We start from the raw sequence: 115,343 nt of genomic DNA, 5'->3' as shown, positions 1-115,343 counted from the left end.
CCTTGACGTATCGTTCGGCGATCTGGTGCTCCTCCCGAAAACGCAGGAAGCCCGTGCGCGATGCAATGGCACGCACATTCGCCAGCGTGATGTTCGCGGCAACCGGCATCATCAGGGCGAGGCCCTCCTTTTTCCGGTCTTCGGACAGATAGGCGAGCCCGTGCCGGATGGCCTCCCGCGGCGACCGGATGGTCACCGGCTGGCCATGAAGCGTGATCGTTCCGCCATCGAGCCTGTCGGCGCCGAAGATGGCGCGCGCAACCTCGGTGCGGCCCGCGCCGATCAGGCCGGCAAATCCGAGAATCTCGCCCCTGCGAAGCTCGAAGGAGACCGGGCCGAACACGCCGTTGCGGCGCAGATCCTGCACGCTGAGCAGGACCTCGTCCGTGGGAGACGATTGCCTCGCCGGATAGGCGTCGTCGAGCGAGCGGCCGACCATGCGCGCAACGATGTCGTTCACGCTCAGCGCGGCGAAGTCGTCGGTCGAGATGTGGCGGCCATCGCGCAGAACCGTTACGCGATCGACGATGTGCGCCATTTCGTCGAGCCGGTGCGAGATGTAGAGAATCGCGACGCCCTCTTCGCGCAGTTCCCTGATGATCCGGAAAAGCTGGACCGTTTCCGATTCCGTCAGGGACGACGTCGGCTCGTCCATGATCAGGACCCGGGCGTCGAGCGAAAGCGCCTTGGCGATTTCGACCATCTGCTGCTGCGCGATCGATAGCGTACCGACCAGCGTGGTGGGCGCCACGTTCAGCCCGATGCGTGCCAGACAACGCGTTGCATCTGCGTTGAGCCTGCGCGTGTCGACGAACGGTCCGCGTTTGGGCTCCCGCGCCAGATAGAGGTTTTCCGCCACGCTCAGATGCGGCACCAGGTTCAGTTCCTGATGGATGATCGCGATGCCCGCGGCCTGCGCTTCGGAAGTCGAGAGGAACTGCACGGGCGCCCCCCGATAGAGGATCGCTCCTGCGTCGGGACGGTACTGACCGCTGATGATCTTCATCAGCGTGGACTTGCCCGCCCCGTTCTCGCCGCAAATGGCATGGACCTCGCCGCAGCGCAGATCGAGGTTGATGCCCTCGAGCGCGATCACGCCCGGAAAGCGCTTGCCGATCCCTTCCAGGCGAAGGATCTCCTCGTTCGGTGGCTTGTGGACGTCTGCATCCAGGGCGGACAGGCCGCGGGGCACGCTCATCTCGTCTCCTTTGAAGTGGCCAACCTCGCTTTGCGCTGGTCAGTCCAATTGAGACGAATTAGACGGTAAACCTCCCATCTGGTCAAGCCAATATGATTTTTATTTACTGGCCTTACCTATAGGAAAAACCCTGAAGTGGGCGCAACCGGCGGTTCCACGGTACTTCAGCCGAAATGCTAGACTTCGTGAGCCGTTCAACTTGTCGGCAGCTGGCAGGCACCCCATATCATCGTGAAATCAACAGAACCCAAGCGGCTTTACCAATCCATCGCCACCCAGATCCTCACATTGATTCGTCAGGGCGAATTCCCGGCGGGCGAGCGTCTGCCGCCGGAGCGGGAACTCTCCATCCAGCTCGGCGTCTCGCGGCCCTCCTTGCGCGAAGCGCTTATTGCGCTGGAGATCGGCGGCAAGGTGGAGATCCGTGTCGGGTCAGGCGTCTATGTGCGCGAGGCAGGTAGCGACGATGAGAGCGCGGTGGGATCGCTCGGCGATAGCCCGTCCGAGTTGATGCAGGCGCGCGCCGCGATCGAAGGCAGCGTAACGGTGCTCGCCGCGGCACGCATGACCGCGGCCACGCTCGACCGCCTGCGCCGCTCGATTGAGCGGATGCGCAAGCTCTCGGCTGCGGGCAAATCGCCCGTCGAAGCGGACCGGCAATTCCACATGCTGATTGCGGAGGCGGCGGGCAACTCCGTGCTCAGTCGCTTTGTGGGCGAGCTGTTCGACAGCCGCCACGACCCGATCGCGGCAGCGATGCGCGGACACACGGAAAGCCCCCAAACCTGGACCGAGGCGGTTAATGAACATGAGGAGATACTGAGGGCTTTGCAGGCGGACGATCCCATCGCGGCGCAAACAGCGATGCGCGCTCATCTCAAGGCTTCGGGGGAGCGATGGATAAGCGGCGTCCTGAAGCAAGATTCAGATTACAGGTCGCGCAAGTGAAAAGGCGTCACTGCCGATTGAGTCCGCTTCAATGCACGGTTACCCCTTCCGGCGAAGCGCGACCGGAAAGCGGATTTCAAACCGTGTACCGCGGCCTTCACGAGATTCGAAATGGATCTCGCCGCCCAGCACCCGGCAGAGCTCCTTCACGATCGCCAGTCCGAGCCCCATGCCGGGAATATCGTCGCCCGCGGCTCGCTCGAACTCCTCGAACACGCGCTCCCGGTCAGCCGCGGCAATGCCCGCTCCCGTATCGGTGACCCGCATGTACCAGCGATGCTCGCCATCGCGGCCCATCGCCAGCTCGACGTCCCCGGCGTCCGTGTATTTGGTTGCGTTCGTCAACAGGTTCAGTGCAACCTGCTTGAGTTTCAGTCGATTCGAGAAAACCGGCTCGTCGCCCGCATCGAACCGCGCCCGCAGGCGCAACCCCTTGGCCTCGATCGCGGGCCGGCAGGCCGTAGCCAGTTCGTCGAACAGCTCGCGTAGCTGAACCCGTTCAACCTCGAGCGGCGCGCTGTCGCCCAGGACGACGGAATATTGGACCATGTCGTCCACCAGTTGCTTCATGTCGGCCGCCTGCCGCGTCGCCAGCGCCAGTCCGGCCTCCGCCTTCGCCGGCGCGCGGGAGATGAGCTGCAGCGCCACTGAAAACGCGTTCAAGAAATTGCGCAGATCGTGGACCACGCTGCGCGTGATCTGCATGCGCGATTCGTGCAGGTCGCTGACCAGTTGCTGCCTGAGCGTCAGTTCGTGATTGGCCCGCTCCAGCACGCCCGTGTACTCCTCGATCCGGCGATCACGCTCGCCAACGGCCTCCTGGATCGAGTTCGCCGTCACGAAGCTGATGGCTTCGTCCACCATCCGGCGCGCCTGCCGCTCATTGAGCCGCGTAAATGCGCCGTTCACTCCGGCAAACTCCTCGCCGGCGTCGATCAGCACCTGGCGAAACAGGTCCAGCTCCCGGACCAGCTCCTCGATGCGATAGCCCTGCCGCCAGCGCACCTTGCCATGCAGGCGGGCATCCTGTTCGATCGACGCTTCAATTCGCTCCAGATCGCGGGCCTCCAGCGCCACGCAAATGCCCTCGAAGATTTCGGGCAGATGGTCGGCAAGCTGCTCGTACGTCAGCCGGTCCGCATCGACGAGCGCATCGTCGGCGGAAACAGCGGCCATCCAGACTCCGGTCAGGCGCTCGCGCTCCTGCCGCAGGTAATGGGCGAACTCCCGATGCAGCCCGCCCCCCCGTTCATTCATCATCCCCATTCCCCTGACAATTTGAAATGCCGCACCGCAGCATCGCCCCCGCATGCCATCCAGCCGGTCGTGCAGAGGCAGCAAAGGTTACGCAAGCGGCGCACGACGGAGCTATCTTATTACCGGGGCGGCCGGCGTGGAACGGGGATTGCTCGACCTTGAGCAACGCAAGGTTGCGGGCCGTCTCTCATGTATTCCATCCTGCTGGTGGACGATGAACCCGAGATTTTGACAGCATGCCATCTCATCCTGAGCCAGGCCGGGTACGAGGTCAGGTGCGCTCGCCATGGCCTTGAGGCGCTCGAATGCATCGAGCAGCACGTGCCGGATCTGGTCGTCACGGACTGGGCGATGCCGGTCATGGACGGTGCGGAACTGTGCCGGCAGATCCGGGCGCGACCCGAACTGGCCCATGTGCCACTGCTGATCCACACGGCGACAACATTTTCGGTGCAGCCCGAACAGGGGTACTGCGCCTGCCTGCGCAAGCCCGCGCCGGTCGATCTCTTTCTGACAACGGTCGGACAGCTCTGTGAGGAGGGGCGCGTGAGGTAGGGTGTGATGCGGGTCAGCGGAGGTCGGCGCAGCTCGACCTCCACGCGCTCAGGCTCAGCGATATCACCGCGCCATCGGTTTTGAACGCAGTCCTGTTCAATCGATAAGGTATCACGCGATGTTCGATGGCGACGATCATGCGGTCGTGGGCCGTGTTGGCCTCAAGGTGCGCGTCTAAACATCAATCGATTGCAAGATTCTCGAAGGAAGACGGCGCTGGGCGTCGGGATCGGCGCGGTAGGCGGGCAGTTCGCGATGCCGGTGCGCCGATGCCCGCGATCAAATCGGCAGCATGATTGCCTCGGACATCCCGCTTAAAAATATAGAAACCCTGTCCGAACGAGCGAGGCCGCCTCTCCCCCTGGCTGGGCGAATATCCTGCTGCGCCCGTCTATGCCGATCTCGTCGCGAGCGGCGATTCACGCAACAGGATCGTCCTATCCGCGCCGCACCTCATCTGTCAAAGTGTCTTCGAACTTCGACTTGGGAGTCCTCCGTGTCCACTCTGCCCGCGTCCTCAAGCCTTGTTTGCATGCCCTTTTCGGAGGCCGATATAGAAGCGGCTCACGCGCTTTCCCAGGAAATCCGCTGGCCGCATCGTGCCGACGACTGGCTTCTCGCCGCCAGCACCGGCCGCGGCTTCGTGGTCAAAGAGGGTGCGCGTCTGGTCGGTACGGCGCTGTGCTGGCCCTGGAGCGAGCGCGGCGCCACGCTCGGCCTGGTGATCGTTGCACCCGACCAGCAAGGCCGCGGCATCGGCCGCATGCTGATGGAGCGGCTGCTCGACACACTTGGCCCGCGCACGACGATGTTGCACGCAACGCCTGCCGGCCAGCCGCTTTACGAAAAACTCGGCTTCAGGAAGACCGGCCTGCTGCACCAGCATCAGGGCAGCGACTTTCGCGTCCCACCAGTCGAGCCGCCGCCGGGCGAGCGCCTGCGCCCACTCGAACCGGGAGATACGGCGCGCGTGATCGAACTCGCATCGCGCGCGAGCGGACTGGATCGCAGCGCACTGCTGCCGGCGCTGCTCGATGTCTCACGAGGCGTCGCAGTGATCGGTAGCGAGCGCGATCAGCGCGGCGAAACGGTGCTCGGTTTCGCGCTGCTGCGCCCGTTCGGGCGCGGCCACGCGATCGGTCCCGTCGCCGTCGCCAGTGACGACGGTCGGCAGATGCAGCGGGCCCAGGCGCTGATCGCGAACCGGCTCGCGGCCAACTCGGGCAAGTTCACGCGCATCGATACGCCCGACGAGCAGGGCCTCGGCCCATGGCTCGAATCGATCGGCCTGCCGCGCGTCGACACGGTCGTGAAGATGGCGCGCAACGGCGAACTCCCGCGCGATGCGAACGTGCTCCAGTTCGCCATCGTCAATCAGGCACTCGGCTGATGACTCGATTCCCTGTGCGAGCCCTATCATGACGCTCCTCTACAAGGCCGATCCCGAGCGCGGCAAGCAATGGACGCGGCTATTCGCCGACAAGGCCCCTGCGCTATCGTTCCGGGTATGGCCCGATATCGGCGACCCCGCAGCCGTGCGCTATCTTGCGGCGTGGCAGCCGCCCGAAGACCCCGCGCGCACGCTGCCCAATCTGGAAGTGATCTTCTCCGTGGGCGCCGGCATCGACCAGTTCGATCTTTCCGGTGTGCCCGACCACATCGCGGTCGTGCGCATGGTCGAGCCCGGCATCGTCGAAGGCATGGTCGAGTATGTTACCCAGGCAGTCCTCACCATCCATCGCGATCTGTTCGACTACGCCGCGCAACAGCAGCAGCGCGTCTGGCGAGAGTTGCCGGTGCGCGCCGCCGCGTCGCGCCGCGTGGGTGTGCTGGGGCTCGGCATGCTGGGCAGCGCCGTGCTCGAACGGCTGCGCCTGTTTGGCTTTGCGTGCGCCGGATGGAGCCGTTCGGCGCATAGCCTGGCGGGCATCGACTGCTACGCGGGCGCCGAATCGCTCGACGCGTTCCTCGCCCGCACCGATATCCTCGTGTGCCTGTTGCCGCTCACCGCCGCCACGCACGGCCTCATCGACGCCGCTTTCCTCGCGAAGCTGCCAGGGGGCGCGTCGCTCATCAACGTCGGGCGCGGCCCGCAACTCGACCAGCAGGCGCTGCTCGACGCGCTCGAACGCGGCCACCTCGCAAACGCGATCCTCGACGTGACCGACCCCGAGCCGCTGCCGCCTGCCCATCCGTTCTGGACACACCCGCGCGTGCGTCTCACGCCGCACATCGCCAGCGCGACGCGGCCCGAGACGGCCGTGGACGTCGTGCTCGAAAACATCCGGCGCCATCGCAGCGGGCTGCCTATGCTGGGCCAGATCGACCGCGCCCGCGGCTACTGAGCGGGCAACCCCGCCGGGGGACGCGCGGCCCGGCACAGTCCCTTCCCGACGATGAAGCCTGCACAGGCCGCAGCAGAATATGCTGCAAGGGCCGCTCAAAACGCCACATTCGCGCTATTTCGCGATTTATTTGGCGAAGCGTACAGGGGGCCCTGCCCGGTAGCATGAAACGGTCAACAGCTCACCCCGCCACCGGAAGCCGAACCATGAAGAACGCCTCGCTCGTCGAAGCCGACCGCCAGCATCTGATCCATCCCGTCGTCAACTATCGCGCGCACGAGGCGCGCGGCGTGACCGTGCTCGAATCCGCAGAGGGCGTCTTCCTGCGCGACGCGAACGGCCATCAACTGCTCGACGCGTTCTCTGGCCTCTGGTGCGTGAACACCGGCTATGGCCACGCGAGCATCGTCGAAGCGGCCACGCGCCAGATGGCCCGGCTACCCTATGCCACCGGCTACTTCCACTTCGGCTCGGAGCCCGCCATCGAACTGGCCGCGCAACTCGTCGAACGCGCGCCCGCCTCGCTGCAGCATGTGTATTTCACGCTCGGCGGCTCGGACGCCGTCGATTCCGCGCTGCGCTTCATCACGCATTACTACAACGCAACGGGGCGCCCCGACAAGAAGCACTTCATTGCGCTGGAACGCGGCTATCACGGCTCGTCCTCGATCGGCGCGGGGCTCACGGCGCTACCTGCGTTCCACCGCAATTTCGACCTGCCGCTCGCCACGCAGCATCACATTCCCTCGCCCTACGCGTATCGCAGCGAACATGCCGACGACGCCGCGCTCATCGCCGCCTCGGTGGCGGCGCTCGAAGCGAAGGTGGCGGCGCTCGGCGCCGAGCGCGTGGCGGCGTTTTTCTGCGAGCCGGTCCAGGGTTCCGGCGGTGTCATCGTGCCGCCCGTCGGCTGGCTGAAAGCGATGCGCGAAACTTGCCGCAAGCTCGACATCCTGTTCGTCGCCGACGAGGTGATCACGGGCTTTGGCCGCACGGGGCCGCTGTTCGCATGCGCAGCGGAGCAAGTCGAGCCGGATCTGATGACCGTCGCCAAGGGCCTAACGGCGGGCTATGCGCCCATGGGCGCCGTGCTGATGTCGCACGCCGTCTACGAGGGCATCGCCGATGGCGACGCCACCGCCGTGATCGGTCATGGCCATACGTATTCGGCGCACCCGGTGAGCGCCGCCATCGGGCTCGAAGTGATGCGCCTCTATCACGAGGGCGGCCTGCTCGCGAATGGCGTGGCGCGCGCGCCGCGTTTTGCACTTGGGCTCGACGCATTGCGCGAGCACCCGCTGGTGGGCGATGCGCGTCACCGCGGCCTGCTCGGCGCGCTCGAACTCGTGGCCGACAAGGCGAGCAAGCAGCGTTTCGACGCAGCGCTCGGCCTGCCCGAGCGCATTGCGGCCGCCGCGTACGGCAACGGCCTCGTCTTTCGCGCGTTCGGTGACGGCGTCCTCGGCTTCGCGCCCGCGCTGTCCTTCACGGAAAGCGAATTCGACCTGCTGTTCGAGCGCCTCGAAAAGACGCTCGACGACGTGCTCGCGCAACCCGAGGTGCATGCGGCATTGAAGGCAAAGAATGGGGTCAGCGCTCGTGTCGCCGCGTGATAACATCGTTCGATCCTTCGACATGCAGGGCCGCCCCCGTCACGATGAGCAACGACTGCAAGCTGGACCGAATCGATCTGCGCATCCTCTCGCAGTTGCAGAAGCGGGGGCGCATCACGAATGTCGAACTGGCCGACGCAGTCGGGCTGTCGCCGAGCCCTTGCCTGATCCGCGTGAAACGGCTGGAGAAGGCGGGCTTCATCGTCGGCTACGGCGCGCAGATCCAGCTGGAAAAACTGGGCGATGTGCAGGTGGTGTACACCGAGGTCACGCTGGCCGACCATCGCCGCGAGGACTTCATCAAGTTCGAGAAGGCGATCCGCGAGGTGGACGAGGTGGTCGAGTGCCACCTCGCAAGCGGCGGTTACGACTATCTGCTGAAGTTTGTCGCGCGCAGCGTGAGTCACTATCAGAGCATCGTCGAAGGGCTGCTGGAGCGCGACATCGGCATCGAAAAGTACTTCAGCTACGTCATCATCAAGACGGCGTTCGTCAAGACGCACTACCCGCTCGAGACACTGTTCTCGCACAACCTTCATTCCTGAGCGCGGCACACGCAGGAGGAGCACGCGAGGCACGCGCCTCGCGCGCCTCGCGCGCCTCGCGCGCCTCGCGCGCCTCGCGTACTCGCCAGTCTTCTCGCGCACGTTTTGCGCTGAAGCCTCGCGGCTTTGGCGCGCCCGTCGTGCGCAGCCTGTTCCCCGCATCGCTCCACTCTCTTCCGCATGGCCGGAAAGGAATCGCCCCATGAGCACGCACTACCCCTTGAGCGCGCTGATTCGTAGCGACAACTTCATCGACGGGCAATGGAGGGCGGCAGCGTCCGGCAGGCGCTTTGCCGTCACCGATCCCGCCACCGGCAATACCGTCGCCGAAGTGGCCGACAGCGACGCGACCGACGCGCGCGCCGCCACCGATGCCGCCGCCCGCGCGTTTCCTGCCTGGCGCGACACGCTTCCCGCCGAACGCGCCGCGGTGCTGCGCCGCTGGCACGCGCTGATCGTCGACAACGCGGACACGCTTGGCGAACTGATCTCGCGCGAACAGGGCAAGCCGCTGCACGAAGGGCGCGGCGAGGTCATGTATGGCGCGTCCTACGTGGCATGGTTCGCCGACGAGGCCACGCGCATCTACGGCGACCTCATCCCGCAGCAGCAGCGCGGCAAGCGCATGAGCGCGGTGAAGGAGCCCGTTGGCATCGTCGCGGCGATCACGCCGTGGAACTTCCCGCTCGCCATGATTGCGCGCAAAATCGCGCCTGCCCTCGCGGCGGGCTGCACCGTGGTCGGCAAGCCCGCCGAGGACACGCCCCTCACCGCGCTCGCGCTCGCGATGCTCGCGCACGAGGCGGGTGTGCCGCCCGGCGTGCTGAATCTGATCTGCGCGTCGCGCGAGCGTGCGGTGCCCGCCGTCGCCGACTGGCTCGCAGACAGCCGCGTGCGCAAGATCACCTTCACGGGATCGACGCCCGTGGGCAAGCATCTCGCGCAGGCATCGGCGGCCACGCTGAAAAAGCTCTCGCTCGAACTGGGCGGCAACGCGCCGTTCATCGTGTTCGACGACGCCGATCTCGACGCGGCCGTCGCCGGGCTCATGGCCGCGAAGTTCCGCAACGGCGGCCAGACCTGCGTGTGCCCCAATCGCGTGTACGTGCAGTCGGGTGTCTACGAGCGGTTTGCGGACAGGCTCGCCACGCGCGTGGCCGCGCTGAAGGTCGCGCCTGCCACCGACCCGGCTGCGCAGATCGGCCCGATGATCAACGCGCGCGCGCTCGACAAGATCGCCCGTCACGTGGACGACGCCGTGCGCCGCGGCGCACGCGTGCTCACGGGGGGCCGGCGCCTCGCCGAACTGGGCCCGAACTGGTACGCCCCCACCGTGCTCGCGGGCGCGACGCCCGAGATGCAGCTAAGCTGCGAGGAAACCTTCGGGCCCGTGGTGCCGCTGTTCCGCTTCGACGACGAAGCCGAGGCGATCCACGCGGCCAACGACACCCCGTACGGTCTTGCCGCGTACTTCTATAGCCAGGACCTGCGCCGCATCGAGCGTGTCGCGCGCCAGCTCGAAGCCGGCATCGTCGGCATCAACGAAGGCGCGCTCGCGAGCGAAGCGGCGCCCTTCGGCGGCGTGAAAGAATCGGGCTACGGCCGCGAGGGCTCGAAGTACGGGCTCGACGACTACCTCTCCATCAAATACCTCTGCCAGGGAGGGCTTGCATGAGCGCCTATCCGATCGAAGTCGCGTTTCCCGACATCGCCGCACACGAGCACGGCAACACGGGCATTGCTTATGTGCACACGTTCGACTCGGGCGTAGCCGGGCCGCACGTGATGATCAACGCGCTCACGCATGGCAACGAGGTGTGCGGCGCAATCGTCGTCGATGCCTTGCTGCGCGAGCGCTTGAGGCCGCGGCGCGGCAAGCTCACGCTCGCGTTCGCGAACGTCGAGGCTTACGCCCGTTTCGACCCGGCGCAACCCGACGCCGCGCGCTTCGTCGATCAGGACTTCAACCGCGTGTGGACCGCACAGGCGATGGATGACCGCTCGCGCGACTCCAGCGAATTGCGCCGCGCCCGCGCCATGCGGCCCGTGATCGACCAGGTCGATCTGTTGCTCGATCTTCATTCGATGCACGAGAAAAGCGCGCCGCTCATCGTGGCGGGGCCGCTCGCCAAAGGCGTCGCGCTTTCCGCGCGGCTCGGCGCGCCGGCCACCGTCATCTGCGACGCAGGTCACCCCGAAGGCCGCCGGATGCGCGACTACGAAGGTTTCGGCGACCCGTCGAGCACAAAGAACGCACTCCTGATCGAATGCGGCCAGCATTGGGAAGCGAGCGCCGTGACCGTGGCGCGCGATGTGACCGCGCGTTTTCTGCTGCTGGCGGGCGTGGTGGACGAAAGCGACCTGCCTGCAGGCTGGCTCCAGCCGCTGCCGCCGGAAATGCGCGTGGTGCGAGTGACGGAACCCGTCGTCGCGAAGAGCATGGACTTCCGTTTCGCGGGCGAGTACACGGGCCTCGAAACGTTTCCCAAGGCGGGCGCCGTGATCGGATGGTCGGAAGGCGAGCCGGTACGCACGCCATACGACGACTGCGTTCTCGTGATGCCGTCGCTGCGCCAGCTGCGCCCGGGCGTGACGGTGGTGCGCCTCGGCAAGATCGAACAGCGCATTGCCCGCACGCACTGAGACGCCATGAATATTTAATCAGGAAAACGAATGATGAATGTTCAGAAAATCCAGCAAAGCATCGCTGTTCAAGACCTCGAAGACTGGGGCACGGCCGGCACGCCCGATGCCCGGTCCATCCGCGTTTCCGGCCTGCAGAAGGTCATTCCGGGCACGGAGTCCATCGATACGGGCCTCTTCGAATGCACAAGCGGAACCTACCGCCGCTCGGTGAAAGAGGCCGAGGTCATGCACATCTTGAGCGGCAGCGGGCGCTTCACACCGGATGGCGAGGCGGCCGTGCATTTCCGGGGCGGCGATACGCTCTTCTTCGCGGCGAACACCGAAGGTACATGGGAAGTCGACGAGACGATGCGCAAGGTCTACGTCATCCTCTGACGCGGAATCTGGCGCCAGGCGCGCGGCGCTCGCTCAAGCGGCTTCGAGCGCCCTCGCCTGCTGCAGAAAGGCGCTGGGCGTGACGCCGCAAAAACGCTTGAAATGGCGCGCCAGATGGCTCTGGTCGAAGAAGCCGACTTCGGTTGCGACCACTGAGCCCGGCACGCCGGCCAGCAGCAGCGTCTGCGCGCGGCGCACGCGCACTTCGCACAGGTACTTGTATGGCGAGAGGCCGACCTGCTCGCGAAAGACAGTAGCGAAGCGCGAGACGCTGAGCGCCGACACTTCGGCCAGCTCGGCGAGGCTCACCGACCGGTCGAAATTCGCTTCGATATAGGCCAATGCGTTGCGAAGCACGGTAACGGGCGCGGCAACTGATGCCTTCGCGGTATGCATGAGATCAAGCCTCGCTGGCGGTCTGTACGTGCACGCTCGCCGCCGATGCCGTGCGCCCGAAGCGTGCGATCGAAAACGGTTCGAGGGGAATGTCGGTCGAGCCGGCGTCGAGCAGTTCAGCCAGCGTTTCGCCCACCCCCGGTCCGATCTGGAAACCCGAGCCGCTGAAGCCGAAGGCATAGAAGAGACCATCGGTCGTCGAACTCGGGCCGATGACCGGCTCCGAGTCCGGCAGGTAGCTTTCCACGCCGCTCCATACGCGAATCACATGCAGCGGCGCGAGCGCGGGAACGAGGCGCCGGAACTGCGCGATCTGCTGCACGGTGTTGCCCGGCAGCACACTGGCGCGGCGCGTGAGCGCATCGGCGGGTCCCGGCGCGCCGCCGCCCAGCACGAGGTTGCCGCGCGGGATCTGCCGGAAGTACACGCTCTCTTCCTTGATCGACGTATAGACGCCCATCGAATGCATGAAGCGGTACGGCACGGGCTCGGTCACGGCCATCTGCGGGCCGCGAGTCACGAGTGGCACCGGCTCGCCGAATTGCGCCGACAAGGCGCCCGCCCACGCACCCGCGCAGATGAGCACCTGCTCTGCGCGCCATACCGCGCCCGTCGCGCTCTGCACGCGAAAACCGCCGGCTTCCTTCTCCACACGCACGATATCGGCGTTCTCGACCAGATTCGCGCCCAGCCGCGCGGCCGCCCGGCCGAAGGCCGGCGCGGCCAGACGCGGGTTCGCATGGCCGTCGCGCGGCGAGATGGAAGCCGCCAGCACTTCGCGGCCGAGAAATGGAAAGCGCCGGAACAGCGCCGCGCCGTCGAGCACTTCGAGATCGAGCCCATAGGCGCGCGCCTCGGCGGCATAGCGATGGAAGTACTCGGCATCGTGCGCGTGATAGCACACGCGCGTATGGCCAGAGGGCAAGAACTCCACGTCCTCGCCGAGCAGCGACTGCGCGCGGTACCAGATGTCGAGCGCGCGATTGGACATCGCGAGCTGCGAGAGCGCACGGCCCTGGCGGCGCACGCCGCCGAAATTCACCCCGCTCGCCTGCTGCCCCGTCAGTCCGCGTTCGATCAGGATAACCGAGCGTTTCCTGCGCCGCAGGAAGAACGCCGTCGATGTCCCGACGATGCCGCCGCCGATCACGATCACGTCGGCCCGATCCGTCATTCGCTGAACTCCTTTACGTCCTTGATGCGGCACACGCCCTGCTGCGCGTCGTGCTGCGATTCTTCGGCACTGTCCGCAGCGGCGCTCAGCGTCATCGTGAGCGGCTTCACCGGCGCCTGGCCGCGCAGCCGGCCCACCGCTTCGAGCGGCACGCGCGCTTCGGCGGCAATGACTTCGGCACCCGCGTGCGCGCAGAAGCGGCCCTGGCAGCGGCCCATCCCCACGCGCGAAAATGCCTTGGCGCGATTCGCTTCCGTCGCGCCCGTCTCTCGCACCACGCGGCGCAGTTCGCCCGCCGTGATTGCCTCGCAGCGGCACACCACCGTGTGGTCCGGCAACGCCGCCGCAAACTGCGCGGGCCAGGGAAACGCCGTGCGCAAGCCCTGCGCGAAACGCGTGTAACGCGCGAGCTCGCCGCGCAGTCGAGCGGCCTCGGCGAGCGTGCCGGACGGGCCCGCTCCCATATCCTGCAATGCCGCGAGCGCGGCGAGACGCCCGGCACGTTCGGCCGCGTCGGCGCCGCGCACGCGCGCGCCGTCACCGGCCAGATAAATGCCGGGCACGCTGCTGCGGCCGTCCTCGTCGATCTCGGGCAGCCATTGGCGCGCGCGCCGATCGAACGCGAACGCGCAGCCGGCGAGATCGGCAATCTGGGTTTCGGAGCGCAGGTGATAGCCCAGCGCCACCGCATCGCATGGCACGCGATGCTCGCTGCCGTCGGCGAGTTTCACGCGCACGCCGGCTACGCCATGCTCGGGCGTGCCGTCGATGGCGAGCGGCGTGATGCCGCGATGCACGCGCACGCCGGCGCGGCGCAGCACGCGAAGGAGCGCCATGCCCTTGCGCAACGCGGCGGGCAGCTGCAACAGGTCGGGCAGCGCGCGCACGCGCTGGCCGAACGTGGACGTATCGAGCACCGCGCTGACCGTCGCGCCCGCTTTCACGTACTGCGCGGCGACCAGATAGAGCAGCGGGCCCGAGCCCATCATGACGGTGCGCGCGCCAATGGCGCAGCCCTGCGACTTCAGCGCGACCTGCGCGCCGCCGAGGCTATAGGCGCCCGCGAGGTGCCAGCCCGGCACCGGCATGAGCCGGTCGGTCGCGCCGCTGCAGACGATCAGCGTATCGAAGGCAAGTTCCTGGTAGTGCGAACCGCTCACGAGATGCACGGACTTAGGCGTGACGTTCCAGACCAGCGTGTCCGGCACGTAATCGATATGGGTTCGTAGCGCGTCGAAATCGTGGTGCAGCGTCGCCGCGCGGGCGGCCTCGGTGCCGTACAGCGTCTCGTAACTGCGCTTGAAGCCTTCGGGCTGACGCCGATAAATCTGGCCGCCGTCGCGCCGCCCTTCGTCCACGACAACGGGGCGCAGGCCCGCCGCAACCAGCGTCTGCGCCGCACGCACCCCCGCGGGCCCGGCGCCGATCACCACCACCTTCAGTCCTGCGTGTGTGGCCATACGCCCTCCCCGGCAAGCGCATTGCGCGTGACGATCGACATGCCACGCGCCGCCGGCGTCGTGCAGGCGCGCAGGCGTTCGCCCTGCGCGGTCCACACCCAGCAGTCCTGGCAGGCGCCCATCAGGCAAAAACCGGCGCGCCGCCCCTCGTCGAATTCCGAATCGCGCAGCGCGTCCTGCGCGGCGAGCAGCGCGACCATCAGCGTGTCGCCCTCGGCAGCCCGCGCCACCCGGCCGTCGATCACGATGTCGAAGGTCGGCCGCCCCGCTTCGGCCACTCTCACGAAGCGCGCACTCATGCGGCGGCCCTCCTGGCGGCTTCGGCAACTTGCGACGCCTGGAGCGCCTGCAAGCGCTCCAGTTCTGCCGTCGTGTGGTGGCACAGAATCTGCGCCCCGCCGGGCAGGCGCTTCATGCCGGGCGGCGTGACGTTGCACGCGCCATCGATGCGCACCGGGCAACGCGCGCGGAACGCGCACAGTTCACGCACCTCGGCAGAGGGTCCGAGCGGCGGCAGCGGCGTGCCGGTCACGGCGCGGCGCGCATCGAGCCAGCCCGGCTGCAAGGCAGGCACCGAATCGACCAGCAGCCCCGTATAGGGGTGATAAGGCGGCGCCTGCAGCACGTCGCGCTGGCCCGCCTCGACGCATTGGCCGCCGTACAGCACCACGACATCGTCGCAGATCGCGCGCACCGTCGAAATGTCGTGGCTGATGAACATGTACGAAACGCCCAGCTCGCGCCGCAGTTCGCCAAGCAGATCGAGAATCGCGGCGCCGACCACGGTGTCGAGCGCGGACGTCACCTCGTCGCAGAGAATGAGCTCGGGCTCGGCCGCGAGCGCCCGGGCCAGGTTCACGCGCTGCTTCTGGCCGCCCGACAGGCCGCCCGGCTGACGCTTCGCAAGCGACGCCGGCAGCTTCACGAGATCGAGCAGCTCCAGCATGCGCTTTTGTGCGGCGGCCCCGCGCAGGCCGTGATAGAAGCACATGGGCCGCGCGAGAATGTCGGCGATCGTGTGGCTCGGGTTGAGCGCCGTATCGGCGTTCTGGAACACGATCTGGATGCGGCGGTACTGGTCGGGCGTGCGCGCCGAAAGCGCAGCGGACAGCGGCACGCCGTCCAGCAGCACCTCGCCGCGCGCGCGCTCGACCAGCCCGGCCACGACGCGTGCGAGCGTCGTCTTGCCCGAGCCCGATTCGCCGATCACGCCCAGCGCGCCGCCGCGCGGGATGCGCAGGCTCACGTCCTCCAGCACGCGCGCGGCGGGCACGCCGTGCGCATCCACGCGGCCATAGCCCGCGATCAGGTTGCGCACTTCGAGCAACGGCACCTCGGCCGCAGGGCTCGCCGCGGGTGGGCCCGGGTCGGGGTGCCGGCGCGCGGCCAGCAGCGCGCGCGTGTAGTCGTCCACGGGCGCATCGAGCACCTGGAGCGTCGTGCCGTTCTCGCGCACCGTGCCATTGTTCAGGACAACGATGCGATCGGCCATCTGCGCGACCACCGCGAGATCGTGAGACACATAGACGGCGGTCGTGCCCAGCTCGCGCACGACCTTGCGAAAGGCCGCGAGCACCTCGATCTGCGTGGTCACGTCGAGCGCCGTGGTGGGTTCGTCGAACACGACCACGGCAGGATCGGTGATCAGCGCCATCGCCGCCATAAGCCGTTGCAACTGGCCGCCGGACACCTGGTGCGGATAGCGCGCGCCAATGGTTTCGGGCGACGGCAGCGCGAGCGCGCGGAACAGGCTCACCGCCTTCTCGCGCGCCGCCGCGGGCGACATCAGCTTGTGCAGCAGCGCGGGCTCGGTCACCTGGTCCATGATCGTGCGCGCCGGGTTGAAGCCGGCCGAGGCGCTCTGCGCGACATAGGCTACGGTACGCGCGCGCAACGCACGGCGGCCGCGTTCGTCGAGCGCGAGCACGTCGGCGCCGCCGATCCTCACGGAACCGCCCGCAATCGTGCAGCCGTCACGCGCATGGCCGAGCAGCGAGAGCGCGATGGTGGTCTTGCCCGAGCCCGACTCGCCGATCAGCGCAAGCACTTCGCCCTTCTTCACCGTGAAGTCGACGCCCTTGACGATCTCGACGACCGGACCGGGCGCCGCGCCCGCCACCGCGTCTACCACTACCCGCAGGCCCGCCACTTCGATCATGTTCATTTTCTACCTCCGTGCGCGCGGCCGCCGTGACGGCGCAAGCTGTCGATGAGCAGGTTCACGCCGACGGTGAGCGTCGCAATCGCCACGGCCGGCATCAGCACGGCGGGCGCGCCTTCCGGGAGGCCGCCAATGTTCTCGCGCACGAGCGAGCCCCAGTCCGCGTCCGGCGGCTGGACACCGAGGCCGAGGAACGACAGGCCGGAGAGCAGCAGCACGATGAACACGAAGCGCAGGCCGAAGTCGGCGAGCATCGGGTGAATCATGTTCGGCAGCACTTCCACGCGGGCGATGTAGAACAGCCGTTCGCCGCGCGCTCTCGCGACCTGCACGTATTCGAGCGTCATCAGGTTCACCGCCAGCGAGCGCGAGATGCGGAACGCCCCCGGAATATAGGCAAGCGCCGCGACCGCGATGAGTATGGGCACCGAGGAGCCGAATGCGGCGATCACGACGAGCGCGAGCACTTTGCTGGGAATGGAGATCAGCGCATCGAACAGGCGGCTCAGCACCTCGTCGACCCAGCGCGGCGCCACGGCCGCAAGCAGTCCGAAGAATGTGCCGACGCCGCTCGCGAGCAGCGTGGCGGCGAGCGCGAGACCCACGGTGTACTGCGTGCCGTACAGCACGCGGCTCAGCATGTCGCGGCCCAGGAAGTCGGTGCCGAGCAGATGCGCCGCGCTATACGAACCGAAGATCTCCGTGGAAGTGATGGCGCCGCCCTTGTACGGCGCGACGAGCGGCCCGATGAAGGCGACGCCGAGCCAGAACACGACGATCGAAAGCCCGATCAGGCCGAGCACCGGGAGACGCCCGAGGATGCGGCGCAACGGCGAGCGCGGCGGCGCGGGAACCTCGTTCGGCGTGTCCTTGTCGGCGTCGGCCGCGGGCCGGTCGTCGCTCTCGCCCGCGGCGTAGAGCACGGTCGTGGCATGAGATGTGGCGGGTCGGATCATCGTTGACGCAGCCTCGGGTTGGAAACGATTTGACACAGGTCCGCGATCAGCACGAGCACCAGATACGCGGCGCAGAACACCATCACGCAGCCCTGCACGAGCGGCAAGTCACGGTTCGTCACGGCGTCGACCATGAGGCTCGCGAGCCCCGGATAGTTGAAGATCGACTCCACGATCACCACGCCGCCGAAGAGATACGAAAGGCTCAACGCGACGGCATTGGCGATCGGGCCAATCGTGTTCGGCAGCACGTGGCGCAGCACGATGCGCGCGGGCGAGGCGCCCTTCAGGCGCGCCATCTCCACGTAAGGCGCGCCTAGCTGGTCGAGCACCGCCGCGCGCGTCATGCGCGCCATCTGCGCGACGATCACGCAGCACAACGTCATGACCGGCATCGCGTAGATGCGCAGCAGCGTGCCGAACGAATCCACCTCCGAGAGGTAGGAGAGCGCGGGTAGCCAGCGCAGCTTCACGGCGAAGACGAGCACGGCGATGGTGGCGACCAGGAACTCGGGCACGGCCACGGCGGAAAGCGTGAGCACGTTGAGCGCGCGATCGAGCAGCGAGCCGCGGAACACGGCGGAAAAGATCCCGATAGCCAGCGCGAGCGGCACCGAAACGAGCGTGGTGAGCCCCGCCAGCACGAGCGAATTTGGCAGGCGCGTGGCGATCAGCTCGCTCACCGGCAGGTTGTTCGAAACGGAAGTGCCGAAGTTGCCGGTGGCGGCCTGGACAAGCCAGTGCAGGTAACGCGTGAGCGCGGGCTGGTCGAGCCCGAACTGGTGGCGCAGCGCGGCCACCTGCTCGGGCGTGGCGGCCTGGCCGAGCGCCTGCTGCGCGGCGTCGCCGGGCAACAGGCCGGTCAGGCCGAACACGATTGCCGAGACGATCAGCAAGGTGAGCAGCGCGAGGCCGAGACGCGCGGCAATGAGTCGTTGCGCGTGAGCTTTCATCGGATGTCGCCTCAGGGTTGATGTGACTGTCCCGGCCGGACGTACGCCCGGCCGCACGCATCAGGCTTCGAGCCAGACGTTCTCGGCGAATTTGAAGCCCATGAGCCCCGCAATCGGAATCGAGCCGAGCCCCTTGAGTTTCGTCGTGTGCGCGTCGAGCGAGCTCAGGAACAGCGGAATGCCAATGCCGCCGTCACTGTGCACGAGCACCTGCATGTCGCCGTAGATCTTCTTGCGCTTCGCCTCGTCGGGCTCGGCGCGCGCGGCAAGCAGCATCTGGTCGAACTTCGGATCCTTCCAGTTCGCCTCGTTCCACGGCGCATCCGACTTGAAGAACTGCGTGAAGATCACGTCGGCGCTCGGGCGCGCGTTGATGTTGCCGAAGGTCAGCGGATGCTTCATCCAGTGGTTCGACCAGTAGCCGTCGGCCGGCGTGCGCACCACCTGGAGGTTCAGGCCCGCTTGCGGCGCGATCTGCTGAAGCAGCATCGCCATTTCGACTGAGCCGTCCGCCGCCGGCGAGGCATAGATTTGCAGCGGCGCGCTGCCGAGCTTCGCCTTCTGGAAATGGAACTTCGCCTTCTGCGGATCGAAGGTGCGTTCCGGCAGGCCGGCGAAGTAGTACTTGTTGGTCGGATCGATCGGCTGGTCGTTGCCGATTGCGCCATAGCCGAGGAACACGGCGTTGCGGATCTGCTCGCGGTCGAACAGATGCATCATGCCGCGGCGGAAATCGGCGTTGCCCGTGATGCCGCCTTCGTCGCGCATGATGAGGTCGGTGTACTGGCCCGTCTTCGTCTCCTTTACCGCGAAGCCGGGCGTGCCCTTGATACGCGCGGTCGAGCGCGGGCTGACCTGGTTGATGAGTTGCACGTCGCCGGAGAGCAGCGCGTTCACGCGCGCCGATTCGTCGCCGATGCCCACGAGCTCGATCTCGTCCAGATGCGGCAGGCCCGGCTTCCAGTAGCGCTCGTTGCGCACGACAACCGTGCGCACGCCCGGCGAGAATTCCTTCAACTTGAACGGGCCCGTTCCCACAGCCGTCTTGAAGTCGTTCGTGCCGTCCTTGACGATCATGAAGTGCGAGTCGGCAAGGATCACGGGCAGATCGGCGTTCGCGCCCGCGAGCGTGATGGTCACCTCGTTCGGTCCCGTGGCCTTGACGTCCTGGAACTGGTCGGCGAGCGTCTTCACCTTCGAGCCCACCGCGGCGTCCTTGTGGCGCATGAGCGAGTAGACCACGTCGGCGGGCGCGAGCGTCTTGCCGTCGTGGAACTGCACTCCGCTGCGCAGTTTCGCCACCCACACCGTCGCGTCCTTCGTTTCGAGCGACTGCGCCAGCGCCATCTGCGCGCCCAGGTGCGCGTCGTACTCGGTCAGGCCGTTGTACAGCATGTTCGCGCGAACGTAGTCGGTGGACACCGACTCCTTCGCGGGATCGAGCGTGTCCGAAGCCGACGACGACTGCGTTGCTACGCGGATCTTGCCCCCCTGCTTCGGCTGTTCCTGCGCGAAGGCCGCACCGCTCGCGCTCAGCAGCCCCGCGCCGGTCATCGACATCATGCCGCCAGCCACCATCGCACGGAGGAGGTCGCGACGTGTGGCGCCGCGCCGGGTCAACTCATCGAGCCTGACGCCGGGGTGGGCCAGCGCCTGGGCCAGGTCTTCGGGCGATTTATCGGTGCTCATGGAACTTCTCCGCGTCTGATGTGGGGGGCGTCAGCTCGACATATCGAGTCTGTGTCTTGTGGACTATCGGAACAGCTGGTTCAGTAAAAAGCGTCTTTGATCTGGTAGTACGCGCCGACGAGCGGCAAAAACCACGGCTTGCCCGTATGCCCCGGAATGGCGGGCCACGCAAAATCGCGCCACGGGTTGGCCGCCGCATTGCCGCTCATCACCTCGGCCATCACCTGGCCCATGTGCGTCGACATCTGCGTGCCGTGGCCGCTGTAGCCCATCGAGAACCACACGCCGTCGTGCTGGCCGGCGCGCGGCAGACGGTCCGCCGTGATGTCGACGAGGCCGCCCCAGCAGTAGTCGATGCGCACGCCCGCGAGAGCCGGAAAGAGCTGTGCGAGATTGCGTTGCAGGATGCGGCCGCTCTTCGCGTCGGACGGCTGCTCCGACGCGGTGAAGCGCGCCCGGCCGCCGAACAGCAAACGCGAATCGGGCGTCACGCGAAAATAGTTATGCATGAGGCGGCTCGTCGTATAAGACCGGCGCTTCGGCAAGAGCTGCAGGAGCTGCGCGGGCGGCAGGGGCTCGGTCACGACGATGAACGAGCCGACTGGCGCGAGACGCCGCCGGTACCACGCAAACGGCCCGTTCCGCGAGGGCCCTGTCGCGATCAGAACCTGTTGCGCGCGCAACGTGCCGCGCGACGATTCCACCCGGTACGCGCCCCCTTCCTTCGCAATCGACGTCACCCCGGCGTGCTCGTAGAGGCGCGCGCCACGGCGCGCGGCCGCGTTCGCGAGCCCGACCGCAAAGCGGCCCATATGCATCTGGCCGCCGTGCTTCTGGAGCAGGCCGCCGAAGAAGCTGTCCGACTCCACCTCGCTGCGAATGCGTTCGCGGCCAATGATCTCGACGTCCGGGTCGACTTCGCGGCGAATCAGCTCGGCCGTGCGTTCGAGGTGCTCGAGGTGATGCGGCTTCGCTGCGAGCTTGAGCTTGCCCGAGGCAAGGTAGTCGCAGTCGATGCCCTCTTCGCGAATCAGCCGCTCGACGGTCTCGACGGCCGCGGCGTAGGCGCGGTAACAGCCCTGCGCGCGCTCGACGCCCAGTTGCTCGCGCAGCGCCGCGTAGTCCTGCGCCACGCCCGTATTGCACTGGCCGCCGTTGCGCCCCGACGCGCCGCCGCCCATGCGGCCCGCGTCCAGCACCGCGACACTCGCGCCCCGGCGAGCGAGCGCCAGCGCCGCGGAAAGCCCCGTGAAGCCGCCGCCGATCACGGCGACGTCCACGCGCCCCTCCGCCGGCCCCTCGCTTGCGAGGAGCCCGGCAGGTGCGGTATCGAGCCAGTAGGAATCGAGCTTCATCGGGCGGCCTCGGCTATGTCGGTTCTCACAGGCCCAGTTGCGTCGCGAGCTCGCCGATCGTCTCGACCTCGTAGTACTCGTAGTACGGCGTGCCCGGCTCGTGGCCGCGCTTCACGAACGCCTTGTGCTTGATGCCCAGGTCGTGCGCCGTCATGAGGTCGTAGCGCAGGCTCGACGAAACGTGCAGCACGTCGCCCGGATTGCAGTTCAACTGGTCGAACATGTATTCGAAGCCTTGCATACGCGGCTTGTACGACTGGGCCTGCTGCGCCGTGAAGACGCGGTGAAACGGGGCGCCGAGCTTGTCGACGTTGCTCTGGATCTGGTCGTCCGAAGCGTTCGAGAGGATCACGAGCTTGTACTTCTTCGCGAGGCGCGAGAGACCTTCCGGCACGTCCGGGTGCGGGCCCCAGGTCGGCACGGCGAGGTAGAACTTTTCGGCTTCGGACTCGATGAACTCGACATTCATGCGCTTGCAGGCGCGGCGCACCGAATTGACGACGACGTCGCGATACGGCTTCCATGCGCCGAGCACCTCGTCGCGGCGATAGCCCGCGAAGAACGCGACGAACTTCTCGAGATCGGCGCCCTTGAGGCGGTCGCCGTACATCTCGCGCGCCATGTCGGCCATGCGGAACTTCGTCAGCGTGCCGTAGCAGTCGAACGTGATGTACTTCGGCTCGAAATCGATCATGATGGCAATCCTTTCGTAGGATGAACCCGCTCCGGGCTCAGTGGCGAAAACAGGAAGAAATGCATCCCTGTGGAAAATTTAAACAGCGCAAAAAACCGGGATGTCGTTGAATCCGGGTGGCCGGACGGTATAAACCACGCGTTTCGAGGGGCCGCCACAGCAGATTCTGCGGTACCGCCGTCACGCGCCGGTCGCTTACGGGCGCCTTGCGCCCGCATGACCGTGCGTTTATTCGCGTCCCTTTTCCCCCCTCGTCAGCTCCGCGTATCGATCAGCACGCTCTTGAAGCGCAAATGCGCCTCATAGCCCTGCCGCCCGAGATCCTTGCCCATGCCGGAGCGCTTGTATCCGCCCGTCGGGATCATGAAATCGTTGCTGCGGCCATAGCGGTTGACCCACACCGTGCCCGCCTCCAGCGCGCGCACGAGACGCAGCGCGCGGCCGATGTCCGCGGTATGCACGCCGGCGGCGAGGCCGTAGTCGGGATGCGAGGCAAGCGCGAGCGCTTCTTCCTCGGTGTCGAAGGTCTGCACCGTGAGCACGGGGCCGAAGATCTCGGCGCGCACGGCCTCGGTCTGCGGGGTCACGCCGGTCAGGATCGTCGGCAGGTAGAAGGCGCCCGGCACAGGCGCGTCGGCGCGCCGGCCGCCACAGCGCACGATCGCGCCTTCGGCCACGCTGCGCTCGACGATCGCTTCGATGCGCGCGGCCTGCGTCTGCGAAATGATGGGCGGCAGCGTCGTGCCGGCCGCCCATGTCGCGCCGGCGCGCAGCGCCGCGAAGGCTTGCCCGATGCGCGACACCAGTTCCTCGGCAATGCCGCGCTCGACCAGCAAACGCGAACCGGCCACGCACACTTGCCCCGCATTGCCGGCAATCGCGCCGGCAATGCGGCGGGCGACCTCGTCGAGCTTCGGCGCGTCGGCGAATACGATCTGAGGGCTCTTGCCGCCCAGTTCCAGCGTGAGCGGCTTGGTGCCCGCTTGCGCGCACGCCGCCATGATCGCGGCGCCCGCGCGCGTCGAGCCGGTGAACGTGACCTTGGCGACGCCCGGATGGCGCACGAGCGCGTCGCCCGTCGTCGCGCCGTCGCCTTGAACGACATTGAAGATGCCAGGCGGAATGCCCGCCTCGATCGCGAGTTCGGCAAGACGCAGCGCCGAGAACGGTGTCATCTCCGAAGGCTTGAGCACGACGGCATTGCCCGCCGCCAGCGCGGGCCCCATCTTCCACGACGCCATCACGAGCGGAAAATTCCACGGCGCGATCGCCCCGACCACGCCATAGGGCTCGGCGATCGTCATGCCCAGATGGTCGTGATCGGTGGCCACGACCTCACCGCCGATCTTGTCGGCGAATTCGGCGTAGAAGCGGATGCCTTCCGCCGTGTACGGCACGTCCCACGCGCAAACGTCGCGCACCGGGCGCGTCGAGCCGAGCGCTTCGAGCGGCGCGAGCGTGGCGGTATCGGCGGCGATGAGGTCCGCGAAGCGGCGCAGAACGCGGGCCCGCTCGCGCGGCGCCATGCGCGCCCAGCCGCTTTCGCGAAACGCTCGCGTGGCGTTCTCGACGGCACGGTCCACCATCTGCGCGTCGGCAACACCCACTGAGGCGTAGGCAACGCCGTCCGATGGCCGCGCAACGTCGATGCGCGCCGCGCCCTCGACGACCCGCTCGCCGCCAATGAAATGGCCGCCTTTTTCGGCTGCCGTGGCAGCCACCGCGTCAGGATCGAACTGGTCCATGACTGAATTCCCTCGACTGGTCTCGATGGGAAATATCGTAGGTCCGCTGCCGCCGCATATTTCACCGACAAAAATGCGCAATCAGCAGATTCGGCGCGTTATCGGCCCCTCAACCCCGCGTTTTGCATTGCATCACGGCTGCGGGCCGTCCGCGCATCCGGGCGCGTCCGGAACAGGAAGATCGTCCTAGCCAGTCAAAGCGCGCGATGCGATAGTCACGCTACGCATACACAGAATCCGGAGGCCGGCGTGTCCGACCCAAACCTGACCGGCGTCATCACCTATCGCGCCTTTACTGCCGACGACCTGCCCGCGGCTCACGCGTTGTCGACCGCGGTGCGCTGGCGCCACCGCCCTGAAGACTGGCGCTTCGCCGCACGCATCGGCGACGGCATCGTGGCCGTGGATGAAAGCGGCTCGCTCGTCGGCACGGCTTTTTCCTGGTTGTTCGGCCCCGATGCGGCGACGCTCGGCATGCTGATAGTCAAGCCGAGCCATCAGCGCCGCGGTATCGGCCGGGCCATGATCGAGCACTGGATGCAGGCGCTGGCATCGCGCACGCTGCTGCTCCATGCGAGCGACACCGGCTGGCCCCTCGTCGAGCGGCTTGGCTTCACGCGTATCGGCCGAATCCACCAGCATCAGGGTGCGGCGTTCCAGCCGCCGCTCGTCTCGCTGCCCGCCGGCGAGCGGCTGCGTCCGATCGGCGCGAGCGACCGGCCCCGCCTGATCGAGCTGGCCACGCGCGCGAGCGGACTCGACCGCTCGGACATGCTGCCCAGGCTGCTCGATCAGGCGAGCGGCATCGCGCTCGACCGCGACGGCGAACTCATTGGATTCGCGCTCTTTCGCCGCTTTGGCGACGGGCACGTGATCGGCCCCGTGATCGCGCCGGATTCGCCGGACACGTGCCGCGCGAAGGCGCTGATCAGCCATTGGCTCGCTTCGAACGCGGGCATGTTCGTGCGCATCGACACGCCCGTCGATCTCGGTCTGTCCGACTGGCTGGAAGGGGTGGGGCTGCCGCTCGTCGACCATATCGAGAAGACGGAACGCGGCGCCCCGCTGGACGTCGATGCGGAATTCAGGCAGTTCGCGATTACGAGCCAGGCGGTGTGGTAATACGCGTAGACCGAGGTTGAACCCTCGGCGGCCTGAGACGTTTGGGTGAAGGCGCCTGGAACTCAGAATCGCGTCTGCATTCCGATGCGTGCGATGAACTGCGATGGGCTGCTCGATGCGACCATCACATCGTTGATCTGCGCCGCCGCTCCTTCGTTCGTGCGTTGGTAAATGGTGGCTGCGTAGACGCTGGTGCGCTTTGACAGTGCGTAGCCGAGCATCGCGGTAAGCTGATGCGCATGATTGTTGTCGACGACATCGTTGCCCTTCATGTACATATACGCTCCGCTGAGCGACCACTCGGGGGCGATCTGCCACAAACCGCCGAGCTCTGCCTCCCAGACCGCCGCGCCGTTCAGTTCGTTGCGCACTGCGGTGTAGATTGCGGTCGCCGTCACGGAACCCATCCGGTAGTGGGCACCGAAGCCCCAGTTTCGCACGCTATCCTGCACCCCAGATACCGCCGTCTTGACCTGCGTAAACGCAGCATTTGCACCGAATCCCCCGTTCGCATAGTTCAAGCCCGCGCTCGTGCCGCTGTTGGAGCCGAACGATCCGGCGACTCCCCCAAAGCCGTACATCACGCCACCCGAAAAGCCGCCGAAGTTCGCGCTCTGGTATTTGACCGAATTGTTGACGGCCACGCCCGCCATGCGATCCCAGTTGAATGCGCCCGTGGGGTTCTCCGGCAGCGCAAGCTTCGCAAACGGGCCGTTCGGAAAGTCGTAGATGCCTTGCGCGTAGATCCCGCCGTCGTCGAGGAACAGCGACTCGAACATGAAATCGTACTGGTTGCCGAAGGTCAGTTTGCCAAAGCGCTCGTCGTCCAGACCCACGAAGGCCGAGCGGGTGAACAGACCGCCGCCCGGCATGAACGAGCCCGTGCCCATCTCGTACTGATCCGTGAGCTCGAAGATCGCGTGCGTACCGCCGCCGAGGTCCTCCTTGCCCGAAAAATTCAGCAGGTTCGGCACCGCAATGCCGTCGTCGAATTTGAACGCGTGGCCGCCGGCCTCATTGCTGACATAGGACACACCCGCGTCCATCATGCCGCTGATCGTGACACTGCTCTGCGCATAGGCGTGGCATGCGAACAAAAGGCTCGCTGCGACACAAAGGGTCCTGACTTTCACTCACTGTCTCCTGATTGAATTCTGGTATTGGCTTCGCGACCGGGGCGTCGCGGGTTGGGTTTCTGCAATCGTCCGCACGCGCGGCTCAGGCCGCGTCCTCCTTCATGCCAAGGGCGGTCTCCGTTGCGGCGGCACGGCGCCGACGCGGTGCGGTCTCGACGAGGAACAAGGACACCACGCCGCCCGCGATCAACCCGCCGAGTGCAAGCGTCAGCGTGGACGGCAGGCCGAAGTGCTGCGCGACAAAGCCCGCAGCCGCAGGCGCGAGGCCGCCGCCAAAAATCTCGCCCGCACCGGAAACGAAGCCGACGGACGACGCGACGAGCCCCACCGGCGCGGCTTCCGTTGCGATCGGGCCGCTGAACAGGCCCAGCAGTCCCAGCGCAAACACGGACACGCCGAACAGCAGGGCGAACAACAACTGCGGGTTAGGCCCTGTGTGAGCGAACAGATACAGAAGCGCGGTGGCCCCGGCGAACGCGAGCAGCGCGGCATTGCGCCGGCCGATGAAGTCCGATGCACCCGCCACCCCGAACGAGCCCACGAAGCCGCCAAAGCCGATCGCCGAGACGACGAACCCCATCTCCTGCGTGTCGAGATGCAGCACTTCGACGAGATAGGTCGGCACCATCGCGCTCACGACGAAAATCCCCGCCATCGCGCACAGGATCGCCAGCATCGCAAGCCATACGTTGCGGCTACCGAAGAGTGAGATCCAGCGCGGCCGCGCCATGTCCGCCTGCGCGGCGGACGATGCGCTGCGCGGCTGCTCGCGCAGCGTACGCGCGATGAGTGCCGCGACGATCAGGCCCGGCACCGCGGAAATCATGAAGACCCAGTGCCACGACGGCACGACCCGGAGCAACTGCGTGGCGAGAATGGGCGCGAAGCCAAGGCCGAGCAGCGAGAACATGCTCAACTGCAATCCCTGGTTGAGACCGCGCCGTGACGGCAGGGACGCCTCGCCGGTCGCGGCGACGCTCGCCGGCGTGAACGCGCCCTCCGCCACGCCCATCACCGCACGGATCAGCATCAAGCTCGCAAAGCTGGCAGCAAGGCCGGACAGACTGGAGAGCAGGGAGAACGCCACCATCGTGACGACCAGGATACGTTTGCGGCCGATCCGGTCGGAGACCGGGCCCATGGCGATGGCCCACACGCCCCAGGCCACGCTCAGAATGCCGATCAGGCTGCCGAGCTGCTGAAAGTTCAGATGCAGGTCGCGCATCATGTGCGGAAACAGCGGTGCGACGATCCAGCGGTCCAGTCCGACCAGGCCAAAACCCAGTCCGAGAAGAATCAGTGTTTTTATTTCGTATACCGAATCATGTTTCCTGCTATTCGGCGTGTCATGGGGTACCGCGGAATGCATGGGGTGTCTCCTGTCGAGGTTTTCGAATATTGATTATGATCAATATTTGTTATTCATGATAAGTTGTTTCACGGAAAGCGCAAGAATCGCGGTCTAGGGGAAAACGCCGAACCCAAAACCGGCCGCAGCCTTGTGAACGCGCAGCGTCCATGCCCTCTCCGATCAGGGAAGCCAGTAGCCACGTGCTATGATTTATTGCACCGTTCCAGCGTATTGCTCATTGCCATGCCGACCAAGTCCGCTCCCGATAACACCAACGTCAACGACGCGTCCTCCAGCCAAATCGACCAGTCGGAATTGCAGGATCTTCTCGGATACAACGTTCGACGCGCCTATCTGGTGATCCAGACGCACTTCGACGGGCAAATGGAAAAGCTCGAGCTGCGCCAGGCCGACTTCGCCGTGCTCTCCACATTGCGGCGCAATCGGGGAATCAACCAGAAAGCCCTGTCCGAAGCGCTGGCCATCGCGCCGCCCAACCTCGCGACATTGCTGGACCGGCTCGAATCGAACGGGCTGCTGACCCGGCAACGCAGCACCGAGGACAAGCGCATCCAGTTGCTCGCACTGACACCGGAAGGCACGAAACTCCATGCCCAGGCCCTGAAGGCCGCCCAAAGAGCCGACGAAGCAGCCATCCATAAGCTCTCCGGCGACGAGCGCGAACAGTTGAAGCGACTGCTGTCGAAAATCTACGCAGCCTGAGCGGCAACCGGTCCGGCAGGCAAACCCAGGCACTGCCGCCGGACCCGCGCGTCAGTCGAGCACCTCGCCTGCCCCCACCAGCATCAGCGCATCGAGCGCCAGCACACCCTGCCCGCGCGGATAGACCACAACCGGATTGAGGTCGACCTCCCGAATGCCGGGCTCCGATTGCAGCAACGCACCGAGCCGCACGACCACGTCGGCGAACGCCTCGACGTCGAGCGCGGGGGCGCCGCGATAGCCATGCAGCAGCGGCGCACCTTTCAGGCGGCCGATCTCGCGCACCACCGCCTCGCGGGTCAGGTCGTGCGGCAGCAGCCGGACGTCGCGCGTCACCTCGGCTGTCACGCCGCCGAATCCGATCATGATCACCGGACCCCACTGGGGATCGCTGCGCGCGCCGACGATCATTTCGAGTCCACGCGCGCCCATCGCCTCGATCAATACGCCGTCCAGCGCGGCCGCAGGGGCATGCCGCCCGACATCGTCGTGGAGTCGCGTCCAGGCCGCCCGCAGGGCCTCGGTGCCATCGACACCGAGTATGACGCCGCCGACGTCGCTCTTGTGGCTTAACTCGGCCGCCTGCACCTTGAGCGCAACGGGGTAGCCGATCCGTTGCGCGCACAACAATGCGGCATCGAGGCTCGTGACGAATTCGCCGCGCGCGAACGGAATGCCAAGCGGCGCGAGAATCCGCTTCGCCTGGTATTCGGGCACGACGCCCCCGCGATGCGGCAGATCGGCTGCCACCGGCTCGAACACGGTTTCGGTGAAATCGCGCGTACTCAGTTTGCTCAGCCGCGCGACGGCCCGCAACGCGCGCTCCGTGCCCGGAAAGTACGGAATGCCGAGTTCGCGCATCTGTGCGATGTACTCGGGCGGCACCGCCGCTCCTTCGTCGAGCCCCGCACAGATGACTGGCTTTTGCGGACGCAGCTCGCGCACCGCGCGCAGCACGGGCGGCATCTTGATCGCGCACGTCACCGGATCGGTCTGGATCAGCCCAACGACGACGGCCGAAAATCGATCATCGTCGAACAGCGCCGAGAGGGTGCGGTAATACAACTCCGGATCGACGAGCCCCTGTGCGGTCAGATCGAGCGGATTGGAGAGCGCGACAAACGGGGGCATGGCGGCGCGCAGCGCGGGTGCATCATGATCGCCGATGGTTGGCAGATCGAGATCGAGTTCATCGCAGATATCGAGGCACAATGCCTTGAAGGCGCCCGACTCACCGAGGATCGCGGCGCCCCGGCCCGGCAGCCGCGCGCAGCGCAAGCCGATCTCCGCGATATCGCCCAGCTCTTCCAGGGTCTGGGCGACCACGATACCGGCGCGTTCCACCTTGGTCAGCATGACTGAATAATCGCCTGCCATTGCCCCGGTATGCGTCGCCGCCGAGGCCCGTGCCGCCGCGCTGCGCCCCGGATGCAGCAGCACCAGCAGCTTGCCCGCCTCGCGTGCGCGCCGGGCAGCGTCGAGCAGGCGGCGCGGCTCGCGGAACTGCTCGGCAATCATGGCGACGACACGGGTGCCGGAATCATCGAGCAGAAACTCCAGGTAGTCCTCAAGGTGGCTGGCCGCCTCATTTCCCGTTGACACGGCGTAGGAGAGCGGCAGGTTACGGCTCGTGAGCGTGGTATTGAGCACGGCCATCATCGCCCCGCTTTGCGAGAGAATCCCGATCGCGGGCTGGCTGGCGCTGCGCTGCGCCTGCGCCGGACTCACGTCCGTTTCGATGAACGTGAGCGGCACGCGGTCCAGATAATTGATGCAGCCGAGGCAATTGGGCCCTTCGACAAGCATGCCCGCCTCGGCGGCGATCCTCGCAATTTCCTGCTGCTGCGCGATCCCCTCCGAACCCGCCTCAGCAAAGCCGGCCGAAAAGATCACGACTGCGCCCACCTTGCGCGTCGCGAGCTGGCGTACGGCGTCGAGCACCGCCGGCTGCGGAATCGCCAGCACGGCGACGTCCACGTCAGCAGGCAATGCCTCGATCGATTTCACGCATGGCCGCCCGTTAATGTCGTCGCGTTTCGGATTGACCAGGTAGATTCGGCCCCGGTAATCGTTGCGCTCGAGGTTGGCCAGCACCGATGCGCCGAGCGCGCCCGGCGTCGGCGACGCGCCGACGATGGCGATCGACGCCGGCCTCAGCAGGCGCGCCGCGGCATGGCTGCTCATCCCGGGCCGCTCGCCGGGTTGGATCGTATTCATGTCGGCTCGCTCCTGCGCTTACGCGCGCTGCCGGGTCGCATCGTAGGTGCCGAGACCGGGCTTGTAGGTCTTGTCGTCGAGAAACTGCCTGAGGCCTTCCTTGCGGCCATCGTCATCGAAGCTGTTCGCCGCCTCCTGGGCGCGCACGAGGAAATCCTCGGCATTATCGTAGGTCATCTCGCGCACCCGGCGGACCGCGTCCTTGGTCGCCTTCAAGGCAACCGGGTTCTTTTCGAGCAGCGCCTGCGCCACTTCGACCACGCGTGCACGCAGTTGCGCGGCGGGAACCGCCTCGTTCACAAGGCCCCATTCTTCCGCCTTGCGTCCGTCGATGTTTTCTCCAAGCATGGCGTGATACATCGCGCGGCGGAACGACAGCAGCTCCGCTGCGACTTTCGACGCGCCACCGCCCGGCAGAATGCCCCAGTTGATTTCCGAAAGGCCGAAGCGCGCTTCCTCTGCGCAGAACGCGAGATCGCAGGCAAAGAGGGGACCGTAGCCGCCGCCGAAACACCAGCCGTTGATCATCGCGATCGTGGGCTTCTGATACCAGCGCAGGCGGCGCCACCAGCCGTAGCTCTCGCGCTGGGCCTTGCGCGTACCCTTGAGGCCGTGCGCTTCGGTATCGCGGAAGTACTCCTGGAGGTCCATGCCGGCCGTCCACGCGGAGCCTTCGCCGGTCAGAACGAGCACGCCGACATCGGGATGAAACTCCAGTTCGTCGAGCACCTCCATCATGCGCCGGTTCAGTTGCGGGCTCATTGCGTTGCGCTTTTCCGGGCGATTGAAGCGGACCCATGCCACGCCATCCTCGATGCTGAAAACGACCGTTTGCTGTTCTGCCTGACTGCTCATTTTGCATACCTTATCAAATAGTGAAAATGTCGATCGCAGCGCCCGTGCGCGGGCGCTTCGTCTTGACTCAGAATGGATACTGCGGCACGGTCTCTTTGACCGTCACCCATTGCCAGTGCGTGTACTGCTCCCAGTCGGCAGGGCCGCCCACGCTGGTGCCATTGCCCGAGGCGCCGGTGCCGCCGAACGGATTGATCACCTCGTCGGCGACGGTCTGGTCGTTAATGTGCAGCAACCCTGTATGGAGCCGTTCGCCGAGTGCCATGGCGCGGCCCACCGAAGCCGAGATCACGCCCGCCGACAAACCGTATTCGGTGTGGTTGGCCAGCTCGACGGCTTCGTCGTCGGTATCGAATGCAATCACACTCGCGACGGGCCCGAAGATCTCTTCGTCGAATGCACGCATGCCTGGCTTCACGTTGGACAGCACGGTCGGCATATAGAAAAGCCCCTCGTGCGTGGCGCCCGCCTCGACCACGGCGCCCGCCGCCACCGACGCGCCAACGATGTCGACGACGTTCTGCAACTGCCGCCGGTCGATGATCGGGCCGAGCGCCACTTGTGCCACGGCCGGATCGCCAACGGGCAGGTTGCGCGCCTTGTCGGCAAGACGGCGCGTGAGCTCCGCCGCGATGCGGCGATGAGCCAGCACCCGGCCGGTCGCCATGCAGATCTGCCCTTGATGGAACCACGCACCGAACGCGATCGCCGAGACCGCCTTGTCGAGATCGGCATCGTCGAGCACGATCAGCGAATTCTTGCCGCCCAGCTCCAGCGACACCTTCTTCAGATGACGCCCCGCCAGTTCGCCGATCTTGCGGCCGGCAGTGGTCGAACCGGTGAACGCGAGCATCGGCACGCCGGGCGCCTCGACCAGCGCCTGCCCGACATCCGCGCCGCCCGGCAGGACGTGCAGCAAACCCTTCGGCAAACCTGCGGCGGCCAGCACTTCGGCGATCACGAAGCCGCCGGCGTAGGGCGTGCGCGGATCGGGCTTGACCACCACCGCGTTGCCGACGGCAAGCGCCGGTGCCGCCGAGCGCAGCGACAGTACGAGCGGGAAATTGAACGGCGAAATCACCCCGATTACGCCAAGCGGCAACTGGCGCGCAATGCTGAGCCGGCCCGGCGCGCTCGGCAGCACCCGGCCGTTGGCTTCCAGCGGCATCGCCGCGGCGCGCTGCAGCAGCACGATCGCCTCGCGCACCTCATGCTCGCCCTTCGCCAGGATGGCGCCGGTTTCGCGCGCAATCAGCGTGGCAGCGGCACCTGCATGCTCCTGCAAGATCGCTGCGGCGCGATGAAACACGGCGGCCCGCTCACGTGGCGGTGTGGCAGCCCATGCACGCTGCGCTGCGCGTGCCGATTTCACGGCGACCGCAACGTCCTCGGGCGTGGCCTTCCCGACCTGATGCAGCGGCCGGCCGCTAGCCGGTTCGACGACTTCCAGCAGGCCGGGCACGCTGACCCAGTCTCCGTTAAAGATCGCGCCGCGCCACGTATCGGCGTTGGCGAGCGAGAAGCCGGACGGATTGTTCATGACGAATGTCTCCCGTAGTAATTGGATGGGGCCTGCTCAGATTGCCGTGGCGGCCAGCCCGCCATCGACGGGCAGATTCACGCCGTTGATCCAGCGTGCGGAATCGGAAGCAAGAAACACGATAGCCTCGGCGACCTCGTCGGCGTAGGCGGGCCGCTTCATCTTCGCGGCGTCGGCCGCGACGCGCTCGGGTCCGAGCATCGCGACGAAGTCGCCGAGAATCGGCGTGAAGACGGGGCCGGGGGCGACGCTGTTGACGCGCACCGAATGGCGCGCGAACCAGTCCCGCGAGCGGCGCGCGCTCCAGACGATCAGCGCTTCCTTGAAATACGGGTAGCAGGTGGCCTGCGGCACCGGATGTGCGTCGAGCCATTGCGCGCCCGCCTCGAATCCGGCGGTATCCGCCAGCTCGCGGTGCAGTTCGAGCCGTTGCGGCCACTCCGCGCCCAGGATCGACGCGATGTTGATCACGCTGCCGCCCGGCGCGATGCGGGGTAGCAGCGCTTCGCTGAGATGGCGCAGACCCAGGTAATTCACGCGCGCCACGCTATCGACCGGGGCCGTGCCCGGCACGCCCGCGATATTGGCCAGCGCGTCCACGCGGCCGGGAAGGCTCGCGACCAGTGCGTCGATCGCGGCAGGATCGCCAAGATCGGCCTGATGAAACGCGTCGAGCGACAGGTTGACGGGCTGACGATCCACGCCGATCACGCGCGCGCCGTGAAATCTCGCGAGTCGTGCGGTCTCGGCGCCGATGCCGGACGCCACGCCGGTCACGATCAGGGTCTTGCCGTGCAGGGTCATTGCGCTTGTCTCCTTGGTTTCGGTCGAATGCCGCTCGATACTTTTACACCATAATAGTTACATCGTATAAGTATTTTTTCAAGCGGCATTGCCCCATGGAAAACCCGCAGTGATCCGGGTGCGATTTGGCCGCCCTGCAAGCCCGGCACATGCGCGCGTGCATCAACGGCAGATTGGCGGGTCCCCAGCGATCGGCCAAAGGCGTGCCGCCCCAATCGCACGGGCATCCGGCCAAGGTGGCAGCTTTCGCAAACGTTAGAGATCGAGCACGAGAACGGGAGATCTGGAGCGCGAACAGCACGGCAGGAAGTACTCGCCCGCGAGCTTCTCCTCATCGGTCAGATAGGTATCCCGGTGATCGGGGTGCCCTTCGAGCACCCGGGTCATGCACGTACCGCACACGCCCTGTTCGCACGACGTCAACACCTCCACGCCGGCTCGAGCGAGCGCCTCGACCACCGAGCATCCGGGCGGCACCACGATCGATGCGCCGCTGCTCGCGATGCGCACCTGGAATGCCGTCTCCGCGCCTGGGTCCGCAGGCGCGCCAGCAAAGAACTCATAGTGCAGTCTGTGCTCGGCCCAACCCTGCATGCGGGCCTCGGCCAGCACTGCCTCCATGAAACCGCGCGGGCCACATACGTAAAGGTGGGTTTGCGCCGGGGCCGCCGCGAGCACCGCGGCGATATCGAGCGACTGTCCGGCACCGGCATCGTCGAAGTGGAACTGAACGTGGTCGCGAAACGCAGCGCGGGCCAGCCGCTCCACAAACGCGGTCTTTTCGCGCGAACGCGTGCAGTAATGCATCTCGAACGGCGCGCCCGCACAGGCCAGCTGTTCGGCCATGGACAGGATTGGCGTCACGCCGATGCCGCCCGCGAGCAACAGGTGCCGGCCCGCCTGTGCATCGAGTGTAAAGAGGTTGCGCGGCACGCCGATACGAAGCAGATCGCCTTGCTGCACGCGGTCGTGAATCGCCATCGATCCGCCTCGGCCATGTTCGTCGCGCAGCACCGCGATTTCGTAGCAGTCGTTGCGCGCCGGACTGCCGCAAAGCGAGTATTGGCGCACGAGCCCGCCGGGCAGATGCACGTCGATATGGGCGCCGGCGCTGAAGCCGGGCAGCGGCGCGCGGTCGGGACGCCGCAGTTCGAAGCCGCAAATGCCGTGCGCCTCGTCCCACTTGCGTACGACCTCGACTGTCAATGCTGTCAATGACGCATCGCTCATGAGGACTCCTTCACAGCGGTGATCGGCACAATCGTGCGTCCGGCCGGCTGCCCACGCTCTTCGACCAGCAGGCGGTCGATAACCTTGCGGGAAAGCACGCCGCCCGCATCGATGTTGAGCTTGAGCAGCGAGCGCTCGGGCCACGCCAGCAGGTTCTGCTGCTGGCGTTCGAGCATCTCCAGGTCCTCGGCGAAGATCTTCCCTTGCCCCTCGCGTATGCGGGCGGTGAGATCCGTATCGTCGGGCTGGAAGTTGCGCGCCATCCCCCAGAAATACCAGATCGACGTTTCCGTTTCCGGCGTGATGAAATCGACGACGACCGACGACGCCTTGCGCCCGGCCGGCGCGTCGTAGCCGCCATGCCCCGCGTGCGCCACCCCGACCTCGATCATGACGTGGCTCGGCGGCGTGAAACGGCAGATCTGCCAGCGGTCGACCGGTACGTCATCGGCCAGTCCGTTGCCGCGCAGCGCCATTTGCCAGAAAGGCGGCGCGCTGATGTTGTGCATGAAGCGGCTCGTGACGACTTCATCGCCCTGGCTCACGGTCTTCGGCGGCGCCTCGTCGATTTCCTTCTGGCCGATGCTGCTCGCGTGGACATAAGTCTCGTGCGTGAGGTCCATGAGGTTGTCGATCATGAGCCGGTAGTCGCAGCGGATGTGATAGAGGCCGCCACCGTAAGCCCATGCCGGGTCCTCCGCCCACGGCAGCGGATGGAGCTTCGCCGGGTCGGCCTGCGACGCGTCGCCGGGCCATACCCAGACAAACCCGTATCGCTCAAGCGCCGCATAGCGCCTGACCGGCGGGAAGCCGCCAACCCGCTGGCCCGGCATGCTCGAAGCCTTGCCGTCGCAGCCCATCTCCAGCCCGTGATAGCCGCAAACGAGCCGCCCGTCGCGGACAAACCCGAGGGAAAGCGGCGCACCGCGGTGCGGACAGAAGTCCTCCAGGGCGACCACCGCGCCTCCCTCCCCGCGATAGAAAACGATCGACTCGCCGCAAATCTTGCGGCCAAGCGGCTTGCCGTCGATTTCATCAGGCGTGCACGCCACGTACCACGCATTCTTCAAAAACATCGCCTTCGCCTCCTTTTCCTGGTCTCTGTACGGTTTGGCGAACCCTGAACGGCACCCGCGCGTCAGTCGCATATTCCGTGTACTGAATGTAATTCAGTGTACGGAATGAATAAGGTGCCGACAAGGACGGCGGTATACTGGTTTTCCCGCAACGGGCCGACCCGCCACTCAAGCAGCAAACCCGACGACTACCCGCCCGCTCTTGCCATGAAGAAACCGAATGCCGCCGGCGCAACGCGTCCGCCCCTAGACCTCTACGAAGAACCCGGCCATCTGATCCGCCGCGCGCATCAGATCGCCGTCGCCATGTTTTACGAAAAGCTCGGGCGTGACGTCACCCCGGTGCAATACGCCGTGCTGCGCATGCTCGACGAATGTCCCGGCCTGGACCAGGTGACGCTTGCGCAAAAGGTCGCGCTCGATACCTCGACCACGGCCGACATTGCTGCGCGCCTGGAGGCCAAGGGATGGATCGTGCGGGAAATCTTGCCGCGGCGGCAGCGTCGCCTGTCACTGACCCCCGAGGGCAACGCATTGCTTGCCAGTTTGATGCCGTCGGTGCGCGATCTGCGCGACGGGCTCTTCGAAGGGATGGGCGAGAAGGATGCACTCGATCTGATGAGGCTGCTGAGAAAATTCGTTCACCTGAACAATGAGCAGAGCCGGGCGCCGCTCAGGGCATAGCCCACTTCACCGGGAGTGCATGACCCAAGCACACTGATTACGAGGCCGAAGCCAAGCGCGCACAACGGATCAGCCGACTGCAACTTATGAGGAGATCATCGTGGAGCGCACCAAATTCCTCGCAGCCTCACGGCAACTGGCAGCCGCCGCCGAAATTCTGGCCAAGGCTGGACCTGAAGACTGGCGGTTTGATGCCTTCGAAATGCTCGCGTTCTTTCGCCAGTTCGACCAACCTGGTCCCGGTTTGAATGCCAGCCGAACTTCCGACGACGAGCTTTTCGCGCGCACCGGCGACGCCGCACTTACTATGGCCGGACGTAATGAGTTCGCCGCGTCGCATGCACTTCTTAAACAGGCCCGCTCGCTTCTGTCCGCTACATGAACGGCATCCATGTGTGCGAGTTTCCGTAAAAAAGCCCTCGGCAGCCGAGCCATTACGATAAGTCATCCTATCTAAATATGGGACGCTCCAACATGAACTCGTCCACATGAGGAACTCCCGCGATTTCGCGTGGAGCGTCTCCGCCGTATTTGTCACATCCGTCACGTCGGCAATCAGCCCAGCCTCACGATCGAGGTCATCAGCGAACTACGTGACGATGCATGACCAACCCGCAGATTCGCGCCGCATTATAGCTTTTCCGATATTCTGCGCGATACCTCGAGCAATCGGCCCAGATAGCGATCGACAACCTGCTCCGCCCCCAAGGCCGATGAAAACCAAGTCATTTGGAATCCTGAGTATTTCCATCAATGTGGCGGCACTGCCCCGATGAAATGGAAAGGAGGCACTCAAGGGATTGCTTCCCCCGGGTTAAATCAGGGTTAGGTACTTGGTGGGCCGGGTCGGATTCGCATTGTGGGCGCCCAGGCCCGCCCAGTATGGGATTGGTCAATGTGGCGCTGTTCGGTTACCCCCGGATCTACCCCCATGTAACGGCGGAACACAATGGACGCGGCGTGCGGCAAACGGTAGCCCAACGCTCCACCGCCTGTCGCCTGGGAACCCGTGAACAACGTCGCAAGCTTGCGACACTTGATCCCCCCTAAAGCTGCGACGAAGCGATGATTGGCTTCCGTCCAACGTGTGTAGCGTCATGGGCAGCAACCGCTGTCCCGCAGATTCAGTCCGCAGGCCACCATTGATTCATGTGTTCGCAGTGTAGGAAGCATCCAGACTACTCACCCATGCGCCCGTTTTTCGAGGTATCAACCTAACTCAATCAGCCTCTACGATTCCCGGGGCGTCTTAGATCACCTATTCATCCATTGCGTGAGATTTGGCAACGGTTGCCACCACAGTGAAATCAGCACGCAGAGCGAACTACCGAACAGGAGCCATGCACTCCACACCAGATGGCATACCGTTTTTGCAAAAATTGCAGGATCGTCGTTTGCGATCTGCAGGGACCGGCGCAGGGTCACGATCTGCAGGATGAGTGCGCCAATTGCGATCAGGGTGCTGATGGCGGAAAAAAGTGACCAACGTTCCGTTGCCGTATCGAGAATGAAGAACTTGAGATAGGCGAGTGTCGTGCCGGCGAGAAACACCGTTGCATTTACGAGGGAGGGATGAAAGCCGTTCGGCATTCGTTCGTTCATTTTGGCGCGACCGTTAGCTGGGAACGATTGGCCGACTTTAGCATATGCGTGGCGCCTCCGCGCCTGACGTAGCGGCACCTTCGGCGCCGGCGGCGCATCATGCACGAAAACCGGAGTGGTTCGCAGGGCCGGCGACTACGCGAATCGGCCAGGACTGAAGAGTGTCCGGTGCGGGCATCCCCGTTTGCCGCCCAGAGGGGTGGATTGATGATATTGGCTCATCGCGGCGCGAAACCAGAAAATGACCACCCGGAATTCATCTGCATAACGAATCAACCTGCCCGCCCCCCCCTTCTCCTGCCACTACTCCGAAGCCACCCGCGCGAATCCAAGAGTCAGGCCGAAAGCGTCGAGAATTATCGCCGAAGTCCTGGCCATTCGCTTCGCCATTACCTCCGGGGTCTCTCGCGTAGTGCCCTGGCGAAGCCAGTGCACTACCGTCCAAACCAAGCCCCCGCCTAGCACCGTCAAGCAATCCGCCTCCGCCTCCGTACGAACCCCTTCATAGGGCGGAAGGATGCGGCCGGCGACGAACGTCACCAGGTCATCAAAAAATGCCGACGTCGCCGCGTCGTTAAATACGGTCAGATAGAAAGACTGATGGGCGGACATATGCTCAAGAATCAGAGCAGTTTCCATTTCCATCGATTCGACGAAGGCGACGTTCGGTGGGCTCAGCAGTTTGCCTTGCTCCTCGACGAACGCGAAAGCATTTTCGAGTCTCACCAACGCCGCCCGCTGAGCGGCCGCCTGAAGGTCAGGAAAGTGCTGATAGAACGTGGGGCGCGCGACGCCAGCGCGCTGCACCAATTGAGCAATGCTGCATTTGTTCAGGGGCGCCTCGTCGAGCAGTTCGGTCGCGGCGCGGACAAGGGAATCGTAGCTACGTTGAAAGCGAGGATCGGCGGGATTAGGGCTTACATCAGGTGGCATAAAAAGCTCTAGACAAGTTGATGCGTCTATTTTACATTTGTTCAATAGATTGAGACACGACGTACTGGCATATTGAACATTTGAAAGGTTATTGAAATGAAAGCCGCCGCCCTCGTCCCCCAGCCGCCCCTGAAGCCCATCATCGGTCATCTGATGGAGGTCCTGGGGCCGTCGCCGCTTGCAAAGATGATGGACCTCGCACGAACTTATGGTCCGGTCTATTGGTTCGAGGTGTTCGGTCAAGGTTACTACGTTGTCAGCGGACAAGAGCTTGTGAACGAAGTGTGCGACGAAAGCAGATTTCAGAAATGCGTACACCAATCTCTGCTTGAACTTAGGCCCGCTATCGGGGATGGGTTATTTACAGCATACAGTGATGAACCGAACTGGGCAAAAGCGCATCGTGTGCTGATGCAGGCGTTCGGCCCGATCAGTATTTGGTCCATGTTTGACAAAATGGTCGACATCGCTGATCAGATGTTTCTCCATTGGGAACGATTCGGCCCGGAAACGACTGTCGATGTGTCCGATCACATGACCCGGCTGACGCTCGATACGATTGCCCTGTGCGCGTTTGATTGTCGTTTCAACAGCTTCTACCGTGAAAGCCAGCATCCATTCGTAGATGCCATGGTGAATACCCTCAGCGAGGCGGGAAAGCGCGAGTTGCGGCCAAAACTTGTTTCGAAGTTGATGCTCAGCCGCAGTCGCAAATTCGATTCGGATATCGAACTCATGCGGTCGCTCGCGACCGAAATGATTGAAAACAGACGGCAGAATCCGCGCGGCAGCGATGAAGCGATGGACCTCCTGGACCGAATGCTGCACGGCGTTGATCCAGTCACGGGAGAGAAGCTCGACGATGAGAACATCGTCTTTCAGATGATTACGTTTCTTATCGCCGGGCATGAAACGACAAGCGGACTTCTGTCTTTCGCGACTTATTTTCTCCTCAAGAATCCGGATATTCTTCGGAAAGCACGGGAAATGGTCGATGAAGTCGTGGGCGACGAGGTACCGCGGATCGAACATCTCGCGCGGCTTCGCTACATCGAACAGATCCTCATGGAGACGTTGCGAATCTGGCCAACGGCGCCTGCGTTTGCAGTGACACCACTCGAAGACACCACGTTCGGAGGTAAATACGCCGTTCGTCCAAGCGACATTATCCTCATTCTCACTCCCATGCTGCACAGGGATGTAAGCGTCTGGGGCAAAGATGTCGAAGCGTTTCGTCCGGAGCGATTTTCGCCCGAGAACGCGGAGAAGCTTCCGCCGAACGCATGGAAGCCTTTCGGCAATGGTGCACGCGCATGTATTGGTCGGCCTTTTGCAATGCAGGAAGCCCACCTCGTTTTGATCATGCTGCTTCAACGCTTCGACTTCTCCTTCGCTGATCCGGACTACGAACTGGCGATCGCTGAGACACTTACGCTGAAGCCAACAGGTTTCCGCATAAACGTGCGGCCGCGGGCACGAGGCGTGCAAAGGGTGCCAGGCAAGAATGCTCATATCCCCGTGAGCACTCAAAGCGCCAGCGCAGAGCCAGCTCAGTCAATCTCCGACGAAGACTCGCCGAATATGCTCGTGCTCTTCGGAGGGAACACAGGCTCCGCCGAATCGTTTGCGCGACGCATAGCAGGGGACGCAAATCGCCACGGATTTCATGCCACGTGCGCTCCTCTCGACGATTTCGCAGAAAAACTCGAGGGATATCCTGCTGTTGTAGTCGTAACCGCCTCCTATGAAGGACAGCCACCGGACAATGCAAAATTGTTTGTGCCGTATGTCGAAGCAATGAGCGAGGGTGCGCTGGACGGTGTGAGCTTCGCAGTTCTCGGGTGCGGCAATAAACAATGGGCACGCACATTTCAGGCGATCCCGAAGCGAGTCGACGAGGCCCTCGAAAAAGCAGGCGCCACGAGAGTTCACGTCAGAGGCGAACTGGACTCGGGCGGAGACTTCTTTGGCGAGTTTGACCGATGGTATGCCGAACTGTGGAATCGCTTTGCGATTAGCGCCGGGAAGGAAGTCTCTGTTGTTCAACATGACGACGCTGCACTGAAGGTCAGCTTCGTTCAGAATGCCCGCGAAACATTACTGAATTTTGGTGACATGGCGCACGGGTCGGTCACCGGCATTCGGGAACTGGTAGATCTCCGCGCGCCCGGCAGCCGCTCCAAAATACACGTCGAATTAAAGCTTCCGGAAACGATGACCTATCAGTCGGGGGATTATCTGGCGGTTCTGCCCCGCAACGCTAAAAGCAGCGTCGATCGGGTCTTACGCCGGTTTCGCGTGAGCTGGGACACCCAGGTGGTTATCGAGGGAACCTCGAGTAATCCGCGGCTTCCGCTCGGCCAGGCAATGGGTTGCGGTGAACTGTTTTCGAGTTATGTCGAACTCGCCACTCCAGCCACTCGATCGCAAGTAGCCAGCCTGGCCGCTGCAACCCGCTGTCCGCCGGAAAAAATAGAGCTTGAGCGCCTGAGCGCCGACGAATTCGAAAGCGAGATTCTGGAAAAACGGACGACCGTCATGGATCTGCTCGAACGCTTCGGATCCGTCGATTTGTCGTTCGAAAAGTTCCTCGATATGCTGCCTGCGCTGAAAGCACGTCAGTACTCGATCTCGTCGTCCCCGCTTTGGAAAGCGGATCATGTCACGCTGACGGTAGCAGTGGTCGATGCGCCGGCGCTCTCCGGCAATGGCCGCTATGAAGGGGTGGCATCCTCATATCTTGCGCGACTCAACGCGGGTGACAGTTTGTCCGTTGCAGTCAGGCCATCGAATGCGCGCTTTCGGCCACCAGCCGAAGTGAATGTTCCTATGATCATGATCTGCGCCGGCTCCGGTATCGCGCCGTTCCGCGGCTTTCTGCAAGAGCGTGCGTTACAAAAACAACGGGGCGAAAACGTTGGCCCGTCGCTGCTCTTCTTTGGGATTGATGATCCTGACGTTGACTTTCTCTATCGCGACGAACTCCAGGAATGGGCAAACTGCGGCGTGGTTGAAGTATTGCCGGCTTATTCCAACCGCCCAGAGTACGGTGCTCGCTTTGTTCAAGACAAAGTCTGGCTCGAACGGGAAAAAATCTCGGCACTATTCGCACAGGGGGCCACGGTTTATGTATGCGGGGATGGGAAGAATATGGCTCCTGCCGTGCGTGCCACGCTAGGCCGCATCTATCAGGACGCAACTGGCGAGAACGACGAAAAGGCTAGTGCGTGGGTAGACACGATGGAGAGGGAGCACGGCAGATACGTAGCTGATGTCTTTGCATGACGGCGATACGATTGATGCGGCCTCCGCCTGGCGTGGCGAGGCTGTATCAATCTTTAGATCGCCGAATTTCCGCTGCAATGCACTCATTTTTCCAGAGTCGTTACAGAAGGCTGATCCGCTCGAATCAGCAAAACATCTGGGATCCTGAAAAATTACCCGCCCCATAGATCGTCGTTCTTTCTGAGGCGCACGGGGGGCGGCGCAGTGTCCAGATACGCCGGTAGCCGTAGGTCGGCCGGTGCGCGACATGGGCCTGGATTCCCTCGACCAGCCCGCCATCATCGGTCACACGGACACGACGACCATCGCGCCAGCCAGACGAGTGAACCCGCTTCACCACCGCGGCAGAGCGCGCTACCCCGAGAACTTCGCAGACCGTCCTCATCGGTCGTCCCCTGGCAGCAAGGCGAGCGCGCAATCGGGTTTTTTGAACGGCCCTACTCCACCGCTTCTTTCAGGATTTCGACCTTCAGCGTCGTCCCGAACACCTGGCTAGCGTTGGCGCCATGTCGACGTGCCACAGCCGACACCGATGCTCCCGGCTCCAGTGTTTCCTGCACGACGACGATTGATTTTTTCCTGTGCCGTGCGCCGACGACGGCGCCCCGGCTTACCGCCAGGCACAAGACTATCCCCTATTTCAACAGAGTCCTTGTGTCATCGGGCCCGCGCCTCTCAATTGCTGAAACCATTCGGAAAGCGGACGGGTTAACCATGATCGACCATCAAAAAAGGTCATGCTAACTTCCTTGATCATACGACTTGGTCACATGACCTTATTTGTTGCGAATGCGCCATCTCACCAGAAACTTCGGCGATGAGCTCCGTGTCTGCCGCGTCCGGAACCATGTCATGGACCGCCCGGATGTCGCGACGAAGGCAGGAAGGACGCGCGTGTTCCGTCGACTGACGTGAAAGGACTGTATGGCAAAAGCCGAAACACGATAGGTCAAACGATCAAGTCAAACAGTCAACTTGATGTCTGGGTCATCACCCGAATCAGAAAGCGATGCCGCTTCTGATTTACCCGTCTACGCAACTTTGAGGCAAACATGAACGCAAATATTCAGAACATTCAGGACTCTCTCCCCACCGTCCCCAAGCAGACCAGCGCGCAAGAGATCGTGTCGCTCATGAATCAATACGGCGGAGTCCGGATCAAGAATTATCTGACCCCGGAGCAGGTCGCGAACATCAATCGCGAGGTCGATGGTCCGCTCGAGCGGCTTCGCGAAGGGTCGTCGCACGAAAACGAACTGATCAAGGAATTCCACGGCACCTATACCAAGCGCCTGACGAACATGGTCACGCACAGCAAGACTTTTGGAAACGTGCTGGACGACGAACTCTTTCATGAACTCGGCGAGGTGCTCTACCGCGAAGAGTCCGGCGATTGGTGGCTTTCAACCGCGCAGGTCATCGACATCGGCCCGGGCAACACAGCGCAAATGCTGCATCGCGATGTCGGCAATTTTCCGCCCCTTTGTGCTCTCGGAGTCAGGGGTCCCACGGTGTTTACCAACCTCATGATTGCCCTGACGCGCTTCACCGAGGAAAACGGTGCCACCCGAATTATTCCGGGGAGCCAAAACTGGGACGAGGACTACTTCGACAGCAAGGGCACGCCCGAAATGACCATTGCCGCCGAGATGGATGCTGGCGACGCTCTGCTGTTCAGCGGAAAAGTGATCCACGGCGGCGGCGCGAATGTGACGAAAAACGAGCGCCGACGCGGGCTCACGCTGCCGATGCAACCGTCCTATCTGACTCCGGAGGAAGCGTATCCCTTCATCGTCGACATGGACACCGTGAGAGGTCTGTCGAAACGTGTTCAGCGAATCATCGGCTTCCGCTCGCAATATCCCGCTGGCACGCCGGGCCTGTGGCAAGTCGACTACGACGATATCGCAACGCACCTCGGTCTTTGAGCCACGAACAGACGCGTGCCCGGATGGGGCAAAGGCTAGACGGTGTGTCGGCACGACGCGGGATTTCAACGGGTGCACTCCTCAGATTGGAGGCACCTGAATACGTGGTGATTTGAATAAGTCAAAAGATCAGATTGCAAATCTGATGTTGCCCAAACTAGTTTTCACAAGGAGTCGAACATGGACAGGTTGGCGAAGAAGGACGAGTGGTTCGCAAGAGCCGAAAAGGTCATCCCTGGCGGCATGTATGGTCACCAGAGCGTCAAGTACTTGACGGAAGATTTTCCGTTGTACTTTGCCAAAGCGAAAGGTACGCACCTCTGGGACGTCGACGGCAACAAGTACATCGACTACGTGTGTGGTTACGGCACGAATCTGTTCGGCTACGGCAACGAGCGGATCGAGCAAGCGGCGGCCCTCCAGTTGCAGAAGATCGACACGGCGACGGGCCCCAGCGAGGTGATAGTTGAGCTTGCCGAGGCGATCACGCAACAGATCAGCCATGCCGATTGGGCAATGTTCTGCAAGAACGGGTCGGACGCCACGACAACCGCCATGGTGATCTCGCGCGCCTACCGCGAAAAGCGCAAGATTCTTGTTGCGCGAGGCACGTACCATGGTGCGTCCCCGTGGAACGTGCCCTATACGGCGGGGATCACCAAGGAAGACCGGGCTCACATCGTCTACTTCGAGTACAACGATATCGAGAGCCTCAATGCTGCTGTCAAGAGCGTCGAGGGTGACGTAGCGGCCATCTACGCAACGCCGTTCCGCCACGAAGTACTCTACGATCAATTTTTCCCGTCGATCGAATACGCAAAGGAATGCCGCCGCCTCGCGGATGAGCAGGAAGCGCTTCTGGTCGTCGATGAGGTTCGCACGGGGCTGCGCCTGTCGCGCGACTGTTCCTGGTCGGACTGGGGCGTACACCCGGACCTCAGTTGCTGGGGCAAGGCCATCGGCGGCGGCTATGCGATCGCTGCGGTTCTCGGTTCGGACAAGGCACGAGAGGCCGCGACGAAAGTGTTTGTTACGGGGTCCTACTGGCTCTCGGCTGTGCCGATGGCCGCAGCCATCGAAACATTGCGACTGGTGCGAGAAACGGACTACCTCGAACACACCAGACGGTTGGCGGACAAGCTGCGCGCCGGCGTCGCCGAACAAGCCGAGCGACATGGTTTCGAACTCAAGCAGACCGGGCCGAGCGTCATGCCCCAAATGCTATTCGCCGGTGACGACGAGCTCGTGTCGCGTGGCCGCGCGTGGACTTCGGAAGTCATCAAGAATGGCGCCTACCTCCACCCGTGGCACAACATGTTCTTCACGGCGAGCCACACCGACGAAGACATTGTGCGTACGCTCGAGGCGACCGAAGCGGCGTTTGGCACAATCAAACAGAAGTCGGTTGCATTGAACCGCCTCGATATTCTGGACACCGTGCAGCGTTAGTGCCGGATGCTCTTGATCCGCCTGGGTTTTCCAGGCCAGATCCGGAGCGAGTTTTAAGTGTTTCGGATCCAGCCGGATCCGATCAAGGCACCAGCCGACGAGCGAATTCGGCTGGTGCCTTGATCCATTGTTGCCCGGCGTCGATGGCCAGCGCCTCTTTCGTGAATACATCCACCATCGCTGCGTGCGATCGATGCCGGCTCGTGAATGACCGGCGCTTGCGTGCCGGTCGACGGCGGCCACCTTTATTCCTCGCTGTGAAAAGCGAGTCCTTTTCTGAAGCTTCGTATACCCGATTCGAAGGAGGCTTGTGATGGCAGACACCGGAACGGCGCAGACAATATCCGTTATTGGGCTGGGCGCAATGGGAACGGCCCTGGCGAAGGCATTGCTTGCCGCCAATCATCGCGTCACCGTCTGGAACCGCACGGCTAGCAAGTCCGTGGCGCTTGGCGACGCGGGTGCCCGGATCGCACAATCAGCCGCGGAGGCGGTCGATGCGAGTCAGGTCGTGGTCGTTTGCGTGCTCGACTATGGCGCGTCCGACTCGTTGCTGCGCACCCCGAACGTCGTGGCCCGCCTCAAAGGCAAAACGATAATCCAGCTCACGACGGGCACGCCGGAGGACGCGCGAGATGCTTCGGAGTGGGCCAGGGAACACGGCGTGGCTTACCTGGACGGCACCATCGGCTGCTACCCCAAGGATATCGGCACGCCGGATGGATCGATTCTGTATGCCGGCTCGCGTTCAACGTTCGAAACCCTGCGGCATACTTTGGCGAATCTGAGCGGACATGCGTTGTTCGTTGGAGAGAGATTCGGGAATGCCGCTATTCTTGATGGCGCTGTTGTGGGTTCGTTCTCCCTGGGGGCCACGCTCGGGTTTCTCTACGGCGCCGCCGTGTGTGACGCCGAAGGCATCTCCCTCGACACCTACTTGTCGCTTGCCCTGGCACGTCGTCCCTTCGTTGAGGATACGCTTCAGACGTGCGTGCAGATGATCAAGAAAGGGGATTACTCAGGGTCGCAGGCCACCCTCGACAGTTGGGCCGCGGGTATCGGACAGCTTGTGGAGTACAGCCGCGAATGTGGCACGGACAGCCGCTACCCGCAAGAAGTACTGGCGCGACTCCAGCAGGCCGTCGCCATGGGCCACGGGCAACATGAGCTGGCTGCCGTGTTTGAATGTTTCAGGAAGCCGCGCGGGGACCGGAGTTAGTACGACCTGACTGGTATCCCGTTCCGTTGTTAATCGACCTATATTCACGCAGTATGTTGACGCCAACGGAACGGGATGGGTTCGATGCGAGGCTATCGCCTCGAGCGGAGCGACGTTGTCGAAAGCGCGCTGAACATCGGCTGCAGGTTCAGTAGATCAGGGGACAACGCTCAGGGCATAGCGGCAACTGCGAGGATCACCTTCACGGCTTCATCCTCGATACCTTTGAGATCCGACGGGAAACGGTTGCGCTGAGGAATCAACACGAGCAGCCCCTCGATTTGCCCCGTTATGAGCGCGGCGCGGCGCGCCAGTACGTTCGGCGGCAACTGTGGGTTCACGGCCGCGACGAATTCGCCGATCATGCGGCGCTGGAACAGATACGCATCTTCCATGATCTTGCGCGCGAATTCCTGCATTTGGGCGAGCGCCCAAAAATTGACAAAGAGGCTTTGGGTGCGTGGTTGTTTGCCGTCTTCAATGAGCAGGCGGACAAGCTTCTCCAGCCGTTGCGCGGGTGTGAGCGACGCGTCGGAGTGAAGAATGTTGTCGTAGTTTCTCGAATAGTCCGCGGTGGCCTCGGTAATGATCGCCGCAAAGAGATCTTCACGTGTGGGGAAGTAGTGCTGCAGATTCGATAGCGCCAGTCCCGCACTGGCTGCGACCTTTCGCATGGTGAGCCCGCCGTAACCTTCCGCCGCAAAAATCTCGATGGCGCTCGCAAGGATGCGCGCAACGGTGTTGCGGCCGCGGTCCGTCAACGTACGCGCCGTATCGCCGGTTGGCGACTCCAAAGACGCGTCCCGGCGGCCATTTTTCGAGCCGCTTTCGTCTGTCGTCGATTTCACGGCCATGGGGTTAGTTTCCTGAATTGAGCGGCAAACGCCATACTTCCGTTTGTAATGCTGGATTGTCGGTCACATGACCTCATCCTGGCAAGCGGCTGCTTGACTGCCCTTCAATGCCGAACACCGTCTCAATTCGACCTGAACCGAAAGCGGCAACTCGTGCCGTAACGAAGGTGAACGGCGAGACCGCGTTGCCAGCTTGACGTCCAGGTTTAGTAACGGATTAAAGCTGCGGTAGAACGACAATCGCGAAACGCCGCACCCGGCGCGCCAGATTGGCCGCTACGCGCATGCGACGCAGTACAAGCGCATGAAGAAGGCGCTTCGCACGTTGGTCGGGTGATGAGTGACGTCGAGCGTCAGCTCGATTCAGTCGCCGACACTGGGCGTATCACGCTGCAAGAATTGATCAGCCGCACGAGGCGGATCCTGCCTCGGAAGCAGGAGGACAAAAACAAGCTGTGCGCACTGCATGCGCCAGAGGTCACATGTTTGGCGAAAGACCTTTGGGATCGGTAGCCAGCAATCACTGTGGATTTCGTTCGAGGGCACCAAGGGTATAACGTCGATTGAAGTTCATTTCCTTTTCCCACGCGCGCTCCAACGCACAATAGGCGTAATACAACGAAACGGACATGTAAGACCAGGAAGACAACGCGAATATATAAAAAATCATGTGATCGTCGTCGCCAGGTATATGGTAGAAGTCATAGGTGCTCGCGATAATCTGCGTGGATACCAGCGCCAGGATAACGCCAACGGCATTACGTTTCTCTCCAACGCTCAGCAACCTCTTGACAACGTAAACGAGGTAAACCGAGAACAATGACCACATCACCAGATAGAAATAGGGTTTAGGCTCAACCATAAAACCTGCTGTCCACACAATAACGGTTCCCGCCAGTGCGCTCACCAAATACACGATATCAACAAAAATCGATGGTTTATATCGGTGAGTAACTGCCATCATTCCCGCGACAGCGATGACCGGTGCGCCAAAGCCCCTGGAAAATGCATCACAAAAAAGCGATATGCTATAAAAGATGTGCCCTCCGGTTAAGGCATTGATCATTAAATTCGTTGCCGAGAATGTCACGATCAACCACTCGATCCCGAGAAGGTAATTACGCTTCTTGAGAAACTTCACACCGTAGACGAGGGAAGTCGCTATCAGTGCAAGATCAGCAAGACAATAAAGATAAAATTTTAGTTCCATGACAAATTTCAACGATCGCCAAGAATTTTATTAACTATTACGCTTGTCCACGTTAACACTAATTCTTGCATCACCATCTCGACGCGAGATGGTGATGCCGATATAGGTTAGTTTCGTACTTCGCCTCACGCGTCAAGCGATAGCTGCACGGGAATGTTTCGACGTGAACTGCCGGATAGCAACGCTGCTCAGAAAGATCGGCACCACGAGCAACCCGACGGAAAGCCAGCCAACCGCGTGCAAACCAGCCACGCTGAATACTGTGCCCGCAATTGCAGGGCCGACCGCCAGGCCAAGATTGATTGCTGACGCACAGGTCGCAGTGCTTCTTCCGCTAGAATCCATGTGAGCGAGTGCCGCAAACATATAAGGGCCGACCAATGTCGCCCCGGCACTGATGAGGGCCGTTGACACGAGAAATGCCCACTTGCCGCCCACGCAATACATTCCCAAGCTACATGCGATCAGCAGGACGAGTCCAAAGGCGATCGGCTTGAACAAACCACAGCGATCACCTAGCCAGGTGACGAATACCCCCACTGGCAATTGGGCGGCTGCATTTACCATGAACAGAATGCCGAGTTGGTCTGCTTCAACACCCCGAGTTGTGGCAACCTCTGCGGCGAAACCGAAGAGGGCCGTCTGCGAAACGTAGAGGAGAAATGCGCTCGCCAGAATCCCACGGACCGCATTGGATTTGATGGCATTCCTCGCGACACCTTCCTCGTTTGCATTGATGGCCGAAGGCATAAATGCGCCGAGAAGTAGAGCCATCGCGAGAATGCCGAGCTGAACTGCATCCACCCCGATATTGCCGATCTTCCCATTCACGATTGGCACAATATACATTGCGAAGGAAAATATTACGGCCATCGACTGCGCTACCTGCGCCGTAACTTTCTCGGGGTGCTTAACATGTCCAATTACCCCGTACGCGCAAACACAGCTGACGCCCAAAGCGATTCCGAAAATTAATTTCGCGGCGACAAATATATAAAAATTGTCTGAAAACATTGCGCAAGTTGACGCAATGGCAACCGCGGCGGCAATAACCGTGCCCGATCTCTTGTTCAGCGTCGCCAGGCGCCGCCCCGAAATGATGATGGAAAGGGCAAGACAGAGAAGTACCGCGGACGCAAGCCATCCTGCAAAATTTTCGGAAAGCCCGAACCGGGCCATTGACTCTTCAATGTTGAATGGAAGCAAGTAAGTTGGCGTCCAGACCACAGCCCCCGTATAAAGCAGAGCGATTTTCCGTATTCCCTTAATTTCGTAACTCACGATCTACTCCTTATCGCTTACACGAATGCGAGATCGCGTCGAGGCGTAGAAATCGCCCTCTTGCCTGCATCCGTACCTGCATTGTTTCGAAGAATTCTTCAACGATCGAAAAATCGTCATACAAACTTGCCCGCCCTTCGCCAGCCGAAATTGCCGGTAGGTGATGGAATCGCCCAATTTCCACCTGAGAAACAGGCCAATATCCCACCACCTATGGCGCCCGTTAATCGAAATGCCCGACCTCGAGAAAGTCCTTCATTTTCAACAGTTCATTCGGATCCGACATTTGTCCGCCACGCTCAACAAAGCCTGCAAAAGTAGTTCCGTACGTCCAGCCAAGCAACCGCTGCAATTCCTCCGGGAAGCTCTTCACTCGTTCAATGGGCAACGTGAGGTATTGATTTTCTTCCTGCCGGAGAATCGACAAATCATAAGACATCGTCAGACCGGTTCTTGGTGCATCGCTGGTGTTCTTCCCGCCACCGTGATAGGCGGAGCCAATAAAGAAAAGAGCGTCACCTGCAGCCATGACTGCGGGAATGGCTTCTTCTTGCTTGGGCATGCGCTCGTCATCCCACTTGTGGCTACCCGGGATGACAAGGGTGGCTCCGTTTTCCTCCGTAAAATCAGATACCGCAACCATGACCTGAAACCTGGCTTCACGCCCATAGCTCGGGTGGCGCCAAAGCCACACAGAGTCGTCACGATGCAAGGGCTGCAGACCTTGACCCGGTCGGATCTGAATGGCTTGCGTAACACCCACCTGAATATCGGGAGCGACTTCGATCTGGTTCTCACCGCTCCAGATCTTGATCGGCGTTTGCAGAATATTCCGCGCCGCGCCCAGATAGAGCGGATGCAAAGCGACCTCAGCCATAAAATCCGTACGCGCGAAGAGGCGCGACATTCGCCGCGTCTGCGTACCGGCGAAATACTCATCTACTCCGTTAGGAGCCGACTCAAGCATGTCAAAAAGCGTACTTCTGATACGTGCTAGCAAGTCGGCGCCGAGAAAATTTTTAACGATTGCGCCACCATCCTGCCGGACCGCTTCCGCAAGATCATCAGGAGTGCTATTAATTGAAAGATGCTGCAATGACATGACGACTCCTCAAAAAATCTGTTAATGATTAAACAATGCAGCGAATCCCCGGTCACCACCACCCTGTTCGATGGAGGACAGAATTCGCTCGCGTAGCGCCCTCAGAATTCGCGGCGGCTGCCCGATATCTTCCTGCGCCTGCTGGAAAATTCCGGTGGCCCGGGCGTAGACGCATAGGTCGGCGCCCCCAGCCTGATAATCTGAAGTAGCGACGGACTCGAACAAACCTTCGATGAATTTGCTCTGACCTGCGATATAGGTCGGAATCAAGTCACGTAGTTCGTCGACTGAGACGCCTGAGTTCACTACGAACCTGAGCCCCTCCAGGAAGGCGGCTCCAGCACCAAAAACGAATGTCCCGGTCAGCCCGATATCGAGCACATTCGGAACGTCGGGTCTTGCACCGAGGTACGTGGATTGCGGCGCGATTTTCCGAAGAATGGGCTCAACTTCACTCCAGATCTTCTCATCGGCACCCAAAAGGATCACGGCATGCTCGGCGCCGATATCGGGTGGGAAGCACTGAATTGTCCCGCTGACAAATTTTGCTCCAACACCACTCACGATTCGATCCAGCGCCTGGACCTCGGACGGGCGCCCCGTCGCAAGATTGACAACCGTTTTGCCTTTGAGGCGCTCGCCCAATTCCTTGAAATCCGCGGCGAGATCAATCGGCGTCGCAGTAACCACGATGATTACGTCTGCCAGACCACAGGCTGCCGTTGCACTATCGACAACTCTGGCGCCCAACTCCTGCACGCGCTGCGCCTTTTCCGGTTTTCTGTTCCAGGCGACGACCTCTTCGCCGTATTCAATCAGGCAAGCGGCAATGGCAGCCCCCATCGCCCCCAATCCCAGGACAGCAATTACTTTTTTCATTCGCATACCCTTATCGTTGACCACGCTACCAGGAGATATCCATCGCTATTTATCAGCCAGTCAGATCATTTGACTTGGTCATTTGACTACAAAGCAAAGCACATGCCAGCCGATTTCAGGCGCTCGCTGCCCCTCCATTGGGGCTGAGACATCACCCTGTAGCGGGACGCATGCCCCGGAGCGGGGAATCAACTGCACCAACGAATGCTCAAGGATCAAGTAGTGGTGCAGACAAACAAACTTGATCAAATGACCATGTGCCAACAGCCCCGAGTTTATGCCTCAAAAACACATTTGGAATACGGAGTTTCCATTAGCCCCACGGTGAGGGCCTCCAGGCGTGGGCAACTGCACCAGTTTCAAGGGGCGCGTGACGCGCCCTTTCACGCTCCCACACTAAGTCATCGCATCTGTGCTCCGCCTGGAGAAAGACATCGAAGCGGGAACCCGTGCGATGCGCAGGCCCGATGGCCGATGAATGAATCGGCCCGTGATTCACGAAGCGTGCTGCCATGCCGTTGACGACGAAATGCCGTCCATCATCATGTTAATATCGAGGCATTCGATTACCCTGCCCGGGTAACTCCTTTGAACGAAAACATGAAACGGAGCTCTAGCCTATGCTGAGAGTACGGGCTGAAGTCCGCCGCCAGGACCTCGTCGCGGCCACAGTCGCGGTTATTGCAGAGCACGGTGTGAAGGGGGCCACGACCCGTCGCATCGCCGAAGCTGCGGGCTGTCCGCTGGCTTCCCTGCACTATGTTTTTCATTCAAAGGACGAGCTATTGCTGGCGGTCTATGAAACCTTGATCGACTCGATCCGCTCGGATAGCCCAGAAGCTCCGGAACACGGCACCCTGTCCGATCTGGCGGACTTCAACCTGCGCGCGGCAATGGCCTGGTTCGCGGCAAACCCGACATACGCGAAGACCCAGTCGGAATTGTATACGTGGGCGCTCAGACATCAGCCCGATATGGCCATTGGTGCCCTTCGTATAGCCCTGGAAGGTACCCGGTCCAACCTGGCCGCCGCCGAGCCTCGTGCGGATGCCAAAGCCCTGGATGCCATCGCGCGGCTAATGATTATTCTGATCGACGGGCTGCTTTTCTCCTGGTTTGCCCAGGAAGATCCAAAACGTCTGGCCGCTGATGTCGACCATGCCAGCAGGATGTTGGCCTCCTATGCGTCGGCACTTTCGGCCTCCAGCCCCACCGTCAAGACCGCCCGCAAGCCAGCACGGAAGTAGCAAGCTGCCGCCGCCTGCTGCGCGGGCAACGCTGATCGGAACGCAGTCAGAGTACTACCGGGCATTAGTGTGCAGTCGATCCGGTGAGCAGGTCAGCCACCGCGTGGCCGTCCACCCTCGGCTTGGCTTGCGCATTCGCGAGTTTGAAAACCGATACCGCATCGTTCAACACCCGCGCCTGGTCTTTGAGGGCCTGCGCCTCACGGGCGGCCTGTTCCACCAATACGGCGTTCTGTTGCGTCACCTCATCCATTTGAACAATCGCTTGATTGACTTGTTCAATCCCGCGCGTCTGCTCTTCCGAGGCCTGCGCAATTTCACCGACGATCGACGAGACCTGCTCGATAGCGAGTTTGACCTCGCCTATCGTTTCCCGCGCGTGCGTCGCCTGCTTCGCACCGTCTTGAATCATCGCCACTGACGAGCCGATCAATTCCTTGATTTCCTTCGCAGCGGCGGCGGAACGTTGAGCCAGGCTGCGAACTTCACTCGCGACCACGGCAAACCCGCGGCCTTGTTCGCCGGCGCGCGCCGCCTCGACTGCTGCATTCAGCGCAAGGATGTTCGTCTGAAATGCGATGCCTTCGATGACGGTCGTGATGTCGGTAATCTTGTTCGAGCTTCCGCTGATTTCCTCGATCGTGCCGACCATGTGTCGCACCGCCTCGTTACCGGCATCGGCCATGCTCGTGGCACGGGTGGCCAGCACGTTGGCCTCTCGCGCGCTATCGGCATTGTGCTTCACCGTCTCCGTCAATTGCGTCATGCTCGTCGCGGTTTCCTCGAGCGATGTGGCCTGCTTCTCGGTTCGAGCCGACAAATCCGTATTGCCGATGGCGATTTCTCGCGATGCCACGGCCACCGATTCGGCGATGTCCTTGATGCCGCGCACCGTGTCGCTCAGTTGGTGCCCCATCCGATTCAGCGCTTCGAGCAAATCGCCGAATTCGTCGCGTGCCTGCGTGGAGATTTCATTCTCCAGGTTGCCGTCGGCGATTCGATTCGCCACCGATAAGGCCTTGCCGAGCGGCTGCGAGATCGCGCTCGTCAGATAGATCGAAACGCCGGCCGTCAATGCAATGCCGAGAACCATCAGCGCGGTCGCGATCCAGAACACGCTTTGATAGGTCAAGCCACTATCCACCACGAACTGCCTGGCGCGTGCGAGATGCAGCGCGGCGTCCTCAGCCAATACGGCCGTCAACTGCGTTCCGATCGGAACGAGTTTTTTGATGATGGGAATAGCGACGTCATCGTTGCCGGTGTTCAAGGCGTCGATGGCGTCGTTTGTGACTTGCGTAAATTGCGGAAGCAAGTCCCGGATCTTTATTGCTAGATCTCGCTCCCTGCCACTGCGGATTCCCCTTCCGGAGTAGCTATTCCATGCTTTGGCGATACGTGCCTGATCGGCACGAATCGCTGCAATGGCATCGCGCGTGACAGCGGGCTCAGCGAACATTTCGATCCGGGCGATCTGAAGCGTGAGATCGGATTGCGCAGCTCGCACTTCCGACAACTCATTGATCGGCACCACATGCCCCGAGAAGGCGTCGTTCAGATTCGCATTCAGCGTGTAAAGCCCATAGAGCCCGAACAACCCGATCGAAGAGATAAGAATCACGCAGATGCTCGAGCCTAACGCGACCTTCAACTTGATGCTCTTGGCAATATTTTTCACTTCGATCCCCGTTAGGACTCGCTAACCCAACCTGTCACCCGAAAGCGAGGGGGGAAACGTTCGATGCTGAATGACAAGATAGGGAACCCGTGAAGAATGGAAGCGATGCCTTCGAAGGCATCGCTTCCTCGACAGTCATTTCATCGCACGCGGTCATCGACATCTTCGTGTTGGCGATAACAACACCCGTGCCATCCCCTTCGCACCGGCCTTCAATTTCGCACCCACACCCCGCTTCTTCACCACCGCAAATTTGATCTGCATTCCGGGTTAAACCCGTTTTATCTGCTTCCGCTCGTCGCAGGAATGATCCCTTCTGCCTTCCACACCTGCTCCCGAAGCAGATAGTCTTCCCGATTGCGCGCCCTCGTCGCGGCACCGGGCGGGTAGTCGACCCAGCGCAGCGGGAGCATCCCCTCCTCTCCAGCCTGCACGAGCTCGGCCTGGACTTACGCCCGAGTCTTGCCTGGCGCCGGACCGACGCTCGCAGCCGGGAGCATGTCCGCGCGAGCCGTTTCAGTCTGCGTGTCTGGGTCGACCGGCTCTGCACTCGATACCTGTACGGCATGCGGAATCGACTGCTCCGGGGGAATCTCATCGCCATCGCGCGCCTGAGCCGCAACGGTGACGGAAATCAGCAGAGCTGCAAGCGCTGCCTTGCTCACTCTAGAGTCGGAATTCATGTCGTACTCCTATTGTATGAATTGGATAATCCGGCCGTCCTGCATGTAATGCGTTATCACTGCTCTCCAGGAGCGTCGAGTACCCCATCCTGCGAAAACAACACCGGTTTGCTGGCGCCATTGACTAATGCGGCGGTGAGCGTCTCCCGATCTTCACGCTGATGAACCTCGAACGCCGTACTGCCCTCGCGTTGCCGGAATACAAGGCCATCGAGCCCGACTCCCAGCAGTCCGTTTTTAGTCGCCACGAGATCGGTGATCGAACTCTTTGTGCCTGCGTTCAGCGGCGCCCACGTCGCCCCGCCGTCGCTGCTCTGGTACAGACAGCCGAGCAGCCCGCCCACGACAATCCGCCCGTCGGGGAGCGCCACACCGCTCCACAGCGTGCCCTTGCCGCCCGTCGCCTGATAGCTCCAGCTCGCGCCACCATCCGTGGACTTCAGCACCATGCCCTGCTCCGAATCGATATAGAGCGCGCCCTGGTGGTCCGCAAAGATGTGATAGAGATTGCGGTCCGCCTTCGTGCCGCCCGGCGGCTTCGGCACCGTCACTTTCGTCCACGTCTTGCCGCCGTCATGCGTGGCCAGCATCAGCGACCACAGGCCCACCGCAATGCCGTCCTGTGCGCTGGTGAAGAACACGGAGAAAAGCGGCTGGTCCACCGAGATATCCATCCGCTGCTTTTGCCAGGTCTCGCCGCCGTCTTCCGTCGCCAGAATCACGCCCCACTGGCCAACCGCCCAGCCGTGCTGCGCGTCCGTGAAAGTCACTGCCGAAAGCGTGGCCGAAACCGGCACCTCGTGCGCCTGATGCCACGTCTTTCCTTCGTCATCGGAAATGACGACGACACCATGCTCGCCCACCGCGACGATGCGCTTTCCCGCACGCGTGGCGTCCAGCAACATCATGTGAGCCGGGTCCGCCCACGCGTGGGCGGGTTTCGCGGCCCAGTCCGTCACGGTGCCAGGCGGAATGGCCCAGACTGCTGCACTCGCGCACAGCGCCGCGCACGCAACAAGCATCTTGATCATGACTGCGTCTCCCATGTTCAGTGACTGAAGAGTCCAGGCGCGCGCGCCGGTTTGCGGCGCGGGAACCAGCGCTCGAGCACCGAGGCCAGTGCGGGCAGCGCCGTCATCGCCATCAGCAGGTTCACGAGGAACATGAACGCCAGCAGCTTGCCCATGTCGGCCTGGAATTTCAGCGCCGAGAAGCTCCACGTCGCCACGCCGATGGCCAGCGTAATGGCGGTGAAGATCGTGGCCACGCCCACTTCCAGCATCGCGTGCTGCACGGCCTTGACGATGTTCTGGCCGCCCGCCAGATGCACCTGCAGCCGGTTGTAGATATAGAACGCGTAATCCACGCCGATGCCCACGGCCAGCACCATCACCGGCAGCGTCGCCACCGTGAGGCCGATCTGCAGTTCCTTCATGAACCAGTAGCCGATGAAAGTGGCAACCGTGAGCGGCAGGCAGCAGGCCAGCATCGCACGCCAGTCGCGGTAGGCAAGGAACACGAGGATCAGGATCGCCGCATACACATAGAGCATCATCGGCAGCTCGCTCGCGGCCACTTCCTCGTTGGTTGCAGCGAGCACGCCCGCATTGCCGGCAGCGAGCCGCACGGTGATGCCCGGGAACGGATGCGTTGCGCGGTACGTCTTCACGTCGTCGAGGATCCGGCTGATCGTCGTAGCCTTGTGGTCGGTGAGGAACAGGTGCACGGCCGTCATGCTGCAGTCTGTTTTCATGAAACCCTTGACCCGACCCACATCCACCGACTCCGCCCCGTAGTTTTCCGGGTCGAGCGGCACCACATTCATCTTCGGGTAATCCTCGTTGTAGCCCTGGTTGTAACGCCGCAGCATCGCCGAATACGACTGGACCGACACCACCCCTGGCTCCGTGCGCATCGCGCTCGTGAAATCGTCTTCGTAGAAGCCGACCGCGGGGTTATCGCAGGCATTCTGCTTCGTCTCAAGCACGACGGTGAGCCAGTCGAGGCCGATGTCATAGTTGGAGGCAATCGAGGTGGCGTCACGGTTGAAACGCGCCTCCGCACGCAGTTCGGGCGCACCCGGCTGCAGCGTACCGATCACGCGGTCGCGGCTTTGCCACACGGCCAGTGCGAATACCACGAGCGTCAAAGCAACGGTCACGCCTGCATAACGCGGCTGGGCGATGCGGGCGAGCCCGCGCAGCCATGCCGAGCGTCGTTCGCTGCGCTTGAGCGCGCTATCGGCATAGCGCTTCGTGAAGTTGAAGCACGAAGCCGCCACGGGCAACAGCACGAGATTCGTCACGATCTTGTAGGCCACGCCGAGCGACGCCGTGATGGCGAGCTCGCGCACCATCGGAATCGGAATCAGCAGCAGCGTGATGAACGACACGAACGCGGTGACGAGTGCCAGCACGCCCGGAATCAGCAGGCCGCTAAAGCTGTGGCGCGCAGCATCGAAGGAGCTGTTGCCATGTGCAATCTCGCGCACGATGAAATTGACCTGCTGCACGCCGTGCGAGACGCCAATCGCGAAGACCAGGAATGGCACGAGCACGGCGAGCGGGTCCAGTCCGAAGCCCAGCAGCCTGAGCGTGCCGAATTGCCAGACGAGCGACGTCAGCGAGCACGAAATCAGCAACACCGTGAAACGCACCGAATGGCAGTACCAGTAGACCGCGAGCGCAGTAAGCAGCAGTGCGATGCCGCAGAAACCGAGCACGGCGGTTGCGCCATCGGCGATATCGCCAATCTGCTTGGCAAAGCCGATGATCTGAACTTCATAGCCTGCGTCTTCGAACGGCTTGCGGATTTGCGCTTCGAGCAGGTGGTTGAACGCTACGTAATCAAGCACCTTGCCGTTACGGTCCCGCTCATTGAGCTCGGCCGTAATCATGGCGCTGTCTTCGTTATGCGAAACGAGCGTGCCGATATAGCCGCCCAGCGTCGTCGCGCGCCGAATCTTCGCGACGATGTCCGGCGTCAACTGGTCAGGCGTGATCGTGCCGGAGATGATGGGCTCGGCGCGGAAGCCCTCGTCGGTGATCTCGTTCACGTAGGCGTTCGGCGTCCACAGCGACTGCACGCCAACGCGGTCCACGTTCGGCAGGTATGCGACGGCCTGGGTCACCTTGTACAGCCGCGTGAGGCCCTCCTTCGTCCAGATCGAGCCTTTGCGCGCCCGCACGACCACGGTGATCCGGTTCGCGCCAAGCAGGTCGGAGCGGTACTTCTGGAAGGTCTGGATGTATTCGTGGCCGATCGGCATCTGCTTTTCGAAGCCCGCATCCATGCGCAGCTGCACGGCGAAAAACGCCATGACTGCGGTGAACAGACCGATGATCACGAGCACGGCCATGCGGTGACCGAAGAACACCCTTTCCAGCGTTTTGACCAGACGATTTAACACGGCATTTTCCCTTCAGGTGATTCAATGGCGTACGGAACCAGCCATCAGAAGTTCCGTGTGACGAACATCCCGACGAAGTTGCGGTCTGCGTAGGGATTGCCTACGGTGTTATGCCCGCCCCAGAACAGCGTGTAATTGATGCCCGCCTGCCACACGGTCGGGTTCTGGTTGAACAGCACGTAGAGATTCAGCGACTTCGCGCCCTGCAGGTAGTTCGCGGTGAGCGTCGGGGTGTAGCCATAGAGTCCATCGGCGAACGTCATCCCGGGCGTGACCTGCCAGCCGCGAATCAACGTGCCGTCGTAGGTCCAGTTGAAGTCGATCGTCGCGCCTACCGAACTCGACGTGCCCTGCGCCATGCCGATCGGGTAGCCCAGGTTCGAATTATTGTTCAGCCAGGTCAGATAGCCCGCCTGGGGCACCTGCGTGACCACCTGGCCGTCGACCGTGCGCGTGATGCCTTGCGAACTCAGGCCGGGGTAGTAGATCCAGGTAAGCTCCCAGGTCAGGGTGGCTTCGTCCGCGCCGAGCAGCTTGAGGAACGGATACTCGCTGGGTGTAAGCGCAAGCAGCCCGTTGACGTCGTACTGAAGCTTCTTCATGTCTGCCCACTGCTGGCAATTCACGCCGCTCACGCCATTCGTGTTCAGGTCGAGCGGACCGCCCGCGCCATAGCAGCCCGAGAGCGCCACGGCGTCGTGCGGCCGGTACGAGAGTTCAGTGCCGATCGCCCAGTTGCCGATGCCGAAGTTGGCGCTGGCCCCAAAGAGCTGACGGTTCTGCAGATACGACCAGCCCAGCGTGCCGTTGGCCAGCGACGAGAGCACGGGCGACTTGTCGGTGTAGTTCTCGTAGTAGAGCGCGAAGTTCGCATCGAAGGAGCTCGGCGAATAATTGAGCTTCATGCCGAACTGCGGATGGTACTTCGACGGCGCCTGCCAGTTGACCGGCAGGCCGATGTCGTTCCAGGGCGGCCCCGCGTAGGCACCGTTGACGAGGCCGCTATTGATGCCGTTGATTGTATTGATGTTGCCGCTGTTCGGCCCCGCGATGGTGCCCGCGCTGGGGCCGCTCACATTCAGATTGTTGGTACTCAGAGTGTAGGGTTCGGTGCCACGCCCAAGGACGTTCGCTGTTGACCAGAACGAGCCAACCGGGGGATAGCGGTTTCCGTTCCATGAAAACTGATAGTAATCCTCAGTACTGAAACCATGAGAAAGATCGGTGGCGAAGCTGATCATCGGTGCGGGCAGTAACGCCTGCTTCAGTTGCGAGCCGGGAATCAGCAGCTTCTGCACGTCGAGCGAGTTGGTGGCATTGATGCCGCCCTGTGCGAACATGCTCTCGCCCCAGTTGATCACCTGGTTACCGAGGCGCACGTGCGCGTTCTCTCCGTTGATCGTGAAGTCCTTCTCGCCCCAAAGGTCAAGCAGCTGCGCGTTGTAGACCACCTGCGCCGAAGCCGTGCTCGAGAGCGGCGTGCGGTTCGTGTCGCCGGCGAGGAAGTCGTACATGCCCGTGCCGCGGATCATGAACTTGAGGCCCTCGCTGGGCATCTTGAAGAGCAGTTCGCTGGTTGCACTGATGTAGGTGCTGAAAGGCTGGCCCTTGCGGTAATTCAGGTCGCCGTCGTCAGCCGCTCCCCATTGATTGGTGTTCGCCGCCGCGCCACAACCGAATGCATTCGGGTCGCCGGTGAGCGAGCAGCTCGGGTCTTTGGTGCGAATGCCCGCGCCCCCCGTGAGGTTGGTGACCCACGAACCCGTAAGGTCATTGATTCCCGTCGTGAATTCGTAACCGTATGCACTCGTTGCGGCCGTGCCGAACATGGCCAGCGTTCCCGCAACATACCTTCCAATCTTCTTCGTTTTCATGGATCCCCCCTGCTGTCACCCTCAATGCCGACGCGCACCACCGGCGCGCGTCGGTCCCCATATTTACGCCAAATCTCAGCGCTCGCTCACCGACCTCAAAGATTCGGCCGTGAAAAAGTCCGGCTTGAAGCGGGGGTCGTTAACTTGCTTGTAATAGTGAATATCACCGCCCTGACCGATTGAGGAAGCGTCGAATACGTAACGTCCGTCAACCAGGTCATACTGCACGAAGGGTTCGTTATCGCAGGCGCCATCCAGCTCCCAAACCGGAATCGGATAACTCTCGCGCACCTTCCAGAGTTTGCCCTGTGCGTCGTAATCTTCGCCCACGAGTGCAAGCCAGCTATCCTCGTCCAGATAGAGGATTTTTTTCGAATCGGCGTGACGGGCGGTAGGCTTGAGCGTCGCTTCAACCACCCACACGCGGTGCACCTCGTAACGGCGATGTTCCGGCGAGATACCATCGGGCGTTGCGACGTCGTGGAGTTTGTCCTTGAAGGTGTACATGCCGAAATCGTTATACGGAACGATCATTTCCTTCTTGCCCACGAGCTTCCAGTTGAAGCGATCAAGCAAGCCGTTGAACATGTTGGACTCGTCGATCAGATACTGATTTTCGTAACCGATCACCGGTGCGTCATGGGTATAGGCCGGCATGCGTCGTACACGCCGCTGTCCGGGGAAGTAGTAGTAGGTCTCGGTGTCCTTATCGAAGTATGCACGCCCCGCATACGCCTGTCCGGCCAGCGCCGCGGGTGTATCCACCTCGAAATAGGCACCAACGCTCAATTGGTTGACGTCCTGCGGCGTAGTCTTGCCTTCCTTGCCGGTGGGGAAGTAAAAAAGCTCGGGGCCGATGCTGTCGATCCAGTCGGTGGTGCCGGGGCGCGGGGAAATCACCGTGACAGCCTTAGTCCACTCCAGGCCTTCGCCGCGGTACCGTGACGTGTAGTTGAGAATCGCTTCGGCGCCGTTCTTCGGCTGCGGGAACGCCACACCCGGGAATACTGCGGTCTGGATCGTCTCGCCGCCCGGATCCAGTTTCGCCGCCGTCAAATTCGCGGTCGAATTCTGCTCGGCGAACTCCGGCAACTGGCATTCGCGGTGAGACGGATAGACTTCCATGCGGTAGCCCTTCAACTGCTTGATCAGCGCGACCTGACCCGTCGACAGTTTGTCAGCGTATTTGTCGACGTTCGACGCATCGATCGTGTACAGCGGTTTCTCGTTCTTGTACTTCCAGAAGTCGCCGCGGACCTTGCCCCACTCCCAGCCGGCAGGCGTCGCTTCCCGGCCGGCAAAAGCCGGCACGAGACCGTCCTTGCTGGCCGATCGCTCCGCGCCCACCGGCGTGAGATCTTCCGCCATGACCGCAGTTCCAGTCATAAGACATATTGCAGCCGCGATCACGGACACGGCTCTGATACTGCTCTGCTTCATCATGGTTCTCCTTTCGATTCCTCTCGCCTGGCGGTCTGGGCGTCTGGCCAGATCCGGGCCGACAACGAACCCCAGCATCGTAATAACTTCGGAGTTCATATTGTCCGGCACCTTGATTGAGTGCCGGACGGTCTGCTAATGCATTCTCGATGGCTATCGCTATCGTGCGCACGCCAGGGCCGGGTACGGCTAACCCGAGCGGTTGGGCGCTGTACGCGCGTCACGTGTGATGCGCTCGAGGCTTATGCCGGGACAGACGTGAAGTATTCAGCCGGCTGCGAATGCCATCCTGCCCAGCGCTTCTCCCAGTAGAGGTTATGAATCTTCTCGGAGATCGGACCAGGGCCGTCGTGGTTGCCAAGCCGATGGTTGTCGACGGAGCTGATGGGCATGATTCCGCCAGCAGACGAAGAAGTGAATGCTTCGTCTGCCTGGCGCAACTGGGTCGCGGTGTATTTGCCGATGTTCACCTTGATGCCGAGCTCGGCGGCGATATCGAAGACACTCTGGCGCGTGATACCCAGCAGGCAGCCTTCAGCGGGGGTATAGAGCTCGCCGTTCTTGGCGAAAAAGACGTTCGCACCAGCGGCTTCGGTGAGGTTGTCGCTTTCGTCGACGAGAATCGCCCAGTCCTTCTCTTGTTGCATCGCCTCGAAGAGAGCGAGCTTCATGTCCATCCAATGGAAGTTCTTGGCCGTGGGATCCACTGCCTTCGGGGAAATCCGGTTGTACAGCTTGCTGATCAGCAGGTTCGAGCCTCGCGTGCGGACCTCGTCGTCCGCCTGGAAGAAGAACGGCACGGCAAAAGCAAACATCGCATTCTTCATCGCGCTGCGATCGCGACGGTCGACACTCAGAGGGCCGCGCGTGACGCACCACCAGACGTACGCATCCTTCAGGCCGGCGTTTCGCACGAGGTTGTGGAGAATTTCCTTGACCTGTTCGCGATTGAACGGATTCTCGAGGAAGAATTTCGCCGACGATTCTTCCATGCGGGTGAGGTGATCGTCGAGCCGGAAGAAGTTGCCTCGCGAGACGGTAACGACATCGTAGGCAGCATCGGCATGCAAAAACCCGGCGTCGACGAGCGGGACGGTCGCTTCGGTGATGGGGACATAGTTGCCGTCGCAGAAAGCACTGCCATCTTCGTAGCGGGATTCATGCGGGGCACGAGCATGCAACGGGTGCTCATGCATGATCTGCTGGACTTGAATGATTGACATGATGATTACCTTTCGCTCCTGAAGGAGCGTTGTCGTTCGACGTTGATATCTAAAAGCGACCGAATCGCGGCTCGCCACTGTGGGGATTGCTGACTTCCCAGGCTATCCGGAGCGAAGTCTACTACCTGACTTGATCATTTGACCTTGTAGCAGAAAGTATTACTCGAAAAATTCCTTGTCGATGAAGGTTAACCCTCTGTGATGCATACATCGGCTCTCAAGCAGCGCATTCGCTGCGGACCCTTTGCAGCGCGACTACTGTTGGTTCCCTGGAGCATCGTATTTCGAAGCACCTATGGTCAATACTGATTATCACTGAGTCGAATGACTTGGCCAAATGATCAAAAAAGGCGATAGCATGGATGCTCCTGGGCGATTCTGAAGACTCTCCCGCGAAGCCAACTGACATGGAGCTAGCTGATGCCAATTTTTGAAGCAGACCATCTCCGCCGGGCGTTCATAGGCGGGCGATGGGTGGAGCCGGTGAACGGTGGCATTGAGCACGAAGTCATCAATCCGGCGACCGGCGAGGTCTCCGGCGTGTTGTTGTTCTCAGACGAAGCAGATGTGAATCTGGCTGCGAAGGCAGCTAGCGAAGCCTTCACAGCGTTTTCGAACACGCCCCTGGTTGAGCGGCTCAAGATGCTCGAGAGCGTGATCGGCGTATACACGGAGCGGCTGCAGGATATGGCCGACGCAATCACGCTGGAGATGGGCGCACCCATGGAGGCCATTTCCCGTCCGCTTCAGGCCGCGCTGGGGCTCTGGCACCTCCATACGACTCTGGAAGTTGCAAAGCAGTATCCGTTCGAGCGAGTCCAGGGCACTTCGCGGATCGTGAAGGAACCCGTGGGCGTTTGCGGATTGATTACGCCATGGAACTGGCCAATGAACCAGGTCATGTGCAAGGTTGCGCCGGCTCTGGTGGCGGGCTGCACTATTGTGCTGAAGCCCAGTCAGAATGCACCGTATTCGGCAATTGTTCTCGCCGAGATCCTTGAGAAGGCAGGCGTACCTCCCGGTGTATTCAATCTCGTACAGGGCTCCGGACAGCGCCTGGGCAAGGCTATCGCTTCCAGCCCGCTCATTGATATGGTGTCGCTTACCGGGTCAACGAGCGCTGGCGTGGAAGTCGCTCAGGCCGCGGCGACGACGATCAAGAGGGTGACGCTCGAGCTGGGTGGAAAATCGGCAAACATCATTCTGAATAGCGAAAATTTCCAGCAAGGAGTCACGCATGGGGTGCTCCAGATGATGGCCAATTCCGGTCAGACATGCACGGCGCCATCGCGAATGCTGGTGCCAAAGCATCGGCTTGAGGAAGCCGAAGTAATTGCAGCAGCCGCGTGCGGACAGGTAGTCGTCGGCGATCCGCACGATCCCGGCACAACAATGGGACCCATGGCGAACCAGCGCCAACATCAAAAAGTGCAGGAGATGATTCGGGTTGGAATCGAGGAAGGTGCAGTGCTCATCTCGGGCGGCCTCGGAAATCCCTCTGGGCTTGAGAAAGGCTACTACGTAAAGCCAACGATCTTCAGCCGCGTAAACAATCGCATGAAGATAGCAACCGAGGAAATTTTTGGCCCCGTATTGGTCATCATCCCCTATGAAGATGAACCAGACGCCATCGCCATCGCCAACGACTCGCCGTACGGATTATCCGGCTACGTGTATGGAGACTCGATCGAACAAGCCGAGGGCGTCGCAAGAAAATTGCGGACCGGAATGGTCCATTTGAACGGTGCGACAGTTGACATCGCGGCACCATTCGGTGGTTACAAGCAGTCCGGCAATGGGCGAGAATGGGGTTACGCCGGCATCGAGGAGTTTTTGGAGACGAAGTCCATGTTCGGCGCGGCGCCGGGCGCCATCAGCTAGCTGGAATCAGCGCTGGGTGCCCCTCTCGGGGGGCGCCGTCGTCCATCTGCGTTACCTGAAACAAGGTCGAAATGCGCCTTAAAAAGCGCAATAGCGCGCCGCGTCGATTTCAAACCTGTACCGTTGAGTTCGAGATGGTGGTTGCAAACGCCTCCAAAGCTGAACTCGCACTATTCAGGTTCGCCCTAAGCTGGCGGATATTCATTTCCGCGTACCAACTATTCAGTAATCCATCGATCAGGACGAGGCTCATTCTGGCTACGGCTTCAATCATGTCGCTGTCGACTTCCAGGGCGCACTTGCTAAAGTAAGCCACCGTTCGCTCGACAGACTGGACATAGGTTCTCAAGGCGAAATCGGGGCGATGGCGCGCTGCCCACTGGATCAGTTCGGACTGGGCTCGGGCGTAGGATGGATTCCCCACGAGCCATTCGACAATCTTGCGCAATTGCCATCCAGCGAGCTCCGCGAAAGACTGAAACGTGCTCTCGGCGGTGAGGTTCGTCGCGATAAGGTCAAACAGGGATTCGTAAACCGCGTCGAACAGATCATCCTTGGTATGGAATACATAATGTAGCGATGCCAGAGGGCAACCTGCCGCTTGAGCTATTCGCCTTGTGGTGGCTCCCGCAACGCCATGCGCGGCGATGACATCAACGGCAGCGTCAACAAAGTCTTGTCGCCGTAACGCAGCCCGAACTCTTGCCATTGGTAAGCTCCGACACCCGAAAATCCTCTTTCGCTCACGTCGTACAGGCGTGCAGCGTTTATTCGAGACACATGGTCAAATGACCATCACGTTCGTGAATTATGTCGGTATTTTGAAAGTTTGTCTATGACCGAATAGGGTCGCGGGTTCCCCGAATAGCCATCGCTGTAGCTGCGCGTACTACGTCGGCAACATCCATGCACGGTTTCGGCATTCGTACATACGAATGCCGGCACGAGAAAGCGCTAGTTAAACCACCGTTCTAATTTTCAATTCGGTGTCGTAGCCGGAAATCTTGCAATCCCTCGAATTAAATCCGAGGCTTTCTCTCCAATCATAATTGTCGGAGCGTTCGTGTTTGCACCCACTAACGTCGGCATGATGGAGGCGTCAACCACACGCAAGCCCTCCGTTCCCCGTACGCGCAATTGAGAGTCAACGACGGCGAGTTCATCGCTTCCCATGCGGCAGGTTCCTACCGGGTGGTAAACGGTGTCGGTCCGCTCACGCAGCAACGCACGAATGTCTTCGTCTGATTGCGACCGCGACTCAAACGTATCCTCCGTCACGAACTCCGATATGGCCGGCGCCGCCATCAACCGCCGAGTCAATTTGTATCCCTCCACCAGGACATCGAGATCATCCGGATGCTCGAGGAATGCCGGGTCGATCAACGGTGCATCAAGCGGATCCGCGCTTTGCAGTTTGACCGATCCACGGCTTTTCGGCCTCAACAGACACACGTGACAGGAAATACCATGTCCAAGCTGCAACTTTCTTCCGTGATCGTTGACGACAGCAACGACAAAGTGCATCTGAACGTCCGGTCGATCCAGATCGGGACGCGTCTTCAGGAAGGCACCGCCTTCAGCAAAGTTGCTTGTCAAGGTACCGCGCCGTGAATTCCGATATTGCCTGATGTCGCGCAGCGTCTTGATCCCGCCGCGTACCGATACACCGAGTGCGTCCATGCTATTCGCTTTATAGCTGACAACGACGTCCGGGTGATCCTGCAAGTTCTTTCCAACGCCTGGGAGATCGGACACGACCTTTATCCCATGACGCTGAAGTTCGTCTTTCGGCCCAACGCCGGACAACATAAGCAACTGAGGAGATTGAAGAGCGCCCGCGGAAAGGATCACCTCCTTTTTCGCCCAAACCGTCTCGACACTCCCCGCACGCGTGACTTCGACACCAACGGCCCTTTTCCCGTCGAACACAATGCGTCTAACCTGCGCATTGGTCTCCACGGTCAGATTGTCGCGAGCTTTCATATGCGGAAAAAGGTAGGCACGTGCAGCACTCCAGCGCTCGCCATTCTTCTGGGTCACCTGGTAAATGCCGACGCCTTCCTGCTCCGCACCGTTGAAGTCATCCGTAATGGGCAAACCGCACTGTCGCCCGGCCTCCAGCCAACGTCGCTGAAAGGGATTATCCGTCCTCAGATCGCTGACCCAAAGCGGGCCGCCGCGCCCGTGCCATTCATTGCCAAGACGCTCGTTATGCTCGCTTCGCTTGAAATAAGGAAAAACATCATTCCAGGCCCAGCCTTCGTTGCCAAGCGCAGCCCAGTCGTCGTAGTCGGAGTGATGGCCGCGCGTGTACACCATCGCATTGATCGCCGACGACCCGCCCAATGCCTTGCCACGCGGCTGGTAGCCGCGTCGTCCCTGCAGTCCCTTTTGGGGAGTGGTCTGAAACGCCCAATTGTTCAGCTTGGACGGAATCATCAGCACCAGGGCGGCCGGAACGTTTATTGCCCATCCGTCGCCGGTGCCGCCGGCTTCGAAGAGGCACAGCGTCACATCAGGGTCTTCGGTCAAACGCGAAGCCAGCACACTGCCTGCCGATCCGCCACCCACAACAAGATAATCGAATGAATTCTTCACAGGTCTGTGTCCTGGATAGACTACCCAGCGAAGGCGCGTGAGATCGGCTCGCTCGTCAAATCTCGACTTGACCCGACATGCGAGCATTTTCCACGGCCTGGCTGGCCTTGTAAAAGGAGGTCACGACGTACGCACTTATACCAGGCCCGAAACATTCGACCGGCTATATTGGCGTCTCCTCCATCCCTTATATTTTGATTTTTCGCACTCGCTCACCACTTTCGCTTACGCACGACAGCGAGTGGCCAGATTGAAGGCGCCACAAGTCACCGCTTGACGCAATCATTGCGCCCCGCACTTCCCGGCTCCACTGAGGCATTACGCAATCGGGCACGTTCCGTCATGAGACAGGACGGTGGCCGCGTCGGCGACATGGGAACTCGCCTGCCACGCTGCATGCGGCCGCAGAACCGCGAACAGCAGAGTCAAGTCGCGACCGTGAACATATCAATGGTGCTGCGCGCTGCCGAGCAGTTTCCGAAAACTCGCGATTCCTTTTTCGATCCACGCCTGCGCGCCCGGGGAGATCGCCCCCATATCGAAGAACCCGTGAAGCATGCCATCGCACCTGATCGTTTCTACCTTGACGCCGGCTGCGTGAAGCAAGCGACCGTAGGCTTCGCCCTCGTCGCGCAGGGGATCGTATTCCGCGGTGAGGATGACCGCCGGCGGCAACCCTGCAAAGTCCCTGGCGAGGATCGGGGCCAGTCGTGCATCCGCCCGGTTCGTACCGTCCTGGACGTAATGCCGATCAAACCAGGTGATCGAATCGAGGTCGAGCAGATAGCCTTCACCGTTTTCCTTGAAGGAAGGAAAGTCGGATCGGTCTTGTGCGACCGCCGGATAAATCAGGAACTGCGCGGCAAGCGCAATTCCCTCCGCGTGCAGTTGTTGGGTCGCGCCGGCCGCAAGATTGCCGCCGGCGCTATCCCCGGCAACCGCCACGACATCGTTGCCACCCAGTTCGCCAGCGTTTGCGATAACCCATTTGACTGCGGCTACCGCGTCGTCCGCCGCCGCCGGATACCGATGCTCGGGAGCCAGCCGGTAATCCACCGAAACGACGACCGCGTTCGCACCACGAGCCAGTTCCCGACAAATATTGTCGTGGGTATCCAGATCACCAATGACAAACCCGCCGCCGTGAAGATAAACGACCGTCGGCAAATGACTCTCCTGGTTCGGACGATAGAGCCGTGCCCGCAGCGGTCCACTCGCGCCGGGAACCGTCAAGTCTTCCACACTATGCATTTCGACAACCGCTGCCGATGCGCGAACCGCCTGTGCCAATTGACGCATCATTACGCGCGCCTCTTCCGGGTTTGCCTGCGGCAGCGGCTTCGCGCCAGACCCGGCAAAAGCTTCGAGAAAACCAGCGAGATGCAAATCGAGTGCCATAACATCACCTTTTATGCGAACGTAACTGGGAGATCAGCGATATACGAGGACTTCGGAATCCGGGCTCAATTCCGGAAGCGTCTTGCTCTCCTCCTCGTACTCAAAGTGGTGCTGCCACGGCATACGATCTCCACGCAAGTGCATCTGGTGTTGCGACCGCATAACGTACCCGGCATTGAAGTTGTTCGGGTCTGTCCAGGGCAACCGCTGCATGTCGGCGTCTTCGTCTCGCAGGCACGGCTCCACCGTCTTCGCCCCAATCTTGTCCATATGGGCGAGTACACGACAGGTGAATTCACAGACGAGATCGGCGCGGAGCGTCCAGCTCGAACGGTAATACCCGTAAATAAACGCCATGTTCGGAATCCCCTCGATCATCATTCCTCGATATGAGACCCGTTTATTCATGTCGACCGGATCTCCGTCGACGTGAAAAGCGATCTGCCCAAAAGCACTCATGTCGAAGCCGGTCGCCGTCACGACGATATCCGCCTGGAGATGCTCGCCTGAGGCCAACGTAATGCCGTTCTCGTCGAATGACTCGATGGTGTCCGTCACGACGGATGCTTTCCCGTCACGAATGGCCGCGAAGAGGTCTCCCTCGGGAACGGCAGCAACTCGCTGCTGCCACGGGCGATAGCCGGGGTTGAAGTGCTTGTCCACGTCAAAACCTTCCGGCAATTGCTGGCGAGTCTCGTTGATCAGCCAGTCGCGAACAGCATCCGGGTTCGCCGCGGACAGATTGATCAGGTCAAATGTCTGCTTGAGGTGCGCACGCCGCAGGATTTCCGCACGCCATTCTTCCGGAACGTTGAGTTCGCGAAGAGGAGCGTCCAGTTGGTGGGTCCAGGGAACGGATGTGAAGAACGTGGGGGACCGCTGAAGCATCGTAACGTGAGCTGCGGTTTTGGCCAGCGCCGGAATCAACGTTGCGGCGGTCGCCCCCGAGCCGATCACGACCACCCGCTTTCCGGCATAGTCGAGGTCATCGGGCCAGTGCTGCGGATGAACAATCGTTCCCTTGTACCGATCGAACCCATTCCACTTCGGCGTAAAGCTCCGACGATGGTCGTAGTATCCCGCCCCCACCCACAAGAAGTCGGTCGTCATCGAAAAGCGTTCGCCCGTATCGTTTCGCGATACCTCGACCGTCCAGCGCTTTTGTTCACTCGACCAGCCCACCGTGTGCACACGATGTCCGTAGCGGATCTTGGAACCGAGGTCATACTCTTTGATGACCTCTCCCAGATAGCCATGGATCTCCTCCGCCGTGGCGATCGAGCGGCCGCTCCACGGACGGAATCCGAACGCATACGTGTACAGGTCGCTGTCGGAGCGTGCCCCAGGGTAACGATGGGTCCACCACGTACCGCCGAATCCCTCCATCGCCTCCAGAATGGCGAACGAGCGATCCGGCAACTGCATGCGGAGATGGCACGCGGCATCGATGCCAGAGATTCCGGCCCCAATGATCAGTACTTCTACATGCTCTGTAGAAGTTGAATACGTTTGGTTCTTAGTCATGAGATCCCTCTACTGACCCGTTATTGAAAATATCTGTAGCGCCACGCGACCGTATCATTTGACTTGGTCATTTGACAATTTTGGCTTTGGACCCCCGCGCATAGATCGGCGACAACTCGCCAAACCAACAGGAGACGCCCCCGAGGCAGGTCATTCGTGCAACCAATCTGGCACGCATGCCTCAGTTCGACCGGTCACGTCTGACATGATCATTTGACCAAGTACCAATGTTCCCAGTCTCGTGCAGTCGAAGGGCAATTTAAATAAGGGGTTTCCATTACACAATCGGCTGCGAATGTTGCTATGCCCCCGTAGCAAGCTGGACACTACGCCGCGCCCGGCGCTGTATTGAAACTATCCTGTCTCGGCAAGCCGCCGAACAAAGGAAGCTGCGCGTTCCAGCAGATATCTCGCCGCCGCGATATTGCGGGCTGCGGTGACAATGCCATGGTGATGCCCAGGAAGATGATGATGCTCGACGTTACTCCCCGCTCGTGCCGCGCACGACGCGTAGGCAATGCCCTCGTCGCATAGCGGGTCGAGCCCCATCGTTGCAATGAACATCGGCGGCTGTCGCCGACCTTCCGCATACAGCAGCGGGGACAGGCGCGGAAGATCAAACGGAACGCCAGCCGGCACGTAGTGATCCCGGAACCAAAGCATCGATTCAGCTACAAGCGGAAATCCACCTTGAATGCGCTGATATGACGGGAGCGCCGCCGTCAGGTCCGTCACCGGATAAAACAATATCTGCCCGATAACCGTGGATTCAACTGTCGATGCCGCATTCGCGATAATGGTCGCCATATTGCCGCCGGCGCTGTCGCCCGCCAGCACCACCCGAGACACGTCAATTGAAAGCTCAGGGGCGTGGGTGATCAGGTAGTTCAATGCCCGCTCGCAGTCTTCGAGCGGGACTGGCCACTGGTGCTCCGGCGCCCGGCGGTACTCCACCGAAGCGACAGGGCATTGGCTATACCGTGCGAGATGGCGGCAGATGCCGTCATGCGTGTCCACGCTCCCGATCACCCACCCGCCTCCGTGAATGAAGACAATAAGTGGATTTTCCCCGTTGGCCTCCCCGTCGCGCGGACGATAGAGCCGCACGCGAATGCTGCCGTCCGCTACGGGAACGGAGATGTCCTCATGGACAACGGTCTCATCGCCCGTAATGCCGTTTATTTCGCACGCGCGCACGAAGTTCACGCGCGACTGGTCTACGGAAAAACTACCGTAGTGCAGTCCACCCAGCTCGCGGAACACCCGAACGGCGTCCCGAGCATCTTCAGCAACCTCCCTCAGCGGCAGCCAGTGCGCTGGTGTCATGCGCATCCCCAATCAGACCGCACCGAACACGCTTTGATCCCACTGCGTCACAGCACGGTATTCGTCCACTGTGCCTGCCCAGTTGTTGATCACCTTGCCTTGCGCGTTCTTGTACCAACTTGAGCAGCCCGCCGAAAACGCAGAGCCGGCCATCGCTGACTGTAGCCTGCTGTTATATTCCTCAAACACCGCTCTGTCGACGTCTACCGCCCTCACACCCGCTTCGTTCAAGCCGCCGATCGCATCGATGATGTAGTTTTGCTGGATCTCGAGCATCGAAACGATGGAGTTGTGATTCAGATTGGTATTCGGCCCATACAACATGAACATGTTCGGAAAACCCGGTACGGTCATGCCAAGATACGCTGCCGGACCGTCTTCCCATGCCTGCGCCAACGTGCAATCCCTCCCGCGAACTTGCAGGCTGCCCTGGAATGCCTGACTCTCGAATCCCGTTCCGAACACGACCACGTCGAACGGGAGAACACGCCCGTCCCTGGTCACGATACCGTCTTCGACAAAAGCCTCCACGCCCGCTGTCTCCAACGAAACGTTGTCGCGCATCAGAGCCGGATAGTAATCGTCCGATCGCAGAATTCGCTTGCAGGCGTATTCGTAATCCGGCGTAAGCTGCTCGCGAAGTGCCGCGTCCGGCACCTGCCGATGAAGGTGCGCCAAAGCCAGACTCTTGCCCTCCCTCTGCGCGTCGGTACCGATACGTGTGCGCTCGAACCCTGATTCACGGAACGCATGCAACGATTTCCTGCTCTCTTCAAAGAGGCGAGGATCACGCTCGTATGTATCGAGTTGCTCCGCCGAGAAGACAATCTGGTTGCGCGGCATGATCCAGTTTGCGCTTCGCTGGAACACAGTAAGATGCTCGACCTTCGGCGCGATTTCCGGCACATACTGCACAGCGCTTGCGGCGTTGCCGATGCTTGCAACGCGCTTGCCACTCAAATTCACATCATGCCGCCACTGCGCGGAGTGGAAATAATCTCCCTTGAAGTTCGCCAGGCCGCGAATCGTGGGAATCGTCGGACGGTTGAGCTGCCCCCAGGCCGGCACGAAGAAACGAGCGCTCAAGCGCGAACCATCGGCCAGCTCGAATCGCCAGAGACTCGCGCTCGCATCCCATTCGGCGCTACGAATCTCACTGTTGAACCTCAGGTGCTTTTCCAGATTGAACCGCGCGGCAAGCGAATTCAAATAATTGAGCAACTCATTCCTGCCCGCATACATGGCACTTACGCGAAGATGCGGATGGAAGCTGTAGCAGTACAGATGCGATTCGGTATCGCATGCTGCGCCGGGATACGAATTATCCAGCCAGACGCCGCCGAGTTCGGGACGCTTCTCCAGGACGACGAAGTCGTCGATGCCCGCGATTTTCATGCGAGCAGCCATTCCGAGGCCTCCGAACCCGGCACCCAGAATGACAACCTCGTGGTGCTCAATCCTTTCTACATTGTTCATGATGCACTCTCTATATTGACGTTACGGCGACCACGGAATTGCCTGCCCCGGTTCAATAAGCCTGTTCATACAGGCGCAATGCGTCTGATTCCGTGACAACAACTGGATTGTTCAACAGCAAGCGCTGCTGCTTCATGGCATCTGCCGCCAAGGCCGGCAGACTCGAATGCGGCACATCCACATCGCGGAGACGGCGCGGAGCGCCGGATCGGTCCATCAGGTCATCCATAAATCGGATGAACGCGGCTGCGCCTTCTGCCACGTTGCCTTTTCCACCCGCGCCTACGACGTCTGCCAATTCCGAGTATTGCGAACCCGCAGCTTCGGCGTTGAAACGCAGCACGGGTGCAAGCATCAATGCATTGGACAAACCATGCGGAATATGGAAATGGCCACCCAGCGGGTATGCCAGGGCATGGACCGCAGCCACCGGGGCATTGGCGAAGGCTTGTCCCGCCAGAGTGGCGCCCAGTAGCATTGCCTCGCGCGCGCGCCGGTCCTGGCCATTCTCGCAAGCAGGGATCAGATTGCTTGCCAGCAATCGCAGAGCCTCACGCGCCAGGGCATCGGAAATAGCATTTTTCTTGTGCTTGCTGGTATAGGCCTCGATAGCGTGGACCATCGCGTCGATACCGGTAGCCGCGGTATGACTGCGTGGCAGGCCCACAGTCAACTCCGCGTCCAGGAGCACTCTGTCGGCATACAGTTGAGGCGCGACGACTCCCATCTTATTTGTTTCGTTAACCGAAACGATGGAAATATTGGTGACTTCCGATCCTGTACCGGCCGTTGTGGGAATTTGCACCAATGGCAGGCGCCTACCCTGAACATTGCCGATTCCGTACATTTCCGAGAGCGCTTGCTGCGACCCAATGAGCACGGCGGCGAGCTTTGCAATGTCCATCGACGAGCCGCCGCCCAGGCCAACTACGACGTCCACGTCGGCGCCGCGCGCAAACTCGACACAGCGCGACACCACACTCTCTGGAGGGTCCGCCACGACTTCGTCAAAAACCGCGACACGGAATCCCGCCGCCGCCAGCGATGCTTTCGCCGGCTCCAGCACGCCGGACTTATGCAGTCCCGCGTCGGTCACGATGAGGACATTACGGCGCTCCGTCCACGCCGCCATCACTTGACCCAGGCGGCGCGCACAGCCCCATTCATGGAGAATTGACGGAACCGTTTCGAAGAGAATCGACTGCGGGGACATTTCCATTGATGTTTCCTTCATGCAGACGTTGGCAGTCAGATCTGGGCACACATGTACTTGATTTCCAGATATTCCTCGATTCCGTAACGGGAACCCTCACGGCCAAGGCCCGATTGCTTTACCCCGCCGAACGGTGCGACCTCGTTGGAAATCAGGCCGGTATTCAGGCCAACCATGCCGTACTCGAGTGCCTCACCCACACGCCAGATGCGGCCGTGGTCACGGGTATAGAGATAGGCTGCCAGTCCATATTCGGTGTCGTTGGCCATCGCGATCGCTTCTGCCTCGTCCTCGAAGCGGAACACCGGACCGACGGGCCCAAAGAGTTCCTCGCGCGCGAGACGCATGGCCGGTGTCGCATCGGCAATCACCGTCGGCTCGAAAAACGTACCGCCAAGCCGATGAGCTTTCCCGCCCGTGACGATTCGCGCACCCTTGGCGACCGCATCGTCGATCAACTGGCTCAGGTGATCACAGGCCGACTTCTGAATCAGCGGCCCCTGTTGCACCCCGGGTTCCGTACCGTTTCCTACCTTGAGCGCCTGAACTCGACGGGCAAGCGCTTCGACGAAGCGGTCATGAATGCCTGCCTGAACAAGAAAGCGATTCGCGCAAACACAGGTCTGACCGCTATTCCGGTATTTCGACGTCATGGCGCCGTCGATCGCTGCGTCGAGATCTGCGTCGTCGAATACGATGAAAGGTGCGTTGCCACCGAGTTCGAGAGAAAGTCGCTTGATCGTGCCGGACGATTGGCTCATGAGCACACGGCCAACTTCCGTTGAACCGGTAAACGAGAGCTTGCGCACAACCGGACTCGCCGTGAGGACCGCTCCAATCTCACGCGACGGACCACATACGACTTGCAGCACACCAGCCGGAATTCCGGCTCGCTCAGCCAGTACGGCCAGCGCAAGCGCAGTCAGCGGAGTCAGGTCAGCCGGGCGCACAATGATGGAACAACCCGCAGCCAGTGCGGGAGCGACCTTGCGTGTGATCATCGCGGCAGGAAAATTCCACGGTGTGATCGCGGCGCAGACGCCGATCGGCTTACGAATGACAAGAATGCGCTTGTCACCTTGCGGGTGCGGAATGACGTCGCCGTATACACGTTTCGCTTCTTCGGCGAACCACTCCACGAAAGAAGCTGCATACATGATTTCGCCGCGTGCTTCCGCCAGCGGCTTGCCCTGCTCCGACGTCATGATGAATGCGAGGTCGTCGGCATTCGCAATGATCAAGTCATACCACGCGCGCAATATCTTCGCGCGCTCGTGACTCGTCCGTTTCTGCCAGCCTTTTTGTGCAAGCGCCGACGACGCAATAGCTTTCTCGATCTCTGCGGCGCCAAGACTGGCCACGCGAGCCAGGATTTCACCCGTGGCTGGATTCGTTACGGGAAACGAACGGCCATCCGCGCCCCCCTCCCATCCCGACGCAAGCCAGGCACGTGTCTCCAGCAAGGAGCCGTCTCGCAGTTGGGCGCACAGCGCCGAAGGTACAGTCTCCGGGTTCATCCTGTCTCACTCTGTATGGTGAAAATTTCGTCGCTGCCCCCCAGGCTTTCGCCAGGAATTGCACTGCACGGAAGAGACCGCCCCTATGGGCGTCTTCCGAATTGGGGATAGAGCAGGCATTTATGTCAATTGACATGGTCATTTGACCACAAACGAAAATTCACGGCAACTCAGTAGTTCCACGGGCTTCGAGTCAGGGGCTGTCGACGTCATTCCTGTACTGCAGGCTCGCTGCCTTTTCATGCACCGCATCGCGGATCTGCTCGTCCAGCGCCACGAGCAGCGCGCGACGTCTGCGTCGGACTGCGTCGTTGCCCACGGCGTCATCCATCAACCTGCGATGCGGCATCGGGAGAACATGCCATTGGCGCCACGACCGCCGCGCGCCGCAATCCCGCGCCAGCGCACGGTAGTCGGCCTTGATCCTTCGCTTTCGAAACAGGTATCGCCAGCTCGAGTAGACATGCGCTTCGTTCGAAACGATCAGTGCAGTTTTCGCCCCCACCGCGCGAGCCAGCGACTGCGCGAGAAATATCGCCAGCGGTTTCGGACGCAGGCCTAGCCACTTGCGCGTCAAATAGCGATAAAGCGCGCGGCCGTCGACGGACGTGTCCGGGCCCTGAATGCACCCTATCAGCAGTTGAGGGCGTCCCGCCTTGCTTCCCAGCGACGCGACGCAAAACGTGCAGGACACGAGCCGCGTACCCTCGGCATCGCGAATGCAGATCGTCCAGTCGCCCTCCTTCTGGAAGCGCTCGATGGCTTCCAGACTCACGTCCCATGTCAGATTGGCAGCGCTGATCGTTGCAATCCCCGCCTTGCCGGTCTCGCTCAGCTCACGCGCAATACGCGAAGCACGCGCGGCAGTCAGTTGATCGTGCTCGAGACTTACGCGCAGCCGCTCGTCGGCGCCCAGTCCCGCATGAATAAAGGGCCGGTGAATGCGTTCGATGTTGAAAGGCGACCGGGCAATGGATTTTCGAAAACGTTCCTGCGAGCAGCGCGCGAGCCAAGCCAGTGTGGTGCGCCACCAGAGCATCGCCCGTATCAGAAAGCGAATGCGCCGCCACCGGTGATAACCCGTGGGCAGCGGATAGGCCTTGCATGCATAGCCCCATAGATACGCGAGGTTTCGACCCAACGTACGCATCCGGCCGGAAAAGGGTACTGCCAAAGATTCTGATTGCATCGCTTTAGAAATTTCAATTAGTTATGCATATCATCCAGATCCGGAACCACGGTGTCCGGATCCCGACTGACCCAAATAACCAACGCGATGCAATCTTACGATTCGATGTTAGATCGACTGTGGACGCTTCGTGGACGATCTGTGGATTTCAGCAATTGGCTGCACCGCCAGCGACGGTGCCTGCGCGCAAGGGCACGCCGGGCGGGCGTCTTATCGACGAGGCCCAGCAGGAAGGACAATCTCGAAGCACGATCCGCCTTTCTCCCCCGGGCGGTATCGCGCCGTCCCGCCGTGAGCGCAGGCAATCGCCCGGACAACCGAGAGCCCGAGGCCAGAGCCGCCGAATTTGCGCGAGCGTGAGGCATCCGCGCGCGTGAACGGCTCGAACACGAGCGCGGCGAATTCCGGGGTGAGGCCCGGGCCCTCGTCTTCCACGCTCAGCGACACCTCGCTGTTCCCGGCAAGGGCGCGAATATGCAGCGCGCCCGGTACGGCATAGCGCCTCGCGTTATCGAGCAGCGCGACCAGGGCCTGGCGAATGCGCGTGCCGTCGCAGTCCACGGTTATCGGCTCGAGGGCAAGATTGAGCGCAAAGCCCGCCTCGTTGAGCGCGTCGCTCATCGAATCCACCGCGCGGCGAATTTCCACGTCGATGCGTGTTGGCTCCACACGCATCTCCAGCCGCCCGATGTCCTGCAGCGTGACGATATGCAGATCGTCGACGAGACGCGTGAGGCTCTCCACCTGAAACAGAAGCCCGCGGATCTGCGCCTCGTCGAGGGCGAAGACCCCGTCCTTCATGCCCTGCAGGCGTCCGCGCAGGATCGTGAGCGGCGTGCGCAACTCGTGCGCGATGGCTGCGTTCCAGGCGCTCATCTCGGCCGTCATGCGCTGCAGCCGCGCGGCCATGACGTTGAAGTCGTCGACCAGCAAGGCCGTCTCGCCGAGGGACCGGTCGCCCGGCACCGCGCGCGCCGCGAGGTCGCCTGCGGCGATGCTGCGCGCGCCCTCGGCGAGCGAGTTGAGCGGCGCAAGAATGCGCCGCGCAAGCCGCGACGCCATGATGATGGCCACCACCAGGCCAAACAGCAGCAGGATCGCAAAAACCAGATAGTCGCTTGGCTCAGGGATGAGGAGTTCCTTCGGCGACATCGGTCCCGGGGGCGGGCGGAACGTAAACAGCAGTCCGTAGATGACAATCGCACCCACGGACGCAATAAGCATCGTAATGACCGAAACGAGCCCCATCGAAAGAACGATCTGGCGCCCCAGTCGCCCACGCTGCCCGCGCTGCCGCGTTGCATCGCTCATGGCTGGTCCGCCAGGCGATAACCCACGCCGCGCACGACCGTGATCATGTCGGCAGCGCCGAGCTTGTCGAGCTTCTTGCGCAGATTGCTCATGTGGCTGTCGACCGTGCGCTCCAGCGCGTCGCCACCGGGCAGGCAGGCGTCGATCAGTTCGCTGCGGGAAAACACACGGTTGGGCGACTTCGCCATGTGCGCGAGCACACGGAATTCAGTGAGCGTCAGCGCGAGCTGCACGCCTGCCGCGCCGCTTGCCGCGTGCACGCTCGCCACATAGCTCTGCGTGTCCACTTCGAGGCGCCCCACGCGCAGCACCGTTTCGCTGCGCGAAGCGCTCGTGCGCCGCAGCACGGCACCCACGCGTGCGACCACTTCGACCGGATTGAAGGGCTTCACCACGTAGTCGTCCGCGCCGATGCGCAGCCCCTGCAACCGGTCGATGTCCTGGTCGAGCGCGGTGACGACGACCACCGGCGTGTTGCCGCGCCGCCGCAGTTCCGCGAGCACTTCCCAGCCGTCCTTGCCGGGCATCTTGATGTCGAGCAGCACGAGATCGGGCTTGAGGACCGGCTGCACGTCGAGCACGGTCTGCCCGTTGCCGACCCGATAGGTTCGATAGCCCTCGCGGGTCAGATAGGCGTCGAGTATCTCGGCGATTTCGGGTTCGTCTTCGGCGATCAGGATCAGCGCGGTCATGGGTGTGTCGCCTGCTGGTTGCGTACGGACCCGTCATCGTGCCTGGATGCGGGCGGCGGGGCAACCCGCTCCATCGAATCTCCATAATAGCCCAACACTTTCTGCCTCTGGCCGGCTCCAGCCGCCCCGCGCCCCGCCCACCCGCCCCTCCACGCAATCTCGACAGAACCTCCATCGCCGCCGGACAGCGGTGCGCGACCATCCGTGCTCCGGCATACCGCCGACATGGTTCAAACGACTTTATGAACGTACAACAGATCAAAACGGTCGCCGTCACGGGCGCCGCGGGGCTCGCCTTGACGCTTGCCCTCGCGTCGTGTCATGGCGACGGCGGCAACGCCGCCGCGCAGGCCATGCCCAGGCCCCTGGTGAGCGTGGTGAAACTGCATCCTCAGGTGGTGCCGGTCACAGCCGAACTGCCGGGGCGCGTCGTCGCGCTACTCGAAGCGGAAGTGCGGCCGCAGGTCAGCGGCGTCATCCAGCAGCGCCTGTTCGTGGAAGGCGCCGAGGTCAAGGCAGGCCAGGCGCTCTACACCATCGACCCGGCGAGCTACCAGGCCGCTCGCGACAGCGCCGAGGCGAGCCTGCAGCGCGCCGAGGCAACCATTCCCGCCGCGCAAGCGAGAGCCGCACGCAACAGCGACCTCATTCGTCTGAATGCGATCAGCAAGCAAGAGTACGAAGACTCCGTCGACGCCCTGGCCCTTGCCCGCGCCAATGTGGCCACCGCGAGAGCGGCCCTCGAAGCGGCGCGTATCGACCTCGACCGCACCACCATCCGCGCGCCCATCTCCGGCCGTATCGACCGCAGCGCACTCACGCCGGGGGCGCTAGTCAGCGCAGGCCAGCCCGCGCCGCTCACCACGATCCACCAGATCGACCGCGTAAACGTCGATCTGTCGCAGTCGAGCGCCAACCTGCTCGATCTGCGCGCGGCTATCGACGCGGGCCATCTCGTCAGCGCGAACGGCGGGGTGCCGGTCCGGCTCCGGCTGGAGAACGGTGCGGCCTACCCGCAAACGGGCGAACTCGAATTTGGTGAATCCAGTGTGGCGACCAGCACCGGCACGTACACGCTGCGCGTCACCGTGCCCAATCCGCACCGCGTACTGCTGCCCGGCATGTACGTGCGCGCGATCGTGGAGGAAGGCATCGTGCCTGACGGCTATCTGCTGCCGCAGCGCGCCGTGAGCCGTGACGAGCGCGGCGAGCCGGTCGCGCTGTTCGTGCGGGCCGGCAAGATCGAGCAGGTGATTCTGCAAGGCGCGCGTGAGCACGGCAACGACTGGCTCGTCACGCAGGGCCTGCGCGAGGGCGATGCGATCGTCGTGGAAGGCGGCCAGCAGGTCCATGCGGGCGATGCGGTGGCGAGCACCGAAGTCGTCATCGACGCCGCGACGGGCATGGTCCGGGCGGCGCCCGCGAGCGACCGCGCCAATGCGGCCGCAGCGGCCACGGCGACCGGTACTGCGCCCTCGCAGGCCAACCGTACCTGAGGACCGTCATGTCGGCATTTTTCATCAAACGTCCTGTGTTCGCGTGGGTGCTGTCGATCGTCGTGATGCTGGGCGGCCTGCTCGCGCTGGAGCGCCTGCCGGTCGCCCAATATCCCGAGATCGCACCCACCACCATCTCCATTTCGGCGACCTGGGCGGGCGCCGACGCGCAGACCCTCGAGAACTCCGTCACGCGCGTGATCGAGCAAGGCATGACCGGGCTCGACAATCTGCAGTACATGTCCGCGACTTCGGACGCTTCGGGCGAAGTCCAGATCCGCCTCACTTTCAGCAGCGCCGCCAGCCCGGATGTCGCGCAGATGCAGGTGCAAAACAAGCTGCAGCTCGTCACGGCGCAGTTGCCGCCGGTCGTGCAGAGCACCGGGCTCACGGTGACCAAATCGTCGGCGAGCTTCCTGATGGTCGTGGGCTTCGTCTCGAAGGACGCCCGGCTGCGCTCGATCGACCTCGACGACTACGTGGGCAGCACGCTCCAGGACCGCATCCGCCGGGTGCCGGGCGTCGGCAACACGCAGTTGTTCGGGTCGAGCTACGCCATGCGCATCTGGCTCAATCCCCACCGGCTCGCCCAATACTCGCTCATGCCGGGCGACGTGGAAGCCACACTGCGCGCGCAGAACGCCCAGGTGTCGGCCGGCCAGCTCGGCGCCCAGCCGGCACGGCCGGGGCAGCAGCTCAACGCCACCGTCACCGCAAAGAGCCGGCTGCGCACCGCGGACCAGTTCGCCGACATCATCGTCAAGAGCGCACCCGACGGCGCCGTGGTGCGCCTGAAGGACGTCGCGCGCGTCGAACTGGGCGCCGAGAACTACACCTACTCATCCACGTACAACGGCAAGCCCGCCTCGTCGCTCGGCATCAATCTGGCAACCGGCGCGAACGCGCTGGAGACCGCGCAAGGCGTCAAGACGCTGATCGATTCGCTCAAGCCCACGCTGCCCGCCGGCGTGGAGGTGGTCTATCCCTACGACACCACGCCGTTCGTCAAGCTCTCGATCCACGAGGTCGTCAAGACGCTGTTCGAAGCCATTGCACTCGTCTTCATCGTGATGCTGGTGTTCCTGCAGAACTGGCGCGCCACGCTGATCCCCACGCTGGCGATCCCGGTCGTGCTGCTCGGCACGTTCGGCGTGCTCGCGGTGTTCGGCTACTCCATCAACACGCTCACGATGTTCGCGATGGTGCTGGCGATCGGCCTGCTGGTGGACGACGCCATCGTGGTGGTGGAAAACGTCGAACGCGTGATGGTCGAAGAACAGCTCTCGCCGCTCGAAGCCACCCTCAAGTCGATGCGCGAGATCTCCGGCGCGCTGATCGGCATCGCCACGGTGCTGTCCGCCGTGTTTGTGCCGATGGCGTTCTTCTCGGGTGCAACCGGCACCATCTATCGCCAGTTCTCGGTCACGCTCATCACGGCCATGCTGCTTTCGGTGGCCGTCGCGCTGATCCTCACGCCCGCGCTGTGCGCCACCCTGCTGCGTCGTCCCCAGGGCCATGGCGCGACCCATGGCTTCGCCGGCTGGTTCAACCGAGGCTTCGAGCGCGGCTCGCTCGCCTACCGCGGCGGCGTGGCCGGCGTGCTCGCGCGTAGCAAGCGCTTTCTGGCTGTGTTCGTCGCGCTCGTCGTTGCAATGGGCTGGATGTTCATGCGCCTGCCGACCTCGTTTTTGCCGGTGGAAGACCAGGGGATCATGATGAGCACCGTGCAGCTACCGCCGGGTGCGATGGCGGGGCGCACGCGCGACGTGCTCGAGCAGGTCGCGGATTACTACCTGAAAAACGAAAAAGACGCGGTGGAAGGCGTGATGGCGATCGAGGGCTACGGCTTCGGCGGCTCCGGCCAGAACGCGGGCATGGTGTTCGTGCGCCTGAAGGACTTCGATGCACGCCACGGCGCGCACCTTTCCGCGCAGGCCGTTGCAGACCGCGCGAACGCAGCGTTCGCCGCCATCAAAGACGCTCAGGTGTACGCACTGTTGCCACCCGCCATCGATGGCATGGGCAACTCGAACGGTTTCGATTTTTATCTGGAGGATACCGGTGGCGCAGGACGCGAACGACTCATGCAAATGCGAGACCAGTTGCTGGGTGCCGCGGCGCGCAGCCCCGCGCTCGCCTACACGCGACCAACGGGGCAGGACCCGGCGCCGCAGTTTGCCGTGGACATCGATCAGGCAAAAGCCAGTGCGCTCGGCCTGAGTCCCACCGATGTCGACACCACGCTCTCGGTGGCGTGGGGCAGCGACTACGTCAACGATTTCATCGACCGGGGCCGCGTGAAACGCGTCTTCGTGCAGTCCGATGCCGACTTCCGCATGCAGCCGGGCGACCTCGATGCATGGCATGTTCGCAACGCGCGCAACGAGATGGTGCCGTTCGCTTCGTTCGCGCAAGGACACTGGACCCTCGGGCCGACGCGTCTTGAGCGCTACAACGGCGTCACGGCCGTCGAAATCCAGGGCGAAGCCGCACCGGGCGTCAGCTCGGGCACGGCGATGAGCGAGATCGACCGGCTGGTGGCACAGTTGCCGCCCGGCGTGCGTCACGAGTGGACGGGCCTGTCCTGGGAGGAGCGTCTCGCGGGCGATCAGGCCGCGGCGCTTTACGCGATCTCCGTCCTCTTCGTGTTCCTCTGTCTTGCCGCGCTGTACGAAAGCTGGACCATCCCGCTCTCCGTGCTGCTCACGGTGCCGGCCGGCATGGCGGGCGCGCTGCTCGCGGCCATGCTGTGCGGCCAGGCCAATGACGTCTACTTCAAGGTGGGCCTGCTCACGACCATCGGTCTTGCCGCGAAAAACGCCATCCTGATTGTCGAATTCGCGCTGGAACGCGAAGCGCAGGGCGCGGGCCTGATCGAAGCCACGCTCGATGCCGCGCGCCTGCGTCTGCGGCCGATTCTCATGACCTCGTTCGCGTTCATCCTCGGCGTGGCGCCGCTGGCTGTGGCGACAGGCGCCGGCTCGGGCGCGCAAAACGCGATCGGCATCGGTGTGATGGGCGGCATGATTGCGTCCACCGTGATCGGCATTTTCCTCGCACCGCTGCTCTACGTCGGCGTACGCACGATGTTCAAAGGCAAACGCCCATGAACGCCAACTCACGCACCATCATGAACCGTCCGAAACGCTTTCCGTTCCCGCACCGCCAGTCGGCGCTGCTCATTCTCGGTGCCTGCGCACTGCTCGCGGGCTGCGCCGTGGGTCCCGACTATCGCGCACCGCACCCCGACGTGCCTGCGCAATGGAGCGCGCAGTCCTTGCGCACCACCGACGCCCAGCCCGATCTCCACCAATGGTGGCGGCGCCTGAACGATCCGCTGCTCGATGAACTCGTGGATGAAGCCACGCGCGGCAACCTCGACGTAGCCACGGCCACCGCGCGCATCCGCGAGGCCCGCGCGACGGTACGCGAAGCCGGCGGCGCGCTCTATCCGTCGCTGAACGGTTCGGGATCCTTAACGCGTGCGGGTGCAGGCCCGAATGCTATCGCCGGACCCTCGCCTTCGATGCCGGGGGCGCTGCCATCGGGTAGCCCCGGTAGCCCCGTCAACCTCTTCCAGGCGGGTTTCGACGCCAGTTGGGAGATCGACCTGTTCGGCGCCAACCGCCGCGCGCTGGAAGCGGCCCGCGGTGGTCTCGACGCGGCTCAGTGGGATCTGCGCTCGACCCAGCTTTCGCTGATCGGCGACGTGACGACGCGCTACGTAGAGGCGCGCGGCTATCAGGCACGCCTCGCGCTCGCACGCGCAACAGCGGATTCGCAGCAGGAAACCGCGCGTCTCACCCGCGTGCGCTACGAAGCGGGCGCGAATTCCGGTCTCGACGCTGCCAACGCATCCGGCGAGGCGCAGGCCACGTTGGCCTCCATTCCCGCACTGGAGGCTGCCTACGCGCAGACCGTGTACAGCCTTTCCGTACTCACGGGCCAGACGCCGGGAGCGCTCGTCGCGCGCATGCAGCAGGCCCATGACGTGCCCGCACCGCCCCTGCCCGTCGCGATGGGCGTGCCCGCCGACGTGCTGCTCGCACGGCCGGACGTGCGCGCCGCCGAACGCCGCTACGCGCAGAGCACGGCGCACGTGGGCGTGGCGCAGGCTGCCCGCTACCCGCGCGTAACCTTGACCGGCGCGCTCGGCACCTCGGGCACCCAGTTCGGCGATCTGGCGCACCATTCGTCGATCGGCTGGTCGATCGGGCCTTCCGTGACGATTCCGCTGTTCGATGGCGGACGGCTGAAAGCCGCGGTCGAGATCGCGGACGCGCAACGCGATCAGTCGTTTGTCGCGTATCGAGCGGCCGTACTCACTGCACTGCAGGACGTGGAAAACGCGAGCGTGGCGCTCGCGCGGGAAACCGAAAGCGTTCAAAGCCTGCAGCGTTCCGCCGATGCGTACGGTCAGGCGGCGTCGATGGCAAAATCGCTCTACCGGTCGGGATCGACGGGCTTTCTCGAGTTGCTCGTCGCCGACCGCGCGCAGTTCGCGGCGCAGGACGCACTGATCCAGAGTCGCGTGCGCGTCACGACCGACTACATCGCCTTGAACAAGGCTTTGGGTGGGGGATGGGATGGGGCGCCGCAAATCTGATTCGGCAGATTTTCCACTTGACGCCAACTATCCCGATCAAACGAACCAGCGGACCTTCGCTAGTTCAGATCTACAGTGAATTCACAGCCTGTGCCGAGGAGCGCAGGTTATTGATTCGCTGGATCGAACACAATATTCGGAATCCTGAATATTTCCGTCAACGTGTCGGTGTTGCCGCGATGAAATGGAAAGGAGGTACTCGATGGATTGCTTCCCCCGAATTAAATCAGGGTTAGGTACTTGGTGGGCCGGGTCGGGTTCGAACCGACGACGGGATTTCTCCGGCGGATTATGAGTCCGCTGCCTGCAACCAACACGGCGTCCGGCCCAACAGAAAACAACAAGGAAAGCATCAACAAAAAAGCCCGGTCTACCCAAAGGCCGGGCTTTCTTGAAGACAGGCCGACATACTACACGAAAGCATGCCCGCCTGTTAAGTGCACACGTGAAACGTGTGCACTTAACGCAAACATCCGCAAAAATCAGTTCCCTTCGAGGAACGACTTGAGCTTGTCCGAGCGGCTCGGGTGACGCAGCTTGCGCAGCGCCTTCGCTTCGATCTGGCGAATCCGCTCGCGCGTCACGTCGAACTGCTTGCCCACTTCTTCGAGCGTGTGGTCGGTGCTCATTTCGATACCGAAACGCATGCGCAGCACCTTCGCCTCGCGCGGCGTGAGCGAATCGAGCACGTCCTTCACGACGTCGCGCATCGAGGCATGCAGCGCGGCGTCCGCGGGCGCGACCGTGTTCGTGTCCTCGATGAAGTCGCCCAGATGCGAATCGTCGTCGTCCCCGATCGGCGTTTCCATGGAGATCGGCTCCTTCGCGATCTTCATGATCTTGCGGATCTTGTCCTCCGGCATTTCCATCTTCTCGGCCAGCGTTGCCGGATCCGGCTCGAGACCGGTTTCCTGCAGGATCTGCCGCGAGATGCGGTTCATCTTGTTGATCGTCTCGATCATGTGAACCGGAATGCGGATCGTGCGCGCCTGGTCCGCGATCGAGCGCGTGATGGCCTGGCGGATCCACCACGTCGCGTAGGTCGAGAACTTGTAGCCGCGGCGATATTCGAACTTGTCCACCGCCTTCATCAGACCGATGTTGCCTTCCTGAATGAGGTCGAGGAACTGCAGGCCGCGGTTCGTGTACTTCTTCGCAATCGAGATCACGAGACGCAGGTTGGCCTCGGTCATCTCGCGCTTCGCCTGGCGCGCCTTCAGTTCGCCGGCCGCCATCTGGCGATTGGTTTCCTTCAGGTCTTTCAGCGGCAGCACCACGCGCGCCTGCAGGTCGAGCAGGCGCTGCTGCTGTTCGCGGATCGCCGGAATATTGCGCGAGAGAATGCCGCTATACACGTGGTTTTCGGAGACGATCTTGTCGGTCCACTCCAGATCCGTCTCGTTGCCCGGGAAGCGCGCGATGAACTCCGAGCGCGGCATGCCGCACTTGTCCACGACGGTATGCAGGATCTGGCGCTCGACCTGACGCACTTCGTCCACCTGGGCGCGCAGCGTGTCGCACAGACGCTCGACGGTGCGCGCGGTGAAGCGAATCGACATCAGTTCGTTCTGGATCGTTTCCTGCGCCTTGAGGTAGGACTTCGACTTGTAGCCTTCCTTCTCGAACGCACGGCGCATCTTGTCGAACCATTCGCTGATGAGCGCGAACTTCTCGAGCGAGGCGCGCTTGAGCGCTTCGAGCTGGGCAGCGTTGGCGGTCGCCTGCGCTGCGCCTTCGTCCTCCTCTTCTTCCTCTTCTTCCTCTTCCTCTTCCGCCTCTTCGGTCTCGTTCTCGATCTCTTCCGCTTCCTGCGCGGAGAAGCCGTCGGTGTCCTCGGCATTCGGATCGATCAGGCCATCGACGAGCTCATCCACGCGAATCTCGTCGTTCGCCACGCGCTCGGCCATCGCGAGAATGTCGGCGATCGTGGTCGGGCACGCGGAGATCGCCATGACCATGTGCTTGAGACCGTCTTCGATGCGCTTGGCGATTTCGATTTCGCCTTCGCGCGTGAGCAGCTCGACCGTGCCCATTTCGCGCATGTACATGCGCACGGGATCGGTGGTGCGGCCGAATTCCGAATCGACGGTGGACAGCGCGACTTCGGCTTCCTCTTCTACTTCGTCGTCCGAAGAAGCGTTCGGTGCGTTGTCGTTGAGCAGCAGCGTTTCGGCATCGGGCGCCTGCTCGTACACGGCCACGCCCATGTCGTTGAAGGTGCTGATGATGCCTTCGATCGCCTCGGTTTCGGTGAAGTTGTCCGGCAGGTGATCGTTGATTTCGGCGTACGTGAGAAAGCCGCGCTCCTTACCCAGCTTGATGAGCGCTCGCAGTTTCGAGCGACGCTCCTCGAGCTCCTCGACGGTCCCGGGCTGCGAGGACGCGAACGCGTCTTTCAGCAGCGCCTTTTCCTTCGCCCGCCGGTCGCGCGCACGGGCCTTTTCGCCCTTGCCCGCGGCGGGCGTGCTGTCTTCGCTCTGACTTGCGTCGTCTTCGACGGATACTTCATTCAGCTTTTTCGTCATGGAGTTCGCCGTTTCGGCTATAGTCTCGACTCGCGGCTGGTGGACGTCAGCCTCTTGAACCGTGGATACTGGAGCCTCGCGCTCTGCCACATCGTCCGCAATGGCAGGCACTTGCCTTGCACTACTCGAACCGGACCGCTTCGTCGCCGGCCGGGTTGCGGCCGGGGTGGCAGCTCTCGCCGCGCGTGGTGGCGCCGCTCGTGCGGCCGAAGCAGCCATGGTTTTTTTCCGGGCAGCGGGTTCAGGAGAGGTGGCGGACGACTTTCTGGCGGAACGGGTGGCAGTGGCCTCGTTGACCTTGCTGGTCGGCTCCGTGGAGCTTTTGCCTGTTGCCTTTTTCCCGCCTGTAGTCTTTGCCATTTGCCATTCCGTCCTTGCTCGAAGCTGGGTATGAAGCCCGGAAAAAAACAAAAACAAACCGCTGAAAACCTTTTATTATAGCACGCGGGGCAGAATCCCTCCGTGCGGCCTCCCTTACAAACCGAGCTGACGTTTCATTTCAGCCCGGGTCTGATTCAGTTTCATCAGTTCCGCCAGTTCTTCAGGCGTGTGCCGCGATTGCCGCGAAAGTGCATCGAGCCGGTCGCAGCAGGCGTCGTAGCGCATCTTCAGGATGGCTGCCTTGAGCTCCTCGCCCACGAGGCGCTCCTGTTCGCGCCGCTCCTCCGCCACCGCGCTGTCTTCGGGATTTTTCATCAGCAAATCCCGGACGTTTTCATCATAGTCCAGAATTTCCCGAAAAATCTCCTCGAAGGTCGGGGCGTTCGCGCCATTGCGCAAGAGGTCCGAAAGGAGCTGAAACTCGGCCGCATCGCCCAGCCCGCGGGCGTGCGTGGTCACTTCCTCGAACAGTTCGCCATGGCGCGTGAAGGTGATCAGCGCCCGTTCGGCTTCCTCGTCCAGTTGCGCCACGATGCGCGGATGCATGACGAGATTGCGCAGCGACTTGCGCTCGATCCCCGTCACGAGGTGCCGATCCTTGCGCGCGGGCGCCGAGCGCGCCGCCTGGGCAATTCGCGCATCGACCTCGCAAAGCGCCGCCACTTCCTCGAACGGCACGTCCAGCCGGTCCGCGAACATGTGCATGATCTGCGCGCGCAGCGCGTTCGCCGGCAGCGCCTGGAGCAGCGGCTTGGCGTCGAACAGCGCCCGCGCGCGGCCCTCCGGCTGGTCCAGCTCCTTGCCCGCCAACACCTCGTTCAGCATGAACTGCGAGAGCGGCATGGCCCGCTCCACCTGCTCCTGGAACGCTTCGGTGCCGAACTCGCGCACGTAGCTGTCCGGGTCGTGCTCCTGCGGCAGGAACAGGAACCGGATCGTCCGGTTGTCCGCGGCGTGGGGCAGGCACGCGTCGAGCGCGCGGCGCGCGGCGCGGCGGCCGGCCGAATCGCCGTCGAAGCTGAAGATCACGGTGTCGGTCTGGCGCAGCAGCTTCTGCACGTGAATCGGCGTGCAGGCCGTGCCGAGCGTCGCCACGGCGTTCTGGAACCCGAGCTGCGCGAGGGCCACGACATCCATATACCCTTCGACCACGAGCACGTAGTGCTGCTCGCGGATCGCGAGCCGCGCCTCGAAGAGCCCGTACAGTTCGCTGCCCTTGTTAAATAGCGGCGTTTCCGGCGAATTCAAATACTTGGGCTCGCCGCCATCGAGCACCCGGCCGCCGAAGCCGATCACCTGGCCCTTCACGTTGCGGATCGGGAACATGACCCGGTCGCGGAAGCGGTCGTAGCGCCGCGCCTGCCCCTGGCCATCCTGCTTTTCGCTGACGATCACGAGCCCCGCTTCGACGAGGGCTTCGTCCCGGTAATTGGGGTACGCGGATTCGAGGTTTTGCCATCCATCGGGCGCGTAGCCGAGGCCAAAGCGCGCCGCGATTTCGCCCGTGAGGCCGCGTTTTTTCAGGTACTGGATCGCATTGGGCGCGCTGCGCAACTGCTTGCGGTAGTAGTCGCACGCCGCCTGCATGATGTCCGGGAGCGCCGTTGCGACGGCCTTCGAAGGCCAGCCTGCGTAGCCGCCTGCGCCGGCGCCTCCAGCACCGCCGCGCATGGGCGACGGTTCCTGCGGCACGCTCAGGCCAACCGACTGGGCGAGTTCGTTGACGGCCTCGGGAAACGTGAGGCCGGCATGCTCCATGAGGAAGCCGATGGCGGTGCCGTGCGCGCCGCATCCGAAGCAGTGATAGAACTGCTTCGTTGGACTAACGGTAAACGAAGGGCTCTTCTCGTTGTGAAACGGACAGAGGCCCATGAAGTTCGCGCCGCCCTTCTTGAGCTGCACGTAGCGCCCCACCACGTCGACGATATCGACGCGGTTCAGGAGATCCTGCAGGAACGAATGCGGAATCATCGGGACGGGGGCATCCTGCTGCGTGCGCGACGAGTGGCGCGCGGTCCGTTGCCGGCCCTGCGGGGCCGCGAACGGACCGCGTACCCTGTATTTACTTCGAAAGTGCGGCCTTGACCAGCGCCGACACCGCCGTCATGTCGGCACGGCCGGCAAGCTTGCCCTTGAGCACGCCCATCACCTTGCCCATGTCCTGCGGGCCGGCGGCGCCCGTCTGCGCGACCGCGGCCTGCACTTCGGCGGCGATTTCGGCATCGGAAAGCTGCGCCGGCATGTAGTCGGCCAGCACCTTCAGTTCCGCGGCTTCCTTCTCGACGAGGTCCGTGCGGCCCGCCGCCTCGAACTGGCTGATCGAATCCTTGCGCTGCTTGATCATCTTGTCGATGACCGCGGTGACGGCGGCGTCGTCGAGCATCACGCGCTCGTCCACCTCACGTTGCTTGATCGCGGCGAGCAGCAGACGAATCGTGGCGAGGCGCTCGGTTTCGCGGGCGCGCATCGCGGCTTTCATGTCGTCGTTGATTCGGTCCTTGAGGCTCATCACTCACCTGAAATGCGTTGGGTTACGGGGTACCTGGACCAGGTCCAGGCGATGGGGCGCACGCGGGGGCCGCACACGTCACCTGTCGCACAAGCATCATATCAATGCAAAAACCCGCCTGGAAACGCTTCCAGGCGGGTCGGCGCAGATTCTCGATGGTTGCGACCACACCAGAGGGGGCTGCAACAACCGCGGTGCCCGGAATTCAGGGCCGGCGGCGCTGCCGGCGGCTTTTGGGGGCAAAGTTTCAGGAAAGGCACCTGGGACCCGCCCCTGCAACGCCGGACTCAGTACAGCTTCTTCGGCAGCATCTGGCTGCGCAGGCGCTTGAAGTGGCGCTTCACCGCCGCCGCCTTCTTGCGTTTGCGCTCAGACGTCGGCTTTTCGTAAAACTCGCGCGCACGAAGTTCGGTCAAAAGACCGTTCTTCTCGATCGTGCGCTTGAAGCGGCGCATGGCAACTTCAAAGGGTTCGTTTTCTTTTACGCGGACGGTCGTCATTTTCCAATAACGGATCTGAGGTAAAGAACATCAAGTATAGCAGTTCCAAAGACGCGCAACCCGGGGAACGCTGGACCGAAAACCCCCGCCCCGGGCGGCTGTCCGGGCCGATGCCACGGCCGTCCCGGGGTTGCCTCAGCCCCTGCCTGGGGGTTGTCCCAAGCCCTGCCTGGGGGCCGCCTCGCGCCGCCCCTGGGTGGCTTAACCGTCGCCCGGAACGTGGCCGCCCGCGGCCGTCAATTCCGCCGCAGCCTCGCCGGCCGCCACGCCCGAAGCCCACGCCCACTGGAAGTTATAGCCGCCGAGCCAGCCGGTCACGTCCACGGCCTCGCCGATGAAGTACAGGCCCGGCACGCGCTGGCTCATCATCGTGGCCGACGAAAGCTCGCGCGTATCCACGCCGCCGCGCGTGACCTCGGCCTTCTTGTAGCCCTCGGTGCCGGTGGGGGTGAGCGTCCATTGCGCGAGACCCTCGCCCATGCGGCGCAGCGTCTTGTCGGGCAAGTCCGCGAGGCGCGCGTCGAGCGGCACCTGGTGCGCCTCCAGCCAAAGGTGTGCGAGCCGCGCGGGCATCCATTCGGCCAGCAGGTTGCCGATCTGGCGCCGGGTCGCACCCTTCGCCTCGATCAGTTCCGCCGCCACATCGCGCTCGGGCAGCAGGTTCACGCGCACGGGCTGGCCCGGCTGCCAGTAGCTCGAAATCTGCAGCACGCCCGGTCCGGACAGGCCGCGGTGCGTGAACAGCAGGTCTTCGTCGAACGTCCCGCCCGTCTTGCGCTCGCCCGTGGCGATGCGCACCTCAAGCGAAACCCCCGAAAGCGCCGCGTACGGCGCCCAGTCGTCGTGAGCGAACGTGAGCGGCACGAGCGCCGGACGCGTGTCGATCAGCTTGTGGCCGAACTGCTTTGCGATGCGATAGGCGAAATCGGTGGCGCCGATCTTCGGAATCGAGAGGCCGCCGGTGGCGATGACGAGCGCGCGGGCCCGTATCGTGCCCTGTGGCGTGCCCAGGGTGAAGCCCTCGCCGTCCGCATGGCTCACCGTCTCGACCGGCAACGGCCGGCGCCAGGCCACGCCGCCGGCGTCGCATTCGGCGCGCAACACGTCGATGATCGCCTCGCTCGACTGGTCGCAGAAGAGCTGGCCCTTGTGCTTTTCGTGCCACGTCACGCGGTGCTGGCGCAGCAGCGCGAGAAAGTCGCGCGGCGTATAGCGCGCAAGCGCGGAGCGGCAAAAATGCGGATTGCTGGAGAGGTAATTGGCCGGACCGGCGTGCAGATTCGTGAAGTTGCAGCGCCCGCCGCCCGAGATGCGGATTTTCTCCGCGAGGCGCGGCGCGTGGTCGATCAGCGCGACGCGGCGCCCCAGTTGGCCGGCCACCGCCGCGCACATCATCCCGGCCGCACCTGCGCCGATCACGGCGATGTCGAAAGATTCCATGGCGCGCATTCTACCTGCCGGGCGGCAACGGACCCGCCAGACCCGCTCCCCCTCCGGCGACCGCCCGCCTCGTTTCGAGCCCGCTGCTATACTTTGAGGCTTCCCGCTGACTCTTTTTCGGCAAGGGTTTGCCGTCCGGCCTCGCCCGGCGGTCCGCCATTGGCCGCCTGACCCATGCTCGTTCTCGGCATCGAAAGCTCCTGCGACGAAACCGGCCTTGCGCTGTACGACACGGACCGCGGCCTCCTCGCCCACGCGCTGCACTCGCAGATCGCCATGCATCGCGAGTACGGCGGCGTGGTGCCGGAACTCGCCTCGCGCGACCATATCCGCCGCGCGCTGCCGCTGCTCGAAGAAGTGCTGGAGAAGAGCGGCGCCCAGCGCGCCGACATCGACGCGATCGCCTACACGCAAGGCCCCGGCCTCGCGGGTGCGCTGCTGGTGGGCGCGAGCATCGCGAACGCGCTGGCCATGGCGTGGGGGCGGCCCACGGTCGGCATCCACCATCTGGAAGGGCACCTGCTCTCGCCGCTGCTCGTGGATGCGCCGCCGCCGTTCCCGTTCGTCGCCCTGCTCGTTTCGGGCGGCCACACGCAGTTGATGCGCGTGACCGACGTGGGCGTGTACGAAACGCTCGGCGAGACGCTGGACGACGCCGCCGGCGAAGCCTTCGACAAGACCGCCAAGCTCCTCGGCCTCGGCTACCCCGGCGGCCCGGAAGTGTCGCGGCTCGCGGAATTCGGCACGCCCGGCGCCATCGACCTGCCGCGCCCGATGCTGCATTCGGGCGATCTCGACTTCAGTTTCAGCGGCCTGAAAACGGCGGTGCTCACCCAGGTCAAGAAGCTCGGCCCCAACATTTGCGAGCAGGGCAAAGCCGATATCGCGCGCGGCTTCGTCGATGCCGCCGTGGAAGTGCTGGCGGCGAAGTCGCTTGCCGCGCTCAAGCGCACGAAGCTCAAGCGCCTCGTGGTGGCGGGCGGCGTGGGCGCGAACAAGCAGTTGCGCGCGACACTGTCGGCCGCGGCGCAGAAGCGCGGCTTCGAGGTCCATTACCCCGACCTGTCGCTGTGCACCGACAACGGCGCCATGATCGCGCTTGCCGGGGCGATGCGGCTCGAACGCTGGCCCGAGCAGGCCACGCGCGACTACGCGTTCACGGTCAAGCCGCGCTGGGATCTGGCTTCGCTCGCGCGATAGCCCTACCGCCCCCGGCTTCGCCGTTGCGACGGCAACAAAAAACCGCCCCTCGAGGCGGTTTTTTTACTTCGCACAGCGCGCACGCAATCAGCCGCGCACGCGCTTGTCGTACTCGATCACGGCATACGCGCTGTGATTGTGGATCGACTCGAAGTTCTCCGCTTCCAGCACATACGCGGCCACGCGCGCATCGGCGTTCAGGCGCACGGCCACGTCGCGCACGAGGTCTTCGACGAACTTCGGGTTCTCGTAGGCACGCTCGGTCACGAACTTCTCGTCCGGACGCTTGAGCAGGCCCCACAGTTCGCACGACGCCTCTTCCTCGGCGATGCGGATGAGGTCCTCGACCGGCAGATCGCCCGCCAGCTCGGCATCGATCGTGACGTGCGAGCGCTGGTTGTGCGCGCCGTACTGCGAGATCTTCTTCGAGCACGGGCACAGGCTCGTCACCGGCACGAGCACCTTGAGGAACACGCGCGTCGCGCCATCGCGCACATCGCCCGTGAGCGTCACTTCGTAATCGAGCAGGCTCTCCACGCCCGACACCGGGGCCACCTTCTTCACGAAGTACGGGAACGACACCTCTATGCGGCCTGCCTGCGATTCGAGCTTCGCCACCATCGTGGCCAGCATCGTGCGGAACGTCGCGGGTTCGAGCGGCGCCTTGTTCTCTTCGAGCAGCGCCACGAAGCGCGACATGTGCGTGCCCTTCTGGTCGGCGGGCAGATGAACGTCGAGGTTCCACGTGCCGATGCTCGGCTGCACGTCGCCGTTGCCGGTCTTCACGGTCAGCGGATGGCGCACGCCCTTCACCCCCACGCGCTGGATCGGGATCTGACGGGTATCGACGGAGCTTTGCACGTCCGGCATCACGAAGGCCGGGTTCATCTGGTTCATGTTCTTGTCCTTTGGGCTGCGCGCTACGCGGCGCGCAATGGCAAGCGCCGGCATAAGCCGGCGCTGGCTGGCGGTCCCGGGTTCGAAAACCCGCCCGCCGATTCAAACGGAGTGTGGGCTGCCCGCGATCAGGCGACGCGCATGACCGACTTGCCGGATGCGTTCGCCGTGCGATCGAGAAAGCGTTCGCGAATCGACTTCGCGATCCCTGCCGCATCGAGGCCCACGCCCGAAAGCAGCTTGGCCGGGTCGCCGTGGTCGATGAAGCGGTCGGGGAGGCCCAATTGTAGTACGGGCTTGATAACCCCACTTTCAAGGAGGGCTTCCACGCAGGCCGAACCGGCGCCGCCCATGAGGCAGCCTTCCTCGACCGTCACGAGGTAGTCGTGCGTTTCGGCGAGCTGCTTCACGAGTTCGGTATCGAGCGGCTTCACGAAGCGCATGTTGGCCACGGTGGCGTCGAGTTCCTCGGCGGCGGCGAGCGACGGCGCGACCATCGTGCCGAACGCGAGGATGGCGATGCGCTTGCCTGCCGGCGCGTGGCTCTCGCGGCGAACCTCGCCCTTGCCCACCGGCAGCGCGGCCATCTGCTTGACCGTCGCCACGCCGGTGCCGGCGCCGCGCGGATAGCGCACGGCCGTCGGGCAGTCCTGCTGGAGCGCCGTATAGAGCATCTGGCGGCACTCGTTTTCGTCCGAGGCGGCCATGATCATCATGTTCGGGATGCAGCGCATGAACGCGAGGTCGTAGGCGCCCGCGTGCGTCGCGCCGTCCGCGCCCACGAGACCCGCGCGGTCGATGGCGAACACCACCGGCAGGTTCTGCAACGCGACGTCGTGGATCAACTGGTCGTAGGCGCGCTGCAGGAAGGTCGAGTAGATCGCGACAACCGGCTTCAGACCTTCGGCCGCGATGCCGCCTGCAAACGTGACCGCGTGCTGCTCGGCAATGCCCACGTCGTAGTAGCGATCCGGGAAGCGCTTTTCGAATTCGACGAGGCCCGAGCCTTCGCGCATCGCCGGCGTGATGCCGACCACGCGCGAATCGAGTTCGGCCGCGTCGCACAGCCACTCGCCGAAGACCTGGGTGTAGGTCTTCTTGCCCGGCGCCGTGGACGGCTTGATGCCTTCGGCCGGGTTGAACTTGCCGGGACCGTGGTAGAGCACGGGATCCGCTTCGGCGAGCTTGTAGCCCTGGCCTTTCTTCGTCACGACGTGCAGGAACTGCGGACCGCGCAGTTCCTTGATGTTCTGCAGCGTCGGGATCAGCGAGTCGAGATCGTGGCCGTCGATCGGCCCGATGTAGTTGAAGCCGAACTCTTCGAACAGCGTGGCCGGCACGATCATGCCCTTCGCGTGCTCTTCGAGCTTGCGCGCGAGGTCGAGCACGGGCGGCGCATGGCGCAGCACGCGCTCCACGCCCGCACGCGCGGCGGCGTAGAAGCGGCCCGACATGAGACGCGCGAGGTGGCGGTTGAGCGCCCCCACCGGCGGCGAGATCGACATGTCGTTGTCGTTGAGGATCACGAGGAGCGGCACGTCGTCCTCGACGCCGCCGTTGTTCAGCGCCTCGAAGGCCATGCCGGCGGTCATCGCGCCGTCGCCGATCACGGCGATGCCCATGGCGTTATCGCCCTTGAGCTTGCTCGCGATGGCCATGCCGAGCGCGGCCGAGATCGACGTGCTCGAGTGGGCCGTGCCGAACGTGTCGTACGGCGACTCGTCGCGCTTCGGGAAGCCCGAAATGCCCCCGAGCTGGCGCAGCGTGTGCATCTGGTCGCGGCGGCCGGTCAGGATCTTGTGCGGATAGGTCTGGTGGCCGACGTCCCAGACGATGCGATCGCGCGGCGTGTCGAACACGTAGTGCAGCGCGATCGTCAGCTCGACCGTACCGAGGTTGGACGACAAATGGCCGCCCGTCTGCGAGACGCTGTCGAGAACGAAGGCACGCAGTTCGTCGGCAAGCGGTTGCAACTGGCGGCGATCGAGGCGGCGCAAGTCCGCCGGGTCGTCAATGGTTTTCAGCAAGTCGTACATCGTCGTTCCAGTCCAGGAAATCGGGCGCTCCCGCACTTCTGGCGCACATTACGTCCCCTTTCATGCGCGCGGGCGGGTTGGCGCGGTCAGCTGACCCGGTTCACCACCAGGTCGGCGAGTTCGGCAAGGCGCTGCGCGCGCGCGCCGAACGGTTCAAGCGCCGCATGCGCGTCGCCGCGCAACTGCTGCGCGAGTGCTCGCGATGCGTCCAGACCGATGATCGACACGTAGGTCGGCTTGCCGTCCTTCGCGTCTTTGCCAGCGGTCTTGCCGAGCGTCGCCGTGTCGGCGGTGACGTCGAGAATGTCGTCCACCACCTGGAAGGCGAGGCCCACAGCCGCCGCGTACGCATCGAGCGCGCGCAGCGTGTCGGCGGCGGGCGTTTCGCCCGCGAGCGCCCCCATGCGCACCGATGCGCGCAGCAGCGCGCCGGTCTTCAGGCGGTGCATCGTTTCCAGTTCTTCGCGCGTGAGCGAACGGCCCACGCTCGCGAGGTCGATGGCCTGGCCGCCGGCCATGCCGATCGAGCCGCTCGCCAGCGCCAGCTCGCGCACGAGCGCGGCCTGCCGCGGCGCCGCGTCGCGCAGACCCGGCACGTCCGACGTCAGCGTAATGAAAGCCTGCGACTGCAGCGCGTCGCCCACGAGGAGCGCGGTGGGCTCGTCGTACTTCACGTGGACGGTCGGCTTGCCGCGGCGCATGTCGTCGTCGTCCATGCACGGCATGTCGTCGTGCACGAGCGAGTAGACATGAATCATCTCCAGCGCGCAGGCCGCTGCGTCGAGCGCCTCGGGGGTCGCACCCGTCAGCTCACCCGCAGCATGGCACAGAAGCGGGCGCACGCGCTTGCCGCCGCCCAGGACCGCGTAACGCATGGCGTCATGCAGGCCCGCGGGCAGCACGTCGGCTGCCGGCAAATAGTGTTCGAGCGCGCTCTCGACCCGGTCCAGCACCAGCCGGGTCCATTGTTCAAAAGTCATAGATCGTCGTCTCCGCCGGTCGCGGATGTCGTATTGAGGGGCACGGGCCTGAGCGTTTCGCCGTCGAGCACGCGCACCTGTTGTTCAACCTTTTCCAGCTGCTGCTGGCAGAACTTCACCAGCACGGCGCCGCGCCGGTAGGCGGCCAGCGACTCCTCGAGGCTCAGGCTGCCGCTTTCCATGCGCGCCACGAGCGTATCGAGCTCCGCCAGCGCAGCCTCGTAGCTCTCGGGCTGCGGTAATCCGTCACCGCCGTCGCCACTACCATGGCGATCATTGCGGTTTTCGGCTTCGTCGGCCGCCGCAGTGCGGTCCGCAGTGCGGTCTTTCGTTGCGGATTTCGCCATGAGTCGTCGCAGAATTGAAACAAGGCGGACATTCTACGGCAAAAGCGACTTATCCGATCCGCTCGCCGGCGGGCATGCCCTGGACGCCACAACTGCGATGCTGACCGAAATTCGCCTTACCGGCACGTCATAGGCGTTGCCCCGCGGCAATTTTGGCAAAAATCAGTGACTTAGCTACCCCTTGGGGGGTGCGTTCGGGTATAATCGCCGGCTCCCTAAATCGAATCTTCGATGGTTGGGTTGTTCACTGCTTTCACGTCTTCATCGGGAGTGGGAATGTCCAATCTGAGCAATGCATTGCAGCTGAAGTCCATTCACAGCCAGCTGCCAGTCGCCGCTTATTTTGACGATGCGCTTCTCCAGCGCGAAATCGAAACGCTTTTCCAGAAAGGTCCCCGTTACATCGGGCACGAGCTGATGGTGCCCGAGGCGGGGAATTATTTTGCACTGCCCGGCGAGAAAGAAGGCCGTGTGCTGGTGCGCAACAAGCAGGACCAGATCGAGCTACTCTCGAACGTCTGCCGCCACCGCCAGGCCATCATGCTAAACGGTCGCGGCACGGCCGACAACATCGTATGTCCGCTGCATCGCTGGACCTACGACCTCAAGGGCGAGCTGCTCGGGGCACCGCATTTCGCGGACAAACCCTGCCTGAACCTGAACCGGACTCCGCTGCAGCAGTGGAACGGCCTGCTCTTCGAGTCCTCGGGGCGCGACATCGCGCGCGACCTCGCTCGCCTCGGCCCGGCGAAGCACCTCGACTTCACGGACTACATGTTCGATCACGTCGAGATCCACGAGTGCAACTACAACTGGAAGACCTTCATCGAGGTCTATCTGGAGGACTACCACGTCGTGCCGTTCCACCCGGGCCTCGGCAACTTCGTGTCGTGCGACGACCTGAAGTGGGAGTTCGGCGAGTGGTACAGCGTGCAGACCGTGGGCGTGCACAACCACCTCGGCAAGCCGGGCAGCCCGACGTACCGCAAGTGGCACGACGAGATCCTGCGCTTCCGCAACGGCGTGCCGCCCGAGTTCGGCGCGATCTGGATGGTGTACTACCCGAATCTCATGATCGAGTGGTATCCGCACGTGCTGGTTGTCTCGTGGCTGATTCCGCAAGGCACGCAGAAGACGACCAATGTGGTCGAGTTCTACTACCCCGAGGAAATCACGCTCTTCGAGCGCGAGTTCGTCGAGGCCGAGCGCGCTGCCTATATGGAAACCGCGGTGGAAGACGACGAGATCGCGGAGCGCATGGACGCCGGCCGCCGCGCGCTGTTCGAGCGCGGCGTTTCGGAGGTCGGCCCGTATCAGAGCCCGATGGAAGACGGCATGCAGCACTTTCACGAGTTCCTGCGCCGCGAACTCGGCACGATCTGAGGCACGCCGGCGGCAAGCGCTTCGGCCAGCCTCGGGACGCTTCGGCATAAAGGAAAGACGGGCTTCGGCCCGTCTTTTTGTTTAGACTGACGGCATCGGGCCGGCCCAGCCGGCCGCGCATCCTTGAGGAGCCGTCCATGCCGCACACCCACTACACCACGCTCATTTCGGCCGCCAATCTGCACGAGCGACTCACGGCGGCGCCGGGCAGCGTGCTCGTCTTCGATTGCCGCTTCGATCTCGTCGATCCGGCCATCGGCGAAGCGGCCTACGCGAACGGCCACATTCCCGGCGCGCAATATCTTCATCTCGACCGCGACCTCTCCGGCGCGAAGACCGGCAAGAACGGCCGCCACCCGCTGCCCGAACGCGCGACGCTCGTCGCCGCGCTCGCGGCCCGCGGGCTCAACGCGGGGCAGCAGGTCGTGGCCTACGACGCGCAGGGCGGCAGTTACGCCGCGCGGCTCTGGTGGCTGCTGCGCTGGCTCGGCCACGATTCCGTAGCGGTGCTCGACGGCGGCCTGCAGGCATGGGAAGCGGCGGCCTATCCGCTCTCGAAGGAGGCGCCCCACCCCGCGCCGGGCAATTTCAAGGCAGGCGCGCCGCTCCAGGTGACGGTGGATGTGCAGGCGGTCGTGCGCAACCTCGCGACACACGAACAGCTCGTGGTAGACGCGCGCGCAGCGGACCGCTACCGCGGCGAGAACGAAACGATCGATCCGGTGGGCGGCCACATTCCGGAGGCGCGGAATCGCTTCTTCAAGGACAACCTGGGCGCCGACGGCCGCTTCAAGCCCGCGCACGCGCTGCGCGAGGAATTCACGGCCGTGCTCGCGGGCAAGACGCCCGAGCACGTCGTGCTGCAATGCGGCTCGGGCGTCACGGCCTGCCACAACGCGCTCGCCATGGAGATCGCGGGACTGCACGGCGCCGCGCTCTATGGCGGATCGTGGAGCGAGTGGTGTGCCGACGCGTCGCGTCCCGTTGCGACGGGTGCCAATCCGTAAACCGGTCCATGCGCCGACGAAGGCGCACGCCGATACACAGGCAAGCGCCCGATCGCGCGCGGCGTCACGCGACGCCGTGCTCCCTGAACCACGCGAGGGCGCGCTTCCAGCCGTCCTCGGCGTCGGCCTTGCGGTAGCTCGGACGATAGTCGGCAAAGAACGCGTGCCCGGCATCGTCGTACACCACGAAATCGGAGCCGCGGCCGCCCTGCGGCCCTTGCGCAATTGCCTTCTTCATCTGCGCGAGCGTGTCCTGGGGAATGCTCTGATCCTGCCGGCCGTATAGCCCGAGCACCGGCACCTGCAGATCGCTCGCCAGATCGATCGGATTCTGCGGCATGGTCCGCGTATGCGGCCCCGCCACGCGTCCGTACCACGCCACGGCGGCCTTCACGTGCGGATTGTGCTCGGCGTAAAGCCAGGTGATGCGCCCGCCCCAGCAAAACCCGTTGATCCCCAGACGCTTCAGATCGCCGCCATGCTCGCCGGCCCAGGCAACGGTCGTGTCGAGATCGGACATCACCTGCGCATCGGGCAGTTTGCTCGTGATGTTCCGGTCGATCTGCTGGATGGTGGGATACACCGAGGCGTCGCCTTCGCGCACGAAGAGATCGGGCGCAATGGCCAGGTAGCCGAGCTTCGCGAAGCGCCGGCACACGTCGGCGATATGTTCGTGCACGCCGAAGATCTCGTGCACGACGATGATGACCGGCAGATGCGTCTTGCCGAGCGGCTGCGCGCGATAGGCGGGAATCAGCGTGCCGTTCGACTCGAAGCCGACTTCACCGGCTTCGAGACCTGTCGCATCGGTATGGATGGTTTGCGCGGAAACCGGCAGCACCGCCGCTGCAAAGCCGCTGCCGAGCGCGGCCTTCAGGAAGGTGCGCCGGTCGAACGGCACGTGCGGCACCAGGGAATCGACTTCGGGCTTCAGCATGCAACGCTCCTTGTTGAACGGCAATACCGGCTCGACGATGGCTCAATGGAAGGCCACGCAATGCAAAGTGCGCGGCACGATGCCGGCGCGCGCCGCGGTCAATGCAGCTTCACGCGCGGCAGCGTCGTGCGGCGCAGCCAGTGCGCGAAGGTGTCGAGCACCATGCGCGCGTAGCCGTGCAGCGCGGCAATGTGCAAACGGTACAGCGACATGTACATGAAGCGGGCAAAGAGCCCCTCGATCAGCATGCTCCCGCCGATCAGCCCGCCCATCAGGTTGCCCACCGCGCTGAAATGGCCGAGCGACACCAGCGAACCGAAGTCGCGATAGGTGAACTCGGGCAGCGGCTGGCGTTCGAGCACGTTGCCGAGCGAGCGCAGCAGGAAGGCCGCCTCCTGGTGGGCCGCCTGGGCGCGCGGCGGCACGCCGCGTTCGTGGCCCGGCCATTCGCAGGCGGCACAGTCGCCGAACGCGAAGATGTTGTCGTCGGTTTCGGTCTGCAGCGTGCGGCGCACGATCAACTGGCCGAGCTTGTTGACCGGCAGGCCATCGAGCTTCCCCAGCACCGGCGGCGCCGTGATGCCCGCGGCCCAGACCGTGAGGTCGGCGCGCACGGCCTTGCCGCTCGCCGTGCGCACGACGCCCGGCCCGACCTCGGTCACGCGCTCGCCGGTGAGAATCCGCACGCCGAGTTTCTTCAGCAGATCGGCGGTCGCCGACGAAACGCGCTCCGGCAGCGCGGGCAGAATGGTCGGACCGGCCTCGATCAGGACGATGCCGACGTCGTGGCTCGGATCGAGCTTGTGCAGGCCATACACCGAGAGCACCTGCGCGGTGTTGCGCAGCTCGGCCGAGAGCTCGACGCCGGTTGCCCCCGCGCCGATGATCGCGATCTGCACGCGCGGCTCGTCGCTCGCCGCCGCGCCTGCGGGCAAGGGCTCGGGCAGCTGATGCTCGGCGCGCATGCAGGCCGCGATGAGCCGCTTGCGAAAGCGTTCGGCCTGCGCGACGGTATCGAGCGCAATCGAATTCTCCGCGGCGCCTGGCACTCCGAAGAAATGCGTGGTGCTGCCGATGGCGAGCACGAGCGTGTCGTACTCGATCTCGCGCGGCGGTATCAGTTCGGCGCCGTCCTCGTCCAGCACCGCGCCAAGGCGAATCCGTTTGGCCGCGCGGTCGAGGCCGGTCAGTTCGCCCTGCTGAAACTCGAAGCCATGCCAGCGCGCCTGCGCGGCATATTCGAGTTCCTGCGTGAACGGGTCCATGCTGCCTGCCGCGACTTCGTGCAGGAGCGGTTTCCAGATATGCGTCGGGTAGCGGTCGACGAGCGTCACGCTCGCACGCGCCTCGCGGCCACGACGCGCCTTGCCGTACCGGTCGCCCAGCCGGGTGGCCAGTTCCAGTCCGCCGGCGCCCCCCCCCACAACGATAAAGCGATGCATAGACTCTCCGTGCGTGTCGTTTGGCTCCACCCATTGTCGGCTGACGGGGCGCTTCGCAACAAGCCTGCCCCGGACATGACGGTCATGCGTGCCGCGCGCTTGTGCCGCCCGGCCTGCGCGGCTACGGCATCGTTACGGCAACCTTCAGTGCGCTTCTTCCCAGTTCGCTCCCACGCCCACCTCGGCGACGAGCGGCACCTTGAGCTGCGCCACCGAACACATCAGTTCCGGCAGGCGCTTGCGCACTTCGGCCAGTTCCTCGTCCGGCACTTCGAGCACGAGTTCATCGTGCACCTGCATGATCATCTTCGTGCGCATGCCGGTCTCGTCCAGCCACTTTTCCACGGCGATCATCGACAGCTTGATGAGGTCGGCGGCGGTGCCCTGCATCGGCGCGTTGATGGCCGCGCGCTCGGCGGCCTGGCGGCGCGGGCCGTTGCCGCCGTTGATCTCGGGCAGCCACAGGCGGCGGCCGAACACGGTCTCGACATAGCCGCGCGATTTCGCGTCCATGCGCGTCTCGTCCATATAGCGCGCGACACCCGGATAACGCGCGAAATAGCGGTCGATATAGAGCTTCGCCGCGTCGCGCGTGATGCCGAGATTCGAGGCGAGCCCGAAGGCGCTCATGCCGTAGATCAGGCCGAAGTTGATGACCTTGGCGATACGGCGCTGGTCGGCGCTCACTTCGAGCGGCGTCACGCCGAACACTTCGGCGGCCGTGGCGCGGTGAATGTCGTCGCCGCGCGCGAAAGCGGCGAGCAGCGACGCGTCGCCCGAAATGTGCGCCATGATGCGCAGCTCGATCTGCGAATAGTCGGCCGAGACGATCTTGCATCCCGGCGACGCGATAAACGCTTCGCGGATGCGACGCCCTTCGCCCGTGCGCACGGGAATGTTCTGCAGATTCGGATCGTTCGAGGCAAGCCGCCCCGTTACCGCCACCGCCTGCGCGTAGTTCGTGTGCACGCGGCCCGTCTGCGCATTGACCATGCGCGGCAGCTTGTCGGTATAGGTGGACTTCAGCTTGGCAAGCCCGCGATGCTCGAGCAGCAGCTTGGGCAGCGGGTAGTCTTCCGCGAGCTTTTGCAGCACTTCTTCGTCCGTCGATGGCGCGCCGCTCGGCGTCTTCTTGACCACGGGCAGTTGCAGCTTCTCGAAGAAGATCTGGCCGATCTGCTTGGGCGAGCCGAGATTGAACTCCCCGCCCGCCAGCGCATACGCCTCCTGCTCCAGTTCGACGAGCCGCACGGCAATCTGCGCGCTCTGCTTCTCCAGCCGCTCCGTATCGATCAGCACGCCATTGCGCTCCATCTGGCGCAGCACGCGCGCGGTGGGCATTTCGATCTGGCGATACACGTAGTCGAGCCCCTTCTCCGGCTCGATCTGCGGGTACAGCGCAAGATGCAGCTGCAGCGTGACGTCGGCGTCTTCCGCCGCATATTCGGCGGCTTTTTCCAGCGGCACTTCGTCGAAGCCGATCTGCTGCGCGCCCTTGCCCGCCACGTCCTCGTACTTGATCGTCTTGATGCCGAGGTGGCGCAGCGCGAGGCTGTCCATGTCGTGGCTGCGATGCGATTCGAGCACGTACGATTCGAGCATCGTGTCGTGCTCCACGCCGTTCAGCGCAATGCCGTAGTTGGCGAGCACCTGCTCGTCGTACTTCATGTGCTGGCCGACTTTCTTGTGCTGCTCGCTTTCGAGCCACGGCTTCAGGCGCGCGAGCACTTCGTCGAGCGGCAGTTGCTCGGGCGCATCCACACCGCTATGACCCACGGGCAGATAAGCCGCATGGCCCGGCTCCGTTGAAAACGACAGGCCCACGAGCCTCGCCACCATCGGGTCGAGCGCGGTGGTCTCGGTGTCGAAGGCCGTGATGCGCGCCGCCTCGATCTGCTTGAGCCACGTATCGAATTGCGCCCACGTCTGGATCGTTTCGTAGTGCCGCGGCACGTCGAGCATCAGCGCGGGCTGCGCGCCCGCGTCTTTCGCGGGAGCGTCGCCGGCAGTCGCGGCCGGCACGGTTTCGCCCTGCTGCGACGCCTCGTTCACTTCGCGCAGCCAGGTCTTGAAGCCGTGGCGCGCGAAGATGTCGCGCAGTTCCTCTCGCGCTTCGCCGCGCGTGGCGAGCGACGCTTCGATCGATTCGATGTGCGGCGTGAGAGTGCACGCCGTCTCCACCGTGACGAGCTTCCGCGCCATCGGCAGGAAGTCGAGCGCATCGCGCAGATAGCCGCCCACGGCACCCTTGATGTCGGCCGCATGTTCGACGATGCCGTCGAGCGTGCCGTATTCCGTGAGCCACTTCACCGCCGTCTTCGGGCCGCACTTGTTCACGCCCGGCACGTTGTCCACCGTGTCGCCGATGAGCGAGAGATAATCGACGATGCGCTCGGGCGGCACGCCGAACTTCGCGATCACGCCTTCGCGATCGAGCGTTTCGTTCGTCATCGTGTTGATGAGCGTGACGCGATCGGTCACGAGCTGCGCGAGGTCCTTGTCGCCCGTGGAGACGATCACCTTCATGCCGCGCTTTTCCGCTTCGCGCGCGAGCGTGCCGATCACGTCGTCGGCCTCCACGCCTTCGATCATCAGAAGCGGCCAGCCGAGCGCGCGCACCGCCACGTGAATAGGCTCGATTTGTGCTGCAAGCGGCTCGGGCATGGAAGGCCGGTTCGCCTTATAGTCGGGATACCAGTCGTCGCGGAACGTCTTGCCCTTTGCATCGAACACGCACGCGCTATACTCTGCCGTAACCTCCTTGCGCATACGGCGCAGCATGTTGATGATCCCGTATAGCGCACCCGTCGGCTCGCCGTCAGGACCGCGCAGATCCGGCATCGCATGGTAGGCCCGATAGAGATAGCTAGAACCATCGACCAGCAACAGGGTCTTTCCTTCCAGCTCAGTATGTAGGTTGGTTTCCACGCGAAGTTCTTCAGGCATTATGGACAAGAGAAAAGTGATTCCGAGTCTGCGTTCACTCGCAGATCAAGAGCGCGCAACGGCCAAGAAGGCGCGCGCATCGTGGCAGATGTTCACGATTATGGCAGAGTTTATCGAGGCGACCGAGTACCTGTCCGAGATCCGGCCGGCCGTCAGCATCTACGGTTCTGCCCGCCTGAAACCGGATTCGAAGTACTACCAGCTCGCCACGGAAATCGCGCGCAAGGTGTCGGACGCCGGCTTCGCCGTGATCTCCGGCGGCGGCCCCGGCATCATGGAAGCGGCCAACCAGGGCGCGCACGCGGGCAAGTCGCCTTCGGTGGGCCTGAACATCGAGTTGCCGCACGAGCAGTCGGGCAACCAGTGGCAAGACATCTCGCTGCGCTTTCGCCACTTCTTCACGCGCAAGGTCACCTTCGTCAAGAACTCCGACGCCGTGATCGTGATGCCGGGCGGCTTCGGCACGCTCGACGAACTCGCCGAAGTGCTCACGCTGATCCAGACGAAGAAGTCGCGCCACGTGCCGATCATCCTGGTGGGCGCCGAGTTCTGGGAAGGCCTGCTCGGCTGGTTCCGCTCCGCGCTCGTGCCGATGGGCCTCATCAATCCGGAAGACATGGATCTGATGCAGGTGATCGACGAACCGGACCAGGTGCTCGAAGCCGTGCTGAAGTTCTACGAGGACGCCAGCGAAAGCGAAGAGTCCGGCCAGGAGCATCCGGCGCATCGCGACCGGGACTCCGACGAAGACCGGATGTTTTATCTCTGACGCTTTCGTTTTTGGCTAGCGCTTCGCCCGCCGCTCGCGCGGCGGGTGCCTCGTTCAGCCGTTCTTTCCCCGGCCTTTCTTTCCGCTTGCGCCGATGTTCACCGGCGTTCACCGGACTGCAGCATGCTCGCCCGGGCTTGCCTGCTCCTCCAGCCAGCGGCAAAACTGCACCGCGAGCGGCGCATCGGCCACTTCGCGCCGCACCACCCACCAGTAGCCCCGCGCATCGAGTTGCGGCCCCGCGAGCGGCGCGACAAGGCGCCCTGACGCCAGTTCGTCATCGACGAGCGGCAACGGCCCAAGCGCGACACCGAGGCCGTCCACGGCCGCCTGCAACGCCAGGTAGAAGTGATCGAACGACTGTTTCTTCCTGCATTTCGCCTGCACGCCGGCTGCCGCGAGCCAGGTGCGCCACGCGTCGGGGCGCGTGTCCGAATGCAGCAGCACGTGGCGCGCAAGGTCGCCCGCGGTGTGGATCGGCTGGCGCTCCAGCAGCGCCGGGCTGCACACCGGCACCTCCGTTTCGCCGAGAAAATGGCCGCTCACGCAGTCGGGCCAGTGGGCCGGGCCGCGCCGCACGGCCACGTCGAAGCCTTCGAGCGTTTCCACCGGCGCGTTCGAGGTCGAAAGGCGCAGCTCCACGTTCGGCACGAGGCGCTGGAATTGCGAAAGCCGCGGCAGCAGCCATTTCATCGAAAACGTGGGGAGCGCGTTCACGCGCAGCACGTGCACGACGGCGGTATCGCGCAACTGCTGCGTGGCGCGCGCGATGCTGTCGAACGCCGCCTGCACGGTGGCGAGGTAGTGGCGGCCATCGTCGGTGAGCGCAACGCGCTTGCCGTGGCGGTGAAAGACCTGCACGCCCACCCACGCTTCGAAGGCGGCCACCTGGCGGCTGATTGCACCGTGAGTCACATGGAGTTCGGCCGCCGCGGCGGTGAAGCTATTGTGCCGTGCAGCAGCTTCGAACGCGCGCAGGGCGGGAAAAGGAGGAAGCGAGCGGACCATGCTTGTGATTCTAGATCACAAGGGGCCGCCGTAAAAATCGTTTTGCGGCGGGGCCGATCGGCGCTAACCTCGGGGCTCGACTCGAGGATCGCTCCAGCATGAAAGAAACGCTCTCCCCAACCGCCCCGGCCATCCCGCCCACCCCACCTGAAACCGGCGAACTGCACACGCCCGGCGTGCGCGAATTGTTCCTCGGCTTTCTCGGCCTTGGCTTCTCTTCGTTCGGCGGCGCGCTGCCGCTTGCGCGCCGCACCATCGTCGAGCAGCGCCGCTGGCTCTCGTCGGCCGAATTCACGGATCTGCTCGGCCTGTGCCAGTTCCTGCCCGGCGGCAACGTCATCAATCTTTCGGTAGCCATCGGCATGCGCTTCCAGGGTTGGCGCGGCGCACTGGCCGCCCTGCTCGGACTGATCGCCGGGCCGTCGCTCGTCGTGGTCGGGCTGGGCGTGCTCTACGAGCGCACGCAGAACGACCCGCACGTGCGCCATCTGTTCGTCGGACTGGCCGCGGCGGCGGCGGGCCTCCTGATCGCAATGGCCGCGAAGATCGTGCTGCCGCTGCGCCACGATCCCGCGGCGGCCTTCATCGCCGTGCTCGGCTTTATCGCCATCGCGCTCCTGCGCACGCCGCTCTTGCCCACCATGCTCGTGCTCACGCCCGTCGGCATTGCCGTCGCGGCCCGCGCCGCCCGCCGCGCAGGAGGGGGGCAATGAACGGCACGCTGCTCGCGCTCGCCGCGATCTTCAGCCAGCTTTCGCTGCTGGCCTTCGGCGGCGGCAACACGATCCTGCCGGAGATGCAGCGCCAGGTGGTGGAAGTGCATCACTGGATGTCCGCCAGCGAGTTCAGCGCGCTCTTCGCGCTCGCACAGGCGGCGCCCGGTCCCAACTTGATGGTCGTCACGCTGGTGGGCTGGCATGTGGCGGGCTGGGCGGGAATGCTCGTGACTTCGGTGGCGAAGTTCGGGCCGTCCTCGCTCGTGACCGCGGTGGTGCTGCATGCGTGGGACCGCTTCAAGGACCGCCCGTGGCGGCGCATTGCGCAGCGCGGGTTCGTGCCGGTGACGTCGGGACTCGTGGCCGCGAGCGCGCTGCTGATTGCGAAGGCTTCCGATCCTTCGTGGATTGCGTGGGTGGTCACCGGCGTTTGCGCGGTGCTGGCGTTTCGCACGAAGATTCATCCGCTGTGGCTGCTCGGAGCGGGCAGCTTGATCGGGTTGTGCGGATTCGGTCAGTGACGCAAGCCGCAGCGCGTTTAATCCCTCTGCAATACTAACGATTACCCGCCAGATAACGGCAACTGTGGAGAGCCCGGCCGCGCAGGCATTGCACCGCGCGGCCGGGCTTTTTTGCCTTACTGGAATGCCACCTCGGCAAAGCTGCGCAACTTGCGGCTATGCAGCTTGTGCAGGCCATTCGTGCGCAAGATTTCCATGGCCTTCACGCCGATCTGCAGATGCTGGTCCACCTGCGCGCGATAGAACGAATCGGCCATGCCGGGCAGCTTCAGTTCGCCGTGCAGCGGCTTGTCGGAAACGCACAGCAGCGTGCCGTACGGCACGCGGAAGCGGAACCCGTTCGCCGCAATGGTCGCGCTTTCCATATCGAGCGCGATCGCCCGGCTTTGCGAAAGCCGCTGCACCGGTTCGCGGTGATCGCGCAGCTCCCAGTTGCGGTTATCGACGCTCGCCACCGTCCCCGTGCGCATTACGCGCTTGAGCTCGGGACCGTCGAGCTGCGTGACCTCCGCCACCGCGCGCTCCAGCGCGAGCTGCACTTCCGCGAGCGCGGGAATCGGCACCCACAGCGGCAGGTCCGCGTCGAGCACGTGATCCTCGCGCACATAGCCGTGCGCCAGCACGTAGTCGCCGAGGCGCTGCGTGTTGCGCAGCCCCGCGCAGTGGCCGAGCATGATCCACGCGTGCGGGCGCAGCACCGCGATGTGATCGGTGATGGTCTTCGCATTGGACGGCCCCACGCCTATGTTGACCATCGTGATGCCGCTGCCGTCCGCGCGCTTGAGGTGGTAGGCCGGCATCTGCGGCAGGCGCGCGGGCGGCGTGCCTTCGTCGGCCTGCTCGCCGAGATTCGCGTTGTACGTGACCACGTCGCCGGGTTCGACGAACGAGGTGTACTCGCTGCGATAGTTGCGCAGGTCGGCGTCTTCGGTGCGGGCCATCATCGCACGGCCGAGCTTCACGAACTCGTCGATATAGAACTGATAGTTCGTGTAGAGCACGTAGTTCTGGAAGTGCGTGGGCGAGGTTGCCGTGTAGTGCCGCAGCCGGTGCAGCGAGAAGTCCACGCGCGGCGCCGTGAAGAGCGCAAGCGGATGCGGCTCGCCCGGCGCCGGTTCGAAGGTGCCGTTGACGATGCGGTCGTCGAGCTGCGCGAGGTCCGGCGTGTCGAACACGTCGCGCATCGCGACGAGCCGTTCGCGGTCGAGGTCCCCTTCGAGGTGGATGCCTTCGGCAAACGCGAAGTGCACCGGAATCGGCTGATCCGAAACGCCCACGTCGATCTTCACGTGATGGTTCTTCGCGAGGAGCCGCAACTGTTCGCGGTAATAATCGCCGAACAGGTCCGGCCGCGTGACGGTGGTCTCGAACACGCCCGGGCCGGCCACGAAGCCGTAGGAGCGGCGCGAATCGATATGCGTGTTCACCTCGGTGCGGATGCGCACGAACGGGTAGCAGGCGCGCACATGGCGGTCGAACACCTCGCCGCGCCGGTAGCGCGCGAACGCATCGCGCAGGAACGAGGTGTTCGCGTCGTAGAGGGTGGACAGTTGGGCGACCGCGTCGCCTGCGTCGTCGAAGGACTCGGTCGGGAATTCGTGGGCGGGCGTCATGAGCGGCCGCAGGCTGGTGTCGTTCTTCATCGTCTTGTGCTCCGGTCGGTCGAACCACCTTACCACGGAACCTGGCCACACTGGCGACACCCCCGCGCCAGCCCCGGAGATTGCCGCCGGCCGGCCTCGCCCCGGCCGCGGAACGGCGTGGGGACAGCCGCGGGATTTGCTAGAATCGGGACATCGAACCGGACTCTCAACGGAACCATCATGAAGTCGCTCCTTCCCGTCGCCGCCGCTGCGCTGCTCGTGCTCAACGGGCTCGCCACAGGGACCGCCATGGCCGCGCCCACCGACGACGCGAAGAACGCCGTCGAAGCGCAATCGGCCGAAGCCCCGCCGCCGCCGCCCCTGTCGGCCAACGAACAGGCCGGCCTGCCCAACCTCGACGAGATCAACCGCCCCGCGGCGAAGATCACGTCGAAGGTCGAATTCAACCAGCCGCGCACGCCGAGCTTCCACGAAGTGAGCCCGAACGGCACGGAAATCACCGAATACCGCGACAAGGGCAAGCCCGTGGAAATCAACGTGCGTTCGAACTTCGGCACGCACTACACGATGACTGCGCCGGCCGACACCTCGCCGCAGGTCCGCACGAGCGGCCAGGCCAGCGAGCGCCTGCCCTCGATCAACCTGCACTACTGATCCGCAGTCCTGTCCGCGCGCCTCGCGTGCGCGGGCGAAGCGGCGCGCCAACGGCGCCGCAAGCGGGCGCCCGCGCGCCAGGCGGCGAAGCCGCAAGGCCGCGAGGCAAAAGCGCGCCCGCCTTCACGCCCGATCCCGAAACCAACCCGATTCCCGCATGGCCGTCTTCACCGCTGTCACCGACACCCAGCTTGGCGCATGGATGCGCGACTACGATCTCGGCGATGTCGTCGATTTCCGCGGCATCCAGTCCGGCATTGAAAACAGCAATTTCTTCCTGACGACCACGCGCGGCGCATACGTCCTCACGATCTTCGAAAAGCTGACGGCCGGGCAACTGCCGTTCTATCTCGACCTGATGCGCCACCTGGCGGCGCACCGCGTGCCGGTGCCCGATCCGATGCCGCGCGCCGACGGTTCGCTCTTCGGCCTGCTGAACGGCAAGCCCGCGACCATCGTAACGAAGCTCGACGGTGCGCCGGAGCTCGCGCCGGGCGTGGAGCACTGCGCCGAGGTCGGCCAGATGCTGGCCCGCATGCATCTGGCGGGCCGCGACTTCCGGCCGGACCAGCCGAACCTGCGCAGCCTGCCGTGGTGGGAAGAAACGGTGCCGACGGTTCTGCCCTTCCTCGCCGGCGCGCAGCGCGAACTGCTGACGGACGAACTCGCGCATCAACGCGCGTTCTTCGCCTCGCCGGACTACGCCGCGCTGCCGGGCGGCCCGTGTCACTGCGACCTGTTCCGCGACAACGTGCTGTTCGCGCGCGCCGAGGCGCTGCCGGGCCACGACGTGCGCCTGGGCGGCTTTTTCGACTTCTACTTCGCCGGCTGCGACAAGTGGCTGTTCGACCTCGCGGTCACCGTGAACGACTGGTGCGTCGATCTGCCCACGGGCAAGCTGGATCGGCCGCGCGCCGAAGCCATGCTGCGCGCGTACCAGACCGTGCGCCCGCTCACGGCCGAGGAAAACCGCCACTGGGACGACATGCTGCGTGCAGGCGCGTACCGCTTCTGGCTGTCGCGCCTGTATGATTTCCACCTGCCGCGCTCGGCGGAGCTGCTCACGCCGCACGATCCCGGCCACTTCGAGCGGATCCTGCGCCAGCGGCTCGCCGGCAGTGCAACCGTCGCCCTCCACGCAGGATCTCGCGCATGCAACTGATTGAAGTCCCCGCGAAGACGGGCTATGTCTGGTTCCGCCAGGGCATCTGGCTGTTCCGCCGCAACCCGCTCGCGTTTCTCACGCTGTTCTTCGCGTATCTGCTCGCGATGACGCTGATCTCCGCGATCCCGCTGGTGGGCGGCGTGCTGCCGCTCATCTTCGTGCCGGGCGTTGCCGTGGGGTTCATGGCCGCCTGCCGCGACACGGTGGCGGGCAAGCCGGTCTTTCCCACCATCCTCGTGGATGGCTTTCGTTCCTACGGTTCCGTGGTGGCCAAGCGCCTGTTCGCGCTCGGCGCGCTGTACGTGGCGGCAATGACGCTCGTGCTCGCAGCCTCGGCACTGGTGGACGGCGGCGCGCTGCTGCAGCTGATGACGATGGGCGGTTCGGTGGACGCCGATTCGCTCGAAAACAGCAACGTGCCGCTCGCGGTGCTCGCCTCGCTGGTGTTTTACGTGCCGGTGTCGATGCTGTTCTGGTTCGCCCCGGTGCTGACGGCCTGGCACGACGTGCCGCCCGTCAAGGCGATGTTCTTCAGCGTGGTGAGCTGCTGGCGCAACAAGGGCGCCTTCACGGTGTACGGCGCGCTGTGGATGGCCGTATCCGTGGTCGTCTCGCTCGGGCTCTCGGTGCTGCTGCACACGCTGGGCGCGGGAGACTATGCGCTGGCCGTGCTGATGCCGGCGCTCATCGTCGTGACGACGATGCTGTACTGCTCGTTTTACGCGACCTATCGCGGCTGCTTCGGCATTCAGGATCAGCAGACTGCCGCCGGCACGCCTGGCGGCTCAGGCCGCTAGACTTCGCCTGGCCGGTTCGCCGACGCCCTCCGGGCGGCGCCTTGCGCGCCGTCCGTCAATACCCTGCCTTAAACCAGTAGCCTGCCGGCAGCTTAGTGCTGGCTCATCCAGCCCGGATGACGCGTCGACTTTTCGCGGTCGAGCTTGCGCAGGCGAAATTCCAGATCGTAGATGTCGTTGGCGTCGGCGAGATACGCCTCTTCGCGCTCTTTTTGCACGTCGTCGGCGGACTTGGTCAGGAACAGGAACAAACGGCTCAGGAGATACATGATTAGGCCCCACTTCGAATGAACTTGAATTTCAAGTGACATACGAATTATAGGGTAAACCCTAGTATTTTGTCAGCTGCGCCAAAAATGTGGATGGCCGGAAAGGGTGCGACTTATCGTCCACCCGGCCACTCAGCGAGCGTCCCGGGCCAGTTCGCCGACGAAGGCGTCGTTAGCCGCGTCACGACGGCGGCCTTCGAAGAAGTCCCAGATCATCGCGCTCGCGTCCGGGCCCGTGGCCGAATGGAACGGCACGGCGTCGTCGCCGCCGCTCCACGCATGGTCCAGGTTCGCCACGCGGCACAGCCGCACCACGCTCTTGCCGCGGCGCGTGTAGTCCTGCACGACATGGCCGTCGAGCGCCGTTTCCCGCGGTGTGACATTGGGTCGCACGCCCTGTGCGTCGGCCAGTCCGTTCAGGCGCAGGAACTGCACCGTCAGCTGCTCCGCGTTGACCGGCGCAACCACGGCGTCTTGTTCGCCCTGCACGACGATGGCCGGCATGCCCGGGTGCGGCGCGTCGCCCAGTTGGCGCTCGAGCAGTTCGACCGGGTCGTGATGCAGCCCACGCCGCATGACGTCGAGCGCCGTCACGCCCGAACGCGCCTCGCCGAATGCGGGGCCGGAGTGCAGCGCCACGGCCGCGAACCGTTCGGGCGCGCGCACCGCCAGCAGCGCGGCAAGGCCCGCACCGGCGGAAAGCCCCGCGGCATAGACCCGCGAGCCGTCGAAGCCGTAGTCCTCGACTAGCGTATCGACCAGCGAGACGACCGCGTCGGCCTCGCCGCCGCCCGCTTCGTCGCGGGCGTCGTACCAGTGCCAGCACTGGTGCGGGTGCGCCAGCCCCGATTGCTCGGGATAGACCACGGCAAAGCCGTGCCGGTCCGCGAGCAGATTCATGCGCGTGCCTTCGGCGAACGTGTCCATCGACTGCTTGCAGCCGTGCAGCATCACCACGAGCGGCAGGCCGGCCGTCTGCTCGTG

93 protein-coding genes, 1 tRNA gene and 2 pseudogenes (1 of these 96 running past the window's edge) are annotated in these 115,343 nt (G+C 63.3%); 32 read left to right on the top strand and 64 right to left on the bottom strand.

Going from position 1 to position 115,343, the window contains the following annotated elements:
- On the bottom strand, positions 1-1,198 hold the 5' portion of the coding sequence (locus tag BFE01S_RS00810) for a sugar ABC transporter ATP-binding protein (RefSeq protein WP_028223950.1). It extends 353 nt beyond the left edge of the window; the window shows 1,198 of its 1,551 coding nt (coding positions 1-1,198); the start codon lies at positions 1,196-1,198; its stop codon lies beyond the left edge, outside the window.
- Between the two features lie 231 nt (positions 1,199-1,429).
- Here BFE01S_RS00810 and BFE01S_RS00805 point away from each other — a divergent pair, with 231 nt between their 5' ends.
- The gene (locus tag BFE01S_RS00805) at positions 1,430-2,146 is read left to right on the top strand and encodes a FadR/GntR family transcriptional regulator (protein ID WP_028223949.1); all 717 of its coding nucleotides are present in this window, start codon (positions 1,430-1,432) and stop codon (positions 2,144-2,146) included.
- Positions 2,147-2,185: 39 nt separating this feature from the next.
- On the opposite strand, the gene BFE01S_RS00800 is transcribed toward BFE01S_RS00805, so the two are convergent.
- The gene (locus tag BFE01S_RS00800) at positions 2,186-3,403 is read right to left on the bottom strand and encodes a sensor histidine kinase (protein ID WP_028223948.1); all 1,218 of its coding nucleotides are present in this window, start codon (positions 3,401-3,403) and stop codon (positions 2,186-2,188) included.
- A 189-nt stretch (positions 3,404-3,592) separates the two neighbouring features.
- Here BFE01S_RS00800 and BFE01S_RS00795 point away from each other — a divergent pair, with 189 nt between their 5' ends.
- The 8 genes from BFE01S_RS00795 (at position 3,593) to BFE01S_RS00760 (ending at position 11,482) form a co-directional block, all read left to right on the top strand.
- Positions 3,593-3,958, top strand: a complete 366-nt coding sequence (locus BFE01S_RS00795) for a response regulator (protein ID WP_028223947.1) — start codon at positions 3,593-3,595, stop codon at positions 3,956-3,958.
- A 532-nt stretch (positions 3,959-4,490) separates the two neighbouring features.
- Entirely contained in the window at positions 4,491-5,348 is an 858-nt protein-coding gene (locus BFE01S_RS00790) for a GNAT family N-acetyltransferase (RefSeq protein WP_084169410.1), read from the top strand.
- A gap of 28 nt (positions 5,349-5,376) precedes the next feature.
- Positions 5,377-6,303 (top strand): 2-hydroxyacid dehydrogenase, encoded by a 927-nt coding sequence (locus BFE01S_RS00785; protein WP_028223945.1) that lies wholly within the window; start codon positions 5,377-5,379, stop codon positions 6,301-6,303.
- Between the two features lie 206 nt (positions 6,304-6,509).
- Positions 6,510-7,916 (top strand): aspartate aminotransferase family protein, encoded by a 1,407-nt coding sequence (locus BFE01S_RS00780; RefSeq protein WP_028223944.1) that lies wholly within the window; start codon positions 6,510-6,512, stop codon positions 7,914-7,916.
- A gap of 44 nt (positions 7,917-7,960) precedes the next feature.
- A complete protein-coding gene (locus BFE01S_RS00775) occupies positions 7,961-8,461 on the top strand; it encodes an Lrp/AsnC family transcriptional regulator (protein ID WP_028223943.1) in 501 nt (166 codons plus the stop codon).
- 202 nt (positions 8,462-8,663) lie between these two features.
- Positions 8,664-10,136: an NAD-dependent succinate-semialdehyde dehydrogenase gene (locus BFE01S_RS00770; protein ID WP_028223942.1), complete on the top strand. Its 1,473-nt coding sequence runs from the start codon at positions 8,664-8,666 to the stop codon at positions 10,134-10,136.
- Positions 10,133-11,104 carry a M14 family metallopeptidase gene (locus BFE01S_RS00765; RefSeq protein ID WP_028223941.1) on the top strand — a complete coding sequence of 324 codons (972 nt, stop codon included), beginning with the start codon at positions 10,133-10,135 and terminating at the stop codon, positions 11,102-11,104. The genes BFE01S_RS00770 and BFE01S_RS00765 overlap by 4 nt, the downstream gene beginning before the upstream one ends.
- A 33-nt stretch (positions 11,105-11,137) precedes the next feature.
- Positions 11,138-11,482 (top strand): cupin domain-containing protein, encoded by a 345-nt coding sequence (locus BFE01S_RS00760; RefSeq protein ID WP_028223940.1) that lies wholly within the window; start codon positions 11,138-11,140, stop codon positions 11,480-11,482.
- 33 nt (positions 11,483-11,515) lie between these two features.
- Here the strand turns inward: BFE01S_RS00760 and BFE01S_RS00755 are convergent, their stop codons facing one another.
- The 11 genes from BFE01S_RS00755 to BFE01S_RS00705 all read right to left on the bottom strand — a co-directional run bounded on the left by BFE01S_RS00755 (position 11,516) and on the right by BFE01S_RS00705 (position 24,065).
- Positions 11,516-11,878 carry a helix-turn-helix domain-containing protein gene (locus BFE01S_RS00755; protein WP_042336945.1) on the bottom strand — a complete coding sequence of 121 codons (363 nt, stop codon included), beginning with the start codon at positions 11,876-11,878 and terminating at the stop codon, positions 11,516-11,518.
- Positions 11,879-11,882: 4 nt separating this feature from the next.
- Positions 11,883-13,052 carry an NAD(P)/FAD-dependent oxidoreductase gene (locus tag BFE01S_RS00750; protein ID WP_028223938.1) on the bottom strand — a complete coding sequence of 390 codons (1,170 nt, stop codon included), beginning with the start codon at positions 13,050-13,052 and terminating at the stop codon, positions 11,883-11,885.
- Complete coding sequence (locus tag BFE01S_RS36895) at positions 13,049-14,512, bottom strand: FAD/NAD(P)-dependent oxidoreductase (protein WP_042336944.1); 1,464 nt, start codon at positions 14,510-14,512, stop codon at positions 13,049-13,051. The genes BFE01S_RS00750 and BFE01S_RS36895 overlap by 4 nt, the downstream gene beginning before the upstream one ends.
- Positions 14,491-14,811, bottom strand: coding sequence for a (2Fe-2S)-binding protein (locus tag BFE01S_RS00740; RefSeq protein WP_028223937.1), 321 nt, complete (start codon positions 14,809-14,811; stop codon positions 14,491-14,493). Before BFE01S_RS00740 ends, BFE01S_RS36895 begins: the two co-directional genes overlap by 22 nt.
- Entirely contained in the window at positions 14,808-16,676 is a 1,869-nt protein-coding gene (locus tag BFE01S_RS36890; RefSeq protein WP_042336943.1) for an ABC transporter ATP-binding protein, read from the bottom strand. The genes BFE01S_RS00740 and BFE01S_RS36890 overlap by 4 nt, the downstream gene beginning before the upstream one ends.
- Complete coding sequence (locus BFE01S_RS00730) at positions 16,673-17,629, bottom strand: ABC transporter permease (protein ID WP_028223936.1); 957 nt, start codon at positions 17,627-17,629, stop codon at positions 16,673-16,675. The genes BFE01S_RS36890 and BFE01S_RS00730 overlap by 4 nt, the downstream gene beginning before the upstream one ends.
- Positions 17,626-18,582, bottom strand: a complete 957-nt coding sequence (locus tag BFE01S_RS00725; protein WP_028223935.1) for an ABC transporter permease — start codon at positions 18,580-18,582, stop codon at positions 17,626-17,628. The genes BFE01S_RS00730 and BFE01S_RS00725 overlap by 4 nt, the downstream gene beginning before the upstream one ends.
- A 60-nt stretch (positions 18,583-18,642) precedes the next feature.
- Positions 18,643-20,271 carry an ABC transporter substrate-binding protein gene (locus BFE01S_RS00720; protein ID WP_028223934.1) on the bottom strand — a complete coding sequence of 543 codons (1,629 nt, stop codon included), beginning with the start codon at positions 20,269-20,271 and terminating at the stop codon, positions 18,643-18,645.
- Positions 20,272-20,351: 80 nt separating this feature from the next.
- Positions 20,352-21,626: an NAD(P)/FAD-dependent oxidoreductase gene (locus BFE01S_RS00715; RefSeq protein WP_028223933.1), complete on the bottom strand. Its 1,275-nt coding sequence runs from the start codon at positions 21,624-21,626 to the stop codon at positions 20,352-20,354.
- 25 nt (positions 21,627-21,651) lie between these two features.
- On the bottom strand, positions 21,652-22,320 hold the full coding sequence (locus BFE01S_RS00710; RefSeq protein WP_028223932.1) for a haloacid dehalogenase type II: 669 nt from the start codon (positions 22,318-22,320) through the stop codon (positions 21,652-21,654).
- A 254-nt stretch (positions 22,321-22,574) separates the two neighbouring features.
- Positions 22,575-24,065 (bottom strand): aldehyde dehydrogenase family protein, encoded by a 1,491-nt coding sequence (locus BFE01S_RS00705; protein WP_028223931.1) that lies wholly within the window; start codon positions 24,063-24,065, stop codon positions 22,575-22,577.
- Between the two features lie 249 nt (positions 24,066-24,314).
- Between BFE01S_RS00705 and BFE01S_RS00700 the strand changes: the two genes are divergently transcribed.
- Entirely contained in the window at positions 24,315-25,187 is an 873-nt protein-coding gene (locus tag BFE01S_RS00700; RefSeq protein ID WP_028223930.1) for a GNAT family N-acetyltransferase, read from the top strand.
- Between the two features lie 62 nt (positions 25,188-25,249).
- Here BFE01S_RS00700 and BFE01S_RS00695 read toward each other — a convergent pair whose 3' ends face one another.
- Together BFE01S_RS00695 and BFE01S_RS36885 are read right to left on the bottom strand one after the other, a co-directional pair.
- Complete coding sequence (locus BFE01S_RS00695; protein WP_028223929.1) at positions 25,250-26,320, bottom strand: porin; 1,071 nt, start codon at positions 26,318-26,320, stop codon at positions 25,250-25,252.
- A gap of 85 nt (positions 26,321-26,405) precedes the next feature.
- On the bottom strand, positions 26,406-27,692 hold the full coding sequence (locus tag BFE01S_RS36885; RefSeq protein ID WP_042336942.1) for an MFS transporter: 1,287 nt from the start codon (positions 27,690-27,692) through the stop codon (positions 26,406-26,408).
- 225 nt (positions 27,693-27,917) lie between these two features.
- On the opposite strand from BFE01S_RS36885, the gene BFE01S_RS00685 reads away from it, so the two are divergent.
- The gene (locus BFE01S_RS00685; protein ID WP_028223928.1) at positions 27,918-28,397 is read left to right on the top strand and encodes a MarR family winged helix-turn-helix transcriptional regulator; all 480 of its coding nucleotides are present in this window, start codon (positions 27,918-27,920) and stop codon (positions 28,395-28,397) included.
- 51 nt (positions 28,398-28,448) lie between these two features.
- Here the strand turns inward: BFE01S_RS00685 and BFE01S_RS00680 are convergent, their stop codons facing one another.
- The 6 genes from BFE01S_RS00680 to BFE01S_RS00655 form a co-directional block, all read right to left on the bottom strand.
- Complete coding sequence (locus BFE01S_RS00680) at positions 28,449-30,614, bottom strand: acetate--CoA ligase family protein (RefSeq protein WP_042336941.1); 2,166 nt, start codon at positions 30,612-30,614, stop codon at positions 28,449-28,451.
- Between the two features lie 18 nt (positions 30,615-30,632).
- Positions 30,633-31,469, bottom strand: coding sequence for a p-hydroxycinnamoyl CoA hydratase/lyase (locus BFE01S_RS00675; protein ID WP_028223926.1), 837 nt, complete (start codon positions 31,467-31,469; stop codon positions 30,633-30,635).
- A 67-nt stretch (positions 31,470-31,536) separates the two neighbouring features.
- Positions 31,537-33,009, bottom strand: a complete 1,473-nt coding sequence (locus tag BFE01S_RS00670; RefSeq protein ID WP_028223925.1) for a benzaldehyde dehydrogenase — start codon at positions 33,007-33,009, stop codon at positions 31,537-31,539.
- A 36-nt stretch (positions 33,010-33,045) separates the two neighbouring features.
- On the bottom strand, positions 33,046-33,813 hold the full coding sequence (locus BFE01S_RS00665) for a coniferyl-alcohol dehydrogenase (RefSeq protein WP_028223924.1): 768 nt from the start codon (positions 33,811-33,813) through the stop codon (positions 33,046-33,048).
- 255 nt (positions 33,814-34,068) lie between these two features.
- Complete coding sequence (locus tag BFE01S_RS00660) at positions 34,069-35,043, bottom strand: PDR/VanB family oxidoreductase (RefSeq protein WP_028223923.1); 975 nt, start codon at positions 35,041-35,043, stop codon at positions 34,069-34,071.
- Positions 35,040-36,119, bottom strand: a complete 1,080-nt coding sequence (locus BFE01S_RS00655; protein WP_028223922.1) for an aromatic ring-hydroxylating dioxygenase subunit alpha — start codon at positions 36,117-36,119, stop codon at positions 35,040-35,042. The genes BFE01S_RS00660 and BFE01S_RS00655 overlap by 4 nt, the downstream gene beginning before the upstream one ends.
- Before the next feature lie 207 nt (positions 36,120-36,326).
- Between BFE01S_RS00655 and BFE01S_RS00650 the strand changes: the two genes are divergently transcribed.
- Together BFE01S_RS00650 and BFE01S_RS00645 are read left to right on the top strand one after the other, a co-directional pair.
- Entirely contained in the window at positions 36,327-36,803 is a 477-nt protein-coding gene (locus BFE01S_RS00650) for a MarR family winged helix-turn-helix transcriptional regulator (RefSeq protein ID WP_028223921.1), read from the top strand.
- A gap of 100 nt (positions 36,804-36,903) precedes the next feature.
- Positions 36,904-37,185: a hypothetical protein gene (locus BFE01S_RS00645; protein WP_028223920.1), complete on the top strand. Its 282-nt coding sequence runs from the start codon at positions 36,904-36,906 to the stop codon at positions 37,183-37,185.
- Positions 37,186-38,057: 872 nt separating this feature from the next.
- Here the strand turns inward: BFE01S_RS00645 and BFE01S_RS00640 are convergent.
- A complete protein-coding gene (locus BFE01S_RS00640) occupies positions 38,058-38,405 on the bottom strand; it encodes a hypothetical protein (protein WP_156966856.1) in 348 nt (115 codons plus the stop codon).
- Between the two features lie 303 nt (positions 38,406-38,708).
- Positions 38,709-39,488, bottom strand: a complete 780-nt coding sequence (locus tag BFE01S_RS00635; RefSeq protein WP_245620997.1) for a TetR/AcrR family transcriptional regulator — start codon at positions 39,486-39,488, stop codon at positions 38,709-38,711.
- Between BFE01S_RS00635 and BFE01S_RS00630 the strand changes: the two genes are divergently transcribed.
- Complete coding sequence (locus BFE01S_RS00630; protein WP_028223917.1) at positions 39,435-42,623, top strand: bifunctional cytochrome P450/NADPH--P450 reductase; 3,189 nt, start codon at positions 39,435-39,437, stop codon at positions 42,621-42,623. The two genes, BFE01S_RS00635 and BFE01S_RS00630, sit on opposite strands and share 54 nt — an antisense overlap.
- Before the next feature lie 196 nt (positions 42,624-42,819).
- Here BFE01S_RS00630 and BFE01S_RS42420 read toward each other — a convergent pair.
- Positions 42,820-43,262: pseudogene (locus BFE01S_RS42420) on the bottom strand (transposase); the annotation flags it as partial.
- Positions 43,263-43,675: 413 nt separating this feature from the next.
- Between BFE01S_RS42420 and BFE01S_RS00620 the strand changes: the two are divergent.
- From BFE01S_RS00620 to BFE01S_RS36875, 3 genes are all read left to right on the top strand, one after another.
- Positions 43,676-44,551 carry a phytanoyl-CoA dioxygenase family protein gene (locus tag BFE01S_RS00620; RefSeq protein ID WP_028223916.1) on the top strand — a complete coding sequence of 292 codons (876 nt, stop codon included), beginning with the start codon at positions 43,676-43,678 and terminating at the stop codon, positions 44,549-44,551.
- 180 nt (positions 44,552-44,731) lie between these two features.
- Complete coding sequence (locus tag BFE01S_RS00615; protein WP_042336939.1) at positions 44,732-46,000, top strand: aminotransferase class III-fold pyridoxal phosphate-dependent enzyme; 1,269 nt, start codon at positions 44,732-44,734, stop codon at positions 45,998-46,000.
- 313 nt (positions 46,001-46,313) lie between these two features.
- Positions 46,314-47,219, top strand: coding sequence for an NAD(P)-dependent oxidoreductase (locus tag BFE01S_RS36875; RefSeq protein WP_042336938.1), 906 nt, complete (start codon positions 46,314-46,316; stop codon positions 47,217-47,219).
- Between the two features lie 170 nt (positions 47,220-47,389).
- Here BFE01S_RS36875 and BFE01S_RS00605 read toward each other — a convergent pair whose 3' ends face one another.
- Complete coding sequence (locus BFE01S_RS00605) at positions 47,390-48,073, bottom strand: TetR/AcrR family transcriptional regulator (protein ID WP_028223914.1); 684 nt, start codon at positions 48,071-48,073, stop codon at positions 47,390-47,392.
- A 214-nt stretch (positions 48,074-48,287) separates the two neighbouring features.
- On the opposite strand from BFE01S_RS00605, the pseudogene BFE01S_RS42415 reads away from it, so the two are divergent.
- Positions 48,288-48,568 (top strand): annotated as a pseudogene (locus BFE01S_RS42415) (IS5/IS1182 family transposase); the annotation flags it as partial.
- 25 nt (positions 48,569-48,593) lie between these two features.
- Here the strand turns inward: BFE01S_RS42415 and BFE01S_RS00595 are convergent.
- The 4 genes from BFE01S_RS00595 to BFE01S_RS00580 all read right to left on the bottom strand — a co-directional run bounded on the left by BFE01S_RS00595 (position 48,594) and on the right by BFE01S_RS00580 (position 52,545).
- Positions 48,594-49,283 carry a hypothetical protein gene (locus tag BFE01S_RS00595; protein WP_028223913.1) on the bottom strand — a complete coding sequence of 230 codons (690 nt, stop codon included), beginning with the start codon at positions 49,281-49,283 and terminating at the stop codon, positions 48,594-48,596.
- Between the two features lie 132 nt (positions 49,284-49,415).
- Positions 49,416-50,564: an MFS transporter gene (locus tag BFE01S_RS00590; protein WP_028223912.1), complete on the bottom strand. Its 1,149-nt coding sequence runs from the start codon at positions 50,562-50,564 to the stop codon at positions 49,416-49,418.
- Between the two features lie 223 nt (positions 50,565-50,787).
- Positions 50,788-51,666 (bottom strand): phytanoyl-CoA dioxygenase family protein, encoded by an 879-nt coding sequence (locus BFE01S_RS00585; protein WP_028223911.1) that lies wholly within the window; start codon positions 51,664-51,666, stop codon positions 50,788-50,790.
- Positions 51,667-51,687: 21 nt separating this feature from the next.
- Positions 51,688-52,545: an NAD(P)-dependent oxidoreductase gene (locus BFE01S_RS00580; RefSeq protein ID WP_245620996.1), complete on the bottom strand. Its 858-nt coding sequence runs from the start codon at positions 52,543-52,545 to the stop codon at positions 51,688-51,690.
- Positions 52,546-53,165: 620 nt separating this feature from the next.
- On the opposite strand from BFE01S_RS00580, the gene BFE01S_RS00575 reads away from it, so the two are divergent.
- A complete protein-coding gene (locus tag BFE01S_RS00575) occupies positions 53,166-53,792 on the top strand; it encodes a TetR/AcrR family transcriptional regulator (RefSeq protein ID WP_028223909.1) in 627 nt (208 codons plus the stop codon).
- 64 nt (positions 53,793-53,856) lie between these two features.
- Here the strand turns inward: BFE01S_RS00575 and BFE01S_RS36870 are convergent, their stop codons facing one another.
- The 7 genes from BFE01S_RS36870 to BFE01S_RS00535 form a co-directional block, all read right to left on the bottom strand.
- Positions 53,857-55,470: a methyl-accepting chemotaxis protein gene (locus BFE01S_RS36870; RefSeq protein WP_042336937.1), complete on the bottom strand. Its 1,614-nt coding sequence runs from the start codon at positions 55,468-55,470 to the stop codon at positions 53,857-53,859.
- 449 nt (positions 55,471-55,919) lie between these two features.
- Positions 55,920-56,153, bottom strand: coding sequence for a hypothetical protein (locus tag BFE01S_RS45485; RefSeq protein ID WP_028223908.1), 234 nt, complete (start codon positions 56,151-56,153; stop codon positions 55,920-55,922).
- 56 nt (positions 56,154-56,209) lie between these two features.
- Positions 56,210-57,184, bottom strand: a complete 975-nt coding sequence (locus BFE01S_RS00555) for a WD40/YVTN/BNR-like repeat-containing protein (protein WP_028223907.1) — start codon at positions 57,182-57,184, stop codon at positions 56,210-56,212.
- A 17-nt stretch (positions 57,185-57,201) separates the two neighbouring features.
- On the bottom strand, positions 57,202-59,562 hold the full coding sequence (locus BFE01S_RS00550) for an efflux RND transporter permease subunit (protein WP_028223906.1): 2,361 nt from the start codon (positions 59,560-59,562) through the stop codon (positions 57,202-57,204).
- Positions 59,563-59,606: 44 nt separating this feature from the next.
- Positions 59,607-61,436: a DUF1302 domain-containing protein gene (locus BFE01S_RS00545; protein ID WP_028223905.1), complete on the bottom strand. Its 1,830-nt coding sequence runs from the start codon at positions 61,434-61,436 to the stop codon at positions 59,607-59,609.
- Positions 61,437-61,511: 75 nt separating this feature from the next.
- On the bottom strand, positions 61,512-62,879 hold the full coding sequence (locus BFE01S_RS00540; protein ID WP_028223904.1) for a DUF1329 domain-containing protein: 1,368 nt from the start codon (positions 62,877-62,879) through the stop codon (positions 61,512-61,514).
- Between the two features lie 239 nt (positions 62,880-63,118).
- Positions 63,119-64,099, bottom strand: coding sequence for an aminotransferase class IV (locus BFE01S_RS00535; protein WP_028223903.1), 981 nt, complete (start codon positions 64,097-64,099; stop codon positions 63,119-63,121).
- Between the two features lie 420 nt (positions 64,100-64,519).
- Between BFE01S_RS00535 and BFE01S_RS00530 the strand changes: the two genes are divergently transcribed.
- The gene (locus BFE01S_RS00530; protein ID WP_028223902.1) at positions 64,520-65,980 is read left to right on the top strand and encodes an aldehyde dehydrogenase family protein; all 1,461 of its coding nucleotides are present in this window, start codon (positions 64,520-64,522) and stop codon (positions 65,978-65,980) included.
- Between the two features lie 109 nt (positions 65,981-66,089).
- On the opposite strand, the gene BFE01S_RS00525 is transcribed toward BFE01S_RS00530, so the two are convergent.
- From BFE01S_RS00525 to BFE01S_RS00475, 11 genes are all read right to left on the bottom strand, one after another.
- Positions 66,090-66,689: a TetR/AcrR family transcriptional regulator gene (locus BFE01S_RS00525; RefSeq protein WP_028223901.1), complete on the bottom strand. Its 600-nt coding sequence runs from the start codon at positions 66,687-66,689 to the stop codon at positions 66,090-66,092.
- A 269-nt stretch (positions 66,690-66,958) separates the two neighbouring features.
- Positions 66,959-68,578, bottom strand: a complete 1,620-nt coding sequence (locus tag BFE01S_RS00520; protein WP_028223900.1) for a GMC family oxidoreductase — start codon at positions 68,576-68,578, stop codon at positions 66,959-66,961.
- Positions 68,579-69,025: 447 nt separating this feature from the next.
- A complete protein-coding gene (locus BFE01S_RS00515) occupies positions 69,026-69,976 on the bottom strand; it encodes an alpha/beta hydrolase (RefSeq protein ID WP_028223899.1) in 951 nt (316 codons plus the stop codon).
- Between the two features lie 33 nt (positions 69,977-70,009).
- Complete coding sequence (locus BFE01S_RS00510) at positions 70,010-71,500, bottom strand: flavin-containing monooxygenase (protein ID WP_028223898.1); 1,491 nt, start codon at positions 71,498-71,500, stop codon at positions 70,010-70,012.
- Between the two features lie 354 nt (positions 71,501-71,854).
- Positions 71,855-72,826 (bottom strand): alpha/beta hydrolase, encoded by a 972-nt coding sequence (locus BFE01S_RS00505; protein WP_028223897.1) that lies wholly within the window; start codon positions 72,824-72,826, stop codon positions 71,855-71,857.
- Positions 72,827-72,838: 12 nt separating this feature from the next.
- The gene (locus tag BFE01S_RS00500; protein WP_028223896.1) at positions 72,839-74,302 is read right to left on the bottom strand and encodes a flavin-containing monooxygenase; all 1,464 of its coding nucleotides are present in this window, start codon (positions 74,300-74,302) and stop codon (positions 72,839-72,841) included.
- Positions 74,303-74,354: 52 nt separating this feature from the next.
- A complete protein-coding gene (locus tag BFE01S_RS00495) occupies positions 74,355-75,521 on the bottom strand; it encodes an iron-containing alcohol dehydrogenase (protein ID WP_042336936.1) in 1,167 nt (388 codons plus the stop codon).
- Between the two features lie 29 nt (positions 75,522-75,550).
- Entirely contained in the window at positions 75,551-77,032 is a 1,482-nt protein-coding gene (locus tag BFE01S_RS00490; RefSeq protein WP_042336935.1) for an NAD-dependent succinate-semialdehyde dehydrogenase, read from the bottom strand.
- Positions 77,033-77,225: 193 nt separating this feature from the next.
- Positions 77,226-78,221: a DUF535 family protein gene (locus tag BFE01S_RS00485; protein ID WP_084169408.1), complete on the bottom strand. Its 996-nt coding sequence runs from the start codon at positions 78,219-78,221 to the stop codon at positions 77,226-77,228.
- 210 nt (positions 78,222-78,431) lie between these two features.
- Positions 78,432-79,532, bottom strand: a complete 1,101-nt coding sequence (locus BFE01S_RS00480; protein ID WP_042336934.1) for an ATP-binding protein — start codon at positions 79,530-79,532, stop codon at positions 78,432-78,434.
- Positions 79,529-80,224 carry a response regulator gene (locus BFE01S_RS00475; protein ID WP_028223891.1) on the bottom strand — a complete coding sequence of 232 codons (696 nt, stop codon included), beginning with the start codon at positions 80,222-80,224 and terminating at the stop codon, positions 79,529-79,531. The genes BFE01S_RS00480 and BFE01S_RS00475 overlap by 4 nt, the downstream gene beginning before the upstream one ends.
- A 242-nt stretch (positions 80,225-80,466) precedes the next feature.
- On the opposite strand from BFE01S_RS00475, the gene BFE01S_RS00470 reads away from it, so the two are divergent.
- From BFE01S_RS00470 to BFE01S_RS36860, 3 genes are read left to right on the top strand one after another with little or no spacing between them, the layout of a single operon-like run.
- The gene (locus BFE01S_RS00470; protein ID WP_028223890.1) at positions 80,467-81,720 is read left to right on the top strand and encodes an efflux RND transporter periplasmic adaptor subunit; all 1,254 of its coding nucleotides are present in this window, start codon (positions 80,467-80,469) and stop codon (positions 81,718-81,720) included.
- A gap of 8 nt (positions 81,721-81,728) precedes the next feature.
- The gene (locus BFE01S_RS36865) at positions 81,729-84,830 is read left to right on the top strand and encodes an efflux RND transporter permease subunit (RefSeq protein ID WP_042336933.1); all 3,102 of its coding nucleotides are present in this window, start codon (positions 81,729-81,731) and stop codon (positions 84,828-84,830) included.
- Entirely contained in the window at positions 84,827-86,326 is a 1,500-nt protein-coding gene (locus BFE01S_RS36860; RefSeq protein WP_052420751.1) for an efflux transporter outer membrane subunit, read from the top strand. The genes BFE01S_RS36865 and BFE01S_RS36860 overlap by 4 nt, the downstream gene beginning before the upstream one ends.
- 241 nt (positions 86,327-86,567) lie before the next feature.
- Here BFE01S_RS36860 and BFE01S_RS00455 read toward each other — a convergent pair.
- From BFE01S_RS00455 to BFE01S_RS00425, 6 genes are all read right to left on the bottom strand, one after another.
- Positions 86,568-86,655: transfer RNA gene (locus tag BFE01S_RS00455), tRNA-Ile, on the bottom strand.
- A 153-nt stretch (positions 86,656-86,808) separates the two neighbouring features.
- Positions 86,809-89,211 (bottom strand): RNA polymerase sigma factor RpoD, encoded by a 2,403-nt coding sequence (rpoD, locus tag BFE01S_RS00450; protein ID WP_084169406.1) that lies wholly within the window; start codon positions 89,209-89,211, stop codon positions 86,809-86,811.
- A gap of 114 nt (positions 89,212-89,325) precedes the next feature.
- Positions 89,326-91,203, bottom strand: a complete 1,878-nt coding sequence (gene dnaG / locus BFE01S_RS00440; RefSeq protein ID WP_028223887.1) for a DNA primase — start codon at positions 91,201-91,203, stop codon at positions 89,326-89,328.
- A 91-nt stretch (positions 91,204-91,294) separates the two neighbouring features.
- Positions 91,295-91,741: a GatB/YqeY domain-containing protein gene (locus BFE01S_RS00435; protein ID WP_028223886.1), complete on the bottom strand. Its 447-nt coding sequence runs from the start codon at positions 91,739-91,741 to the stop codon at positions 91,295-91,297.
- Between the two features lie 287 nt (positions 91,742-92,028).
- Entirely contained in the window at positions 92,029-92,241 is a 213-nt protein-coding gene (gene rpsU, locus BFE01S_RS00430; RefSeq protein WP_028223885.1) for a 30S ribosomal protein S21, read from the bottom strand.
- Positions 92,242-92,442: 201 nt separating this feature from the next.
- Entirely contained in the window at positions 92,443-93,681 is a 1,239-nt protein-coding gene (locus tag BFE01S_RS00425) for a BaiN/RdsA family NAD(P)/FAD-dependent oxidoreductase (protein WP_028223884.1), read from the bottom strand.
- 174 nt (positions 93,682-93,855) lie between these two features.
- Between BFE01S_RS00425 and tsaD the strand changes: the two genes are divergently transcribed.
- Positions 93,856-94,881: a tRNA (adenosine(37)-N6)-threonylcarbamoyltransferase complex transferase subunit TsaD gene (tsaD, locus tag BFE01S_RS00420; protein WP_028223883.1), complete on the top strand. Its 1,026-nt coding sequence runs from the start codon at positions 93,856-93,858 to the stop codon at positions 94,879-94,881.
- A gap of 87 nt (positions 94,882-94,968) precedes the next feature.
- Here the strand turns inward: tsaD and folE2 are convergent, their stop codons facing one another.
- The 4 genes from folE2 to BFE01S_RS00400 all read right to left on the bottom strand — a co-directional run bounded on the left by folE2 (position 94,969) and on the right by BFE01S_RS00400 (position 99,141).
- Complete coding sequence (gene folE2, locus BFE01S_RS00415; RefSeq protein ID WP_028223882.1) at positions 94,969-95,778, bottom strand: GTP cyclohydrolase FolE2; 810 nt, start codon at positions 95,776-95,778, stop codon at positions 94,969-94,971.
- Between the two features lie 128 nt (positions 95,779-95,906).
- Positions 95,907-97,814, bottom strand: coding sequence for a 1-deoxy-D-xylulose-5-phosphate synthase (dxs, locus tag BFE01S_RS00410; protein WP_028223881.1), 1,908 nt, complete (start codon positions 97,812-97,814; stop codon positions 95,907-95,909).
- A gap of 86 nt (positions 97,815-97,900) precedes the next feature.
- Positions 97,901-98,794 (bottom strand): polyprenyl synthetase family protein, encoded by an 894-nt coding sequence (locus tag BFE01S_RS00405; RefSeq protein ID WP_028223880.1) that lies wholly within the window; start codon positions 98,792-98,794, stop codon positions 97,901-97,903.
- Entirely contained in the window at positions 98,791-99,141 is a 351-nt protein-coding gene (locus BFE01S_RS00400) for an exodeoxyribonuclease VII small subunit (RefSeq protein ID WP_028223879.1), read from the bottom strand. The genes BFE01S_RS00405 and BFE01S_RS00400 overlap by 4 nt, the downstream gene beginning before the upstream one ends.
- Positions 99,142-99,372: 231 nt before the next feature.
- Here BFE01S_RS00400 and BFE01S_RS00395 point away from each other — a divergent pair, with 231 nt between their 5' ends.
- Together BFE01S_RS00395 and BFE01S_RS00390 are read left to right on the top strand one after the other, a co-directional pair.
- Positions 99,373-100,524 (top strand): aromatic ring-hydroxylating oxygenase subunit alpha, encoded by a 1,152-nt coding sequence (locus BFE01S_RS00395; RefSeq protein ID WP_281177385.1) that lies wholly within the window; start codon positions 99,373-99,375, stop codon positions 100,522-100,524.
- A 137-nt stretch (positions 100,525-100,661) separates the two neighbouring features.
- Entirely contained in the window at positions 100,662-101,531 is an 870-nt protein-coding gene (locus tag BFE01S_RS00390) for a sulfurtransferase (RefSeq protein ID WP_028223877.1), read from the top strand.
- A 64-nt stretch (positions 101,532-101,595) separates the two neighbouring features.
- Here BFE01S_RS00390 and BFE01S_RS00385 read toward each other — a convergent pair whose 3' ends face one another.
- The 3 genes from BFE01S_RS00385 to polA all read right to left on the bottom strand — a co-directional run bounded on the left by BFE01S_RS00385 (position 101,596) and on the right by polA (position 106,856).
- Complete coding sequence (locus tag BFE01S_RS00385; RefSeq protein ID WP_028223876.1) at positions 101,596-102,468, bottom strand: dienelactone hydrolase family protein; 873 nt, start codon at positions 102,466-102,468, stop codon at positions 101,596-101,598.
- Positions 102,469-102,566: 98 nt separating this feature from the next.
- On the bottom strand, positions 102,567-103,910 hold the full coding sequence (locus tag BFE01S_RS00380; protein ID WP_028223875.1) for an NAD(P)/FAD-dependent oxidoreductase: 1,344 nt from the start codon (positions 103,908-103,910) through the stop codon (positions 102,567-102,569).
- Between the two features lie 144 nt (positions 103,911-104,054).
- Positions 104,055-106,856: a DNA polymerase I gene (polA, locus tag BFE01S_RS00375; protein WP_028223874.1), complete on the bottom strand. Its 2,802-nt coding sequence runs from the start codon at positions 106,854-106,856 to the stop codon at positions 104,055-104,057.
- A gap of 1 nt (position 106,857) precedes the next feature.
- On the opposite strand from polA, the gene BFE01S_RS00370 reads away from it, so the two are divergent.
- Entirely contained in the window at positions 106,858-107,625 is a 768-nt protein-coding gene (locus BFE01S_RS00370; RefSeq protein WP_028223873.1) for an LOG family protein, read from the top strand.
- 108 nt (positions 107,626-107,733) lie between these two features.
- Here the strand turns inward: BFE01S_RS00370 and BFE01S_RS00365 are convergent, their stop codons facing one another.
- The gene (locus BFE01S_RS00365) at positions 107,734-108,633 is read right to left on the bottom strand and encodes a transcriptional regulator GcvA (protein ID WP_028223872.1); all 900 of its coding nucleotides are present in this window, start codon (positions 108,631-108,633) and stop codon (positions 107,734-107,736) included.
- Positions 108,634-108,731: 98 nt separating this feature from the next.
- Between BFE01S_RS00365 and BFE01S_RS00360 the strand changes: the two genes are divergently transcribed.
- Positions 108,732-109,346: a chromate transporter gene (locus BFE01S_RS00360; RefSeq protein ID WP_028223871.1), complete on the top strand. Its 615-nt coding sequence runs from the start codon at positions 108,732-108,734 to the stop codon at positions 109,344-109,346.
- Positions 109,343-109,870, top strand: coding sequence for a chromate transporter (locus BFE01S_RS00355; RefSeq protein WP_028223870.1), 528 nt, complete (start codon positions 109,343-109,345; stop codon positions 109,868-109,870). The genes BFE01S_RS00360 and BFE01S_RS00355 overlap by 4 nt, the downstream gene beginning before the upstream one ends.
- Before the next feature lie 116 nt (positions 109,871-109,986).
- Here BFE01S_RS00355 and BFE01S_RS00350 read toward each other — a convergent pair whose 3' ends face one another.
- Positions 109,987-111,513 (bottom strand): AMP nucleosidase, encoded by a 1,527-nt coding sequence (locus tag BFE01S_RS00350; RefSeq protein ID WP_028223869.1) that lies wholly within the window; start codon positions 111,511-111,513, stop codon positions 109,987-109,989.
- A 180-nt stretch (positions 111,514-111,693) separates the two neighbouring features.
- Here BFE01S_RS00350 and BFE01S_RS00345 point away from each other — a divergent pair, with 180 nt between their 5' ends.
- The 3 genes from BFE01S_RS00345 (at position 111,694) to BFE01S_RS00335 (ending at position 114,090) form a co-directional block, all read left to right on the top strand.
- Positions 111,694-112,128, top strand: a complete 435-nt coding sequence (locus BFE01S_RS00345) for a hypothetical protein (protein ID WP_028223868.1) — start codon at positions 111,694-111,696, stop codon at positions 112,126-112,128.
- 157 nt (positions 112,129-112,285) lie between these two features.
- Complete coding sequence (locus tag BFE01S_RS00340) at positions 112,286-113,290, top strand: homoserine kinase (RefSeq protein ID WP_028223867.1); 1,005 nt, start codon at positions 112,286-112,288, stop codon at positions 113,288-113,290.
- Positions 113,281-114,090, top strand: coding sequence for a BPSS1780 family membrane protein (locus BFE01S_RS00335; RefSeq protein ID WP_028223866.1), 810 nt, complete (start codon positions 113,281-113,283; stop codon positions 114,088-114,090). Before BFE01S_RS00340 ends, BFE01S_RS00335 begins: the two co-directional genes overlap by 10 nt.
- A 92-nt stretch (positions 114,091-114,182) precedes the next feature.
- Here the strand turns inward: BFE01S_RS00335 and BFE01S_RS42405 are convergent, their stop codons facing one another.
- Complete coding sequence (locus tag BFE01S_RS42405) at positions 114,183-114,359, bottom strand: DUF3563 family protein (protein WP_084169404.1); 177 nt, start codon at positions 114,357-114,359, stop codon at positions 114,183-114,185.
- A 132-nt stretch (positions 114,360-114,491) separates the two neighbouring features.
- Positions 114,492-115,343 (bottom strand): extracellular catalytic domain type 1 short-chain-length polyhydroxyalkanoate depolymerase (locus BFE01S_RS36855; protein WP_042336932.1); only part of this gene is annotated, 852 nt, incomplete at its 5' end.

This window comes from Paraburkholderia ferrariae NBRC 106233 (genome assembly GCF_000685035.1).
GTDB lineage: Bacteria > Pseudomonadota > Gammaproteobacteria > Burkholderiales > Burkholderiaceae > Paraburkholderia > Paraburkholderia ferrariae.
The sequence above is the reverse complement of the archived record's forward strand: the minus strand, read 5'-3'. Positions and strand labels throughout refer to the sequence as shown.

Bases quoted from the DNA above. Each gene is read 5' to 3' on its own strand.
- BFE01S_RS00800 (WP_028223948.1), bottom strand. From the start codon at position 3,403: ATGAATGAACGGGGGGGCGGGCTGCATCGGGAGTTCGCCCATTACCTG.
- BFE01S_RS00795 (WP_028223947.1), top strand. From the start codon at position 3,593: ATGTATTCCATCCTGCTGGTGGACGATGAACCCGAGATTTTGACAGCA.
- BFE01S_RS00790 (WP_084169410.1), top strand. From the start codon at position 4,491: ATGCCCTTTTCGGAGGCCGATATAGAAGCGGCTCACGCGCTTTCCCAG.
- BFE01S_RS00785 (WP_028223945.1), top strand. From the start codon at position 5,377: ATGACGCTCCTCTACAAGGCCGATCCCGAGCGCGGCAAGCAATGGACG.
- BFE01S_RS00780 (WP_028223944.1), top strand. From the start codon at position 6,510: ATGAAGAACGCCTCGCTCGTCGAAGCCGACCGCCAGCATCTGATCCAT.
- BFE01S_RS00775 (WP_028223943.1), top strand. From the start codon at position 7,961: ATGAGCAACGACTGCAAGCTGGACCGAATCGATCTGCGCATCCTCTCG.
- BFE01S_RS00770 (WP_028223942.1), top strand. From the start codon at position 8,664: ATGAGCACGCACTACCCCTTGAGCGCGCTGATTCGTAGCGACAACTTC.
- BFE01S_RS00765 (WP_028223941.1), top strand. From the start codon at position 10,133: ATGAGCGCCTATCCGATCGAAGTCGCGTTTCCCGACATCGCCGCACAC.
- BFE01S_RS00760 (WP_028223940.1), top strand. From the start codon at position 11,138: ATGAATGTTCAGAAAATCCAGCAAAGCATCGCTGTTCAAGACCTCGAA.
- BFE01S_RS00755 (WP_042336945.1), bottom strand. From the start codon at position 11,878: ATGCATACCGCGAAGGCATCAGTTGCCGCGCCCGTTACCGTGCTTCGC.
- BFE01S_RS00750 (WP_028223938.1), bottom strand. From the start codon at position 13,052: ATGACGGATCGGGCCGACGTGATCGTGATCGGCGGCGGCATCGTCGGG.
- BFE01S_RS36895 (WP_042336944.1), bottom strand. From the start codon at position 14,512: ATGGCCACACACGCAGGACTGAAGGTGGTGGTGATCGGCGCCGGGCCC.
- BFE01S_RS00740 (WP_028223937.1), bottom strand. From the start codon at position 14,811: ATGAGTGCGCGCTTCGTGAGAGTGGCCGAAGCGGGGCGGCCGACCTTC.
- BFE01S_RS36890 (WP_042336943.1), bottom strand. From the start codon at position 16,676: ATGAACATGATCGAAGTGGCGGGCCTGCGGGTAGTGGTAGACGCGGTG.
- BFE01S_RS00730 (WP_028223936.1), bottom strand. From the start codon at position 17,629: ATGATCCGACCCGCCACATCTCATGCCACGACCGTGCTCTACGCCGCG.
- BFE01S_RS00725 (WP_028223935.1), bottom strand. From the start codon at position 18,582: ATGAAAGCTCACGCGCAACGACTCATTGCCGCGCGTCTCGGCCTCGCG.
- BFE01S_RS00720 (WP_028223934.1), bottom strand. From the start codon at position 20,271: ATGAGCACCGATAAATCGCCCGAAGACCTGGCCCAGGCGCTGGCCCAC.
- BFE01S_RS00715 (WP_028223933.1), bottom strand. From the start codon at position 21,626: ATGAAGCTCGATTCCTACTGGCTCGATACCGCACCTGCCGGGCTCCTC.
- BFE01S_RS00710 (WP_028223932.1), bottom strand. From the start codon at position 22,320: ATGATCGATTTCGAGCCGAAGTACATCACGTTCGACTGCTACGGCACG.
- BFE01S_RS00705 (WP_028223931.1), bottom strand. From the start codon at position 24,065: ATGGACCAGTTCGATCCTGACGCGGTGGCTGCCACGGCAGCCGAAAAA.
- BFE01S_RS36885 (WP_042336942.1), bottom strand. From the start codon at position 27,692: ATGCATTCCGCGGTACCCCATGACACGCCGAATAGCAGGAAACATGAT.
- BFE01S_RS00685 (WP_028223928.1), top strand. From the start codon at position 27,918: ATGCCGACCAAGTCCGCTCCCGATAACACCAACGTCAACGACGCGTCC.
- BFE01S_RS00680 (WP_042336941.1), bottom strand. From the start codon at position 30,614: ATGAATACGATCCAACCCGGCGAGCGGCCCGGGATGAGCAGCCATGCC.
- BFE01S_RS00675 (WP_028223926.1), bottom strand. From the start codon at position 31,469: ATGAGCAGTCAGGCAGAACAGCAAACGGTCGTTTTCAGCATCGAGGAT.
- BFE01S_RS00670 (WP_028223925.1), bottom strand. From the start codon at position 33,009: ATGAACAATCCGTCCGGCTTCTCGCTCGCCAACGCCGATACGTGGCGC.
- BFE01S_RS00665 (WP_028223924.1), bottom strand. From the start codon at position 33,813: ATGACCCTGCACGGCAAGACCCTGATCGTGACCGGCGTGGCGTCCGGC.
- BFE01S_RS00660 (WP_028223923.1), bottom strand. From the start codon at position 35,043: ATGAGCGATGCGTCATTGACAGCATTGACAGTCGAGGTCGTACGCAAG.
- BFE01S_RS00655 (WP_028223922.1), bottom strand. From the start codon at position 36,119: ATGTTTTTGAAGAATGCGTGGTACGTGGCGTGCACGCCTGATGAAATC.
- BFE01S_RS00650 (WP_028223921.1), top strand. From the start codon at position 36,327: ATGAAGAAACCGAATGCCGCCGGCGCAACGCGTCCGCCCCTAGACCTC.
- BFE01S_RS00640 (WP_156966856.1), bottom strand. From the start codon at position 38,405: ATGAACGAACGAATGCCGAACGGCTTTCATCCCTCCCTCGTAAATGCA.
- BFE01S_RS00630 (WP_028223917.1), top strand. From the start codon at position 39,435: ATGAAAGCCGCCGCCCTCGTCCCCCAGCCGCCCCTGAAGCCCATCATC.
- BFE01S_RS00635 (WP_245620997.1), bottom strand. From the start codon at position 39,488: ATGACCGATGATGGGCTTCAGGGGCGGCTGGGGGACGAGGGCGGCGGC.
- BFE01S_RS00620 (WP_028223916.1), top strand. From the start codon at position 43,676: ATGAACGCAAATATTCAGAACATTCAGGACTCTCTCCCCACCGTCCCC.
- BFE01S_RS00615 (WP_042336939.1), top strand. From the start codon at position 44,732: ATGGACAGGTTGGCGAAGAAGGACGAGTGGTTCGCAAGAGCCGAAAAG.
- BFE01S_RS36875 (WP_042336938.1), top strand. From the start codon at position 46,314: ATGGCAGACACCGGAACGGCGCAGACAATATCCGTTATTGGGCTGGGC.
- BFE01S_RS00605 (WP_028223914.1), bottom strand. From the start codon at position 48,073: ATGGCCGTGAAATCGACGACAGACGAAAGCGGCTCGAAAAATGGCCGC.
- BFE01S_RS00595 (WP_028223913.1), bottom strand. From the start codon at position 49,283: ATGGAACTAAAATTTTATCTTTATTGTCTTGCTGATCTTGCACTGATA.
- BFE01S_RS00585 (WP_028223911.1), bottom strand. From the start codon at position 51,666: ATGTCATTGCAGCATCTTTCAATTAATAGCACTCCTGATGATCTTGCG.
- BFE01S_RS00580 (WP_245620996.1), bottom strand. From the start codon at position 52,545: ATGAAAAAAGTAATTGCTGTCCTGGGATTGGGGGCGATGGGGGCTGCC.
- BFE01S_RS00575 (WP_028223909.1), top strand. From the start codon at position 53,166: ATGCTGAGAGTACGGGCTGAAGTCCGCCGCCAGGACCTCGTCGCGGCC.
- BFE01S_RS45485 (WP_028223908.1), bottom strand. From the start codon at position 56,153: ATGAATTCCGACTCTAGAGTGAGCAAGGCAGCGCTTGCAGCTCTGCTG.
- BFE01S_RS00555 (WP_028223907.1), bottom strand. From the start codon at position 57,184: ATGATCAAGATGCTTGTTGCGTGCGCGGCGCTGTGCGCGAGTGCAGCA.
- BFE01S_RS00545 (WP_028223905.1), bottom strand. From the start codon at position 61,436: ATGAAAACGAAGAAGATTGGAAGGTATGTTGCGGGAACGCTGGCCATG.
- BFE01S_RS00540 (WP_028223904.1), bottom strand. From the start codon at position 62,879: ATGATGAAGCAGAGCAGTATCAGAGCCGTGTCCGTGATCGCGGCTGCA.
- BFE01S_RS00535 (WP_028223903.1), bottom strand. From the start codon at position 64,099: ATGTCAATCATTCAAGTCCAGCAGATCATGCATGAGCACCCGTTGCAT.
- BFE01S_RS00530 (WP_028223902.1), top strand. From the start codon at position 64,520: ATGCCAATTTTTGAAGCAGACCATCTCCGCCGGGCGTTCATAGGCGGG.
- BFE01S_RS00525 (WP_028223901.1), bottom strand. From the start codon at position 66,689: ATGGCAAGAGTTCGGGCTGCGTTACGGCGACAAGACTTTGTTGACGCT.
- BFE01S_RS00515 (WP_028223899.1), bottom strand. From the start codon at position 69,976: ATGGCACTCGATTTGCATCTCGCTGGTTTTCTCGAAGCTTTTGCCGGG.
- BFE01S_RS00510 (WP_028223898.1), bottom strand. From the start codon at position 71,500: ATGACTAAGAACCAAACGTATTCAACTTCTACAGAGCATGTAGAAGTA.
- BFE01S_RS00505 (WP_028223897.1), bottom strand. From the start codon at position 72,826: ATGACACCAGCGCACTGGCTGCCGCTGAGGGAGGTTGCTGAAGATGCT.
- BFE01S_RS00500 (WP_028223896.1), bottom strand. From the start codon at position 74,302: ATGAACAATGTAGAAAGGATTGAGCACCACGAGGTTGTCATTCTGGGT.
- BFE01S_RS00495 (WP_042336936.1), bottom strand. From the start codon at position 75,521: ATGGAAATGTCCCCGCAGTCGATTCTCTTCGAAACGGTTCCGTCAATT.
- BFE01S_RS00490 (WP_042336935.1), bottom strand. From the start codon at position 77,032: ATGAACCCGGAGACTGTACCTTCGGCGCTGTGCGCCCAACTGCGAGAC.
- BFE01S_RS00485 (WP_084169408.1), bottom strand. From the start codon at position 78,221: ATGCAATCAGAATCTTTGGCAGTACCCTTTTCCGGCCGGATGCGTACG.
- BFE01S_RS00480 (WP_042336934.1), bottom strand. From the start codon at position 79,532: ATGAGCGATGCAACGCGGCAGCGCGGGCAGCGTGGGCGACTGGGGCGC.
- BFE01S_RS00475 (WP_028223891.1), bottom strand. From the start codon at position 80,224: ATGACCGCGCTGATCCTGATCGCCGAAGACGAACCCGAAATCGCCGAG.
- BFE01S_RS00470 (WP_028223890.1), top strand. From the start codon at position 80,467: ATGAACGTACAACAGATCAAAACGGTCGCCGTCACGGGCGCCGCGGGG.
- BFE01S_RS36865 (WP_042336933.1), top strand. From the start codon at position 81,729: ATGTCGGCATTTTTCATCAAACGTCCTGTGTTCGCGTGGGTGCTGTCG.
- BFE01S_RS36860 (WP_052420751.1), top strand. From the start codon at position 84,827: ATGAACGCCAACTCACGCACCATCATGAACCGTCCGAAACGCTTTCCG.
- rpoD (WP_084169406.1), bottom strand. From the start codon at position 89,211: ATGGCAAAGACTACAGGCGGGAAAAAGGCAACAGGCAAAAGCTCCACG.
- dnaG (WP_028223887.1), bottom strand. From the start codon at position 91,203: ATGATTCCGCATTCGTTCCTGCAGGATCTCCTGAACCGCGTCGATATC.
- BFE01S_RS00435 (WP_028223886.1), bottom strand. From the start codon at position 91,741: ATGAGCCTCAAGGACCGAATCAACGACGACATGAAAGCCGCGATGCGC.
- rpsU (WP_028223885.1), bottom strand. From the start codon at position 92,241: ATGACGACCGTCCGCGTAAAAGAAAACGAACCCTTTGAAGTTGCCATG.
- BFE01S_RS00425 (WP_028223884.1), bottom strand. From the start codon at position 93,681: ATGGAATCTTTCGACATCGCCGTGATCGGCGCAGGTGCGGCCGGGATG.
- tsaD (WP_028223883.1), top strand. From the start codon at position 93,856: ATGCTCGTTCTCGGCATCGAAAGCTCCTGCGACGAAACCGGCCTTGCG.
- folE2 (WP_028223882.1), bottom strand. From the start codon at position 95,778: ATGAACCAGATGAACCCGGCCTTCGTGATGCCGGACGTGCAAAGCTCC.
- dxs (WP_028223881.1), bottom strand. From the start codon at position 97,814: ATGTACGACTTGCTGAAAACCATTGACGACCCGGCGGACTTGCGCCGC.
- BFE01S_RS00405 (WP_028223880.1), bottom strand. From the start codon at position 98,794: ATGACTTTTGAACAATGGACCCGGCTGGTGCTGGACCGGGTCGAGAGC.
- BFE01S_RS00400 (WP_028223879.1), bottom strand. From the start codon at position 99,141: ATGGCGAAATCCGCAACGAAAGACCGCACTGCGGACCGCACTGCGGCG.
- BFE01S_RS00395 (WP_281177385.1), top strand. From the start codon at position 99,373: ATGGTTGGGTTGTTCACTGCTTTCACGTCTTCATCGGGAGTGGGAATG.
- BFE01S_RS00390 (WP_028223877.1), top strand. From the start codon at position 100,662: ATGCCGCACACCCACTACACCACGCTCATTTCGGCCGCCAATCTGCAC.
- BFE01S_RS00385 (WP_028223876.1), bottom strand. From the start codon at position 102,468: ATGCTGAAGCCCGAAGTCGATTCCCTGGTGCCGCACGTGCCGTTCGAC.
- BFE01S_RS00380 (WP_028223875.1), bottom strand. From the start codon at position 103,910: ATGCATCGCTTTATCGTTGTGGGGGGGGGCGCCGGCGGACTGGAACTG.
- polA (WP_028223874.1), bottom strand. From the start codon at position 106,856: ATGCCTGAAGAACTTCGCGTGGAAACCAACCTACATACTGAGCTGGAA.
- BFE01S_RS00370 (WP_028223873.1), top strand. From the start codon at position 106,858: ATGGACAAGAGAAAAGTGATTCCGAGTCTGCGTTCACTCGCAGATCAA.
- BFE01S_RS00365 (WP_028223872.1), bottom strand. From the start codon at position 108,633: ATGGTCCGCTCGCTTCCTCCTTTTCCCGCCCTGCGCGCGTTCGAAGCT.
- BFE01S_RS00360 (WP_028223871.1), top strand. From the start codon at position 108,732: ATGAAAGAAACGCTCTCCCCAACCGCCCCGGCCATCCCGCCCACCCCA.
- BFE01S_RS00355 (WP_028223870.1), top strand. From the start codon at position 109,343: ATGAACGGCACGCTGCTCGCGCTCGCCGCGATCTTCAGCCAGCTTTCG.
- BFE01S_RS00350 (WP_028223869.1), bottom strand. From the start codon at position 111,513: ATGAAGAACGACACCAGCCTGCGGCCGCTCATGACGCCCGCCCACGAA.
- BFE01S_RS00345 (WP_028223868.1), top strand. From the start codon at position 111,694: ATGAAGTCGCTCCTTCCCGTCGCCGCCGCTGCGCTGCTCGTGCTCAAC.
- BFE01S_RS00340 (WP_028223867.1), top strand. From the start codon at position 112,286: ATGGCCGTCTTCACCGCTGTCACCGACACCCAGCTTGGCGCATGGATG.
- BFE01S_RS00335 (WP_028223866.1), top strand. From the start codon at position 113,281: ATGCAACTGATTGAAGTCCCCGCGAAGACGGGCTATGTCTGGTTCCGC.
- BFE01S_RS42405 (WP_084169404.1), bottom strand. From the start codon at position 114,359: ATGTATCTCCTGAGCCGTTTGTTCCTGTTCCTGACCAAGTCCGCCGAC.